We start from the raw sequence: 86,545 nt of genomic DNA, 5'->3' as shown, positions 1-86,545 counted from the left end.
ATATTAAACAATACATGATGGCTGCAGCACAAATAAAAAACCCTCCTAGAAAAATAGGAAGGCTGTTCAGCTATAAGATAAACATTCAATTCATTATTTAGTCAGATTATCTGGGTTCCACAATTAACTTGATTGCTGTCCGTTCTTCTTCTTCAATCATAATATCGGTAAACGCCGGTATACAGATTAGATCGACTCCGCTTGGAGCGACAAATCCCCTCGCAATTGCAACTGCTTTTACAGCCTGATTCAATGCGCCGGCACCGATTGCCTGTATCTCCGCCGATCCCCGTTCCCGTAAAACGTTCGCTAATGCACCTGCTACTGAATTTGGGTTAGATTTAGCTGACACTTTTAATACTTCCACTGCTAGTTCCTCCTTCATTTACTATTGTAGTTCTAATGCTACTATATTCTTGGAGATGTTAGCTTATTACCTTATTATGCACTAATAATTCTAAACATTCAAATATTATCTGCTCATTGAACCGGCAAATGCATCAGCAAACTCCCTTAGTGCAATAATCGTATTTTCATCTCAGCTGATAAACGGGTGGTCATCATTGATTAATATACGTTCGATATTGGAAGCGCTTCCCGTATTTTCATCAACCGTAACAAGTAAACCGTTTAATTGAGTTCTTCCCTTTTTATCAATTTCAAAACGTACCGGCAAACTGGTGAAAAACTTTTTCAGGACAGCTTCCCGGTCCACGCCTAATATGGCATCATAAGGGCCTGTCATGCCAGCATCCGTAATATAGGCGGTACCATTAGGCAAGATCCGTTCATCCGCTGTCTGTGTATGCGTATGCGTTCCTGTGACAGCACTGACTTTTCCGTCCAGATGCCAGCCCATTGCCTGCTTTTCACTTGTTGCTTCAGCATGAAAATCAACAAAAATAATATCAGTTCGTTTTTTTGCCTGTTCAATCAGTTCGTCTACTTTACGGAACGGGTCATCAATCGCAGGTAAAAAAGTGCGTCCCTGAACGTTAATAACAGCAATCTCAGTACCGTTTATATTAACAAAAGTCATCCCTTTACCCGGTGTTCCTTCCGGATAATTGGCGGGTCGGATCATATTATTCGCATCATCAATAAATTCAAATATCTCCTTTTTATCCCATGTATGATTCCCCATTGTAATGACATGAGCTCCCCATTCGAGAAACTGCTTGTAAATTTTTTGGGTAATACCTTTGCCTGCTGCTGCATTCTCTCCATTAATAATCGTCAAATTCGGACGGTATTTATCCTTTAATTTAGGAAGATATGTCTGCACCATATCTCGGCCTGGAGAGCCAACAACATCACCGATAAAAAGTATTTTCATAAGTGCTCATCCTATCTATTTGATTTAATCAAGTGTTACATAGTGTCCAATCATTGTAAAGCAAATTAAAAGCGGCCATTATGGCCGCTTTTATCCAGTTTCAGCACCCGTCGTCTATGAATGTACGTCGCTCAATCGGGGCTTTTTGAAATTATTTAGCATATTCTACTGATCTTGTTTCTCTGATAACAGTTACTTTGATATGTCCTGGATAATCAAGCTGGTTTTCGATTTGTTTGCGAATATCACGTGCAATTCGAACAGAGTCAATATCATTAATTTCATCAGGCTTAACCATTATCCTGATCTCTCTTCCGGCTTGAATCGCAAATGATTTCTCTACACCTGCGAAGGACTCTGAAATCTCTTCCAGTTTTTCGAGACGTTTAATATAGTTTTCCAATGTTTCACTTCTGGCTCCGGGTCTGGCAGCTGATAGTGCATCGGCCGCGGCAACCAGAACAGCAATGATGGAAGTCGCCTCTTCATCGCCATGGTGAGAAGCAATCGAATTAACTACAACCTCATGCTCTTTGTACTTGATCCCAAGTTCCTTACCAATTTCAACATGGCTTCCCTCGACTTCATGATCAATTGCTTTACCAATATCATGAAGCAAGCCGGCTCTTTTTGCCAGTGTTTCATCTTCGCCTAATTCAGCAGCAAGCAACCCTGAGAGATATGCAACTTCCGTGGAATGCTTCAATACATTCTGACCATAGCTTGTACGATATTTCAGGCGGCCAAGGATTTTGACGAGATCGGGGTGCAATCCATGTATGCCAACTTCAAATGTTGTCTCCTCGCCAACTTCACGAATGTAGTCATCAACATCACGTCTGGCTTTATCAACCATTTCTTCGATTCTGGCCGGATGAATTCTGCCATCCTGAACGAGCTTTTCCAGTGCCATACGGGCAATTTCCCGACGTATTGGATCAAACCCTGACAGAACGACCGCTTCTGGTGTGTCATCAATGATTAAATCGATTCCTGTCAATGTTTCAAGGGTTCGGATATTGCGCCCTTCACGGCCGATAATCCGACCTTTCATTTCATCATTCGGAAGGTTTACGACAGAGACAGTTGTTTCAGAAACGTGATCTGCAGCACAGCGCTGCAAGGCCAGTGAAAGAATGCTTTTGGCCTTTTTATCCGCTTCCTCTTTGGCACGATTCTCGGCTTCTTTGATCATTAAAGCTGATTCGTGGTTAACCTCCTGCTCAACTCGTTCCAAAATAACCTGTTTTGCCTGGTCAGTTGTATAACCGGAAATCCGCTCAAGCTCCGTTTGCTGCTCATTAAGCATCGCTTCCACTTTGCTTTCCATTTCTTCAATTTGTTGTTGTTTTTCTGTTAGTGATTCTTCCTTTCCCTCCAGCATTGTTTCACGCTTATCAAGCGCTTCGTCTTTTCTATCCAGATTCTCTTCTTTTTGCATAAGACGATTTTCCTGTTTTTGTACTTCCAATCGTCGCTCACGTAAGTCTTCTTCCGTCTGCTGACGAAGATTATGATTTTCATCTTTCGCTTCAAGAAGTGCCTCTTTTTTGGCAGCATCCGCATTACGATGTGCCTCATCTACTATTTGTTTGGCTAAATTTTCCGCACTGGAAATTTTAGCTTCTGCAATAGATTTACGAATCAGATAACCAACAACAATACCGACGATTAGGATTACGGCAAGCAAAATGGAGATGATTAAGGGATTATCCATGATTTCACCTCCTATTGCTATAAAGTTGTACAATTGATTCATTATTGTCGGCATGTACAATGTTCAATAATAAATAATTTATTGTATAATATAATAGAAAATTATACATGTTAATTTTACTGTTACCATCAACTAATGTCAAGAAATCGTAATAGTTATTACCCAAAATATAACGATAAGTTGCGCAGCCGATTTCTCAGTGTATCGCAACTGAAACGGTCAGGTTCTTTACGGACACCTGATTCGTCATTGTCACACCTTGATTTTTTGAAAAAGTGCTGTAGTTTCCTTGCTGCCCGTTAAGACAGGATAAATAAATCCTCTACCAGCCTGTGCCAGCAAAGGATTTATTCGGAATTTCTTAAATTTAAACATCCAGTCTTTCCTGATTGCCTGTTTCAGATCCCTCTTCGGATTCCTCTTCAGGTTCCTCATCCATATTGTAATGGTCCCGGATTGCATGGTGAATTTCCAGTTTAATGTTTTGATTTTCTTTCAGGAATTGTTTGGCATTCTCTCTGCCTTGTCCGAGCCGTTCCCCATTATAGGAATACCACGCACCGCTCTTTTGGATAATGTCAAGATCTGAAGCTATATCCAGTATTTCGCCTTCTTTGGAAATCCCTTCGCCATACATAATATCAACCTCTGCCTGTTTAAACGGCGGGGCGACCTTATTTTTGACAACTTTTAATCTCGCTTTATTCCCGACCATGTCATTTCCCTGCTTCAGTGTCTCTGCCCGGCGCACTTCCAGTCTCACAGATGAATAGAACTTAAGTGCACGGCCGCCCGGGGTTGTTTCGGGATTACCGAACATAACGCCTACTTTTTCTCTGATCTGATTGATAAATACAGCAGTTGTTTTGGATTTATTGATAGCGCCGGAAAGCTTCCTCAATGCCTGAGACATCAAACGTGCCTGCAAACCGACGTGTGCATCGCCCATTTCACCTTCAATTTCAGCTTTCGGAACCAGCGCAGCCACTGAGTCAACCACAATAATATCAACCGCACCGCTGCGCACCAGTGCTTCCGCTATTTCCAGCGCCTGTTCCCCGGTATCCGGCTGTGATAACAGCAATTCCTCAATATCAACACCCAGAGCCCGTGCATATGTTGGGTCAAGCGCATGCTCAGCATCAATAAACGCAGCTTGTCCGCCCTGCTGCTGAGCCTCCGCAATCGCATGAAGTGCAACTGTCGTTTTACCTGAAGATTCCGGACCATAAATCTCAACGACTCGTCCCCGCGGATAACCACCAATCCCTAAAGCGACATCCAAAGCGAGCGATCCGCTTGGAATCGTTGCTACCTTTTGGCCTTCCTGCTCACCGAGTTTCATGATTGAGCCTTTGCCGAACTGTTTTTCAATTTGTTTTAACGCCATATCTAAAGCTTGTTTTTTATCTCCCAACGAGCTTACCTCCTTATGAATGAGCTAGTTATATCATACTCTTTTTTAAGAGATTTGCCAAGAATAAAACGAATGAATGTTCCCGTTTTTAAAGCAGTTAAAATTCCTAAAAAAGAATTTTAATAGATAACAAGATACAAAAACTGATATTTCATCAAAATACTTGAGGCCATAGATTTATTTTATGAAATTGAATAAAAGTTCATAGCCTTTTACTGTGGTCCGCCTGCGAATTGCCTGACGGCTGCCTGAAAAATTAAATTTCCTGGTCAGCTTTTTCCCTGATTTATCATACAGGGCAATATATACCGTACCTGCCTCATGCCCCTCGATGCTGTCAGGACCTGCAACCCCGGTAAAACTGATACCTATATCAGCATTCAGCAGGTTGGACGCATTTTCAGCCATGGCCGCAGCACATTCTTCACTGACGGTACCATACTGCCAGATGAAATCTTCAGGGATACCGAGCACATTCTTTTTTACGTTTGTATCATAGCAGACAATCCCGCCGCGGCATGTTTCAGAGGCTCCGGGTACAGCGATCAGTTTGTCCGTGAACATCCCGCCTGTTAAACTTTCAGCGGCTCCAACAGATTTATTTGCCTCCTTCAGCATTGCCAGAACTTTTTCTTCCAGTGTTTGGTCGTCAACACCGTAAAAGTGATCACCAACTCTGCCCAGGATACCCTGTTTAGTATGCTCAAACAGTTCAGCAGCCTCATTATCAGTCGCTGCTTTTGCTGTCAGCCGGATAGCTACACCCGTATTCTGGGCCAAAGGAGCGATCGTAGGGTTTGTTTGTTTCTGAATTAAATCCTGCAGCTCATGTTCAAGGCGCGATTCCCCAATTCCGGTAAAACGCAGCATCGTTGATTTAATCACTGTTTCCTGACCCGACAGCTGTTGCAAATGCGGCAAAACACTATCAGTCATCATCTGTTTCATCTCTCTTGGCACGCCCGGCAGAAAGAACCACGTTGACCCCTCATAAGAAAGCGACATGCCTGATGCCATTCCCGTATTGTTTTCAATTACATCAGATCCGGCAAAAACACGCGCCTGTTTTCTGTTATTCGGTGTCATAGCTGTTTTTTGTTTTTGAAAGCAGGCTTCAATTTTCTTCATGGCTGGTTCATGTTCCACTATTTCCATGCCCGTTATTTGCTGAAAAGCCTCGCGGGTTAAATCATCTTCAGTCGGGCCCAGCCCGCCGGTAACAATAACGACATCAGCCCGGTTTCCGGAAATTCGGAACTGTTCTTCAACCCGCCTCAGATTGTCACCGACAACGGCATGGTGATGAACGTTTATACCAATTGAAGCCAGTTTTTCAGATATCCATTGGGCATTCGTGTTTGCAATCTGACCCAATAATAATTCAGTACCGACTGCAACAATTTCAGCGTTTAAATTTTTTCTCATTTGGAATCCCTCATTACATGCCAATTTTTCACAAAATAATCATAACCTGATGCCACGGTGAAAAATAATGATATATACAGCATAATCGTTCCGAATGGGATAGCTGCGTAGGAAAATGGAAAATCATGCAGCAATAATACAGCGATGGCAATCATTTGGGTCGCTGTCTTCAATTTTCCCATGCTTCCTGCTGCAAGCACAATTCCTTCACCTGCTGCCACAAGACGCAAGCCTGTTACAGCCAGCTCCCTGCTGATAATAACGATTGCAACCCATCCAGGGGCCATTCCGAGTTCCACAAGTAAAATCAGTGCCGCTGCAACGAGCAGTTTGTCAGCGAGCGGATCCAGAAATTTCCCGAGATTTGTTACTAAATTATATTTTCTGGCATAGTGTCCATCGACCCAATCGGTTGCTGCCGCAATGATAAATAGTAACGCAGCAGCAAAATGCGAAATTGGCAATACTGTATCACCAATGTTCCATTCACCCCAGTTGAATGGAACACTCAGCAAAATAATAAAAATAGGGATTAAAAGAATTCGTGAAAGTGTCATCCTGTTTGGTACGTTCAAACTGTATCCCTCCTGCATGTAAAACCCTTCCCTGTTAATTAAGGAAGGGTTTTTCAAATAACCTCCATTTGATCATAACTATTCCCCGGCTTTATTAATATTAACCCAGATTTTTTGATAAACCTCTTCTTCAGGGTTAACCGGGTATTCCAGAGCAGTCCCGTCAATCGTTATATCCAAAGCCGGTGCACTGCCGACACTGAACCATACACGTTCAGCATTGCTCAAATCAACCTCCACCGGTGAATTGTCGGTATTCACCATACCAGAAAATAATGATTCGCCGGCATCATTTTCCACATCAAGCCAGGATTTTCCGGATGCTTCAATTTTAGCGGTTACCTCATCACTTGCATTATTCAGAGTGACGGTTGATTCCGGAGGGCTGCCTGTTCCTTCTTCCTCTACCGCAAACTCGGGTTTTGGATCTTCGGATTCTTCTGATGTATTTTCAGTGTTTTCGTCACTTGAGTTCTCCGATTCGGAGTCATCCGCTGCTTCCGATTCACCGCCGGAGCTCTCATTTTCCGTCTGGTTGCTGTCCAGATTTTCCTCGTCTTCACTATATGTTACCGCATTATCATCTTGTGGCTGAACAGGTTCCGTGCTTTCTTCAGAGACGGTCCCCTGATAAAAAAGCCATATAACGAAAAAGATGCCTATCACCAACAGCACGACAATTACAGTCGGTATAAAGGAAAAAATATTGGTGTTTTTCGTTGCATTGTTATCCTTGCGTGAGCGATGAATATGTGCATACTGCGCCGCGCTTTCTTCCTCAGTCTGCGGCATTTCCCCTTTATACTCCTCCAGCAGTTCATTGGGATCAAGTCCGACTGCTGCAGCATATTCTTTAATAAAGGCACGCGCATAAAACGTTCCGGGTAATATTTTGAAATTCCCCTGTTCAATCGCCTCAAGATATCTTTTTTGTATCTTTGTTGTCTCCTGCAGACTTTCCAGGGACACGTTTTGCTCCTCTCTCGCTTCTTTCAATCTTTCTCCGATCTCCATGCATAACACCATCCATTTTAAAAATCGAACATTGAAAAGCCGTCTTCTTGGCCAAAACTGTTGTTTACCGGCTCGTATGTAATCTCTTCATTTTCATCGCTGCGAAGTTCGATTATATAATCGAAATCACTCAATTTATATTCGGTAGCCTGGACAAACATATCAGGGTGTTCAACAACTTTGATGGCGGGAAGCTGCATAATTTCCCTGATGAGCTGCCAATGTTGTTCATTAGCCCGGCGTGTTGAAACAATTCCATCAATAATATATAAATTATCATGATTATACTCATCTTTAATAAGCTCATTTCGGATGGTCTGTTTAAGCAATGTACTTGAAACAAACAACCATCGCTTATTGGCACAGACACTTGCTGCTACAACCGATTCTGTCTTTCCGACGCGTGGCATCCCGCGGATCCCGATTAATTTGTGACCTTCTTTTTTATATAGCTCTGCCATAAAGTCCACGAGTATACCCAAATCATCCCTGACAAACCGGAATGTTTTCCTGTCGTCCGCATCACTTTGGATGTAACGTCCGTGTCTGACGGCAAGTTTATCACGGAGTTTCGGTTTGCGTACTTTTTTTATCTCAATTGTATCCATTGTTTGCATAATTGACTTTAGCCTTGTTATCTGTTCTTCCTTCCTGGAAAGCAGCAGCATTCCCCGTCTTGAGGCGGCCACACCATTAATGGATATAATATTAATGGAAAGCATGCCTAAAAGCGAGGAAATGTCTCCAAGTAAACCAGGGCGGTTATACTGTATTTCATATTCAAGATACCACTCTGTTTTTTCCATAGCAAACCCCTCTGTGCGCATACTGATTAAAATTGCTATATTACTATAATAAAGTATTTTATGTATGAAGAAAAGGAGATTATGGTTATATTCAGGAAAAAATAAAGAAGCTGCTTACCTTGGCAGCTTCTTTATCGTTCATTTATGCATTTCCCTGATTTTGTACAAGTTTAACCATTGCACTGGCAATTGCATGTCGTTCATCATCAGATGCAGCAGTCCAGATTTCCTGTAATACAGCCTCTTCATTGTTTTTTGCGTCTGTGTTGGCCGCCAGATAGTCTCCAACCTCGTAAGCCATGTTTGAGATGGTTTGCTGCCCCATACCTTGGGACTCAGCCTGCTGAAGTCTGTCAGCTAAAAATGCTTTCCATGTGTCAAAATTATCAAGAACGGACATTTAAATCTGCCTCCTTCATATTTTTTACATGGATAGTATTTGATTTATGGATTCGTTTATGCATGGCTTTTTAAGATTGCCAGCCACCGCTGACATGGATAATCTCTCCATGGATATAATCAGACTGTTCATTCATCAGGAAACTGACAGTGTTGGCAACATCTTCAGAAGTCCCTGCGCGGTTTGCCGGAATGTCATCAACAATCCTTTCCTTTTCGTCTGCCAGCAGATGCTGATTCATTTTTGTATCAATAAAGCCTGGGCTTACGGCATTCACGGCAATGCCAGAGGGTGCGGTTTCTTTGGCCAATGCTTTCACAAAACTGTTTTGCGCGCCTTTAACAGATGAATAAACCACTTCATTTCCGGCACCCGCCTCTCCCCATACCGACGTGATAAAAATAATTCTTCCATGCTGCTTGTGAATCATTGAAGGAAGTATATGTTTTGTTATCGCCCACGGAGCTTTCACATGCAATGTCAGCATGGCATCCATCACCTGTTCGTCAGTTTCCTGGAATAACCCGTATTGTGCTCTTCCGCCTGCAAAAACAATGGCATCCACCGGAAAAGCAAACTGGCTTAACAGATAATTGATACCCGATTGTTCACTTAAATCAGCTTGTATTTCCATCAGGATGGCTTCATTGTTCAAACGCCTCCGATTGAATTCCATCGCCCGTTTATTCTGATTATAATGCAAAATCAGCTGCCAGCCATTACCGGCAAGCTGCCCGGCAACGGCTGTCCCAATATCACCGCTTGCGCCGATAATTAATACATTTTTCCCCATTGAAATCCCCTATTCGTTCACTATTTTACATACTGCTATACGCTCATCTTCAATCCAGTTCCGGGAAAAGTTGTTAACGTCTTCAACAGTAAGTGACTGGATGGCGGGAATAATGCCGAACAGATCAGCACCCACTGTTTCATAATGAATGTATTGATTGGCAATGAACTCCAAAGAATTCATGGCTCTCAGCAATTGGCCGATTTTCTTTTTCTTCATACGTTCAACTTCTTCAGAACTGAATAGCGCCTCACGGGTGGATTTGAGCAAATCTCTGACTGTATCGGCAAAATGATCTGGCTCACTTGTGTTGCCACCAATAAATGTATAGCCAAAATTTTTCTCAAGCGTCGTTTCAAAATAAAAGCTCGCATCAATCAGCTGCTTCTCATAAAGCTGCTGGTAAAATGGTCCGCCTTTTGAAAAATAAAAATCGACCACCATATCCTGCAGCAGGTCTTTCTTCATAAATTCATCACCGCTCAGTTCAGATGATGACTCCTTAATGCCGACTGTACACTTCGGGACGGACACAGGCATTGTCATTTTGTTCTCTTTCCTGGCTGCCGACGCGGACTCTTCCGGGTAACCACGATTAATATTTTCCAGTTCGGCAAAATCTTTGGATGTCTGGTTTCGCCGGATCAGATCCATTATCCGCTGTTCATTAAAATTACCGGCTATGAACAACGTCATGTTTTCCGGGTGATAAAATGTATTGTAGCACGTATATAAATCATCCTTTGTGATTGCATAAATGGAATCCACCGTGCCTGCGATATCAATTTTTACCGGGTGATGATGGAATAGTGCCCTTAGTGTCCCCATAAATGATTGCCAATCTGGCTGGTCATTGTACATTTCAATTTCCTGTGCGATAATCCCTTTTTCTTTCTCAACCGATTCCTCAGAAAAGTATGGATTCTGAACGAAATCCAGCAATGTTTCGATATTTTTTTCGATTTGGTCAGTAGCACTGAATAAATATGCTGTTTTCGTGAAAGAGGTGTAAGCATTTGCTGATGCACCCTGTTTGCCGAAATCGGCAAATACATCCCGGTCCTCTTTTTCAAACATCTTGTGCTCCAGAAAATGTGCGACACCCTCCGGAACGTTAATCTGCTTCGTCTCATTGATTGGTACAAATGTCTGATCAATCGACCCGAAATTGGTGGAAAATATACTGTACGTTTTGGCCATTTCAGATTTAGGCAGCAGAAAAACAGTCAGGCCATTTTCCAATTTTTCCTTATAGACAGTCTCCCCGATTTGATCATATACCAGTTTATTCATTTATATCACCCCCTGGGCTTGTCAATAAGTAAATCGTATCCAGATCTAACTTGTTAGCGACCTGAATAACATCGTCCTTGCTGACATTTTTGATGCCATCAATCAGCGCATCCGGGGAAAGGTTCATTTCACCGGCAACCTGCTGATAAAGCAGTTCAACCATCCCTTTCGAATTGTCCATCGTTTCAAGCAGCTGGTTAACGATCAATTCTTTTGTATTGGCCATTTCCTCTTCGGTAAAGACCCCTTTTTTCATGGCGTCCATTTGCTGTTCAATGATATCTCTCGCCTGTTCATAATCCTGAGGCGCGATACCGCTGAAAACGAACAATAAACCTTTATGACTTTCGAATCTTGATGCAGCGTAATAAGCCAGGCTGTTCTTTTCTCTTACGTTAATAAATAATTTGGAGCTCGGAAAACCTCCAAACAAACCGTTAAAAACATGCAAAGCAAAGTAGTCGTCATCTCCAAACGTAATGTGAGTGCGATAGCCAAAGTGCAGCTTTGCCTGCTGAATTTGCTGGTTTTCTATGATCACATTCGCCTGATCGGGATACTTTTCCGCCTCCTGCATAGGTTTCTTTGAACCGGACCGCCTATGGTGCTGAAATGCCGGCAGCAGCTTAGCTTTTAGGGCTTCATTGTCAATATCTCCTGATACATAAATATCAAACTGGTCCTCCTGTAACATCGCCTTGTAATAAGTGTATAAGTTTTCGGCAGTTATTCGTTCCAAAGCATCTTCATACCCATGGATGTGCAGTTTATACCGTTCGTCACGGCACATCTCATCAATCAGACGCATATTGGCAAAACGCATTTTATCATCTGTAACTGTATTTATTTTTCGTCTGAGTGTATCCTTTTCCCGGGATACAACCTCCCCGGGAAAAGCATTATTTTCATGATTCGGCTCAAAAATAATTTCCTTAAATAACTTCACTGCTTCATCCACGATATCAGACTCGTGCGAAATAAATTTCTGATTGGCTGTTTCGAGACGAATTGTCATAATGTGATGATTGCCTTTTTTGGAACCATTGATTGATAAAACAGCCCCGTATAAACTATCGAGTTTCATCTGAAGCGCACTTCGATCCGGATAGGACTGTGTCCCCTGCTGCAGAATATATGGCAGCAATGCGCGCTGTGTTATCGTTTCCCGTTCTAAGGGGGCTTTAAGTTTAGCCGTGATGGCTATCGTTTTAAATTTTTTAGTTGGAACAAAATGGAAATTCATACCATTTTCATTCACTGCCTCTTCATAGGTCCCATTCATTCAGGATCCTCCTTATGTATATGTTGAATGTGCATGCTTACTTAGTGTGGCTTACATACGTTATATTATAGCAAAAACACGAGCTGCTTTATTTCAAAACAACTCAGGCGATGAAACAAAAATGTTATCTCGTTCCTTTAATATAAGGTTCACCATTGGCTCTTGGCGCTTCAGCGCGTCCAATAAACCCAGCCAATGCCAAAATCGTCAATACATATGGTGCAATCAGCAGGAAGACTTGCGGCACATCTTCAAGCAGCGGAACACCGCCGCTGATAACACTCAGACTCTGAGCAAAGCCAAAAAACAAAGCCGCTCCCATTGCCCCTAATGGATGCCATTTTCCAAAGATTACAGCTGCCAATGACATAAACCCTTGACCGACAATGGTCGCATGGGAGAAGTTCAAAACGATTGTTAAGGCAAATACAGACCCGCCCAGGCCTCCAAGTGCACCTGATAGAATGACTGCAATATAACGCATCTTAGGAACATTTATTCCGTTCGTATCAGCAGCCATTGGATGCTCACCGACAGACCGCAGCCGCAGTCCAAACGGTGTTTTATAAAGCACATACCATGCTGCAAATGCCAGTGCAATCGCCACGTAGGATGTTAAATAAATCCCCTGGAAAAATATCTCCCCAATAATCGGAATATCGGCCAGAAGCGGAATATCACGTGTGAAAAACTGCTGTGAAACGATATCTGTTTGCCCTTTGCCATACCATTGTTTGGTGAGAAAGACACCTAATCCTAATGCGAGGAAATTAATGGCAACACCGCTGACAACCTGGTCTGCACGGAATGAGACGGCTGCCACTGCGTGAATCAGTGAGAAAATAACTGATATCACCGCAGCAACGACAATCGATACCCACGGTGTCCACGATCCAAGTACTTCGGCAAACGCCAGGTTAAATACAATTCCGACAAATGCGCCCATGACCATCAGACCTTCCAGGCCAATGTTGATAACGCCGGATCTTTCACTGAACACGCCGCCAAGGGCTGTAAAGATCAAAGGTGCCGAAAAGAATAAGGCCTGTGGAATAATCGATTGCAATAGATCAACAACTCCCATTTAGTTCTCCTCCTTTTTAAAGCGAAGCAGCACCCAGCGAATAATATAACTTGATGCAACACAAAAAATAATGAGTGCAATGATAACATCAACCAATTCAGTCGGCACGCCTGCTTCGGTAGGCATATTTAACGCACCCACTTTGAGCGCTCCGAACAGAAAAGCAGCGAGCACGACACCAACAGCAGTGTTTGCTCCCAACAACGCCACTGCTATCCCGTCAAAACCGAGGTTATTAAACCCTGATTGCACAGACATATAACCAAATGTGCCCAATCCTTCCATCGCACCTGCCAGACCAGCAAACGCTCCAGAAATTATCATGGACAGTATAATATTCCATTTGACGTTCATGCCAGCATATTTCGAGGCATGCTCGTTGAACCCAACCGACTTCAGTTCATAACCAACTGAGGTCCGCTCAATGATAAACCACATGATAACAGCAGCGAATAAAGCGATAAAAATGCCATAGTGCATACGTGAGAAATAAGTCATATTCTGAAACCACTCAGAAGCCAGTGAAGCTGTGGCAGCGACATCTGGTGTTTTATCCTCATTATCGGAAAGAACGTTACGAACAATTGCATTGGCTAAATACAGAGCTGTGTAATTCAGCATAATCGTCACGATAACCTCATGAACTCCCCGGGTTGCTTTCAAAAGACCAGGGATAAATCCCCAAAAAGCACCGGCGAATGCAGCAACGATAATAGCCAAAGGCAGATGAATAATCATAGGTGCTTCAATCGTTGTACCGATCCATACCGCTGCAAGCCAGCCAACAATAACCTGGCCCTCAGCACCGATGTTTAGCAGGCCGGACCTGAACGCAAACGCAACAGCCAAACCGGTGAATATGTATGGTGTTACCTGACGTATGGTTTCACCGAAATAATATAAATCCCCAAAAGCACCGTTCCATAATGCCGCATATCCTGTTATCGGATTATAGCCAAAGCCAAGCATCATAAGGGCGCCAGCCAAAAGACCGATTAAAACAGAAATAACCGGTACAAGAATATTAAATAGTCTATTGGCATTCATTATTTCTCACCTGCCTTTTCCGTGCTGCTCCCTGCCATCAGTAAGCCCAATTCATTTTCATCCGTTTCTTCAGGTTTAACTTCGGCTACATTTTTCCCATCAAACATAACGGCGATCCGGTCACTGACATCCAATATTTCATCGAGCTCAAAAGAAACGAGCAGAACAGCTTTCCCTTTGTCACGCTCTTCTATTAATCTATGATGAATGAATTCAATTGCACCGACGTCCAACCCCCTTGTCGGCTGAGCAGCTATCAGCAAATCGGGGGAACGGTCGACTTCCCGGCCGATAATCGCTTTTTGCTGATTTCCACCAGACAAAGCCCGTGCTTTTGTATGAACGCTGGGAGTTCGGACGTCATATTCATCAATCAGCTTTGCAGCCTTTTGGAATATTTCCTTATAATTGAGCGTCTTATATTTGGAAAACGGTTTCTGATAATATGTTTGCAGCACCATATTCTCCCCAATTGAATAATCGAGAACAAGACCATATTTATGCCGGTCCTGCGGGATATGTCCGATGCCACTTTCAGTAACTTTACGCGGTGATAGATTCGTCATATCATCATTATTTAACCGGATGGAACCGGATTCAGTTTTCTGAAGCCCGGTGATGGCTTCTATTAATTCTGATTGTCCATTGCCATCAACACCGGCAATTCCAACAATTTCTCCTGCCCGCACCTCCAGATTCATGCCTTTAACCATGTCGACTTTTCGCTTATCTTTTACCATCAGGTTCTGAATACTTAGTACCGTTTCCTTTGGCACGGCAGGTTTCTTGTCAATCTTAAAACTGACATTTCTGCCGACCATAAGCGAGGCCAGTTCAGTTACGGAGGTGTCATTCACATCCAGTGTATCAATCCCGGCACCTTTGCGGATTACTGTACACCGGTCACTGATTTCCATTATTTCTTTCAATTTGTGCGTAATTAAAATGATTGATTTCCCTTCAGCAATTAATGAATGCATAATTTCCATTAATTCGGTGATTTCCTGCGGGGTTAATACAGCGGTCGGTTCGTCAAAGATTAAAACTTCCGCACCACGGTACAATGTTTTGAGTATTTCAACCCGCTGCTGCATGCCGACTGATATATCCCTTATCCTGGCAGTGGCATCCACCTGCAAACCATACCGATCAGACAATTTCTGAACTTCCCGCTCAGCTTCTTTTAAGTTTATTTTTCCGAACGTCGTTGGTTCACTTCCCAGGATAATATTTTGTGTCACCGTAAATGGCTCCACTAACATAAAGTGCTGGTGCACCATCCCGATACCAAGATCATTCGCGACATTCGGGTCAGTTATCTTGACGGGCTTACCATTTACGCGAATTTCCCCTTTTTCGGGCTGATACAACCCGAATAAGATATTCATCAGGGTTGATTTCCCTGCACCGTTTTCGCCTAACAAAGCATGAATTTCACCTTTTTTTAACTGAAGCGTCACATTATCATTAGCTACAACGCCGGGAAATTCCTTCCGAATGTTTATCATTTCAACAACATAATCCATGTTTGAACACTCCTTTAAGTCTTGACAGCTATTACTCTGAGAGGCCTCGGTCAGATGCCGCTTTTGCCGGATTATTGCCCGTTAAGACGGGTAAAATGAAACTTCACTCAGTGGAGTGCTTTCCTCCACTGAATGTTAGTTGAACAGAATCGGGTCTTTAAAAATTGCCAAATGAAAAGGGGCAGGGAACTGATCTCTTCACTTGAAAATTTTTAAAACTTCAACAGCTCAATTCAGAAGAAAAAGACTGGCTATCACCAGCCTTCTTCTATAAATTTTACAATGAGTTCAAATACTCATCGAGTTCATCATGTGTTTGTGGCACTTCGACTTCACCGTCTATGATCTTTTGCTTCCACTCTTCCACAGCTTTGGCGATTTCATCCGTATATGCCTCTTCATTCGTGTCTGCAAGTCCAACACCTTCATCTTCAACGCCAAATTCAAGCACTTCCCCACCAGGGAATTCACCTTCCATTCCCATATTACTAACCTGCTGAACAGAGTTTCCAACCCGCTTGACCATAGAAGTCAGCGTGACGTTTTGATCGCCGATTTGTCCTTCTTCATATTGGTCACGGTCTACGCCTATCACCCAAATTTCGCGTTCTGGGTCGTTATTCTTGATGTCTTTTGCCTGTGCAAACACTCCGTTACCGGTGGCACCTGAGGCATGATAGATAACATCGATATCGTTCTTATACATATTCGAAGCAATCAATTTGCCATCGTCAGGCGCATCAAAGGCACCTGCATACTGGACTTCCACTTCAATATCGGGGTTGACCGTTTTGGCACCTGCAACGAATCCCGATTCGAATTTATTAATAAGATCCGAATCCGTACCGCCGACGAAGCCTACTTTATTTGTGTTGGTTTTATTAGCAGCGGCAGCACCTGCCAGGAATGACCCTTCATGGTCAGCGAAGGTAATACTCGCAATATTGTCCCCTTCAACAACGGCGTCAACAATTGCAAAGTTTGTATCCTTGTACTGGCCAGCAACATCCTTGATGGCATCTGCCAATTTATAGCCTATACCGAATACCAAATTATAATCCTCACGTACCAGACGATTTAAGTTTGGCGCATAGTCTGAGTCACTGTTGGACTGGGCATAATCAAAGCCTTGGCCTTTCTCCATACCATGTTCTTCGCCCCATGCCTGTAACCCTTCCCAAGCGGACTGGTTAAACGACTTGTCATCAACACCCCCGACGTCCGTTACCATCGCAGCTGAAAAATCTGATGACCCCCCGCTTGATTCACTGTTGTCATCATTTGAACCGCTTTCAGATCCGGCATTTCCTTCTTCGGAACCGCTGCCGCCACAAGCTGCCAACAGCATTCCAATACTGAACAGTAAAGCAAATAACAAAATGAATTTCCGATTCTCCACGCTAATACCCCCTAGATTAAAAATAAAGATTGATAAAAAGCCACGCCGACACCAGCCAATATTATTGCACCATCACCTCCTCAAATAGGTGAAACTGCAATCAGTGGGGTGGGTTTCCCCACTGATTGTTAGTTGAACAGAATCGGGGTTTTCCCATCCTAAACGCCCTTGTTTATATATGAAATCCTTTACATACGCTTCCTTAAAACATGGAAACTGAATACATCTGAACGAAAGAAATTCGCCGAATACAGTACTGGTTCATCTTCATTCGTGTAGTGCATTTGCTTAAGCAGTAACAAGGACTGGTCAGGATCACATTTTAAAATTTCATAGATTCGATCATGATAACCGACAGGCTCAATATATGTTACAGCATAAGCGATTTCTTTACCGGAGGATTCTTCAATTAACTTAAATATAGAGTCGGTCTGATGCACCCGGTCCAACGGGATCAAACCTTCAGGGAGCTTATCAATACAAAACACAACAGGCAGATTGTCTGCGGTTCTAACGCGTTCAATTTTCGCCAGTGTACTGATTTTTTTCGGTTCAAACTTGACCTGTTCATCCTCTGTCGGCTCTAATATTTCAGTAGAAAGAAATTGTGAACCCGGTGTTTTACCGGATTGTTCAATCATATATGTCACACTATTGAGCTGTTCTATTCCCGAAGAAAAGATAGGCTTTGGATTGACGAATGTGCCTACACCATGGCGCCGTGTTACGATGTTTTCTTCTTCCAGTATCCTTAAAGCTTCACGTAGTGTCGCTCGGGAGACCCCCAGTTCCTTTGAAAGCTGAAATTCCGATGGCAGCTTTTGCTTCGTTTTGTATTTACCGTTTTCAATATCGCGTTTAATTTGGTCAATTACCTGCAAGTATAAGTGGCGCGAATCCATTTTCAACGACATGACGTCTCCATCCTTTAATTTTCACGTTTTATCAAGTATGTACCGTCATATCAGAGATCTGACATCTGACGTATGACTAATCCGTAGTTCGACATAAATATAACACGTTCTACAAGATAAATAAATAGATATAGGTAAATTTTCTTAAAATTGTTTACAGAGCGTTAACAATATAAGGATCTAAAGCTACCGCATCTTTGATCTTTAAAAAACGGACATCCTGTTAAAAGGCATGTCCGTTCTTGGTGCGCTCATGAGGTTTTTTCTTCATTGGCCTGTGATACAAGGACCGCTCTTGGTTTGCTTCCTTCATACGGACCAACAATACCGCGATCCTCCATCGCATCGATTAAACGCGCCGCTCTTGTATAGCCGATTCGGAAACGCCGCTGCAGCATGGATACGCTGGCGCTTTGCATTTCCGTTATCATTTGCACGGCATCATCAAATAGTTCATCATCGACCTCCGACGTCACTTCACTTGTTTCTTCAGGAATCATTTCTTCCTGATATGAAGCCTTTTGCTGATCAATGCAATGATCAACAACCCGTTCTACCTCTTCGTCAGATAAAAATGCTCCCTGCACTCTAGTAGGCTTTGAGGATCCTACCGGCATAAATAGCATATCACCGCGGCCCAATAATTTTTCAGCACCGCCGGAGTCCAAAATTGTCCGCGAATCGGTGGCAGAAGACACGCTGAACGCGATTCTGGAAGGGATATTTGCTTTAATGACACCCGTAATAACGTCTACCGATGGACGCTGTGTTGCAAGAATGAGATGAATCCCGGCAGCACGTGCCATTTGGGCAAGTCTCGTAATGGCATCCTCAACATCATTAGAAGCAACCATCATCAAATCGGCCAGTTCGTCCACGAGCACGACAATATATGGCAAATTTGGCTGCTTTTCCTCCTCAGATAATGTCTGATTATATTTGTGGATGTACTCATTGTAACCTTCGATGTTACGGGTTCCTGTTTCAGAAAACAAATCATATCGTCGTTCCATTTCAGCTACCACTTTTTTCAGCGCCCTTGAAGCTTTTTTCGGGTCTGTCACAACCGGCGTTAATAAGTGCGGGATACCGTTATACACATTCAATTCAACTTTTTTCGGATCAATCATCATCATTTTAACTTCATGGGGCTTAGCACGCATCAAAATCGTTGTAATAATACCATTTACACAAACACTCTTACCACTGCCGGTAGCTCCGGCAATGAGCATATGCGGCATTTTACTCAATTCCGATACAATGGCATCCCCTGAAATATCACGGCCAAGCGCAAATAATAGTTTGGAAGATTGCTTTGTGACTGAATTATCCAATACCTCTTTCAGTGATACCTGAGCAATTTCATGATTAGGGACTTCAATACCGACAGCCGATTTCCCGGGTATAGGGGCCTCGATGCGGATGTCTTTTGCTGCCAGGGCAAGTGCGAGATCATCATGCAAATTTACAATTTTGCTGACTTTTACACCCGCTTCAGGATATATTTCATATTTTGTAACAGCGGGGCCAACATGCACCTTGGTCACTCTGGCCTTAACCCCGAAACTGTTAAACGTCCGTTCCAGTTTTCTGACTGTCGCCTGAATTTGTGATTTTTCCTGCTGCTGGGAACTTTGAGTCGGTTCAGCAAGCAAGTTGGCTGATGGCAGTTCATATTCATGATTTTCCGCTTCAGTCATTGGCAGCGGATTATCATTGTCCGTTTTACTTTCTGTTTCAACTGTTTGAATTGTATCACGAGTCTCTGATTCATTTTCGGAATGAGTGTCTAGTTCTTGCGTGTCAAAGGAGTAAGCCACATCCGTAAAATCCTGAATAACAGGCTCGTCCGTCACCGGGCTATCATCTTGTTCAGGGACTGTGTCATAAGCCTCTTTATCCTCTGACCTGAGACGGTTTCCCCGGGCTGTTAATACACGCTTTTTAATCGACTTCACCATTTCAATTATGCGTTTACTCCACTTGGAAAAGAATTCACCCAGTGAAAACTCTGTCATAAAGATAATTCCTATTAGAATTGAAAAAACAGCCACAATTTTGGCTCCGACGGCAGAAAATAAAAAGTAACAAAATGTAAATAATATAGCTCCAATCATTCCGCCGCCAGTCTGAAGTGCTTCACCATTGCCTCTTACAAATGCAAAGAATTGCTCCCATGTTGCACTTAGAATTGATGTTTCTTCCGAGGAAACAAGCAATCTTTCATAAGTCTGAATATGTGTGAGCAATAAAACACCGGCAAAAATGATATAAAAACCTATTAATTTCTTATTTGAAAAGTAGGGATATCGCCGTTTAACCATGAGAATAAGCCCTGTTACAAGTAAAAATACTGAAGCGATGAAATACCAGATTCCCAGAAAAAAACGGAAAATATGCTCAAGACCTCCAGGGATTGCTCCGTCACTAATGGCACTGGCACCACTGCCAAAAATAGCGAGAAAAATAAATAACAATCCCAGCAGTTCATACTTCACCTGTTTATTAAGTTGATTTTTCTTTTTGCGTCTTTTCTTCTTTGCCATATTTATCACCTCACTTGTTTTAGACAGTCTTTCAAACCATAGCTTGCAACTTTGGGAAAACTTTTCGCCAAGTTTCCAAAGCGGGTATATCCTAACCACCATAATTTCTAGTTAGTTCAGGTTTTTTATCCCAGCTTTTTACAAAACCCCTGCCAGTCAACAGGCAAGGGTTCTTGACAATTAGTTCCATTATAGCACAGTTTTTAATGTTTAGCGCTGGTTAACGCAAAATCGTACCCGGCTGATAATCAGAGTTCATAAAATCATTGGGATCAGTGGAAAGCAATTGGAGCACTTGGTATTGTCCATCATCTCTTTCCTCTACATATAGCTGTTTCCCGTTATGCGAAACACATTGCCTTTTTTGAAACTCTTTATCCGAGGACGGAAAAATATCTGTTGTTGATAAAGGTGTATACAGCATCACTGGATCACCTGCTGTTCTTCCGGTCCCTGATTATTATCGCCAATCATTTCACTTAGTTTAACCATCGCCTGACTGACACCACCAACACCGTCGATCAACCCATATTCGACTGCGTCTGTTCCAATCACATTCGTCCCAATATCCCTTGTCAGATTCCCTTTTGCAAACATAAGTTCTTTAAATTTCTCTTCTTCAATGTTTGAATGATGGATCACAAAGTCAATTACACGGTCCTGCATCTTATCCATATATTCAAATGTCTGCGGTACACCAATGACTAAACCGTTTAGCCTAATGGGATGAATTGTCATGGTTGCTGTCGGAGCTATAAAAGAGTGATCGGCAGAAACGGCGATTGGAACACCAATCGAATGTCCTCCGCCCAACACAATCGAAACGGTTGGTTTGGAAATGGACGAAATCATTTCAGATAAAGCCAAACCAGCCTCCACATCACCGCCGACGGTGTTCAATAATATAATCAGCCCTTCTATTTTAGGATTTTGTTCAACGGCAATAAGCTGCGGCAACAAGTGTTCATATTTAGTCGTTTTATTTTGTGCCGGCAACTGAACATGCCCTTCAACCTGTCCAATGATTGACAGCACATGAATATTGGAATCAGGAGCTTGTGGAACGTTTGACTGTCCTAATTGCTGGATTTTTTGAACCAGTGAAGAATTATTGGCCTCGTCCCCCTGATTCTGGTCGTCTTTCTTTGATGGTTCCTTTTCCATTTATGGACACTCCTTCCAGAGACTTTACTATTTGAAATAATAACTATCAATTAGTATGGACTTTACAGGAAGAAATCATGCAAATTATTTTAGAAACTTGGCATATCACCAGGCAAGAAAGTAGTTATACGAAAATAAAAATATCGGCGGAAATGCCGATATTTTTAACGTTGTATTAAATTCCTTAAAGTCTCACGCTCTGCATCAGACATGGCCATCAACGGGAGACGAACACCGCCAACATTAACGCCTGTGATATTCAGTGCTGTCTTCACTGGCACCGGTGAAGGCTGTGCAAACATCCCGTTCATGACCGGAAGTAATTTGCGGTGTATGGATGCTGCGCGCACCACATCGCCCGACTGGTACGCATTGACCATTCCCTTCATATCATTACCGGCAATATGAGCCACTACAGAGACGACACCATCTCCACCGAGTGCCAAAAGCGGTAATGTAATGCTGTCTTCGCCGCTGTAAACACTAAAATCATCATCTGCATGTTCAATAACATTGGAAACAAGATCAAGATCACCGCTTGCGTCTTTTACAGAAACAATATTATCGATTTGGCTTAACCGGATAATGGTTTCTGCACTAATCTTTACAACGGTGCGGCCTGGAACATTATATAGCATCACCGGCAATCTCGTTTCACCGGCTATTGCCGCAAAATGATGGTAAAGTCCTTCTTGGTTCGGTTTGTTATAGTAGGGCGCCACAAGCATTACCCCGTCTACACCAGACTTTTCAGCTGCTTTGGTTAACGTAATGGATGCCTGTGTACTGTTGCTTCCTGAGCCAGCTATAACCGGAACCCGTCTATTAACGACTTTGACTGTATGTCTAAAAAGCGCAATTTTCTCATCAGTCGTTAGTGTCGGTGATTCACCTGTCGTACCGCCGACAACCAATCCTTCACTTCCATTCTCCAATAAATGTTCAATCAGTTTTGTTGTTTTGGCAAAGTCAACTTGGTTATTCGCATCAAACGGCGTTACCATCGCTGTCAATAAATTACCAAAGCCCACGAAAACACCTTCTTCATCAAATTTTAGAAATCACATGCAAATGCTTTTATGAGGGACTTTTTCACAACCTGTTATACAAGGTTTTTATCCGCAACGTTCAATGCAAAAACATCATGTAATGCATTTACTGCCGGTTTTAAATCATCCTCATGAATAAGCACCCAGATGGTTGTATGGCTGTCAGCTGATTGTAATATTTGAACCCCGGCATCTGTCAGCGATTGAACAATTTTTGATGCGACGCCCGGAACCCCGGTCATACCTGCTCCAACTGCAGAAACCTTGGCACAATTCTTGGTAATTTCCGGGTAAAAGCCCAGTGTTTCTAAAATGTGGACGGCTTTTTTAGTGTGTGTATCCGGTACCGTATAAATAACCCCATTTGGTGAAATATTGATAAAGTCAACGGAAATGCCTGCTTCAGCCATGGCTTTAAAAACATCCGATTGCAGCCGGTGTGTTTCTTCTTTTGTCTGAACGCTTATTTGTGTTATGGAGGACATATGGGCAATTCCGGTAATCAAACGATCCGGAATATCCGTGCCCATTTCCTGAATTCTGGACGCTGTAATAAGCGTGCCTTCATCCTCGACGTACGTCGATCGCACACGCATAGGGATTTTTGCCTGCATGGCTATCTCCACGGCCCTTGGATGAATAACCTTGGCACCCTGATAGGCAAGGTTGCAAATCTCTGTGTAGGTCACAATATCCAGCGGTCTTGCGGATGATACCACACTCGGATCGGCAGTCATAATACCGTTAACATCGGTGAAAATTTCGATCCGCTCTGCGTTAACAGCAGCCCCCATGGCAGCGGCAGTTGTATCACTACCGCCTCTTCCGATGGTTGTAATCTCACCGTCAGAGGACTGACCTTGAAAACCGGCCACAACGACAACATCATGCTCTTTAAATTCGTTAAGAACCCGATCCGGCTTCACCTCTTTAATTTTTGCCTGATTAAAATCATCGTTTGTAACAAATCCCGCCTGTGCACCTGTCAAAGCTGTCGCACTAATATGATTTTTTTGCAGCTCATTTGACAATACGACCGAGGCAATGGTTTCCCCGCAGGACATCAGAATATCCAATTCACGGTTGGAATTATAATTTTTAGGAAAATCAACCAGATCCAGCAATGAGTCTGTTGCATATGGAGCAGGTTTCCGTCCTAATGCAGATACGACAACAACTATTTTGTAATCGTTCATGAGCGCATTTTTAATGTGTTGTATAACATGAGTGCGATTATCTTCTGTCTGAACAGAAGTACCACCGAATTTTTGGACTAATATCTGCATTGTTCCACCTCTATCTCAAAGCCATTTATTAGCAATTAAACGTTCTGCAATTTGGATTGTATTCCATGCAGCACCTTTAATCAGATTATCAGACACAACCCATAAATGGAAGCCCTTATTACTGTCCAGGTCTTTGCGGACACGGCCGACAAACACATCTTCTTTGTTGGCTGCACTCAGCGGTGTCGGGTACGTTTGTGTAGCCGGATCGTCCTGAAGTGTGACACCGTCGGCTCCCCTTAGTGCGTTCCATATATCTTCAACACTTAAACCTTCTTTTTCAACATCGATATAGACACTCTCTGCATGTGATGTGAAGAACGGCAATCTGACACACGTTGCTGCAACAGGTAAATCCTGAGCGTGAAGAATTTTTTTCGATTCATTGATCATTTTCATTTCTTCAAATGTATAGCCGTTCTCCTGAAACACATCGATCTGCGGGAGTGCATTAAAGGCGATCGGATAATGCTTTTCATCGCCTTTGACAGGAAGCAGCTCGGCTGTCATGTCCTCATTGTTCACATATTGTTTAACCTGATTATCCAATTCCTCGTTCGCTTTGTTTCCTGCTCCGGATACCGCCTGATAGGTTGATACAATAACCCGACTCAGGCCAAACGCTTCCTGAATTGGTTTCAGGGCGGCTACCATTTGAATCGTGGAACAGTTTGGATTTGCAATAATACCGTTATGTGACTGAATATCCGACTCATTTACTTCAGGCACGACCAACGGTACATCTTCAGCCATTCTATAAGCACTTGTATTATCAACAACAACTGCACCGCGCTTTACAGCTTCAGGTGCCAGCTTTTTTGAAACCGAACCTCCAGCTGAGAACAAGGCAATATCTATATTACTGAAACTTTCCGGTAACGCTTCTTCCACCGTCAGCTCCTGATTGTTAAATGTCACTTTTTTGCCCGCTGATCGTTTGGAAGATAATAGTTTCAGTTCTTTAATTGGTAAGTCCTTATTTTCGAGTATTTCAATGATCTTTTCTCCGACTGCTCCAGTAGCTCCAACGACTGCAACGTTAACTGGATTATTTTCTGCCATTCCGTAAGACACCTCTCTAATAAGTTTATTTCCACCTTATTCTACCATACTATCATTAATATGAGGAATAATCACGGGTTGAAGTTGCTGATAGTTTAATGCCGATTCAATGGTATCAGACAACAGGTCCATATTAGAGACGAGTGAATTGGGCTTCTTATATGGATTATCCTGGCCATATGGAATAAAATAAAAGAATTTACTCGCCATCAGCCGCATCAGGTTGACGCCATTTAACCCAAGGGCGTCGTTCGTGGATATACCTAGGACAATTGGGTTCTGATTTCGCATTGTAGCCTTTACGGCCATTAAGACCGGCGTGTCGGTCAGCGCATTAGCCAGCTTGCTCATAGAATTCCCTGTTAATGGCGCCACGACCATGCAATCAAGCTGGAGTTCTGGTCCAAGCGGTTCTGCTTCCGGGATGGTTTTAATGGCACGTTTTCCCGTAATAGATTCAATTTTTGCGACATGATCATCCGCTTTTCCGAATTTGGTGTCCGTATTCTGTACTGTATACGATACAACCGGTATTACCTCTGCCCCGGCATCCATCAGCTTTTCCAGCTGGGGAAATACTTGGTCATAGGTGCAGTGTGATCCGGTCACACCAAACCCAATCCGCTTTCCTTTCAATCCCATCATATCTTCTCCTCTCGTTTAAGCAAAAATTGTTTAATAACATCAGCCAAAATTTTTCCGGCGGTTTTCGGAGCGACGATTCCAGGCAGACTTTTTGCCAAAATCGACTTAATGCCCCGCTGTCTTGCATAATCAAAATCGGTGCCACCAGGCTTTGAGGCGAGATCAAATATAATGCCGTGCGGCGGAAGATGTTGAATTGAATTTTTCGTAACCACTCGGGCAGGAACTGTATTAATTAATAAATCACAGTCATGTGTAAATTTATGCAATTCGTCAAACGGGATAGCTGTATGTCCCAACTCTGTAATTCTCGCAAGATCCATAATACTTTTAGCACAGACTGAAACCTTCGCCCCAAGTGCGGCAAATTTATTAGCGACTGTGTTTCCGACCCGGCCAAACCCGACAACAATCACCCTTGATGAATGAATGGTATAATCGGTATGTTCAATCGCCATCATGATCACACCCTCGGCTGTCGGAATTGAATTATAAATGGCAACATCATCCCGGTTAAGTAATGGAACAAGTTCTACATTCGATGCTTTACTCACAGCATCCAAATAGTCGTTAGAAATGCCGGTGAATACGGCCGTACTATCACCCAAACCTTCAAACCACTCATTTGTCAGCTGAACTGTCTGATCGGAAAACACGGTTTCTACATACCCCTGGGGGTCGGTTCCTGTGATTGGCAATACAATCGCGTCCATCTTCCCTTGGTCCAAATCAGCGAAGTCGGTTTGGTTTAACCCGGTAAAACCTTGCTCGAGTTTGTCAAAGCCCACCAGTGAAATCGTCGTATTGGGCAATGCCTGCAGCTGACGTATCAGCTCCAGATAGCGAGCATCTCCGCCTATTACAGCAATTTGTTGCGTCATGACTAAAAATCCCTCCGTACTGCTTCTTCAAAATAGGTGTTCAAAATAGTTTATGTGCATATCAGCAGTTAGTGATTACTGGAATCGGAAAAATTCAGGTTCAGCTTGTTTTATTAAAAAACTTGACTTATCGCCAAGCTTTTATGGCGAAAGCCTTAGTTGCCCTTATGCAGTAAGAAACTATTTATACTTCCTTAACTGCCAATAAAAAAAGCCGGCGTCATGAATCATGACACCAGCTTTCATTACAGCTGTCCTATTCGGCATATAAAGGTCAGTAAGCCGTCAGTATTGGCGGGCAGCTTACTGATTATTCGTGATCATCCGGCTCAATCATAATCATATCCTCACCAATTTTTCGGATTGACCGCCATCTGATCTTCGTTTCGGCACCTTCTTTTTTTAGACCGAACCATTTATAATTCGGTATGATGAAGGATTCGATCTGCCCTGTCTTTTCATCAATTTCCAGATCCGTCTGACCCAGTACTCCAAGCCGTGCCCCATGATTTACATCCACAATCTCCTTGGCACTGATATCCTTATACCGCATCAAATCGCCCCCCAGCATCAATATATGGTCATCGGTTGGAAACTATGCCGTCTCAGGTGCAATAAGTGCACTTGATGGTGCGTGGCGGAAAGTGGAATCGATGACTTGCTGCATTTTATCATGATCAACCGCATCTATTTGTGTGATCATGTCATCCAGCGAACGATGTTTATTCAGTAGCAATTCATTCCTTCCATTGCGGCTCATCCGGCTGCTGGTGCTTTCCAAACTAAGCATCAGATTGCCTTTCAACTGTTCCTTACTGTTTGTCAATTCCTTATCAGTCAAGCCATTTTGAATCAGATCATTCACCGTTCTGTTGATAGTATCCTTTAACTGCGGCAGTTGCTCCTTGCCGGTGCCAGCATAAATCGTTAATAAGCCATTATCCAAAAATGACGCATGATACGAAAAGACAGCGTATGCAAGACCCTGCTTTTCCCGGATCTCCTGAAAGAGACGCGAACTCATGCTGCCGCCAAGTACATTGTTTAAAATAATCAAACTGTACATATTTTCATCATCTACCGGCAGACCATTATACCCCAGACACAAATGCGCCTGTTCAGTATCCTTATGACGTTCAATCTGATTGCCCAAAAATGCTGGCTGCTCCATATCCGTATGTTTGGCATTCGATTCAAATCCGCCAAAATAGTCATCTACCGTCTTAATAAATGAATTATCCACATTGCCTGCAACTGATACAACAACATTCTCAGGTGTATACCGTTCGTTAATATATTCTCTTAATGAAGCGGGTGTTAACGACTCCAATTGTTTTTCGGTTCCCAGAATCGGATAACCCAGAGGGTGATCGCCGAACGAAGCACGTGCCAATATATCATGGACTATATCATCCGGGGTATCTTCATACATTTTAATTTCTTCTAAAACAACTTTTTTCTCGCGTTCCATTTCCACTTCATCAAATGAAGAATTGAAGAACATATCCGCCAGTATCTCAAGCGCTTTCTCCTTATGGGTATCCATCACTTTTGCATAAAAACACGTATACTCTTTTGAAGTAAATGCATTGACCTGCCCGCCGATCGCGTCAAATGCTTCAGCAATATCCTGAGCGGTCCTCTTACTGGTCCCTTTAAAAAACATATGCTCCAAAAAATGAGAAATACCGTTTATTTCTTTTGTTTCATTACGTGATCCAGTCTTCACCCATATACCGATTGTGACCGACCGGACTGACGGTATATTTTCCAGAACTATCCGCAGTCCGTTTCCGCTTGTATGTTTTTCAACCAATACTTTTCCTCCTACTTAAATCCGCCTTTATCGTTCCGAACTTAATAAATTGTTGAGCGTACCAATTTTATAACCTTTTTCTTCTATGATTCCGATCATTGAATCCAGCCCTTCCACAATTGAAGGTGTAGGGTGCATCAAAAGCGTTGCACCGGGGTGGATATTGTTGTTCACTCGATTTATCATAACAGATTCAGATGGATTCTTCCAATCAATCGTGTCAACGCTCCAAAGAATCGTTTCCATATCCTGTTCAGCCGCTGCCTTTACTACCTGATCGTTAAAATCACCGCTCGGCGGAGCAAACCATTGAGGTGTTTCCCCCGTAATCGCTTCAAGTATTTCATTGGTCCGGCTGATTTGCTCCATCATATCCTGTTTGGAAAGCCGTGACATAGCGGGATGATTATAGGCATGATTCCCGATGACATGTCCCTGCTCCTGAATCATTTTCACAGTGTCCGTATTTTCCATCGCCCATTTTCCCTCAATAAAAAAAGTGGCTTTAACATGATGTTCTTTTAAGATATTCAGGATTGCCGGGATATATTCAGTCCCCCATGACACGTTGATTAAAAATCCAACCATATCCTTACCGGGATTACCTCGATAAATCGGAGCGGCAGGCAAATCATCCAGCGTTATTTCGGGGGTATTCTGCTCATAGACAAGCAAGGTCTCATCAAATTTCTCATTCTTTTTCATTTGCTCATAGGATTTCTCAATATCCACTTTTTTGCCATTAAGTCCGGGTATCTTTTTCCACACTTTATCAATCACAGCATTTTGGGGTTCTTTCTCATACGCATCGCTTTTTTTCTGTATTTCGTCATAAAGCGGATCGTCAGTCATGCCAGCTTTATCAACTACTGTGGAAAATGTCTCGGTTTCATTTGGTTCAAACGGATCATACGTAAAATCAAATGAAATGGCAACAATCAGAATAAACACACAAACATGTACAAATGTACGATACCGATACATTCATAACCCCCCTCACTAATCACTATGATAAGGATGGACAGGTTATGAAAAGAGAAACACGAATGAAGTGTTCCTTCTTTTTTCAGGCATTAAAAAAAGAAACTGGTTTTCCAGCTTCTTATTTCAGTACCTATGATTGTTGCTTCTCACGTTTTTCCCGTTCTTCTTTTAATATCGCTTTTCGTGAAAGATTGATGCGTCCCTGGTTATCAATTTCTTTGACTTTCACCATGATTTGATCACCGATGGATACTGCATCTTCAACTTTTTTTGTTCGTTCTTCCTGTAATTCGGATATATGGACCAAACCATCTTTCCCTTTAAACAATTCAACGAACGCCCCGAATTTTTCAATCCGTTTAACGGTTCCCAGGTAGACTTGACCTGCTTCAACTTCCCGTACAAGATCTTCAATAATCTGTTTTGCCTCATTGTTCATATCCGCATCAGGAGAGGAAATAAAGACACTGCCATCTTGTTCGATATCAATTTTGACGCCTGTCTCATCAATGATCTGATTAATTTGCTTTCCGCTTGGCCCGATAACGTCACGAATTTTATCCGGATTGATGTTCATTGTTAAAATTTTAGGCGCGTACTGGGACAATTTGGATCTTGGTTCTTCAATCGTTGCAAGCATTGATTCGAGAATCTGCATCCGGCCTTTTCTGGCCTGCGATAAAGCTTCTTCCAAAATGTCTTTGGACAAGCCTTCAATTTTAATGTCCATTTGCAGTGCGGTCACGCCCTGTTCGGTACCGGCTACTTTAAAGTCCATATCACCAAGTGCATCTTCCATGCCCTGGATATCGGTTAAGATCGTGTAGTCATCACCCGATTTCACAAGTCCCATTGCGATACCGGCAACCGGTGCTTTAATCGGCACACCTGCATCCATCATAGCCAATGTACTGCCGCAAATACTTGCCTGTGAGGTAGAACCATTTGACTCCAATACCTCGGATACAAGCCTGATAGTATATGGAAATTCCTTTTCAGATGGAACAACTTTTTCAAGGGCACGTTCGCCCAATGCCCCGTGACCGATTTCTCTGCGCCCCGGTCCTCTAATCGGACCTGTTTCACCGACACTGTATTGCGGGAAGTTGTAATGGTGCATAAACCGCTTGGATTCTTCCAAATCAAGCCCGTCCAATATTTGAACGTCCCCTAATGCTCCCAGTGTGCAGACGCTTAAAGCCTGGGTTTGGCCACGTGTAAACAGACCGGATCCGTGTGTCCTCGGCAAAACACCGACTTTAGATGATAATTGGCGGATTTCATCGATTTTGCGCCCGTCAGGACGGATCTTTTCTTTTGTGATCAGTCTGCGGACTTCTTCCTTGACCATATCGTCCAAAATGGATTTAACCTGACCAATAACCTCTTCTTCTTCCTCCTCGAACGATGCAAGAACATTATCTTTTGTTTGGCTGATAGCTTCTTCCCGTTCTTTTTTGCCCTCGGTCTGGATGGCTTCAAGCAATTTGCCTCTGGCCTGATCCTCAAGCTTGGCAAGCAGTTCATCATCAGCGGTCCCCGCATTGAATTCCTGCTTCTGGACGCCGACTGCTTCAATGATTGTCTCCTGGAATTCAATAAGTCGGATGATTTCCTGATGACCGAACATAATTGCCTCAAGCATAGTATCTTCCGGGACTTCGTCAGCGCCTGCTTCAACCATGTTGATTGCACTTTTTGTTCCGGCAACAGTTAAATCTATATCACTTTTTTCCTCCTGCTCAACAGTCGGATTGATAACAAATTCACCATTTACACGCCCAACATGTACACCTGCAATCGGTTCGGAAAATGGTATATCCGAGATGGAAAGTGCAATTGATGAACCAACCATTGCTGCAATTTCTGTGGAACAGTCCTGATCGACACTCATTACTGTACTGATAACTTGTACCTCATTACGGTATCCATCAGGGAACAACGGACGGATCGGTCGATCAATGAGACGGGAGGTTAATGTGGCTTTTTCGCTTGGCCGGCCTTCCCGCTTAATAAAGCCGCCGGGAATTTTTCCTACCGCATACAGCCGCTCCTCATAGTTTACGGTCAGCGGAAAAAACGGGAGGTCTTTTGGTTCTTTGGAGGCAGTTGCTACTGACAATACAGATGTATCACCATAGCGCATCATACATGCCCCGTTTGCCTGTTTTGCAAGTTCTCCGGTTTCGACTGTAAATGTTCTGCCAGCTATTTCCGTGGAGAACTTTTTCTTCTCTTGTGTCATTCGTAATAAAACTCCCTTCCAAAAACACTTACTGCTTTCATTTTATAGTTAATGAGCGTAAATGTAAATTTTATGTATACACGAAGAAAAAAGCAGGATTTCTCCTGCTTTTTTCTTATCGGCGTAGACCGAGTTTTTTAATTAGTTCACGGTAACGTGTAACATCTTTGTTTCGCAGGTAGTTCAACAAGTTACGGCGCCTTCCTACCATTTTCAAAAGACCTCGCCGTGAATGGTGATCTTTTTTGTGAACGCGTAAATGCTCGTTTAACTTAGTGATGTCCTCAGTCAATACAGCAATCTGTACTTCCGGGGAACCAGTATCATTCTCATGTACTTTATATTCACTGATAATTTCATTCTTACGTTCTTTTGTGATAGCCATTCGGCTCACCTCCATTAATTATTGATATCCCCAATCCCCCAGCAATCGCCGGAGTTACGATTTGCCAAGCGATGGTTGATGTATTCAAGGTTACATCTTTTTCAGTAAAAATGCAAGGGGGAGCAAGCAATTTTACGACTCCGAATAGAAATAACGCCTGATACATTTCTCGTCTTCTTCAATCTGTCTGATTAGCTCTTCAGCGCTGTCAAATTTGATCTCTTCCCGAGTATAACGGTGCCATTCCAGAACGAGTTCCTCACCATATAATTCATTATTATAGTCAAATATATTAACCTCAATAATAGGCTCATCACGGTCCGCAGTGAACGTCGGGTTATAGCCCAGGCTCGCCATTCCTTCATATACCTCATTCTTAAAACGGATTTTAACAGCATAGACTCCGATTTTTGGCAATAATGCTTCAGAATCCACTTCTAAGTTAGCTGTTGGATATCCGATTTTCCTGCCGCGCTTATCGCCTTCTTTGACGACACCCCGGACAACCAGTGGCCTACCCAATAAATCGTTGGCTTTTTCAACCTGGCCTGTTTTCAACAGCTCCCTTACCCTGGTCGAGCTTATTTTTTGATTTCCGGATTGAACCTGATCGATTATTGTATAGTCAAATAATCCCCTCGAATGCTCTTGTATTGTTTGCTTGTTTCCCTTGCCTTTGTGCCCATAGGAAAAGTCAAATCCGGCAACAAGAAATTTAATATTTAAATTGATAATAAAATGGTCAATGAATGTTTGCGGCTCAAGTGAAGACAACTCTTTATTAAAATTGATGATATAAAGCCTGTCCACGCCCAATTGCTGTAATATCTTCTGCTTTTCCTTTAAAGGCGTAATGTATTGGACATGTTCGACATCCTTTTTCAATACAACGGATGGGTGCGGGTAAAATGTGATGACAGCACTTTCCATGCCTTTAGACTTTGCTTCATTTACCGCAGCCTCAATCACCTCTTGATGGCCTCCGTGGATACCATCAAAAAATCCGATGGCAGCAGCTGTTTCAGGTAATTCGTCCAATATTAATGTATGAGGATAGGTTAATCTGATTGTCCGCAAATTACGTCACCTGCACTTCTATTATTCATGATTAAACACCCGCACCGGCTTCATGATTGTGCTGTTGTCCGGGTGTGTCTGATAGACTGCTAAAACTTGTTTATCAAGCTTGACCAAAAAGGGATCAGTTTCAGGAGCCTGTTCGGGCTTGGGTAGTTTTTGCCCGTGCAGAATCCGTTTTCGAGTAGTCTGGTCAACATTAATATATTGCATATGTGTCAGACAGCTTTCGATTGACAGCAATAATTCCTTGTGTCTTTCTGCCTTAACCAATTGCTCAATATCACTGAATGTGAAAGTATCTTCTTTACTAATAGCACCTGTTCCTGTTCTGTACAGTTCAGACATATGTGCAGGGAAGCCAAGACGATTGCCGATATCGACACAAAGCGTTCGGATATACGTACCTTTTGAGCACTCCACTTGTACCCAAAAACGGTCGCTATTGTCATCCTTAAGCTGCTCAAGCTTGTAGATGAAAACGCTGCGTTCAGGACGTTCAACGTATTCATTCTCTCTAGCATATTCGTACAATTTTTTTCCATTAACTTTCACAGCCGAGTACATAGGGGGGATTTGCGTTATATATCCCCTGAATAATTGTAACACGTTTTCGATTGCCTGTTGAGATGGAGGATGGAGAATCTCTCTGGTTTCGATCACATGCCCCTGCCTGTCTTCAGTTTCGGTTGATACCCCAAGTTTTATTGCAGCTATGTAGTTTTTTTTGGTATCAGTCAGAAAAGGCACAATTTTAGTGGCCTGACCGATACAAATAGGCAAAACTCCCTCTACTTCAGGATCGAGTGTCCCTGTATGACCAACTTTCTTGAGGCGAAATAGCTTTCGTATTTTCAGGACACAGTCATGTGATGTCATTCCTTTTGGTTTCCATAGGGGTAAAATACCATTCATACTATCAGCTCCAGCATTTTTCTGAAAACAAAGCATTTATACTTTTCCTAACTGTCAAGGAAAAATCTGACCCTTTAACAAGTCAGATTAAGCGGCGCTTCATAGGGCTTCATTTATTTAAGTCACGCAATAATTCTTCAATGCGATTGCCGTGTTCTAAGGCCTCATCAAATTCAAACGATATTTCCGGCGTTTTTCGCAGCCTTATACGCTTGCCAATTTCCGAGCGGATAAAACCCTTGGCTTTCGCAAGCCCGACAAGCGTATCATGTTTTTCTTCTTCACTGCCAAGAACTGAAATAAATATTTTGGCCTGCTGCAGGTCCCCGGTCACTTCGACATCTGTGACTGTGACAAATCCGACACGCGGATCTTTTATTTTTTGCCCGATCAGTTCGCCCAATTCCTTTTTCATTTGTTCTGCTACCCGATTTGCACGAATATCACTCATTTTGCTTCACCTCATTATGTCAACGGTCTTTCCCCAGGCTATAAAAACTCTACATCCGTGGTTGTTCGTTCAAACTCTGTAAAGGTGTCAATGATTTTTAACGCCGTTTGAATCACCTGCTCGGCATGGTTTCTTTCATTGGATATTGTCACGACACCGATCTTTGTGCGCTGCCACAAATCATGGTAATCCAATTCTGTGACAGCGACATTTAAATCGTTCCGCAATTTAGCCATAACACGTTTGATAATGGAACGTTTTTGTTTTAAAGAACGGCCTTCATACAGCATGCATTCCACTTCAGCACTGATAATCATGTTCTTTCAATTTCTTCCATAACGAATGCTTCAAGTATATCCCCTTCTTTAATATCATTAAAGTTCTTGATCGTTATCCCGCATTCGTAGTTTTGTGCGACTTCTTTGACATCATCCTTATAACGCTTCAATGTGTCAACTTCGCCTTCAAATTGGACAACACCGTCGCGAATCAAACGCACACCGGAGTCACGGGTGATTTTGCCGTCGGTTACATAACTCCCGGCAATTGTCCCGATTTTAGATACTTTGAACGTTTCGCGGACCTCTGCCTGACCGATAACTTTCTCCTGATATTCAGGGTCAAGCATACCTTTCATGGCTGACTCGATTTCTTCAATCACTTTATAAATGACCCGGTGCAGCCGTACATCGACTTTTTCGGATTCAGCGGCTTTTTTCGCATTAACATCCGGCCGTACATTAAACCCGATCACAATGGCATTTGATGCTGATGCTAAAATAATATCTGATTCCTTGATCGCACCAACGCCTGTGTGAATAATCTTGATATTGACACCTTCAACATCAATTTTTTCAAGTGATGATGCCAGCGCTTCGGCAGATCCTTGCACATCAGCTTTAATGACAATATTGATTTCTTTCATTTCACCCTGTTTAATTTGTTCAAATAAATCATCAAGGCTGACTTTCGTTGACTCTGACCGGTTTTCCCGAATGTGTTTTTCCTGGCGGGCTTCACCGACTTGACGTGCCTTTTTCTCATCTTTAAATACAAGGAACTGATCGCCGGCTTGCGGTACACCGTTTAACCCGGTTATTTCGACGGGTGTCGATGGATCTGCTTCTTTAACACGTCTTCCTTCATCATTAACCATTGCACGGACACGCCCAAATGTATTGCCGACAACGACTGAGTCACTAACGTGTAATGTCCCGTTCTGAATAAGCAGAGTTGCAACAGGCCCTTTGCCCTTATCAAGCTGAGCTTCGATAACCGTGCCAAATGCGTCAGCACTCGGATTGGCTTTTAGTTCTTCCATTTCTGATACGAGAACAAGCATCTCCAACAGGGCGTCAATACCTTCCTGTTTGACTGCCGACAAGTTAACAAAGATTGTCTCGCCTCCCCAGTCTTCAGGGATCAGTTCATATTCCGTCAATTCCTGCATAACACGGTCAGGATTGGCGCCTTCTTTATCCATTTTATTAACAGCGACAATAATCGGTACTTCAGCTGCTTTTGCGTGATTAATGGCTTCCACGGTCTGCGGCATAACACCATCATCTGCAGCTACCACCAATACAGCAATGTCCGTCACTTGAGCACCGCGGGAGCGCATACTTGTAAATGCAGCGTGGCCAGGAGTATCGAGAAACGTTATTTTTCTGCCGTCATTCTCAACCTGATAAGCGCCAATGTGCTGCGTGATACCGCCTGCTTCACCTTCAGTCACTTTTGTGTGCCGGATGGCATCAAGCAATGTTGTCTTACCATGATCAACGTGGCCCATAATAGTGACAACAGCGGGACGTTCCACCTGATCAGCCGGATCATCTTTCTCAAGGTACTTATCAAAATCGGTATCTTCCAGAATAATCTCTTTTTCAACTTCAACGCCAAACTCATCACATAGCAGCTCAACAGTATCATCATCAAGATCCTGGTTTTTGTTAGCCATAACGCCCAGGAACATCAGTTTTTTAATAATCTCTGAATTGTCTTTGTTTAATTTCTCTGCTAAATCACTTACCGTCAATGTTTCGCTATAGGTGATTTTGGCCGGCAATTCTTTAACCGGTTTCTGTTGTTGCGGTTTAGATGTAGATCTGTTTTGATTCCGTTTATTGCCATTGTTATGATGCTTTTTATTCCTGTTTTGCTGTTGTCCTTTTTTGCGTTGGTTCTGATTATACCGCTTCCCGTTTTGCTTATCTTTCTTTCCCTGGTTAGAATTCCTTTTTGATTGGTTTGGATTAGTTTGCTTTTGCTGATTATCATTGGGCTTTTCATTTTTATCGGGCTGTTTCGGTGCAAACTTTTCGTCCAGTTTCACAATTGTTTCAATTGAAACCGTCGACATGTGATTTTTTACATCAATGTTTAAATCTTTTAAATGCTGAATGACTTCTTTACTTGTTGTATTATTTTGTTTCGCATATTGATATATACGCATTTTGCTCATATGTTCACCCCCAAGATTGATTACCCCAGTAGCGAGTTGATTTTGTCAGCGAATCCTGCGTCCAAAATAGCTACAGCTACTCGTTGGGGTTTGCCGATAGCATTCGATAGAGTCTCTCTATCATCAACTATTTCAAATGGCACTTCATACGTTTTACATTTGTTAATAAGCTTTTTTCGTGTTCGGGGTCCAACATCATTTGCCAGCAGGACAAGTTTCGCTTTTCTTTGCTGAATATCCTTTACAATCGTTTCTTCCCCCAGTGAACACTTCCTGGCACGATAAGCCAGACCTATCAGGTTTAAATAGCTATCCTTCATCTACATTACCTTCAACAAATCGTTTTAATTCCTCATAGACCGATGGTTCAATTTCCGCATTCAACTGCCGGCTTAAAATACCGCTTTTTTCAGCCTTTTCAATAACCGCAAGATCATTTGACACATATGCACCGCGTCCGTTTTTTTTGCCGGTGGGATCAACAAAAACCTCACCTTCTTTATTACGGACGACGCGGATCAATTCTTTCTTTGGTTTCATTTCATTTGTTACAACACATTTCCGCTGCGGTATTTTCCGCTTCTTCTTAGCCATCGGACTCCCTCCCTATTCTAGCAAAACGCCCGGTATGCTCGTGTACTTAAGCAGATACCGACGTCTTATATAAGGTCTGACATAATTAATAGCCTTTGATGTTACAGCAAATCTTCGTCATCGTCGGGATAGGAATCGTCCTCCGGTTCCTCTTCCTCTTCCTCATCGTCGGTTAAAAGCCCTTCTTCACGAGCTTGCGACTCACTTTTTATATCAATTTTCCAACCTGTTAACTTAGCAGCCAAACGGGCATTTTGTCCGCGCTTCCCGATAGCCAGTGACAGCTGATAGTCCGGGACAATGACAATAGTTGCCTTATCTTCTTCATTTACCAGTACATCAACCACTTTTGACGGGCTTAGCGCATTGGAAACATAGACAACCGGGTCCTCTGACCATTCGACTACATCAATTTTTTCACCTTTCAATTCATTAACGATCACTTGAATACGTTGTCCTTTTTGTCCGACACATGAACCGACAGCATCAATTTCAGGATCATCCGCATGGACGGATATTTTGGAACGATCCCCAGCCTCACGCGCTACTGATTTGATTTCAACTGTACCATCATAAATTTCCGGTACTTCCATTTCAAACAGGCGTTTTAACAAGCCCGGGTGTGAGCGTGATATATAGATCTGCGGTCCTTTACTTGTATTTTCAACTTTATTGACAAACACTTTCAGCCGGTCATGTACATAGTAATCCTCGGTCGGCATCTGTTCCGATTCAGCAAGTTTTGCTTCAATTTTACCAAGGTTGACGTAAACGAAACGGGGGTCTTTTCTGGAAATAATGCCCGTCATGATATCTTCTTCACGGTCAACGTATTCACTGAAAATGACACCGCGTTCCGCTTCTCTGACACGCTGCGTCACAACTTGCTTTGCTGCCTGAGCGGCAATACGTCCGAAGTCTTTTGGTGTCACTTCAACTTCAATGACATCCTCTATATCATAGTTGGGATCGATTTCTCTCGCTTCTTCAACTGATATTTCTTCCAGATTGTTGTCAACATTTTCCACAACCGTTTTCCGGGAAAATACGCGCATTGTTGCTGATTCCTCGTCAATATCCACGCGTACGTTCGTTGCAGATTTAAAATTCTTTTTATAGGCAGAGATCAAGGCTGCTTCCAAAGCCTCCATTAGAACATCCTTGTCAATGCCTTTTTCCTTCTCCAAATAATCCATTGCATCAAACAACTGATTGCTCACTTTTTCGTTTCCCCCTTTACAATGCTACAGCTAATCTTGCTTTAGCTATCTTTTCGTACGGTATTTCTGCTTGTTTTTCACGAGTCTTCACTTTATAAGCGATAGTTGCTGTCTCACCGGTGAATTCCGTTAATGTCCCTTCATACTCTTTGTCGCCATTAATTGGCTCATACAGCTTCACATAAACATTATTGCCCACATTTTTTTCAAAATCCGCTTTAGTCTTCAAAGGACGTTCGACACCTGGCGATGATACTTCTAAGAAATAAGCCCCTTTGATCGGGTCTCTCTGGTCGAGCTTATCTCCCAGCTGTTCTGACACGGTGCCGCATTCATCAATATCGACACCGCCTTCCTTGTCGATATAAACACGCAGAAACCAATTCTTGCCTTCTTTTACATATTCGACGTCTACTAATTCCAATCCTTTTTCTCGTAAAATCGGTTCAACGAGTTCTTCTGTTGTTTTCACAATTTCACTCAACACGTACCCTCCTTTATTCAATTGTCATTTACTGCTAGTATGAACCATCATACATTATTTCATTTGTGTATGACCCTTCATTAATATAAAACCCCTGCCGAATGAGGTGGCAAGGGAAGACATGTAAAGAGATTCAAGTATGAAGAAGGAGCGGGGATCCCCACTCCTTCAATCGTTCGTACCATTGCTTACCAATAGAACTATATCATATTGGACTTTATGTTGCAAGAAGTTGGCTATTGGCGTATATAAGCCAGTCTAAAACAGCGATAACTGATTTTTTTCAGCCATCCCCTCTAAGCAGCCATGACTATCAAGATATTCCAGCACTGTTTTGGAAATTTTACTGCGCTGGCGAAGATCCTCTTTTGACAAGAACTCACCATCTTCACGTGCTTTAACAACATTTAGCGCTGCATTCGTACCGAGACCATCGACTGCGTCAAATGGCGGAATCAAAGAATTACCGTCCACAATAAATTCCGAAGCTTTAGATTGATATAAATCAACCTTCTGGAATGAATAGCCTCGTTCACACATTTCCAGGGCCACTTCCAGGACAGTCAGAAGACTTTTCTCTTTTGGTGAGGCATCAATACCTTTGGCCATGATTGCTTCAATCCGCTGCCTGATGGCATTGGATCCTTTAACCATTGTGTCCAATTCAAAATCACCAGCCCGCACTGAAAAGTAAGCTGCATAGAAATAAATAGGATAATGCACTTTAAAATAGGCGATGCGTACGGCCATAAGGACATAAGCGGCAGCATGGGCTTTTGGAAACATATATTTAATCTTTTTGCATGATTCAATGTACCAATCTGGAACACCATGCTTTTTCATTTCCTCGATCCATTCGTCCTTCAACCCCCTGCCCTTACGCACATATTCCATAATGGTAAAGGCAAGAGACGGTTCGAGACCTTTGTACAGCAGATAAACCATAATGTCATCACGGCAGCCGATAACATCGGGCAATTCACAAATACCATCATTAATCAGCTCTTCTGCATTACCAAGCCAAACATCAGTGCCATGCGACAGACCTGATATAATAACAAGTTCGGCAAATGTGTTCGGTTTCGTATCCTCGAGCATCTGACGGACAAACCGTGTACCGAACTCCGGGACTCCCAATGTGCCTGTTTTACAATTGATCTGTTCAGGCGTAACACCCAATGATTCCGGACCGGAGAATATCTTCATAACTTCTTCATCATCTGTCGGAATTGTTTTTGGATCAATTCCGCTCAAATCTTGCAGCATCCGGATCACAGTTGGATCATCGTGTCCGAGTATATCCAGTTTCAGCAAATTATCATCAATCGAATGGAAGTCAAAATGGGTCGTCTGCCACTCACTGTTCCGGTCATCAGCCGGGTATTGAATCGGTGTAAAGTCGAAAATCTCCTTATCCTCAGGAACAACTATTATTCCTCCCGGGTGCTGACCGGTTGTCCGCTTCACACCCGTACAGCCTTGCACAAGCCGGTCGATTTCAGCATTTTTATAAACCAGCTGCTTATCAGATGCATAGCCTTTCACATAACCATAGGCCGTCTTTTCAGCAATGGTGCCGATCGTTCCGGCACGAAAGACTTTCTCTTCACCGAATAAAACCTTTGTGTAATTATGTGCTCTCGGCTGGTATTCTCCCGAGAAATTCAAATCGATATCCGGTACTTTATCACCCTTAAAACCGAGAAACGTCTCAAATGGAATATCATGGCCGTCTTTTGTTAACGGCCTGCCGCATTCAGGACATGTCTTATCTTCTAAATCAAAACCGCTGCCGATCGATCCGTCTGTTATAAATTCATGATAATGACATTCGGCACAGACATAATGCGGCGGCAATGGATTGACTTCGGTAATTTCCGACATGGTGGCCACTAGGGACGAACCGACCGACCCGCGCGACCCCACCAGATATCCATCATCAAGCGATTTTTTAACCAGTTTATGCGAAATCAGGTAAATAACCGAGAAACCATGTCCGATAATGCTGGTAAGCTCTTTTTCAAGTCTGTCCGTTACGATTTCCGGAACCGGATCACCGTAAATTGCTTTGGCACGATCGTAGCAAAGATCACGTATTTCCTGTTCAGCGCCTTCGATTGTCGGCGTATACAGACCATCCTGGACCGGTGAGACCTCTTCAATTTCACCCGCCAATGCCTTTGTATTATCGACCACGATTTCCTTTGCTTTCGCTTTACCTAGAAAATCAAAACAATCAATCATTTCACTGGTTGTCCGGAATGATGTATCGGGCAGTGTTTGCCTATTTAATGGATTACCGGCTTGGGATGCGATTAGAACTTGCCGGTAGATTTTATCATGTTTTTCAAGATGATGAACATTTCCTGTTGCCAGGACAGGTTTGTTCATACGTTCGCCCATTTCAGTCAATTTTGAAATAATATCCAGAATTTGTGACTCATTCTGAACGAGCTCCTTCTCAATCAGGTGAGCATAGTTTGAAGGCGGCTGCACTTCGATATAATCATAGAAACCGGCTGCTTTCTCAGCTTCATCCGCCGACTTCTGCATCATCGTTTCAAAAACTTCCCCCTGATCACAGGCAGATCCGACAAGTATACCATTCCGGTGTTTCTGAAGCAGTGATCTTGGAATCCGCGGTACCCGGTAAAAATAATTGACATGGGCGTAGGAGACCAGCTTGTATAAATTTTTTAAACCTTCCTGTGTACGGGCGATTAATGTGCAATGTGACGGCCGTGAGCGTTTATAGGCATCTCCTTCACCCATATGATTGTTTAATTGATTATGAATGGAAATTTCTTTTTCAAGCAACCCTTGTACAAGCTTCCACAATAAATAACCTGTGGCTTCTGCATCATAGATTGCGCGATGGTGCTGAGTCAATTCGATATCCAAATGCTTGCACATCGTATTCAGCCGATGATTCTTCAACTCCGGATACAAGAAGCGTGAGAGCTCAAGAGTATCGATAACGGGATTAGCTGTTTTGTCATAATCTATCCTCTGAAACCCCTGATTTAAAAAGCCGATATCAAAACTCGCGTTATGGGCTACCAGGATGCTATCCTCCATCCACTCATGGAAGTCCTTTAGAACCTTATCAATTTCAGGTGCATCTTTGACCATATCATCCGTAATTCCGGTCAGATCTATCGTCGTTTGGGACAGTGGATGGTGCGGGTTTGCGAATGACTCAAACCGGTCAACCACCTCACCCTGATGGATTTTTACAGCAGCAAGTTCAATAATTGTGTCATAAACAGCAGAAAGCCCTGTTGTCTCAACGTCAAACACAACGTATGTACCTTCTGCCAAACCGGTATCACTTTCATTGTAGGCAATCGGAACACCGTCATCAACTAAATTAGCCTCAACGCCGTATAACACTTTAAGACCGTGTTTTTTCCCGGCAGCATGGGCTTCAGGAAAGCCCTGAACACCGCCATGATCAGTGATCGCAATCGCTTTATGCCCCCATCTTGCTGCATGCTCAACAAGTGCTGATGGTGAAACAACAGCATCCAGCTGGCTCATTGTAGTATGCGCATGAAATTCAATGCGTTTTTCGTCATCATTTGCTTCGTCTTTGCGTGTCTCTACCTTAACCTCGTGTATATCATTGGCCATCATGGCTAATTCATTCGTATACATATCCGTCTGAATACTGCCTCTGGCCTTAATCCACATACCTTCCTGCAGTTGTTCAAAGACGTGAGCATCGTCATCACCTTTGGAAAACATTTTAATCTGTAGTGAATCAGTATAGTCAGTCGCTTTAACAATCAATAAGCTTCTCCCGGAACGCAGCTGACGAATTTCCGATGAGAAAACATAGCCTTGTACCGTAACACGCCGCTCCTCATCCTGAATCTCTTCCATTTGTATCGGCTCGTCCTGAATTTTATAACCAAGCATGACTGGCTTATTTTGTTCAGCCTGCTGACGGTTCTGATCACGCTTTTCTTTTTGCTGCATGGTTTTCAAAACTAATTCCTGGTCTTCAAGTGCTTTTTGCTCTCTGAACTTTTTCATTTCGCCGGCTTCATTTTTAACCTCTATTGCCATTGATAACACTGGTGCACCAATTCTTCGGCAAAAATCCTGAAACGGCTTTTCAAGACGCTTTTTAAGTGCATTGCCCTCAGCTTCATTCCTTGTGGTTAACATAATTTTATGATCGTTAATCACAGGAACTTGTTCAAGTACAAGATCTTTATAGGCCGGTGATAAATTAGATACTGACTGCAGGAAATGCTGCCAATAAGCGATTATGGTTTCTTCGGGACAATCCTTGTTCTCTGTGTATAGTGTCATTTCAATTTGTGCAAATTGCTGAAACGTTTCCTGCAATTTGGCAGACAGCATCGCATATATCTCCGTTGGCAGCACCTGGTTTAGACGAATATGGAAATGCCACGTTTTTGTCTGTTTATGTACTTCCAGTTTGAGCAATTCACTATCATTAAAATGAGAATCTAGATGCTCGCCGGAAATCCCCATCTGCTCCAGTAGCAAATTCATTTTCTCTTGATTTGAAATCCCCATCATGGTTCCTCCTGATATTGTTGAATCCTGGCATAATGATGGAAAACCCTGCCGGAGAGGATAGACAAGGGTTTCACTTTAACTGATTGTTGATTTTAACTCCAATAGAATAGCAACTCAATGATTAGCTTTTAAAAGAAACGCATCTATGAATACGAAGACTGCCTATAGGAATAATCGCTGGATGTCATTCCATGTGACAACAATCATCAGCAGCATCAGCAATGCAAAACCGACAAAATGAACAATTCCCTCTTTTTGCGGGTCAATCGGCTTGCCTCGTACGGCTTCAATTCCTACAAACAGTAGTCGTCCACCATCAAGTGCCGGGAGCGGTACTAAGTTAACAATTCCTAAGTTAACGCTTAGAATCGCGGTCCACATCATGAACGTCATGAAACCGGATTGGACAACCTGATCCGTTGCATCATAGATTCCTACAGGACCGGACAGGACATCAATCGGTAATTGTCCGGTTATAAGCATAGTCAAGTTAGTAAGAATCAACGTTGTCGTTTCGTACGCCCGTTCAAACCCGTACGGAAATGATCTGATGAATGATTTTTCAGATGCCTGCCGGACCCCTACCTGTCCGATTGTGATACCTTGTCCCTCGATTTCGGCAGGTGTTATGGTCAACATCTCAGTACCACCGTCACGCTGTACGTTCATAGTAAGTTCTTCACCCGGGTTATTTTCAACGATATTGGTAAATTCTTCCCAGGTTGAAATGGCGTTTCCATTAATTTGCACAACTTCATCGCCAACCTGGAGGCCAGCTTCTTCTGCCGGGCTGTCAGACTGGACACTAGCTATTTTTGCTTCGTCAACCGGGACCCCCTGAACCAATCCAACGATAATGAATATAACAATCGCCAGCACAAAGTTCATCATTGGACCAGCGAATAATTGCATCCCCCGTTTACCAACACTTTTAGAAGCAAATTGCCGATCATATGGTGCGATTTGTGTTTCTTCCTCATCCATCACAAAAAATGCTTTGCGATCTACCCGAAAGTTTAACTTCTCATCTTCTTCATCAGGTTCGTACCCTTGGATAAGCAATTCATGATCCAAATCGGCATGTTCTATTTCAATAATACGCGCATTGGGATGTTTTGATTTATGGTTCACAATAATTTTATTTACTTTACCGTCATCATTGAATTCCAGGCCAATATGCTGGCCGGGTTTCAGTTCGATGATTTCCGGATCTTCACCGGCTACCCGCACATAACCGCCGATTGGGAGCAGGCGGATTGTATAAACCGTTTCATTTTTCATAAAGGAAAAAACTTTTGGCCCAAAGCCGATGGCGAATTCACGTGCCAGCATACCTGCTCTTTTTGCAAAAATTAAATGACCGAATTCATGAATAAACACAAGTAGTCCAAACATGAATATAAAAGCTACAACTGTGGTCAAACGAAGCACCGTCCTTTATCTGATAAAGGTTATATAAGATACAAACTATTGTCTTCCGGGCTCTTCCATCCTATTCTCTAACCTCATTATTACGTAAAAAAGTTGATGAAATGCAAAAGCGGCAACGCGAATAAAAGACTGTCCAGCCGATCAAGGATCCCGCCATGGCCCGGCAGTAAGTTCCCTGAGTCCTTAACGCCATAATGGCGTTTGAATGCCGACTCCACCAAATCGCCAGCCTGACCAGCAACTGAGACCAGAATCGATACAGCTATTACAATTATCATATCATATCGAAATGGAAAGGCGATATGAAAAATCATACCAATGACAACTGCCAGTACAATGCCGCCGAGTGCCCCCTCGATTGTTTTATTCGGACTGATTTTCGGCCATAATTTATGTTTGCCAAAAGCACGTCCACAAAAATAAGCCCCTGTGTCGGTTGCCCAAATCACAACTAACACATAAAATATATGTGCCAGACCAGCACCAGCTTCCCCGTCCCGCGTGTCAATCAGGTAAAAGAAACCCATTCCGACATAAGCAACCGCCAGCAAAACAAAACCAGCATCATCAAATGTAAACTTATTCTTAGCCATCACGGTATATGACAACAGGAATAAAACAAAAATCATAAATGCTTCTATTTTTTCCATTCCAAGTAACAAGTGCGACGACTCAGGAAGCAGCAATAGCCATAATGCCAGAAGCGCAAATATGGCCGGAGTATAATAATGACCTATTTGACGCATACGGATTAACTCGAACAATGCTATCGATGCCAACAAGTAAACAAATAATTGAAAAATGATTCCGCCAAACACGACTGCAGGAATAAATATGAGAAATGCCAAAAATGCTGTTATGGTTCGTTCCTTCATAGCTCGTTCAACACCTTATACGCCTCCATAACGGCGTTTCCTCTGCTGGTAATCATGCAATGCCTCTTTAAATTTCTCATCTGTAAAATCAGGCCATAACACATCCGTAAACCAGAATTCCGTATAAGCAAGCTGCCAGAGCAGAAAATTGCTTAACCGCTGTTCGCCGCTCGTCCGAATTAATAAATCAGGATCCGATAATCCGGTTGTATAGAGGTACTCCGAAAATATATGTTCATCAAGTTTATCTAGTGAAAGATCAGAACTGTCAATGTCTGTTATAATTTGCCTGATAGCTTGTATAATTTCAAATCTACTACCATAGTTTAAAGCAAAATTTAATAATAATCCATCATTATCTTTTGTCTGTTCTTTAGCATAGCGGACTGCTTTCTTTGTGTGATCGGGGAGTACATCAAAATCCCCGATGGTATCTATTTTGACATTGTTTTCAATCAGCTCAGGCAAGTAAATATGTAAAAATTCTTTGGGCAGACCTAAAAGGTAATCGACTTCTGATTTTGGACGGCGCCAATTTTCTGTTGAAAAGGCGTATAACGTCAGGACCTCAACATGACAGTTTACAGCCGTCTTAACGATTCTTTTAACAACCTCCATGCCTTCTTTATGACCAGCAATCCGGGGGAGTCCGCGTTTTTTTGCCCATCGTCCATTGCCGTCCATTATAATGGCTACATGTTCTGGTATATTATCAAGTTCCGTTTCTTCTTTCACCTTTGTTTTTTTATTTTTAAAAAAGGGAAGTTTCATTGGCATAATTTGTCCTCCGATATCGTTGATGAAGCCTGTATATCATAAAGTGAACCTTCAATCAGCAAGAGGTTCTTTACCCCCACGATTGTTAGTTGAACAGAATCGGGCATTTACTGACAACTGCCCCCCCTTTATCCCCTTTGGTTTCACCTCATCGTCTTGAAGTAGGGGGCTTACTGCCAGTTATATGCGGGATAAAAATAATCCACGATATTATTATCCTATTATGTTGAATTACCATTATATCACTTTAATCCGTAAATTTTATCATGAATTCCTTAAAATATAAGAAAAACCCGGCGTAACAGTGCCAAGCCTGTGTTTTTCCTGTACTTTAAGGAACTCCCGGATTCAAGTTCTTCACATCCGGACGATTTTATGCCGGTGGAAACAAAAGCCCTCTTAGACAAGAGGGCCACAGCAGCTTATTTGACTAAACCTTCATCCTTAGACTTCCAATATTTCCTTTTCTTTGTTTTTAACGTACTCATCAATTTTATTAATTTGTTTATCTGTTTCTTTTTGAACATTTTCTTGTTGTTTTTTTAGATCATCTTCTGTCAGATCGCCATTCTTCTCTAGTTTCTTCAGTTGATCATTGGCTTCACGCCGGACATTTCTCACCTGCACACGTGCTTCTTCTGCGTACTTTCCGACCACTTTCACCAAATCTTTCCGGCGTTCTTCCGTCAGTGCGGGAATGTTAATCCGAATCACATTGCCGTCACTGGACGGAGATAAGCCTAAATCAGCTTTTTGGATTGCTTTTTCAATATTACTCACTGACGATTTGTCAAATGGTGTAATAACCAGAAGCCTTGCTTCCGGTGCAGAAATCGTTGCCAGCTGGTTCAGCGGTGTTGCGGCCCCATAATAATCGACAATAACACTGTCCAGGATTGCCGGGTTTGCCCGTCCTGCGCGTATTGTTGCCAGATTTTTAGAAAAAGCCTGCACAGCCTGCTCCATTTTACTACGTGTATCCTTGATTATTTGATCGGACATGATCAGTCCCCCTTTATTGTTGTACCAATTGGTTCGCCTTGAACGACACGTTTAATATTTCCTTCTTCAGTGATGGAGAAAACGATTAATTGAATATCATTATCCATACACAATGATGACGCGGTTGAGTCCATAACCGCAAGGCCTTCACTCAGCATCTCCATATACGAAATCTTTGTATATTTTTCCGCGGCTTTATTAACTTTCGGATCGTCGGAATACACACCATCAACGTTATTTTTAGCCATTAGAATGACTTCAGCCTCAATTTCAGCAGCCCGTAATGCCGCTGTTGTATCAGTTGAAAAATAAGGGTTTCCTGTTCCGGCAGCAAAAATGACAACACGCTTCTTTTCAAGATGGCGTATTGCTTTTCTCCTTATATAAGGTTCCGCCACCTGGCGCATTTCAATCGATGTTTGAACACGTGTCGGAATACCGTTATTCTCTAGACTATCCTGAAGTGCAAGGGAGTTCATAATGGTAGCTAGCATGCCCATGTAGTCAGCTGTGGCACGATCCATCCCCATTTCACTTCCGACTTTGCCGCGCCAGATATTACCGCCGCCAACGACTACAGCTACTTCCACACCCAATTCAGCAACCTCTTTAATCTGAGATGCAACCGATTGGATCACCTGTGGTTCAATGCCATAGCTCTGGTCACCGCTTAATGCTTCACCACTTAATTTTAACACAATTCTACGGTATCGAGCTGTTGTCATGATTACCTCCATCGGGATTATAGTGTTATTAAGTATCAATAAAGGTCTTGTCGCTGTAATTCTCATGTATTAGCGAAATAGGGAACCACCATACCGTGTTCCCCCATTCCGTTTCTGATTCACTATTTTTTCATTTGGTTCTTGACTTCTTCAGCAAAGTTTTCTTCGCGTTTTTCCATACCTTCACCTACTGCATAGCGGGTGAACGTTTTGACTGATGCACCTTTATCAGATACATATTTTTTCACTTTCTGATCCGGATCCTTTACAAAGTTTTGTTCCAGGAGGCAAATCTCTTCAAAGAACTTGCTAAGACGGCCCTCGACCATTTTCTCAACGATATGCTCAGGCTTGCCTTCATTCAATGCCTGAGTCTTCAGTACTTCGCGTTCGCTGTTGACTTCTTGCTCCGGAACATCATCTCTTGAAACATAGCGCGGGCTTACCGCGGCAGTATGCATGGCAATGTCTTTAGCAAGCTCTTCGTCCGTAGTGCCTTCAAGCAGTGTCAGAACACCGATTGCACCACCCATATGAAGATATGCGCCAAATGCATCATTATCTGTTTTTTCCATTAAAGAGAAACGACGAAGTGAAATTTTCTCACCGATTTTACCGACAGTCGCATTAATATATTTTTCGACTATCTCGCCATCACCATGAAGTTCCTGACTGAGGGCTTCTTCAACTGTTTCTGGTTTTTGTTTGGCAATGTGTTTGCCAAGTTCCGACAGCAATTCCTTGAACTGTTCATTTTTAGTGACAAAGTCAGTTTCACAGTTGACTTCCAAAAGCACTGCTGTATTCTCGTTAAGCTCAATGTGCGCTAAACCTTCAGCAGCAATACGATCTGCTTTTTTCGCGGCTTTCGCCATTCCTTTTTCACGCAGGAATTCAATTGCCTTATCCATATCACCGTCAGTTTCCTGAAGGGCTTTTTTACAATCCATCATTCCAGCACCGGTTTTCTCACGAAGGTCTTTAACTAATTTTGCCGTAATCGCCATAATAACTCCTCCTTGATATTCAATTATTTATTTCCTTGAAAAAAAGGTGATAAAAGGCTCTATCCCCTTATCACCTGTCCTTTTTACATTGCTATTCTTTATTTGTTTCAGTTTCTGCGGTAACTGCTTCCTCTTCTTCAGACTGTGCTTCTTCGGTTTGCACTTCTTCTGTTTCTTCGCCTTGTTTTACTTCTAGAATAGCATCTGCCATTTTGGAAGTCATCAGCTTCACAGCACGAATTGCATCATCATTTGCCGGAATCACAAAATCAATTTCATCTGGATCGCAATTTGTATCAACCATTGCGATAATCGGGATATTCAATTTATGTGCTTCGGCAATTGCAATACGCTCTTTGCGTGGATCGATCACAAACATAGCGTCCGGAAGCTTGTTCATTTCTTTGATTCCGCCTAAAAACTTAACAAGACGGTCTTTTTCTTTCATCAGGCCGACAACTTCTTTTTTAGGAAGCACATCGAAAGTGCCATCCTCTTCCATTCGTTCAATATCCTTCAAGCGGTTGATACGCTTTCGGATCGTCTGAAAGTTCGTCAACGTTCCGCCCAGCCAGCGCTGGTTCACATAAAACATACCGGAACGGGTTGCTTCATCGCGAACAGAATCCTGCGCCTGTTTCTTTGTACCTACGAAAAGAACTGAGCCGCCATTTGCAGCAATGTCTTTTACATAATTATACGCTTCGTCAACTTTCTTGACCGTTTTTTGCAGGTCAATGATATAAATCCCGTTACGTTCTGTAAAGATGTATTTTTTCATCTTTGGATTCCAACGGCGTGTCTGATGTCCAAAATGTACACCAGCTTCCAGCAATTGCTTCATAGAAATTACTGACATTAAAAATTCCTCCTAATGGTTTTTTCCTCCGCTTCAGATCATCTTTGCATAAAGACCATTCCTAAAAATGGCACCCAGCATGCAAATAACTGAGCGTGTGTATTTATGTCCACGTCCAATTGTGAACACAGTATTACACCAAAAGTAAATATATCATAACAATCATGACCAATCAAGGATTATTATGCGGTTTCTTGTCATTTTTTAAAATCAGCTCTGGCACGTCCAGGTGCAGTTCAGTCGGCGTATGAGCTGCGCCTGGTCATACATTTAGGCTCTCTTAATTTAAAAATCTTAGTTACACTCATGGGGGCAAGACATTATTGATATGTCTCAGCTCTCTAAAAAACGGTTATCGTGTGATAACCGTTTAAAGAACTCTTATCTGGAACGAAGCTTTTCCAATTCAACAAGGAACTTATCATTTAGTACTTTGATATACGTTCCTTTCATACCAAGTGAACGGGATTCAATAACGCCGGCACTCTCAAGTTTTCTTAGGGCGTTAACGATAACCGATCTGGTGATCCCGACTCTGTCGGCTATCTTACTGGCAACAAGCAAGCCTTCGGACCCGTTAAGTTCTTCAAAGATATGATCGATTGCTTCCAGTTCACTGTATGATAGTGAGCTGATTGCCATTTGTACAACAGCCTTACTCCTGGCTTCGACTTCAATTTCTTCTGTTTTTTCATGCAGGATTTCCATTCCGACAACAGTCGCACCGTATTCACCGAGAAGCAAATCGTCTTCACCGAAACTATCTGAGAGCCTGCTTAACACAAGAGTTCCCAGCCGTTCACCGCCGCCAATTATTGGGACAATAGTAGTCAAGCCACTCTTGAATAACTCACGATTTTCTACCGGGAACGCTGTGAACGGGCTGTCAATATCCAAGTTTGCAGTTGTTTCATAGATATTGAACAAGCCATGTGTATACTCTTCAGGGAATTGTCTTTCTTCGAGCATCGATTTCATTCGCTCATTTTCAATTTCCTGATTAATCGCGTAACCCAACAGCTTACCTCGTCTGCTGACTATGAAGATATTTCCTTTGATGACATCTCTGAGTGTGGCAGACATATCGTTGAAGTTCACCGATTTGCCCGTTGTTTTCTGCAGCATTGCATTAATTTTTCTTGCGCGTTCCAAAAGTTCCATTTTAGTTCCTCCATTTCATACACTTAAAGAATAAATTGACTTAGATCTTTATTTTTTATGATGTTGCTTAGTTTTTCGTCCACATAGCCATCCGTAATCTCAACCGTATCCATGTTAATGTCAGGGGCTTCAAACGATAAGTCTTCAAGAAGCTTTTCAAGTATCGTATGGAGTCTTCTTGCACCAATGTTATCCGTTTCCTGATTAACCTGAAAGGCAATTTCTGCCAATCTATTTACAGCTTGGTCTGTAAACACAACGTTTATACCTTCTGTTTTTAATAATGCTGAATATTGTTTCAATAAGGCATTGGATGGCTCCTTTAAAATCCGTTTAAAATCTTCAACAACCAGCTTCTCCAGCTCAACACGGATTGGGAATCGCCCCTGGAGTTCCGGTATCAAATCGGATGGTTTTGCTGTATGGAATGCACCCGCTGCAATAAACAGCATATGGTTCGTCTTGACGGGTCCATGCTTTGTAACAACCGTGGATCCTTCAACAATCGGCAATATATCACGCTGTACGCCTTCACGTGATACATTTGCTGAACTGCCGCCTTGTTCTCCGGTGACTTTATCAATCTCGTCAATAAATAATATCCCGGACTGCTCAGCACGGTTGATTGCCTCCTGCGCTGCTTCTTCCATATCAACAAGCTTTTGGGCTTCCTGGGTTGTCAGTACTTTTCTCGCTTCAGATACAGGAAGTTTTCGTGTCTTCTTCTTTTTCGGCATGAACTGGCCAAGCGCATCCTGCATATTCATACCCATTTGTTCCATTCCTGAACCCTGGAGCATGTCAAACATCGACGGCGGCAATTCCTCAATCTCAACCGTTACAATCCGATCTTCTAATTCCCCCAACGCTAGCTGGTGTTCTACCCGCTTCCGCTTATTTCTGATTTCATCGTCTTTTGGTGCCGATTCAGAATCGTCATCAGTATCTTCCTGCGCCGAAAACAACATTTCAAACGGGTTTTTCATATTGTTTTGTTTTTTTTCCTGTGGCACAAGCAGTTCGACAAGTCTTTTATTTGCTTCACCTTCCGCACGATCTTTTACTTCACTCATTTTTTCTTCCTTGACCATACGCAAAGACATTTCCACCAAATCACGTACCATTGATTCAACATCACGGCCAACGTAGCCAACCTCAGTAAATTTGGTCGCTTCAACTTTTACAAAAGGCGCACTAACCATACTTGCCAGCCGTCGCGCAATCTCAGTTTTCCCGACCCCGGTAGGGCCGATCATCAAAATATTTTTCGGTACGATCTCATCTTTGATTTTTTCGTCAAGCTTCATCCGGCGGTATCGGTTTCTCAACGCCACGGCAACTGATTTTTTGGCCTCCGACTGACCTACTATATAGTGATCCAGCTGCTCCACGATTTGTTTGGGAGTATAATCAATCCCCATTAACAAAGGCCTCCTTATTAATCAAGTACCTCCAGAGTGATATAGTCATTTGTATAGATACATATTTCGCCGGCAATCTCAAGAGCTCTTTGGGCAATTTCCTTAGCTGAAAGCCCGCTCCCGTGTCTGACTAATGCCCTGCCGGCACTCAATGCATAGTTCCCGCCTGAACCAATTGCAAGAATTCCATCATCAGGCTCAATAACCTCACCGGTTCCCGACACAAGAAACATTTTTTCCTTGTTCATAACGATGAGCATAGCTTCCAGCCTGCGAAGGACTTTGTCACTGCGCCATTCTTTTGCCAATTCCACTGCAGCTCTGGCGAGGTTACCATCAAATGCTTCCAGTTTCCCTTCAAATTTTTCAAATAAAGTAAATGCATCAGCTACAGACCCTGCAAATCCCGCAAGAACCTGCCCCTTATACAAGGTACGGACCTTTTGTGCTTTATGTTTCATGACAACGGCATTACCCAATGTAACTTGCCCGTCACCACTCATTGCGCACTGACCATTATGCTTTACAGCGAAGATTGTTGTCGCATGCATCTCAGCTGCCACATTTATCACCTCTTCCTGAGAAGATTATCCTTTTGCTCTCGGATGACTATTCATGTATACCTGACGCAGACGATCCTTGGTTACATGGGTATATATCTGGGTCGATGATAAATTCTCATGCCCAAGCAACTCCTGAACCGTTCGAAGGTCAGCACCCTCATTTAACATATGGGTTGCAAATGTATGACGTAATTTATGTGGGTGTACATGAACGGTCATAGCGGCCTTTTTGACCATTTTATCCAAAATTGTACTGATTCCCCTGGCAGTCAGCGGACCGCCTCTTGCATTCAGAAAGACAGCATCCGAAGCAGAACCGGACTTTTTCAGCAATGTTTCTCTCCCATCATTTATGTATGTTTCCAAGGCAATTTCGGCAAAACGGCCGAAAGGCATATACCGTTCTTTATTCCCTTTGCCTTTAATGAACATAGTACCGATGGTGAAATCAATATCCGAAAGCTTCATTCTCCGGCATTCGCTGACACGTATGCCAGTCGCATAAAGCGTTTCAATCAATGCTTGGTTGCGCTGCCCCAGTGGATCAGTTAAATCATTTACTTCAAACAGTTTTTCCAGTTCTTCCATGTATAAAAATCCCGGTATAGACTTTTCGATTTTTGGAAGACTTACGTAGATGAACGGGTTATCTTCCACATGATTATGACGCTCGAGGTAGCGATAAAAGCTTTTAAGGCTGGATACCTTTCGGGACACAGATCTTCGCCCCAACTTATTGTCATAAAGCCTTGTAAGGTATATGCGAATCAGCTGATGATCAACATCCTCAAGGCGGCTGACCGCTTCTTCATCCAAAAAAGCAAAAAAACGATGCAAATCTTCCATATAATATTTAATGGTAAATGGTGAAGCATTCTTTTCAATTTGTAAATACTCTTTAAATGCTTTACTAAGCTCTGTAAAGATATTCAAACTTACACCCCGCTTCACAGCGAATAAAGCATACCACATAAATTGTCTGAATGCAATAAACTTGACAAAATTATGATAAAATTCAGAAACAGGCGTATTCCTGCAGAAAACCTAAGTTATGCGTAATTAAACTGGCTGTACCTGATTGATCCAGGATACTGTCAAGTAAATTACCTTACCAATGCGCAATTATATCTGTTTGATTGAAAATAGTCAATCGTTAACAATAGAATTATCAAAAAACTTTCATTCCTATGAACAAAATGTGATAGACCTCTTCACTTCGTACACTAAATTACCCCAATTTTTCTAAGAAAACTTGGCTTATCGCCAAGCTTTTATGGCGAAAGCCTTAGTTGCCCTTATGCAGTAAGAAAGTATTTAGACTTTCTTAACTGCCAAAAAAACTGCCTGGCAGCCAGGCAGTTAATTTTCTTCAGTTTCTTTATAATCGCAATTTGTACATTGCACACGCGTTTCCTTCTTTGTTTTCTTTTCCACAAGTAATGCGTCACATTTCGGGCATGGTCTTGAAATCGGCTTATCCCAAGAAACGAAATCACATTCCGGATAACGGTCACAACCGTAAAATTTTCGGTTCTTTTTTGATTTTCGTTCTACTACGTCACCCTGTTTACATTTAGGGCATGTCACACCGATTTTCTTTAAAATCGGTTTTGTGTTACGGCATTCAGGAAAATTGGAGCAAGCCAGGAATTTGCCGTACCTCCCCATTTTATACACCATTTCATGCCCGCAGTTTTCACATGTGATCCCTGCCGGTTCATCACGGATTTCGATCTTTTCCATTTCCTGTTCGGCTTTTTCCAGGCGCTGTCTAAAACCACCGTAAAAGTCATCCAGTACCTTGATCCACTCTGTTTTTCCCTCCTCAATGGAATCCAGATCCTCTTCCATCTTGGCGGTGAAATCAATATCAATGATTTGTGGGAAAAATTCTTTCAATATATCATTTATGATTTCACCAAGTTCAGTCGGAACAAACCGTTTATTGTCCAGCTGCACATAGCCTCGTCGCTGAACCGTGTCCAAAGTCGGCGCGTACGTTGAAGGCCGTCCAATACCTTGTTCTTCCATCGTGCGCACCAGTCGTGCTTCGGTATATCTTGGCGGCGGCTGGGTGAAGTGCTGGTTCGGTGTGATCTCCTTGGCATTCACTACCATGCCCTCAGACAAGTCAGGTAAATATTTATTTTCATGTTTTTTCTTGTCATCGGTGCCTTCTACATATACCTTCATAAACCCTTTAAATTTTACTTTGGAGCCTGTGGCACGAAATTCAATCCCATTATTCAGCAGATGCACAGTCATCGTATCCATGACTGCCGGCGACATCTGGCTTGCAAGAAATCTTTCCCAGATTAGCTTATAAAGACGGTATTGATCACGCGACAGCAAATTTTTCAGGGATTTCGGATCACGCATGATTGATGTTGGGCGAACCGCTTCGTGGGCATCCTGTGCCCCTTCTTTTTTGCCAGCTTTCTTAGAATAACCTTTATAGCTTTGGCCATAATTATCCTCAATATAGCCTTTTGCTTCCTGTTTGGCTGTTTCTGAAATTCTGGTTGAATCGGTTCGCATATACGTGATTAAACCGGTAATACCGCCGGCTTTTTTACCCAAATCGATTCCTTCGTAAAGCTGCTGGGCTACCATCATCGTCTTTTTGGCGCGGAAGTTAAGTTTACGGGCAGCTTCCTGCTGCAATGATGACGTTGTAAATGGTTTCGCCGGATTGCGTTTACGTTCGCGTTTGTTCACTTTATCAACCGAGAATTTCTTCCCTTCCAGTTTTTCAGTAACCGCTTTTACATCGTCTTCAGATTTTAAGTCCTGTTTTTTGCCGTCGATTCCATAGAAAGCCCCTTCAAACGTCTCACTGTCTTTTTGAAACTGGGCATCAATCGACCAGTACTCTTCGGGCTTGAAATTCTCAATTTCTTTTTCACGGTCAATGATCAATCTTACGGCTACTGATTGAACTCTGCCGGCACTCAGACCTTTTTTAACTTTTTTCCATAACAGCGGACTGATTTTGTATCCGACAAGGCGGTCAAGAATACGTCTGGCTTGCTGTGCATCAACCAGATCACCATCTATGGAACGTGGATGTTTGAAGGATTCTTTGATGGCATCTTTTGTGATTTCATTAAAAACAACCCGGCATTTTGAATTTTCATCAACGTTTAAAGCGTAGGCCAAATGCCAGGCAATGGCTTCCCCTTCCCTGTCGGGGTCTGCTGCAAGGTAAACTTTCTTGGCTTTTTTCGCAGCCGATCTTAATTCTTTCAGAACATCACCTTTGCCACGGACCGTAATGTATTTCGGCTTGAATGAGTCATCCGGATCAACGCCCGTTTGACTTTTTGGCAAATCACGGACATGACCCATTGAAGCTTTTACTTTATATTTTTTACCCAAATATCGTTCGATCGTTTTCGCTTTTGCTGGCGATTCCACGATCACGAGGTAGTCAGACATATCGTTTCCTCCCAGATTTGCATCCATAAGTTGAATTGAAAAATCTTCACTAATATTAAATAGTTACACAGTGTTTGTCAAACATGTTATGAATTTCTATTGGTGCATATGAACCCAATTTGGTTCGATCCTCACCCAATCTTCCAAAATATCATCCGGGCTCCGGACGAGTTTTGCACCATCCTGAATCATTGTATGACACCCTTCCGCATGCGGTGTTAACGGTGAGCCCGGAAGTGCATAAACTTCTCTCCCTTGGTCCAGAGCCTGGTCAACCGTAATTAATGTACCACTTTTTTTCGTCGCCTCAATAACAAACGTACCAAAACTTAAACCGCTGATAATCCGATTGCGTTCTGGAAAATGAAAGCGTTCGGGCGGGGTGTCCGGGGGATATTCGGTTAGCAATAACCCTTTAGCAGCAATCTGTTTGAAAAGCCCTATGTTATGTTTTGGGTAAATATGATTAAAACCGCTGCCCATCACTGCTATCGTTTTGCCCTCATATTGAACGGCCAGCTGATGGGCGTAGCTGTCAATGCCTGCAGCCATGCCACTTGCGATCGTCCAGTTATCCTGAATTAAGGGCAGCACGTATTTTTGCATTTTGGCCTTTGCTTCGCCTGAGGGCCGACGTGTGCCAATCACACTCAGTATCGGATTTTGATTCATTAATTGCGTGTTGCCAATGGCATATAATACCAGCGGCGCATCTTTAATAGTTTTTAACACAAAAGGATAGATATCGTCAACTGCTGTTATTATCCTGACTGATTTCAGTTCATGCTTAATTTGGGAAATTAATGCTGTGCTCCGGAGGTCTGAGTAAAATAAAGAGGCTTTTTTCATGGGGAGAGAAAAAAACTGGCTAATTTCAGAAGCGGACAGCTTGTAGACCGTTTTCAGTGTGGGGTCATACCGGACAAACTTCCTTATTGTTCGGCGGGAGACCCCGCGGCACCGACAAATATGGATTAAGCGTTTACGAATTTTTTCCAATCAATCACGCCCTTATATAATATATCGGAACCCAAAGATGCGTTATCTTTGGGTTCCTGCTTATTGTAATCAGTGTGTTTTGCATTTTTCCTGCAAACCATTTTCTTTCAAGACGTTAATCATTGTGTCGCCAATTTCGGCCGGTGTATCTGCTGTTTGAACGCCGCATTCGTTCATAATGCGAATTTTCTCTTCAGCTGTCCCTTTACCGCCTGAAATGATGGCCCCGGCATGCCCCATCCGTTTTCCAGGAGGTGCAGTTGCGCCACCGATAAAGCCTACAACTGGTTTTGACATATTGGCTTTTATCCACTCGGCTGCTTCTTCCTCAGCCGTACCTCCGATTTCACCGATCATAACAACAGCTTCTGTTTCCGGATCTTCATTGAAAGCAGTCAGAGCATCAATAAAGTCTGTGCCATTCACAGGGTCCCCGCCGATTCCGACTGCGGTCGTCTGGCCATATCCAGCTTCGGATAGCTGATGCACTGCTTCATACGTTAATGTACCTGAACGGGAAACAACGCCGATATGTCCTTTTTTATGAATATATCCCGGCATAATACCAATCTTGCTTTCATCAGCTGTGATGACACCCGGACAGTTTGGACCTACAAGACGCGTCTTCTTGCCTTCCATGGCACGTTTTACTTTCACCATATCCATGACCGGGATATGTTCAGTGATGCAAATTACCAAGTCCAATTCAGCGTCTACCGCTTCCAGAATAGCGTCTGCTGCTGCTGGTGCCGGTACATAAACGACAGATGCGTTGGCGCCGGTTTCGTCAACAGCATCCTGTACTGTATTGAATACAGGTACACCTTCCACTTCTGTACCGCCTTTTTTCGGGGTGACACCGCCAACGATTTTGGTACCATAGTCAAGCATTTGTTTTGTATGGAATTTGGCTGTGCCACCGGTGATTCCCTGGACAATCACTTTTGTATCTTTATTAACATATACACTCATTTTCGTCCGTCCTTTCTTTGATTATCTGTTCGTCTTCAAAAATATGGCTGTTTTATGCATTATATATTTATTACTTTCTGCACCGCAGCCCGTATACACTACGCTTTCCGGGGGCGGTTGGTAAGCCTCCTCGTGCTACCACACTCTGGGGTCTCACCGATACCTTCAATCCCCCAGGAGTCTCCATGTATACGGTCTGCTTTTGTGGGGATATATGTCAAAAACTTCAATCTTCCAAATAACAGCCAAAATTACTTAACAGCGGAAACGATTTTTTCAGCACCATCAGCCATTGATTCAGCTGAGGTAATGTTCAGACCTGATTCATCAAGAATTTTCTTGCCTAAATCAACATTTGTGCCTTCAAGGCGCACAACAAGCGGCATTTCCAGACCGACTTGTTTTGTCGCTTCCACAACACCTTCAGCAATAACATCACATTTCATGATACCGCCAAAAATGTTTACAAAAATACCTTTAACATGTGAATCGGACAAAATGATTTTAAATGCTTCTGTTACTTTTTCTGTCGTCGCACCACCGCCGACATCTAGGAAGTTCGCAGGTTCGCCGCCATAGTGCTTGATAATATCCATTGTTGACATGGCAAGCCCAGCGCCATTAACCATACAGCCGATATTGCCGTCGAGCGCAACATAGCTTAAATCATATTTGGAGGCTTCGATTTCTTTTTCATCTTCTTCCTCCAAATCGCGTAATTCCATAACATCTTTTTGGCGGAACATGGCGTTATCATCGAAATTCAGCTTGGAGTCAAGTGCCATTACCTGTCCATCGCCTGTTGTAACAAGCGGATTGATTTCAGCAATGGAACAGTCTTTTTCAACAAATACGTTATACAGGCCAATCATGAATTTAGCTGCCTTGCCGATCAATTCATCCGGAATGTTAATATTAAAAGCTAATCTGCGAGCTTGATAACCTGACAGTCCGACTACCGGGTCGATGACTTCTTTAAAAATCTTTTCCGGTGTTTCAGCGGCAACTTCTTCAATTTCTGTACCGCCTTCTTCTGAAGCCATCATAACCACACGGGAAGTGGCGCGATCAAGAACGAGCCCGACATAATATTCGTTTTGAATGTCGCAGCCTTCTTCAATCAGCAAACGTTTTACTTCCTTGCCTTCAGGACCCGTCTGATGTGTTACCAGATTTTTGCCGAGCAGTTCGTTTGCATATGTACGAACATCATCGAGGTTTTTAGCGATTTTAACACCACCGGCTTTACCCCTTCCGCCAGCATGAATTTGTGCTTTTACAACGAATACATCACTATCCAGCTTTTGGGCAACTTTAACAGCTTCGTCAACCGTATATGCAACATGTCCACTCGGAACATTTACGCCAGATTCGCGCAAGATATCTTTGCCTTGATACTCATGAATGTTCATCTTTCATCCTCCCATCAAATTTCACTGCATTCCCATTGTATAAAAAAACTATGAATTTCACAAGAATTAGCGGTTTATGGCAGATTTTGACGTGTCTGCCGCTAAAATTACCTGACAATACTCCTGACAGGCGCAAATGACTTTCGATGATATGGCGTAACCCCGTGTTCTGCAAGCATCGCTGTATGCTGTTTTGTTCCATAGCCCATATTGGAGGCAAAACCGTATCCCGGATATTTCTTGTCCAAATCTTTCATTAAGCCATCACGGGTAACTTTCGCTAATACGCTGGCAGCAGCAACCGATACACTTTTCTGATCGCCTTTGGTAATTGACTCCGAAGAACAAGTAAGCTGATCAAGTGACACGGCATCAATCAGCACGTGATCCGGCAGGGGATTAAGCTGATTAATTGCCTCATACATTGCCAGTTTCGTAGCTTCATAGATATTGATCTGATCAATTTTATAATTATCAATAATGGCAATCCCATAGCTCACGGCCGCATTTTTAATAATTGTGAAATATTCTTCACGGGTCGTTTCATTCAACTGTTTGGAATCATTAAGACCCAGCAGTTTAAAATCCCGGGGCAATATAACAGCAGCCGCAACGACAGGGCCTGCAAGCGGGCCGCGGCCGGCTTCATCCATCCCGGCTATATACTGACACCCATCAGCGTAATTTTTTTGTTCATATTGCGACATACGAAGAAAATTTTCCTTCAGTGCTTTATCGTTTAATTTTTTTCGTTCATAGCGCTCAATCAGTTTCTGTACCCCTTTTCGCTCGTCTAATTTTAGCTTATTTATGTACGTTTCATCCAGCTTATCGGCTTCAAATAATTGCTTTAATACTGCGATTGATTGCTGTTCCAAATGGTTCACCTTCACTCTGTATAGTTAATCAGTACATTCAAATTTTTACATAGTAATAGAAGAATTGACAGTCAATTCGTGTTGAAATTAGATGATTTTGTCTCAGACTCTTAGTAAGCCACGGAACCCTCTGACGCCATAGTAAGAGGACGCACCGTTGTGATAAACGAAGACATGGCCGTAGCGATAATCGCAAAAAAGGGCACCGCCGAGTTCTCTAATATCAGATGGTGTTTGCACCCAACTCGACGTTTTCACATCGAAATTTTCAAGTTTTTGTAATGCCCGATATTGTTCTTCTGTTAAAAGTTCGATTCCCATGGCAGCTGCCATATCAATAGCGTTATTCTCCGGTTTATATTTTTTTCTTGACTCTAGGCCCGCGCGGTCGTAACAGACACTTCTGCGGCCCTTAGGACTTTCCGCTGAACAATCACAAAAAGTGTATTCGTCTTTCTCTTTATCATAACCAACAACATCTGGTTCCCCGCCAGTTCTTTCCATTTCATTGAGCGACCACAGTTTGTCAGCATTGGCTTCCAGCTTTCCCAAGATTTCAGCCCATTCAAGATCTTTATGGCGATTCATGTTTGTTTCAAAACGGGCTTTCAATGCTCTGAGCAATTCTTCACGTTGTTCTGATAACAACTCCTCTATATTACGCTTTGTCATGCTATCCCCCCCTTAACTCATAGTGGTTTAAGTATATATGAATATTGTTGCATAATAAATCGATTTTGGAAACTAATCGGAAAAAATCATATTATTAAAAATCACCCTCGGACAATCAGGTATTGTCCGGGGGTGATTCAAGTGTTATATTTCCCAGTTTTCCTGTTCGCAGATCATGTATGACCAGGTCAGCCACCTTGTCAAAATTGACATTTCCGCCGCTTTCGAGGGCTCCCCTCTGCTTCCCGATTGAAACAAAAATGTCCCACATGTCCTCCATGTCGCGATTAATCCCATATCTTTCTTCCAGCCGATCCGGATAAAATTTCTGCATATATTGAATAACAAATGCAACCACATCATCCAGCGGCAATAACTGATCTTTTATCGTGCCAACAGCTGCCAGCCGGTAACCAACTCGTTCATCTTCAAATTTTGGCCATAGAATTCCCGGTGTATCAAGCAGTTCAAAGTCACCTTTCACCTTTATCCATTGCTGTTTCTTTGTTACACCCGGCTTGTCACCGATTTGGGCAATCTTTTTATTGGCAAGACGGTTGATTAATGTTGACTTGCCAACATTCGGGATGCCGATGATCATAGCACGGGCAGGCCGCGGGTTAACGCCTTTTCTCTTAAGCTTATCCATTTTTGTCTGTCCAAGGTCTTTTGCTGTCTGAACAACACATTTGATATCGGATTTGCTATTGACATCAATAGCGATGGCTGGGATTCCACGACCTTTATAGTAACTCAGCCACTTCTCTGTCATCCTGTTGTCTGCAAGGTCCTTTTTCATCATGACAATCATTTTGAGCTTTTGCTGCAAGACATTCTGCAGCATTGGATTTTGTGATGACAACGGCGTGCGTGCATCCACGAGTTCTATAACGAAATCCGTTAATTTCAGCTTTTCTTCCACTTCACGTTTTGCTTTTGCCATATGTCCTGGAAACCATTGTATGGCCATATTGAATCACCCTAATCGTGCAGAATCTGAATCCGGTCAAGCGGCCAGTAGATCAAACTGGTTTTCCCAACAATCTGATCCATCGAAACCAATCCGAGTATGCGACTGTCTGTCGAATTATTCCGATTGTCACCCAGCACAAGCACATGGTTTTCAGGGATCTCTTCGTATCCGCCCGGAAGGTCCTCCAGCTGAAAATCACCTGTTAACGGCTGATAAGACGGCATTTTTTCTTTACGTTCCTGCAAAAAAGGCTCGGCTACTTTTTCACCATCAACGTATAATTGATCATCCTCTACCGAGACATGCTCACCTGGCAGACCAACTATCCGTTTAATAAAATCTTTTCGGTCTGAGGCGTGAAACACAACAATATCGAAACGATTCGGTTCCTGTATCTGGTAGATAAATTTATTGACAATCATTTGGTCTCCATCCCGCAATGTTGGCATCATCGATGGTCCATCGACAACAATCGGAGCAAAAAAGAATGTCCTGATGATGAAAAACAAACCAAATGCTATTAACAAAGCCTTTATCCAGTCAAACCATTCACTTTTTAACTTCTCCATTTCTCCAACACCGCCTGGTACAATATATGTATAGCCTATGAATTCCTTATAATATTATTATATCATGCCATACTGAAAAATATAGAAAGTAAAAAAGAGCTTGCATGGAATGTGACAAGCCCCTTTTCAATAACAATTATAGTTGACGGATTAGCGACGTTCTTTAATACGTGCTGCTTTTCCGCGCAGATTACGAAGATAGTAAAGTTTCGCACGGCGAACAATACCACGGCGGGAAACTTCGATTTTCGCAATACGTGGTGAATGCAGCGGCAATGTACGCTCAACACCAACACCGTAGGAAATCTTTCTTACAGTAAATGTTTCACTGATTCCGCCGCCTTGCCGTTTAATGACAACACCTTCAAACACCTGAATACGTTCACGGCTTCCTTCGACAACTTTAACGTGAACTTTTACAGTGTCGCCTGGGCGGAAATCAGGATGATCCGTACGAAGCTGATCTTTTGTCACTTCTTCAATGATATGTTGCATCCTGTTTCACTCCTTCCAAACCAATGCTCTTATCACACTAAGGGACAGCGGAACATCGTTTATACGTGCTAGTTAAGCACAATCATAAATATACCATACTAAAACAGTGAATTCAACATTATTTTTTACCTAATATCTGTTTAGCCTCATCTGATAGATCCTGTTCGTCTATCAGGTCCTGCCGGCGCTCACAGGTTCGCTTAAGCGACTCTATCCTGCGCCATTCCGCAATTTTAGCATGATCACCTGATAACAGTATGTCCGGAACTTTCATACCGCGAAAGTCAGCAGGTCGGGTGTAGTGTGGATGTTCCAGCAGCCCGGTGGAAAATGAGTCCTTGGGAGCAGATGCTTTATTCCCAAGCACATCCGGCAAAAGTCGCACAATACTGTCAATCACAACCGCGGCGGCAAGCTCGCCACCGGTCAGCACATAATCCCCTATTGAAATTTCATCGGTCACAAGATGTTCCCTGATTCGTTCGTCATAACCTTCATAATGACCGCAAATGAACACAAGATGGTCTTCTTGTGACAGTTCCTCTGCTTTTTGCTGATTGTAAGGTTCCCCTTGCGGACTCATTAAAATAACCCGTGGTTTTGTTTGTTTTACGCTTATGACGGCATCCACCGCGTCAAACACCGGCTGCGGTGTCAGGACCATGCCTGCGCCGCCGCCATACGGGTAATCGTCCACTTTCATATGCTTGTTCGTTGAATAATCACGGAAATTTACCAGGTTGTAACTGAATTTTTCATTTTGCTGAGCCTTTTTTAAAATTGAGGCATCAAAAACACCTGAAATCATCTCCGGAAATAGCGTCAAAACATCAATATGCATCAGTCAAGCAGTCCTTCCATCGGCTCAATCACTACTTTTTTGTCAGAAACATCTACTTCTTTCACAACGTCAGCAATATAAGGGACAAGCACGTCTTTCCCTTCCTCCCGTTCAGTAACCCATACATCATTTGCGCCTGGTGCGAGAATTTCTTTGATTGTCCCGAGTTTTTCACCGCTTGTCAGGTAAACGGCACATCCAATAATTTCGTGATAGTAAAACTCATTTTCAGCCAGATCAGCCAGCTGGTCTCTTGGAATTTTTAAGAGTCGTCCTTTAAACTGCTCAACATCATTGATATTGTCATAGCTTTTAAAATGGAGAAGGCCAAATCCCTTATGATCCCGATGACCATCAATTTCCAGATTCAAAGTCTGACCATTTTCCTTCTCCAGTATCAGCTGATTTCCAATATCGAATCGTTCTTCGAAATCCGTTATTCGCTGTACTTTAACGTCACCTTTTATGCCGTGTGTATTTACGATTTTCCCGACATTCAACATATCCGTCATGTTATCACCTGCTACTCATCAATTCGCACGACCACATCATCTTCTATAACGATTGCCGACTCTTCCATAATTTTATTCCAATGCGAACCTTCTTTGACCTCAACAAGAGCTTCAACTTCTTTTTCCGTAATTTCACTGCCGGTTTCAAGGATGTCCAATTGCTCGATTTTAAAATCAACCAATTTAATTTTTTCTTTCCGGTTTTTAATTTCCTGCTGAAATCGCTGAGACAGCTCCTGTTTTGACATGCTACGTTTATTCTCCAATTTCCGCTGTTCAAACCTTAACTGTTGACACTCTTGTTCAAGCCGCATTTTATGATCATTAAAACTGCTTCGCAACTTTTCTTTGCTCTTCTCTGTGACAATTTGCTTAATAAGGACCTTTTTGATTATTTGCATACTGGTACCCCGCTCTCTAAACGTTCTCGGTATAGAGATGAAACCTGGTTATGTGTAAAAAGGGAAAGGTATGACCTCTCCCTTTACATAATATCCAAATAAATACGTTTTTTCGTTTCCGTTTTTGAAGCGTAAACAACAGTACGGATCGCCTTGGCAATACGTCCGTTTTTTCCAATCACCTTGCCGACATCGTTTTCGTTGACGGTCAGATGGTAGACAATTTTTGAATCTTCCTCGGTTTCCGTCACAACGATGTCGCCAGGGTTATCCACAAGTGGTGCTACAATTGTTTCAATCAGGGCTTTCATGATTATCACACTACTTTACAATTAGTTTTTCTGTTCGTGGAATTTTTTCATGATGCCTTGTTTTGAGAAAAGGTTACGGACTGTATCACTTGGCTTGGCCCCGTTCGTCATCCAATCCACTGCTCTATCCTCATCTATTTTAACTTCAATCGGGTTAGCAACAGGGTTATACGTTCCAATCTGCTCAATAAAACGTCCGTCTCTTGGTGAACGGGAATCAGCTACGACAATACGGTAAAATGGATTACGTTTAGCTCCCATGCGTTTCATACGAATTTTTACTGCCATGATGTCACCTCCAATGTCTTTGTTTCACAATTTTAGATTCTAACAGATAGGCCACAGTCTGTAAAGTGTTTTTCCATTACAGAACATATAATTTTTTGAACAACCACTAAAAGTTTACATAAACGGCATGTTCATGCCTTTGCCTTTTTTGCCTTTTTGCATGTTGGTCATTTGTTTCATCATTTTTTTCATTTCGTTAAATTGTTTCAGGAGTCTGTTCACTTGCGAAACGGATGTGCCGGAACCTTTGGCAATCCGTTTTTTACGGCTTGCATTCATTAAGCTCGGATCCTGCCGCTCATCTTTCGTCATCGACTGGATGATTGCTTCCACATAGACCAGCTGCTTTTCATCAATTTGTGCATTTTTCAGGCCTTTCATTTTGTTAGCACCCGGAATCATATTCATCAAATCTTCCAGCGGGCCCATTTTCTTAACCTGGCCCATTTGTTCCAGAAAGTCATCAAACGTGAATGACATCGTACGCATCTTTTCTTCGAGTTCTTTCGCCTGTTGTTCATTGACGTTTGTTTCCGCTTTATCAATCAGGCTCAGAACATCACCCATTCCCAGGATACGTGATGCCATGCTTTCCGGGCGAAATGGCTCAAGCTGATCAAGCTTTTCACCCATACCTGCGAATTTGATTGGCGTGCCGGTAACTGCTCTGATGGAAAGTGCAGCACCACCGCGCGTATCCCCGTCAAGCTTTGTCAGAACAACACCCGACAGCTCCAGCTGTTCATTGAAACTTTCCGCCACATTGACTGCATCCTGACCTGTCATGGCATCAACGACAAGGAAAATTTCATCCGGATTGACAGCAGCTTTAATCTGCTCCAACTCCCCCATCAGATCTTCATCAACGTGAAGCCGGCCGGCGGTATCGATTATAACGTAATCATTGTGCTCTTCCTTCGCCTGTTCGACTGCTTCCTTTGCAATATCAACAGGGTTCGCATCCGTGCCCTTGGAAAACACGGGCATGCCGAGCTGATGCCCGACTGTTTCGAGCTGATCAATCGCTGCCGGCCGGTAAATGTCGGCGGCCACCAAAAGCGGTTTGCGATTGTGTTTTTTCCGCAAATGACTGGCCAGTTTTCCGCTTGTCGTTGTTTTACCGGCGCCCTGCAGACCTGCCATCATAATAACAGTCGGCGGGCGGTCGCTGACAGCTATCTTACTTTGTTCACCGCCCATAAGCTCTGATAATTCTTCTTTAACAACTTTAATAACCTGCTGGCCGGGAGTTAAGCTTTCCATCACTTCCTGGCCAACAGCACGTTCTTTGATGCGTTTTATCAAATCTTTGACAACTTTGAAGTTAACGTCGGCTTCGAGCAAGGCAAGGCGGACTTCCCGAGTCATTTCCTTAACATCCTGCTCAGAAACCTTTCCTTTGCCGGTGATTTTTTTCATCGTACTCTGCAATCGGTCGGCCAATCCTTCAAATGCCATAGAAGGTTTCCCCCTACTCTAATTCTTGTAGTTGATGGATAAATGCCTGTATCTGACTATTTTCCGCTGCATTATCCATCTTGTCCAAAATTTCGGCTCGCTTTTGGAATTTATCATATAACCCTAATTTATTTTCATACGATTCAAGCATCGATTCGGTTCTTCTGATATTATCATAAACCGCCTGCCGTGAAACCTGCAGCAAATCGGAAATTTCACCAAGTGAGTAGTCCTCACGATAGTACATATCCATGTAATTCTGTTGTTTAGGGGTCAGCAGTGGCTGATAGAAGTCGAATAAATAATTAACACGTGTTGTTTTTTCAAGCAATTCATTCACCCCTCAGATATGTCTTCCTTCTATTGTTAAGTGAAATCCCTTTACAAAAGTTTACCATCATTCAGACTCATCTTCAAGCAGATCCGCGAATAATCCATAGACAAATGCATGGGCATCAAACGCCTGCAAATCCTCAATTTGTTCACCCAGACCGGCAAATTTGACCGGGATCTGCAGTTCATTGCGAATCGCGAGTACAATGCCGCCTTTTGCCGTTCCGTCCAATTTGGTCAGGATAATACCTGATACATCGGTAGCATCGGAAAAAGTCTTTGCCTGGCTCAGCGCATTCTGGCCGGTTGTCGCATCCAGCACAAGTAATACGTCATGCGGCGCATCAGGCACTTCTCTTTCAATAACACGTTTGACTTTGGCAAGCTCGTTCATTAAATTGACCTTATTTTGCAGGCGGCCCGCAGTATCACAGATTAATACATCAGCATTACGCGATTTCGCTGCCTTGATGCCGTCAAAAATGACTGCGGCCGGATCACTGCCTTCACCCTGCTTGATAACGTCCACACCAGCACGCTCGCCCCACACATCCAGCTGCTCAATCGCACCGGCACGGAAAGTATCACCAGCAGCCAGCATTACGTGCTTGCCTTCTTGTTTTAATTGATAAGCCAATTTACCAATCGACGTTGTCTTACCGACACCATTCACACCGACAACAAGTATGACAGAGAGACCGTCTTCCTGTATATTTAATTTCTCGACTTCCTCATCATCATCTCCGTAATAAATTTCTACCAGCTTCTCCGAAATCACGTCCTTGATTTCTTTTGTGTCTCTAATGTTTTGCCGCTTCACTTCCATTTTTAGCTCATCAACAAGATCCATCACGGTATTGACCCCAACATCCGCTCCGATCAGAACTTCTTCAAGCTCTTCAAAAAATTCCTCGTCCACTTTGCGGTAGCGTGCAATCAGGTCGTTCAGTTTTCCGGAAAACGATTGACGGGTTTTTTCCATACCTTGTTTATATTTTTTAGAAACGTCTTGTGTTTCTTCTTCGTTCTGTTTAAATTTATTTTTTAATTTATCCATGAATCCCATTAAACGAATTCCTCCTTATGCATTGATAAGCGCTTCAGTCTCTTCCAGCCGGACCGAGACAAGCCGTGATACGCCGGATTCCTGCATTGTAACGCCATACAGGACATCTGATTCTTCCATCGTTCCCTTGCGATGAGTAATGACAATGAATTGCGTGTCTTCACTGAACGTCTTCAAATACTTGGCGAATCGAATAACATTTGCCTCATCAAGGGCAGCCTCGACCTCGTCCAACACACAGAACGGCACAGGACGGACACGCAGTATGGCAAATAACAGGGCAATAGCTGTCAAAGCCCGTTCCCCGCCTGAAAGGAGCCCGAGATGCTGCAATTTTTTGCCGGGCGGCTGTGCAATGATCTCCACACCGGTATCGAGCAGGTTATTCGGGTCGGTCAATTGCAGCTCTGCCTTTCCTCCGCCAAATAATTGCTTAAAGACAACAGAAAATTCATCTTTAATCTGACCGAATGTCTCACTGAAGCGTTTTTCCATTTCTTCGTCCATTTCCGCAATAACTGAATGGAGCGTCTGTTTCGCTTCGATCAGATCGTTTTGCTGCCTGGATAAAAAGTCATACCGATCGGAAATACGATCATACTCATCGATTGCACCTAAATTGACCGTGCCCAGCTGATCGATGGACTGCTTAATTTGCGTCACCATTGTCTGAGTTTCGTCAGTATTATCCGTCTTATCATACGCCTGTTTGGCTTTTTCAAATGTCATTGTATATTCCGTCTGTAGTTTGGACAAGCGGTTTTCCAGTTCGACATCCAGACGATTAGCCTTGACTTCTTTTGCTTGAATAGCCTCTTTAAATGCCTGGTGTTGTTTGTTTTCTTCTTTCAACTCGCGGTCCTGATCCTGCATAAGCTGTGTGCGTTCTGAACGATTTGCTCGCATTTTTTGGATTTTGTCAGTAATGGCTTCTTTATCCTTTTTGGCTGCAGAAATATTGGCTTCCATCTCTTCTTCAGTTTCCTCTGAATTCTGCATATCAAGGAGCTCGTTCAGATCATTGACAATGATCTCATACTGCTCCTCATAATCACTTAACTGTGTTTGCAGGCTGTTTGTTTTTTCACGCTGATTCTTTAGGCGTTCTTCCTGTTCAGCCAAAGCGACTTGTCTCTTCTGATAATCTTCTCTTAACTGTTCCTGATTTTCCTGAAACGACGCTTCCTGCCTGGACAGCTTATCAATTTCCTGCTGGGTTGATTCAAGATGATCGGAAATAATGTTAAGTTCTTTTTCCAGCTGCCCGTCACGTGTGTTCAGGTCGCTTGTGTCCTGGTCAAATTGCTGTTTATCCTGATCATATAACTGCAGATTATCATTCAAGGTCGCAAGTTTCATTTCAGCTTCTTTATAGGAGGTGCGGATTTCCTGCAATTTTTCCTGTTCGCTATTGGCTGCCTCCTCTTCTGAAGCAATCTGGCGATCAATCTGGCTAATTTGCTGCTTTTGTTTGTTAACTTGCTGATCAAAGTGATTTACTTTTTGCTGATAGTCCGTAAGTTTTTCGGTCACTTCCTGCAAATCTTTTTCTCTTGTAAATAATGACTGCTTCGATTTTTTCTGAGCGCCACCTGACATGGAGCCGCCCGGATTGACCACATCACCTTCGACTGTCACGACCCGATGCTTACGATTGACCAGTCCTGCAATAACACTAGCGTCTTTCAATGTTTTGGCTACCAGAACATGCCCCATTAAATGGTTGACCGCTTTCTGAAATTCAGGCTCTGTCGAAACGAGGTCACAGGCCACACCGACAAACCCGGGATGATCTTCCGCTTTTGATAGCATACTTTTTGGAACAAATCGTGCCTGAATCGAGTTTAGGGGCAAAAAAGTGGCCCGTCCGCTGTTTGTTTTTTTCAACCAGCTGATCGCTTGGCGTGCTACCTGGTCATCATTCACGACAACATGCTGAGCTTGGCCACCCAGTACTGTTTCAATCGCGGTAATATATTGTTTCGGAACATCTATCAGCTCGATTACCGCCCCGTGAACACCACGAAGTTCCTGACTCTCCCGAGCTTTAAGCACAGCCTTAACACCGTAGAAAAACCCCTGAAAATCTTCCTTCATATCAGCAAGCATTTCTTTTTTGGATTTAAGTTTTTCAATATATTGATAGCCCTGATACAGTTTGGTTTGCGCTTCCTGAAATGCATCGCGTTTCTTCGTGAGGTCCTCTTTCATCTGCTGGACATTCTGCGACTTTGAATGATATAGCCTTTCCTGTTCGGCATAATCCGATTCCAGCTTTTCTGTCTTTGAGCTGAGTTCCTTCCGCTCATCCAACAGATCCTCAAACTTTTCCGACTGTTTCTCTTTTTTGCTAGTAATTTGCTGAACCTGCTGCTGGATGGACTGTCTTTCGTTCCGTTTAGCTGCTTGTTCATTCAAATACTCAATATAATCCGACTTCAGTTCCTCAATTTGATCGGCAATGTTTTCCCGCTCTGTTGTCAGTTTCGTTTCCAGCTGTGTTACCTGATCTTTCGTGTCATTGCGGCTCTTTTGCAGTAAAGAGAGTCTCTCATTTTCCTGACCAAGTTCGTATTCGAGCAATTCAATGCGTTCAGCCGTTTCCTTTTGCTGGGCTTCCAGTTTCTCTTTGTTCTCGGAAAAATGTTTTGTCCGCTCATTAAATAACTGTTTTTTACCTTCGAATTTTTCAAGCTGTTCGGTTGTTGAAAGCAAATTGCCCTGCAGCTGATCAATCTCATCATCAAGCTTCTGAAGTTGCTGCCGTTCTTCTTCCAGCTCAGCTTCTTTTGATTGGATGGCTGTTTTCCGATTCAATTCATCCGTTTTTTCTTTTTCCAGTTCATCAAGCAATGTCTGCCACTGAACATGCAACTGCTCAATTTCCGTAATAAGCAGTGAAATCTCGTGCTGTTTCAATTCTTCTTTTTTATCCAGATAAGTCCGCGCCGTTTCAGCCTGCGCTTCAAGTGGCTCAATTTGCTGTTCAATCTCATGGATAATATCTTCCACACGATTCAAATTTTCTTGCGTTTCAGCTAATTTATACTCGGATTTTTTTTTACGCTGCTTATACTTTAATACGCCGGCAGCTTCTTCAAAGATCGTCCGCCGTTCATCTGCTTTGGAACTGAGTATTTCCTCAACTTTTCCCTGACTGATAATCGAGAATGCTTCACGTCCAAGTCCCGAGTCCATAAATAAATCAACGATATCTTTCAAGCGGCAGGACTGTTTATTGATATAAAACTCGCTTTCACCTGAGCGATAAACGCGTCTGGTGACACTCACTTCCTCATAATCGAGCGAAAGTTCCTTGTCACTGTTCTCCAGTACGATTGTCACTTCGGCAACATTGAGAGCCCGCCTTGTGTCACTGCCCTGAAAAATGATATCCTCCATCTTCGAGCCGCGCAAAGAACGTGCTGACTGTTCACCCAGTACCCATCTGATCGCGTCAGTAATATTGCTTTTTCCGCTGCCGTTTGGGCCCACTACTGACGTCACACCCGGAACAAAATCCACACTGATCCGTTCGGCAAATGACTTAAAGCCCACGCTTTCCAATCGTTTCAAATACATAAACATTCTCCTACTATTTCTCAGGGGTTCCGCAAAAATATGTATCCAGCCTGGTTGGCATTTTAACGCATTTATTTTATCATAAAGAGAAGCACAAAAGAAGTTTTAATCAATACATAAGCTTTGTGGGACTATCTTTAAGGAGGTGTTCACATGAATCTGGAAAATGCGACACAGGAAAACCTGAAATTTATGCTGGATGAACTGGCTGAACAATTGAGTGTCGTCAATCGTGAGGTGATGCAACCGGAGGACTACGACTTGGATAAATTTGACGACATTAAATTTATGTATGATATGGTCAAACAGAGAGGTCAACTTAGCCCATCCGAGACACAGGCATTTATTGATGAGCTGAGGTCAGTAAGGAAATCATAACGGGATAATATCATTATCGCCAAGCATTAATGGCGAAAGCCTTAGTTGCACTTATGCAGTAAGAAAGAATTTATACTTTCTTAACTGCTGAGAAAGCTGCACCACCAATATAATTTGGGGTGCAGCTTTTTAAAGACTTCTAATCATCGATCGTATCCAGAGCATGCTTGGCAGCACGTTGTTCAGCTTCTTTTTTGGTATGGCCTGCTCCCTCGCCTGACACATGATTATTTATAATCACCTGAGCGATAAACTCCTTATCGTGGGAAGGACCTTTTTCATCGGCAATGACATAGTCAATGCTGTGATTTCGGGTCTGCTGAACTTGTTCCTGGAGTTTGCTTTTATAATCCATCGCATGCGAAAAAGCACCTGTTGTTATTTTCGGATAGACATGCTGTTTCAAAAATTGAATAACGACATCATAGCCTTGGTCCAGATACAATGCTCCCAGGAATGCTTCAAACACATCTGCCAGTATTGCAGGTCGTTCACGGCCGCCTGATTGTTCCTCACCCTTGCCCAGAAACAAGTAATCACCAAAATCCAGCTCACGGGAAAACTCAACCAGCGACGGCTCACATACAATTGATGCGCGCAATTTAGTCAGGTCTCCCTCAGCCAGACGCTCCTTTTGCTTATATAAATATTGGGATACACCAAGTTCAAGGACTGCATCACCCAAAAATTCCAAACGCTCATTATCCGAAAAATTCTTATCCCGATGCTCATTCACATAAGATGAATGTGTAAAAGCTTGCTTCAACAGGCTTTGATCATTAAATGTTATATCCAGTTGTTGTTCCAAATGTGAAAGATTCATGCCGATTGTCACCACTCCGCATTAAGATTAATACATCTAAAATAGACTAAAAAGCCCCGCGTGGTGCGGGACTTCCTGCAAAACTATATGGACTCAGGATTGATTGCTGTTTATGTAATTGACAGCATCCCCAACCGTATTGATTTTTTCAGCTTCTTCATCAGCGATTTCCATGTCAAACTCGTCTTCAAGTTCCATAACAAGTTCAACCACATCAAGTGAGTCAGCTTCAAGGTCGTCTTTGAAAGAAGCCTCCATTGTCACTTGTGATTCTTCCACTTCCAATTTATCAACAATAATATCTTTTACCTTATCGAATACATCTGCCATGAGTCGTCACCCCCTTTCGAGAAATTTATGTAAAACAAAAACCTAATACCGGTTTCTGTTTTACATGACCATACCGCCATCGATGTGAATTGTCTGGCCGGTAATGTATTTTGCATCATCTGACGCCAGGAAACGCACAACCCGTGCCACATCATCCGGTTCTCCCAATTTTTCGAGCGGTATCACGGACAGCATCCCTTCTTTTTGCTCCTCAGTCAAGGCATCGGTCATATCAGTCGAAATGAAGCCGGGCGCAACCGCGTTAACAAGGATATTTCGTGATGCAAATTCCTTGGCAGTTGATTTTGTCAAGCCAATAACGCCTGCTTTGGCAGCTGTATAGTTTGCCTGACCGGCATTGCCGCTCACCCCGACGATCGAGGATACATTAATGATCCGGCCGCCTTTTTGTTTCATCATTTGTCTTGAAACAGCTTTTGTACATTGGAAGACGCCTTTAAGATTGGTATCAATCACCTGATCAAATTCATCTTCCTTCATCCGCATTAATAAGTTATCCCTGTTGATACCCGCATTATTCACTAAAATATCCAGGCTGTCAAATTCACTGACGACTTGTTTCACCATGGCTTTTGCTTCTTTTTCATCTGCAACATTTGCCTGAATCTTAAACGATTGTACACCCATTTGTTTAATTTCTTCAACAACAGCTTGTGCCTTGTCCTCACTGCCGGAGTAGTTAACGGCAACATTTGCACCCTGCCTTGCCAGCTCGAGAGCAATCGCTCGGCCAATGCCACGTGAGGCCCCCGTTACCAATGCACTTTTTCCGTCCAGCATCAAGATTCCTCCCTATACCATGTTAGAAACTCATTTAACGAGTCCGGATCCTGCACGGCAAACGTTTTAGCTTTGCGGTCAATTTTCCGGACAAGTCCGCTTAATACCTTGCCTGTTCCAAGCTCAATAAAGGCATCAACACCTTCATGCATCATATTCCGGATTGATTCTTCAAACCGTACAGGTGAATACAGCTGTCTGATCAGCAGGTCTTTAACACTGTTCTTGTCTTTGACAGGTTCAGCCGTTACATTGGCGTAAACTGGGATATCCGCATCACTGAAAGTCATACAGTTCAGTTCTTCCGCAAATTGTTCATTGGCCGGTTTCATCAGCCTCGAATGGAATGGTCCGCTCACGTTTAGAGGCAGGACCCGCTTGGCGCCTTTCTCCTTCAAGAGCCCCTCGGCTGCATCAATCCCCTCTTTCGACCCGGAGATGACAATCTGGCCCGGACAGTTCAAATTCGCAATGTCAGCTACCTGATCTTCATTTAACGCCTCAAGCGCCTGTTCGATATCACTTTGAGACATGCCCAGAACTGCTGCCATCGACCCCTGACCTTTCGGGAAGGCTTCTTCCATCAGCCTTCCCCTTGTGGCAACAAGCGGCAGTGCTTCCTCAAACGGGAGCGCACCTGCAGCCACAAGAGCACTGTATTCCCCAAGACTATGTCCTGCCGCCATCACCGGCTGCATATTTTCCTTTTGCAAAAGTCTTTGTACAGCAATGCCGGACAATAATAACGCCGGCTGTGCGTTTTCAGTTTCAGTTAGTGCGTCTTGAGGACCGTCAAACATTAGCTGTGTCAGCTCTTTTCCCAACAACTGATCAGCCTGGGCGAACAATTCCCTTACCTCGGCATATTCATCATAAAACGCTTTCGCCATACCGACCGTCTGTGAACCCTGGCCGGGAAATAAAAATGCTGCACGTTTCATATTAATCCCCCTTGTTCAAATCAACCGATTCGACTGTTGTTTTAATCGTCTCGGTAACATTATTATCAACCATATGTGCTGCCTGCTGAATGGCATTGAATACTGCACGGCTGTTTGATGATCCATGTGCTTTAATAACCGGTGAAGTCAGACCAAATAAGCCTGCGCCGCCATACTCTGAATAATCCAATTGACTTTGCAAACTTTTTAAATCATTTTTAATCATACCAGCTGCGATTTTTGTTTTGACTGATGCCATGAATGTCTCTTTCAGCATCGAAAACATGGTCATTGCCGTGCCCTCGATCGTTTTCAATGCAATGTTCCCGCTGAATCCATCGGTCACAACAACATCCGCAGTACCCGACAGGATATCACGTGCTTCAACGTTTCCGATAAAATTAACAGGAGCATCTTTTAACTGATAGTATGCCTTTTTCGTCAGTTCATTGCCCTTACCCTCTTCTGTTCCAATGTTCATGAGACCGACAGTCGGGTTTGAAATAGACCTTACCTTTTCTGTATAAATTGAACCCATAATGGCATATTGCACAAGGTTATGGGCTTTTGCATCGACATTTGCGCCGACGTCCAGCAGCAAAAAGCCTTTTCCGTCAGTCGTTGGAAGTGTCGGACTTAATGCCGGACGGTCAATTCCGCGGATTCTCCCGACAACAAACAACCCTGCACTCATCAAAGCCCCGGTATTTCCTGCCGAAATACAAGCATCTGCACGTTTTTCCTTCACTTCTTTGGCCATCAGGACCAATGATGAATTTTTTTTGCTTCTGACAGCCCTGACCGGTTCATCTTCGGCCGTAATAATCTCGTCAGTATGAATCATTTCAATTCGATTTGAATCAGAAAGATACTGTTTTATTTTTTTCTCATCACCAATCAGCGATATGTTTAGATTTTCAATGTTGGACACGGCCTCTTCAGCACCTTTAACAATCGCTTCAGGTGCGTGGTCGCCGCCCATCGCATCAATTGCTATCTTCATTTCCAATGTCCCCTTTTGGATCGTTTGAACGATACATATGAAATAATCCGGTAAACACATTCTCATTGTCGACAAAGCTGTCAACACGTACAATTGTCATACCTTTGACGTCCACATCTTCAACGAAGGCTTTGGCAACGACGCGCTCACCTGCTTTTACCTGTCTGGTGAACTTGATCTCTGATTTTGCAGTCAGTGCAAGCTCATCATTAATAACCGCAACAGCCAGGGAATTTGCCTGTGCAAACAGATGATGCCCGCGTGCAATTTTATTTCGCGAAAAAACATGTTCTTTTTTAATTTCCAATATTGAAATGGCACGTCGGTCAAGATCAAGGTCGATAATTTCACCAATCACTTCATCCAGAGGAAGCGCCTTTACCGTTTCATTCCACTGATATGCGGCGACAGACTTTATCCGTTCACGGAGTTCGGGTATGGAAAGTTCCATTCGGTCAAGCCTTATTGTCTGTATACTGACATTGAATTTGTCTGCCAGTTTTTCATCGGTTATAAAGGGCGTGGCTTCAATGGTTTCTTTTAATAACCGCTGGCGTTCTGTTTTACTGATTTTCATTTGCAGCTCCGTTCAATAGAAAAACATCGTATCCGCCGGCATCAAAAGGCAGCGTCAACGTTTTCTGTGTAATTAATACATTTTACATGTTAATCCTATGACTTGGTCCTAATAGTAATATATAACACCACGTCTAGTTATGCAAGTTATCATAAACCGGAATTATAGTTTTCTTTAATCCAATTTTTCTTGAAGAACAGTACCATCTTCCAAATAGATCTGCAGCTGACGGAAAGCAGAATTATTTTCGAGCAATCCGTTCTCAATAATCTCTTCAGCATCCTGACGTGCAGTTTCCAATGCCTTGTAATCATGAATCATATCGGCGACTCTAAACTCAGGGAGCCCGCTTTGTTTCTTTCCAAAAAAGTCACCGGGGCCGCGGAGTTTCAGATCCTGCTCGGATAACTCAAAGCCGTTATTGGTCTCGGTCATAATCCGCATCCGCTCTTTTCCTGTTTCTCCTTTTGGATCAGCAATCAGGATGCAATAACTTTGCTTCTCACCGCGTCCGACACGACCCCTGAGCTGATGCAACTGGGAAAGGCCAAAACGTTCTGCATCATAAATGACCATAATCGTTGCATTGGTGACGTTTACCCCAACTTCGACAACAGTCGTTGAAACAAGGATATCCACATCGCCATTTGCAAACTGTTTCATGACAGCATCTTTTTCATCAGTTGCAAGCCGGCCATGCATCAATCCAATTTGCAATGAACCCGAGTAAAATCCTTCAAGCTGATGATATAAGTCGACTGCGTTCTGTATATCAAGCTTATCGGATTCCTCAATTAATGGACAGACAACATACGCCTGTTCGCCTTGTTCCGCCCGTTTGGCAATGAATTGCAGTATACGCTCGAATGTATTTTCCTTAGCCCAGTACGTCTCGATTGCTTTCCGGCCTGATGGCATCTCATCAATTACCGAAACATCCATATCTCCGAATGCTGTGATAGCCAATGTTCGCGGAATCGGTGTTGCAGTCATAAATAGCACATCCGGATTAAGCCCTTTTTCCCGTAGTGCCCGCCGTTGTTCCACGCCGAACCGGTGTTGCTCGTCGACAATCACAAAGCCCAGGTCATTGAAAAACACATCGTCCTGGATCAATGCATGCGTTCCAACTACAATGTCTGCCTCATGATTTTCAATGGCAGAAAGGGTTTCCTTTCGTTTCTTCCCTTTGACAGACCCGGTCAATAACACAATTGAAGCTCTTTGCCCAAATGTTTCAGTCAGTGACTGAAAATGCTGTTCAGCCAATATTTCAGTCGGCACCATTAAAGCCCCCTGTTTGCCGGCGGTAATTGAAGCATAAAGGCATGCTTCGGCTACAGCTGTCTTACCTGACCCGACGTCCCCCTGCAGAAGCCGGCTCATTCTGTAAGGCGATTTCATATCTGCCAAAATCTGGTTCATCGCCTTTCCTTGGGCTTTTGTCAGGGAGAAGGGAAAACTGTCGATAAATTTCCCGAGGGCTGCCGATTCATAATGCTGCGCGTTTCCAGTCGTTGATTCACGTTTTATTTTTCGCAGCATTTGCATTTTCAGCTGAAACAGTAAGAATTCCTCGTATGTAAATCGCCGTCTGGCATGCTTCAGATCAACTCTGCTTCCGGGAAAATGCATGGTAGAGACAGCATTGACCCGATTTGGCAGTTTATATGATTCCAGGTATTGTTCAGGCAACAGCTCCGGTACATCATCTTGATATGTCTTAATGGCATTCCTGACCGCTTTTTTCACTTTGTAGTTTGTCACATCACCTTTTAATGAGTACATCGGCTGGATTGCTGACTGTTGGTTTGCCAGGCCCTTTTTATAATTGCTGACTGTTATTTGCAGCCGGTGGGCGTCCCATTTGCCTGTCAGCGTCAAGGTGTCACCGGGATTCAGCTGTTTTTTGGCAAAGGCCCGGTTGAACATGACGGCTTTTACCGCAACACCTTCCACTTCGATACTAAATGACAGTCGGGATTTTTTTTTGCCATAAAAATTGAGGGAAGGCTCATGGATGATCCTTCCCTCAATGGTGACCTTATCCTCATGAATCAATTCGCTAAGCGGTTTAATTTCAAATACATCATAACGATAGGGAAAATAGTAAAGCAGATCTTCCACGGTATGAATGCCCATTTCCCCCAAATCGGCTGCAAGTTTTTCTCCGATACCTTTAATGACTGTTACTGGATCACTCAGCATGTTTGATCACTTCTTTCTAAACTGACATTCCGAATATTTTCTCCTTTAAAAGCCGTCCGGTTGGTGTGTCCGCCAACCCGCCCTCACCTGTTTCACGCAGGCTCGAAGGCATCTGTTTGCCAATGCGGTACATCGCACCAATCACCTCATCACAGGGAATCGTACTTGTTACACCAGCTAGCGCCATGTCCGCTGATACAATGGCAAGTGATGAACCGCCGGCATTTCGCTTAACACATGGCACTTCCACTAAACCGGCAACCGGATCACAAACGAGTCCGAGCATATTCTTTAGTGTCATGGCAAATGCTTCGGCTGATTGCTGCGGTGTGCCGCCTGCCATTTCCACAATAGCCGCCGATGCCATGGCCCCTGCTGATCCGACTTCAGCCTGACACCCGCCGGCAGCTCCTGAAATAAACGAATTATTGGCTACAACAAAACCGAATGCTCCGGATGTAAACAAATAGCGCACCATTTGCTCGCGTGTCGGGTTCAGCTGATTCCTGACCGCAAATAATGTTCCCGGAACACAGCCGGCACTGCCTGCTGTAGGTGTTGCACAAATTGTACCCATAGCAGCGTTGACTTCATTAGTGCCCATTGCTTTACTAACAGCATCCATAACGATATTGCCGGATAACGGCGTATTTTCTTTCATGTATTCCTGGACTTTAACTGCATCGCCGCCGGTCAGCCCGGTAACCGACTCAACACCTTTAAGACTGTCTTCTACAGCTTTTTCCATCACATTAAGGTTCTTCTCCATTTCGGCAAACACGTCTTCCCGTGTTTTCTCCTTGACTTCCATTTCTTGCTGTATCATAACTTCTGAGATTAATATATTTTCCTTTTCAGCGGTTTCCACTAATTCAGCAACTGTACGAAACATGCATTTTCTCCTCTCCTGAAGCGAAAATTCGCAAACATTTAAGACAATCCGGACACTATTTTAAAATTGCGCGAAATCATCCATTCTAACTTCTTAGCTGACAATTTTAGCAATCTGTTCAATATGATCGGCATTTTCCATTTCCTTTAATATACTGTCATCAACGTTCTGATCCACTTCAATAACCATCAGTGCTTCTTTTCCAACATCCTTGCGGTTCACTTCCATATGCCCGATATTGATCTGATGTTTAGCCAAAATTTCCGTAACTGAAGCAATCGCTCCGAAGCGGTCATTGTGCATTATCAGGATGGCAGGATGATTGCCGGATAGGCGTAATTCAAACCCATTCAATTCCGTGATTTCAATTTTTCCTCCACCGATTGAAATACCCATAAGCTCTATCTGCTCTGCATCATCCCCGATAATCAACCTTGCTGTGTTGGGATGGTCGACGCCTGCGCTATCTTCAATAAACTCAATATCAAGCCCCTGTTCTTCGGCAATTTTAAGCGCCTGGTTCATCCGGGGATCATCTGTCTCATACCCTAGTAAACCTCCGGCTAAAGCAAAATCCGTTCCGTGGCCCTTGTACGTTTTAGCAAAAGATTCATATAAATGAATCCTGGCCCAAGTTGGTTTTTTACCCAATAGATTTCGGGCTGCTTTCCCAATACGTGCAGCTCCAGCTGTGTGTGAACTTGATGGTCCGATCATGACCGGTCCGATAATGTCAAACACTGAATTAAATTTCACGATAGAACACCGCCTGTTCACAGTATAGTTTTAACTTCTTTGCTAATTATAACAAAAACCTCTATAATAATCACTTACACAATATCTTTATTTAGATGCATATTTATGTATTTGTTTATATTTATTAATCGTTGCCATATCAGTGTTTTATAGGGTTGTTTTAATTAAATTATGTTTTTGTGTATCTATTTATAACATATAATATTCAATATTTATGGTAGCAGGACGGTGGTGTAAAAAAGAGGTGGGACATAACTAGCCAAAAATGACTTAAAAAAGGTTCCAATCATCAATTTTTGATGGTTGGAACCTTTTTGATTTGAATGATTATCATCATCTAAGGTAGGATTTGTCTTCTCGGCGGTGTACTTTCTCAAGTTCACCCCCATGAATGCAAATCCTAATTCATTTCCCACGTTGTCTTGTCTCCTTACAGACATACGTGTGAAACGCAAATTAGCCTTCAGAAATCCGAAGACTGGTTCCACATCGATTTTACGTTGCCCGTAAATTTCGCCAGTTTCTTCTTCCGAAAGCTTCCGCCTCGTATAAGCTTTTTGATTTTCCCACTTCTCATTATAATAAATTTTCCGGTTATTGCCTTCTTTTGCTTTGGTACATTGAGATCGTAACGGACAACCGGAACAGTCCTCGCACTCATAAACTTTAAATGTTCGTGTATAACCATATCGGTCTGTTCGATTGGATATATAACGGAATGTCAGTTTTTGACCATCCACGGCAATTTTAATTGGAATAACTCTTCATTTTTTACTTGGTTAAATTAAAGCTTTGCTCAATTAAGTTATAAATTTCTCCTTCTGGATCGGTACGATTTAAAACAAGTGAAATCCAATGCTCCTTGTCCATATGATATCCAGGTAAAATATCTCGTCCGTTTCTTAAACCCCCGATTAGTTCAGGAGGACATTTTAAATTCAAAATATCTATTTCCTCGTTTCCTTCTAATCCTAATTTTTCTGGAAGGATATTCATCACAAGACCAAACCATTTTCCGTTAGATGCATGTCTCAGAGCAGCATAGTTTGGAAATTTCCTAAACGGATAATCAGGTAATGTACCGTAGGTTTCCTGAACGTGTTTGAAGATATCTTCTCTTGTTAACATACTAAGTAATTCCTCCAAATGCTTTGGTTGATGTGCTCGCCTAATTTCTTCACTCATTTCACCCGACATTTATAGCTTTCAATACACTTTGTTTATTCAACAATATGGCCATTATATTCAGTTCGGGCGCTAGTACTTATTCCTGCTTAGCGCCCGATTGAGGCAGATCGTTGTTTTCCAAAAACTTGCTCAGATACTAAAATAAGCCTCTATTTTGTCCCTCATATGATTGACCAACGATATGACTTCGGCTTCCATTCCGTCCCAATCATCATCATATTCGCCAAGATAAGCTTTTCTAGCGATATTGAGCACTTCCGCTTGCTGCTTCGGTAACTTAGGGATTGCCCATTGTGCAGCCACATCTTTTGGAGAAATTGTACCTTCAGCCATTGTTTGCCACATGCGAGCGAGAGTTAATAGCACATTACGTTCGTCACCCTTAATATTATCAATTAACTTTGGCAAAGACTCCTCTATTGCCTTTTGAATATCTGTTATCGGAATGGGCTCAAGTATCGTTAACAGATCAGGCCCAAACAGTGAAACGCTATGCTCTCGTGCTTGTGCTAAAACAATAGCTAAGTCAGGATCAAACATTGGTTCCGGAATTTGACCATTCTCAAACTCAGACCTAAGCCATTCACCATAGACCAATTCATTCCTTGGGGGATATTGCCAAGGTACGCTATCTTCTTCATTAATAACGATTAATTCAAGGTACTGCATCCCCTTTTCATTTCCTATTTTTCCCGATATCGGCATTAAGCGTTCTGTTAGTTTTCTTCGAGTAGCTTCAGATAATCGCTGATTCACGACTACGAGGACATCGACATCACTATTGATACGTAACCCGCCGCTTACTGCCGAACCATAAAGATACACACCAACTAACTTGCTTCCGAGTACATTCCTCGCAATTCCTAATGCGTCAAATGCTTCCTTTGGTATTTCTTCATTAGTCATATTGCTCATCAATGACAAACTCCTCTGCTCGCTCCATGATTTCCTGGACGACTGAATCTTTGGCATCCGAATAGTGCTGTACATGTCCTCATTCACGCTGAGACAGACGACGTTTAACAGATGCATATTGATCTTGATCAGACGCATTAGCTCGAAGCCAATCCCGAAATCCCAACATTCTTTGAACCTCAAATACACCTTTGCTAAATACGTGTGAATTAATATCTGTATCGGGACCTTTGAACATACGGTGCTCAAGCCACTCGGGTTCCCGAATGCGTAGCGTGTAGCCTGCTTCCTCCAAGTCCGAGACATAGGTCGTCTCGTCAGCAGCGTCCGTTACAACCAATAGAATATCTATGATTGGCTTGGTACACAGTCCCGGCACTGACGTTGAGCCAAATGTTCCACTTGCAAGGCCGTGTTGCCAAGTACAGAGGGCCTCTCGTTCAAATAGCTCCGGCCACCGTGAATCATATTCATGGGGGGTGATGGGCGCATTGCGAGGCTTACGTTCTCCAACCGTAGCCTTCTGAAGATCTTCATCACTTTTAGGTGTTGAATTTGAACCATCCTGCCTCGATGGCAATTCATCCACCTCCCTCGTTATTATTGGCATTTGAACAGACCACAGCAGTTTGTAAAGTTACAACAGTCAGCTTCTTATTTCTCTTGACCATAAGTATTCTAGAATATGCCCTTTTCTGCAGAATCGGACGCCGATACTTATTCCAGATAGGCGCCTTATCGTATTACGGTATACTCAACCCACTTAATTAGGGGTTACTGAATAACTCAATGTTTTGTCCAAATGTGAATAAGTGACTTTCTCAATTCTGATAGTGGATAGACCATAGACGTGAAAAAAATAAGAAAAGAAGCTCTCGAAGGGCTTTCGAGAGGTTTAGATTAAGCACCTGAAGCGAAATAACCGATTCACTTGTCTGCTGAAGACGTGCTTGAATAAGACCGAGTCCATAAGTGCGTTTTCCTTCACCGAACTTGCCTTCAATGGCATTTCGTTCAGACGCATCGTGGTACGCGATCTGTTTCTGCTCCTTGTCTTCTTTTTTAGGCGGGCGTCCAAGCTTCGGGCCACTTAACCGGATGCCACGTTCCTTACAGTACCGGCGGTTTTCACGCGTCAAATAAATCTTATCGGCCAGCACAGCTTCGGGGTAAACCCCGTTCCGACTCACGTATCGCTCAACTGAAGCGGGCAAGTCGCCAGCTTCATGATAGGCGTCCCACTTCAGGTTATCGAGAAATGCCCATCCGTCGACAAGACTGAGTGAAAGTTTTGCTCCAAATTCCACGTTCGTATGGGGCTTACCGCGGACAATCGGACGAACATGGGGCTGGGATATGCTTACAATACGGTCGTCAATGCGATACGTTTTCGTCTGAAACATCAGCTTTTGCTGGCGATAGATCTCCTGAATCACGAAAAGGTCACGATATTGTTTGGTATTGAGAAGTCCCAGCCCGCCTTGTCCGGCAAGGGTTTGAAGGTGAGTAAGATCCCTTTCCACGTAGTTTAGCTGCTTCTTGATCCCTTTTCGTAGTTTGCGTTTGGACGGCTTCTTCTGTTTGGCAAGAGCCAAGTAGTCTTTACGTGCCTTCTTTCGGTACGTTCTCGGCTTATCATGTTGGCCGCAAAAGGGGGCGTGAAGCGTATCGATTATCGATTCCAATTTCTCACGTCCATCATTCAACAGCTTCAAATCGGTCGGATAGGTGATATCAGCCGGTGCACATGTGGCGTCCATCAGGAGCTTACCCTGATAGTGACGGGGGGCACTGGAATCTTTGTCCTGTACGTGGTTTGACCGATCGGGAGAATCGTCGCTTTTTCCGCCAGAATGGTCATCATCGTCATCTTGGTTGTCGTCTGATTGGTGTTCTTCCACAACCCATTCATTCACCTGATCGATGATTTCTCGGGTGATTCGCTTGCGGAAATGGGTCATCGACGAGGCATGAAAAGGTGCTTCAAATTGAAATTCCGGCAGTCCAATGAAGTACTGAAGGTACGGATTTTCGATAATCTGTTCAACCGTTTCGACGTCACTCGTCCCCAAGCGTTCTTTAATGATTAACGCACCCAAAGCGAGCCGGACCGAGTTGGCATGCGCTCCTTGAGTCAAATCCTTCAGTTGCTTTTTGTAGCGTTCTTCAATTTCCCACCACGGAATGAGGTTGGCTAGGATCACCCAACGATTCTCAGGATTTAACTCTCCACCAAATGGAAGAAAGAAGTCACCAGGTAACAACATTTGACGTTCAGAATGATTATACATGATTTTCGTCCTCCAGCTGCAAGGGTTTTTGGTCTTTTCACGACATTTCCTTTGCATCTAGTTTCGACAAAAAAAGCTAAAATCCTTGCGATAATTGAACTTTTTGGTTATTCAGTAGCACCTAATTATGCAAACAATTATAGATCTTATGAACTGTTTTTTTGAGGTTTAAAAGCTAATTCATAATCCTTACAATAAAGAAAACGAAAAACCTTTTGCAACTAATGATAAAGGAAATACTACTATACTAACTAACATGACTATACCACCAAGAAAATCGGGTAAAAAGCTTGATAGAACATAAATAATAAAGGTAGGCAAGGAATATCATGATAATTATTCCCAACCATCCAATTTGACCTCTTTTCCCTACTCGAAAACTGTCGCATCTAGGACCGATACCAAATCATTAATTATTTTATATTGGCTTTTCGTTTTGCATAAGTATTGCAGATCCTTCGACTGTAGAAGCTGGTATTGAAGAACAAAAGGTAACCATCACTTTTGATACTGCTACGTTTCCGCATGTTCCAACATGTACTTTTACTTAATCTTATCACAAAACCTAATT

At 42.9% G+C, this 86,545-nt stretch carries 83 protein-coding genes and 1 pseudogene; 1 reads left to right on the top strand and 83 read right to left on the bottom strand.

Annotated features, from left to right (window positions below):
• Positions 1-106 precede the first annotated feature (106 nt).
• The 69 genes from ON01_RS08985 to smc all read right to left on the bottom strand — a co-directional run bounded on the left by ON01_RS08985 (position 107) and on the right by smc (position 72,871).
• A complete protein-coding gene (locus tag ON01_RS08985; protein WP_010530699.1) occupies positions 107-367 on the bottom strand; it encodes a stage V sporulation protein S in 261 nt (86 codons plus the stop codon).
• Positions 368-538: 171 nt separating this feature from the next.
• Entirely contained in the window at positions 539-1,336 is a 798-nt protein-coding gene (locus ON01_RS08980; protein WP_010530698.1) for a TIGR00282 family metallophosphoesterase, read from the bottom strand.
• A gap of 151 nt (positions 1,337-1,487) precedes the next feature.
• Complete coding sequence (rny, locus tag ON01_RS08975; protein ID WP_010530697.1) at positions 1,488-3,053, bottom strand: ribonuclease Y; 1,566 nt, start codon at positions 3,051-3,053, stop codon at positions 1,488-1,490.
• 367 nt (positions 3,054-3,420) lie between these two features.
• Positions 3,421-4,470 carry a recombinase RecA gene (gene recA / locus ON01_RS08970; RefSeq protein ID WP_010530696.1) on the bottom strand — a complete coding sequence of 350 codons (1,050 nt, stop codon included), beginning with the start codon at positions 4,468-4,470 and terminating at the stop codon, positions 3,421-3,423.
• Between the two features lie 177 nt (positions 4,471-4,647).
• Positions 4,648-5,895: a competence/damage-inducible protein A gene (locus ON01_RS08965; protein ID WP_010530695.1), complete on the bottom strand. Its 1,248-nt coding sequence runs from the start codon at positions 5,893-5,895 to the stop codon at positions 4,648-4,650.
• Positions 5,892-6,470 carry a CDP-diacylglycerol--glycerol-3-phosphate 3-phosphatidyltransferase gene (gene pgsA / locus ON01_RS08960; RefSeq protein ID WP_010530694.1) on the bottom strand — a complete coding sequence of 193 codons (579 nt, stop codon included), beginning with the start codon at positions 6,468-6,470 and terminating at the stop codon, positions 5,892-5,894. Before pgsA ends, ON01_RS08965 begins: the two co-directional genes overlap by 4 nt.
• A gap of 78 nt (positions 6,471-6,548) precedes the next feature.
• Positions 6,549-7,484: a helix-turn-helix domain-containing protein gene (locus ON01_RS08955; protein WP_010530693.1), complete on the bottom strand. Its 936-nt coding sequence runs from the start codon at positions 7,482-7,484 to the stop codon at positions 6,549-6,551.
• A 17-nt stretch (positions 7,485-7,501) separates the two neighbouring features.
• On the bottom strand, positions 7,502-8,290 hold the full coding sequence (locus ON01_RS08950) for a YmfK family protein (protein ID WP_010530692.1): 789 nt from the start codon (positions 8,288-8,290) through the stop codon (positions 7,502-7,504).
• A 142-nt stretch (positions 8,291-8,432) separates the two neighbouring features.
• Entirely contained in the window at positions 8,433-8,690 is a 258-nt protein-coding gene (locus ON01_RS08945) for a DUF3243 domain-containing protein (protein WP_010530691.1), read from the bottom strand.
• Between the two features lie 70 nt (positions 8,691-8,760).
• On the bottom strand, positions 8,761-9,483 hold the full coding sequence (ymfI, locus tag ON01_RS08940) for an elongation factor P 5-aminopentanone reductase (protein WP_010530690.1): 723 nt from the start codon (positions 9,481-9,483) through the stop codon (positions 8,761-8,763).
• 9 nt (positions 9,484-9,492) lie between these two features.
• Positions 9,493-10,776, bottom strand: coding sequence for an EF-P 5-aminopentanol modification-associated protein YfmH (gene yfmH, locus ON01_RS08935; RefSeq protein WP_010530689.1), 1,284 nt, complete (start codon positions 10,774-10,776; stop codon positions 9,493-9,495).
• Positions 10,769-12,058 carry an EF-P 5-aminopentanol modification-associated protein YfmF gene (gene yfmF / locus ON01_RS08930; RefSeq protein ID WP_010530688.1) on the bottom strand — a complete coding sequence of 430 codons (1,290 nt, stop codon included), beginning with the start codon at positions 12,056-12,058 and terminating at the stop codon, positions 10,769-10,771. Before yfmF ends, yfmH begins: the two co-directional genes overlap by 8 nt.
• Before the next feature lie 124 nt (positions 12,059-12,182).
• A complete protein-coding gene (locus ON01_RS08925; RefSeq protein ID WP_010530687.1) occupies positions 12,183-13,142 on the bottom strand; it encodes an ABC transporter permease in 960 nt (319 codons plus the stop codon).
• A complete protein-coding gene (locus tag ON01_RS08920; protein ID WP_010530686.1) occupies positions 13,143-14,189 on the bottom strand; it encodes an ABC transporter permease in 1,047 nt (348 codons plus the stop codon).
• Positions 14,189-15,715: an ABC transporter ATP-binding protein gene (locus ON01_RS08915; RefSeq protein ID WP_010530685.1), complete on the bottom strand. Its 1,527-nt coding sequence runs from the start codon at positions 15,713-15,715 to the stop codon at positions 14,189-14,191. Before ON01_RS08915 ends, ON01_RS08920 begins: the two co-directional genes overlap by 1 nt.
• Positions 15,716-15,992: 277 nt before the next feature.
• A complete protein-coding gene (locus ON01_RS08910) occupies positions 15,993-17,114 on the bottom strand; it encodes a BMP family lipoprotein (protein WP_010530684.1) in 1,122 nt (373 codons plus the stop codon).
• 188 nt (positions 17,115-17,302) lie between these two features.
• Positions 17,303-18,028: a GntR family transcriptional regulator gene (locus ON01_RS08905; RefSeq protein ID WP_010530683.1), complete on the bottom strand. Its 726-nt coding sequence runs from the start codon at positions 18,026-18,028 to the stop codon at positions 17,303-17,305.
• Between the two features lie 251 nt (positions 18,029-18,279).
• A complete protein-coding gene (locus ON01_RS08900; RefSeq protein ID WP_010530682.1) occupies positions 18,280-20,574 on the bottom strand; it encodes an FtsK/SpoIIIE family DNA translocase in 2,295 nt (764 codons plus the stop codon).
• 220 nt (positions 20,575-20,794) lie between these two features.
• The gene (locus tag ON01_RS08895; RefSeq protein WP_010530681.1) at positions 20,795-20,998 is read right to left on the bottom strand and encodes a YlzJ-like family protein; all 204 of its coding nucleotides are present in this window, start codon (positions 20,996-20,998) and stop codon (positions 20,795-20,797) included.
• Positions 20,998-21,738 (bottom strand): ClpP family protease, encoded by a 741-nt coding sequence (locus tag ON01_RS08890; RefSeq protein ID WP_010530680.1) that lies wholly within the window; start codon positions 21,736-21,738, stop codon positions 20,998-21,000. Before ON01_RS08890 ends, ON01_RS08895 begins: the two co-directional genes overlap by 1 nt.
• Positions 21,739-21,902: 164 nt before the next feature.
• On the bottom strand, positions 21,903-22,769 hold the full coding sequence (gene dapA, locus ON01_RS08885) for a 4-hydroxy-tetrahydrodipicolinate synthase (RefSeq protein WP_010530679.1): 867 nt from the start codon (positions 22,767-22,769) through the stop codon (positions 21,903-21,905).
• Between the two features lie 71 nt (positions 22,770-22,840).
• A complete protein-coding gene (gene dapG, locus ON01_RS08880; protein WP_010530678.1) occupies positions 22,841-24,073 on the bottom strand; it encodes an aspartate kinase in 1,233 nt (410 codons plus the stop codon).
• 15 nt (positions 24,074-24,088) lie between these two features.
• Positions 24,089-25,135, bottom strand: coding sequence for an aspartate-semialdehyde dehydrogenase (gene asd, locus ON01_RS08875; protein WP_010530677.1), 1,047 nt, complete (start codon positions 25,133-25,135; stop codon positions 24,089-24,091).
• 36 nt (positions 25,136-25,171) lie between these two features.
• On the bottom strand, positions 25,172-25,777 hold the full coding sequence (gene dpaB, locus ON01_RS08870; RefSeq protein WP_010530676.1) for a dipicolinate synthase subunit B: 606 nt from the start codon (positions 25,775-25,777) through the stop codon (positions 25,172-25,174).
• Positions 25,777-26,661, bottom strand: a complete 885-nt coding sequence (gene dpaA / locus ON01_RS08865; protein ID WP_010530675.1) for a dipicolinic acid synthetase subunit A — start codon at positions 26,659-26,661, stop codon at positions 25,777-25,779. The genes dpaB and dpaA overlap by 1 nt, the downstream gene beginning before the upstream one ends.
• A 310-nt stretch (positions 26,662-26,971) precedes the next feature.
• Positions 26,972-27,214, bottom strand: coding sequence for a YlmC/YmxH family sporulation protein (locus ON01_RS08860; protein WP_010530674.1), 243 nt, complete (start codon positions 27,212-27,214; stop codon positions 26,972-26,974).
• Positions 27,215-27,256: 42 nt separating this feature from the next.
• The gene (locus tag ON01_RS08855; RefSeq protein ID WP_010530673.1) at positions 27,257-28,477 is read right to left on the bottom strand and encodes a M16 family metallopeptidase; all 1,221 of its coding nucleotides are present in this window, start codon (positions 28,475-28,477) and stop codon (positions 27,257-27,259) included.
• A 27-nt stretch (positions 28,478-28,504) separates the two neighbouring features.
• Positions 28,505-29,461, bottom strand: coding sequence for a polysaccharide deacetylase family protein (locus ON01_RS08850; RefSeq protein WP_010530672.1), 957 nt, complete (start codon positions 29,459-29,461; stop codon positions 28,505-28,507).
• Positions 29,462-29,591: 130 nt separating this feature from the next.
• Positions 29,592-31,706, bottom strand: coding sequence for a polyribonucleotide nucleotidyltransferase (locus ON01_RS08845; RefSeq protein ID WP_010530671.1), 2,115 nt, complete (start codon positions 31,704-31,706; stop codon positions 29,592-29,594).
• 115 nt (positions 31,707-31,821) lie between these two features.
• A complete protein-coding gene (rpsO, locus tag ON01_RS08840) occupies positions 31,822-32,091 on the bottom strand; it encodes a 30S ribosomal protein S15 (protein WP_010530670.1) in 270 nt (89 codons plus the stop codon).
• Between the two features lie 132 nt (positions 32,092-32,223).
• Positions 32,224-33,168 carry a riboflavin biosynthesis protein RibF gene (ribF, locus tag ON01_RS08835; protein ID WP_010530669.1) on the bottom strand — a complete coding sequence of 315 codons (945 nt, stop codon included), beginning with the start codon at positions 33,166-33,168 and terminating at the stop codon, positions 32,224-32,226.
• 21 nt (positions 33,169-33,189) lie between these two features.
• Positions 33,190-34,083 (bottom strand): tRNA pseudouridine(55) synthase TruB, encoded by an 894-nt coding sequence (gene truB, locus ON01_RS08830; protein WP_029329066.1) that lies wholly within the window; start codon positions 34,081-34,083, stop codon positions 33,190-33,192.
• 109 nt (positions 34,084-34,192) lie between these two features.
• Positions 34,193-34,534 (bottom strand): 30S ribosome-binding factor RbfA, encoded by a 342-nt coding sequence (gene rbfA / locus ON01_RS08825; RefSeq protein WP_010530667.1) that lies wholly within the window; start codon positions 34,532-34,534, stop codon positions 34,193-34,195.
• A gap of 38 nt (positions 34,535-34,572) precedes the next feature.
• On the bottom strand, positions 34,573-34,851 hold the full coding sequence (locus tag ON01_RS08820; RefSeq protein WP_010530666.1) for a DUF503 domain-containing protein: 279 nt from the start codon (positions 34,849-34,851) through the stop codon (positions 34,573-34,575).
• Complete coding sequence (infB, locus tag ON01_RS08815) at positions 34,848-36,998, bottom strand: translation initiation factor IF-2 (protein WP_010530665.1); 2,151 nt, start codon at positions 36,996-36,998, stop codon at positions 34,848-34,850. The genes ON01_RS08820 and infB overlap by 4 nt, the downstream gene beginning before the upstream one ends.
• A 20-nt stretch (positions 36,999-37,018) precedes the next feature.
• A complete protein-coding gene (locus ON01_RS08810) occupies positions 37,019-37,318 on the bottom strand; it encodes a L7Ae/L30e/S12e/Gadd45 family ribosomal protein (protein WP_010530664.1) in 300 nt (99 codons plus the stop codon).
• A complete protein-coding gene (rnpM, locus tag ON01_RS08805) occupies positions 37,308-37,592 on the bottom strand; it encodes an RNase P modulator RnpM (RefSeq protein ID WP_010530663.1) in 285 nt (94 codons plus the stop codon). The genes ON01_RS08810 and rnpM overlap by 11 nt, the downstream gene beginning before the upstream one ends.
• 101 nt (positions 37,593-37,693) lie before the next feature.
• On the bottom strand, positions 37,694-38,812 hold the full coding sequence (gene nusA, locus ON01_RS08800; protein ID WP_010530662.1) for a transcription termination factor NusA: 1,119 nt from the start codon (positions 38,810-38,812) through the stop codon (positions 37,694-37,696).
• A 16-nt stretch (positions 38,813-38,828) separates the two neighbouring features.
• Complete coding sequence (gene rimP, locus ON01_RS08795) at positions 38,829-39,296, bottom strand: ribosome maturation factor RimP (RefSeq protein ID WP_010530661.1); 468 nt, start codon at positions 39,294-39,296, stop codon at positions 38,829-38,831.
• A gap of 258 nt (positions 39,297-39,554) precedes the next feature.
• Positions 39,555-43,847 (bottom strand): PolC-type DNA polymerase III, encoded by a 4,293-nt coding sequence (locus tag ON01_RS08790; protein ID WP_010530660.1) that lies wholly within the window; start codon positions 43,845-43,847, stop codon positions 39,555-39,557.
• A gap of 165 nt (positions 43,848-44,012) precedes the next feature.
• Positions 44,013-45,272: an RIP metalloprotease RseP gene (rseP, locus tag ON01_RS08785; protein ID WP_010530659.1), complete on the bottom strand. Its 1,260-nt coding sequence runs from the start codon at positions 45,270-45,272 to the stop codon at positions 44,013-44,015.
• 89 nt (positions 45,273-45,361) lie between these two features.
• The gene (locus ON01_RS08780) at positions 45,362-46,156 is read right to left on the bottom strand and encodes a phosphatidate cytidylyltransferase (protein ID WP_010530658.1); all 795 of its coding nucleotides are present in this window, start codon (positions 46,154-46,156) and stop codon (positions 45,362-45,364) included.
• A gap of 15 nt (positions 46,157-46,171) precedes the next feature.
• Complete coding sequence (locus tag ON01_RS08775) at positions 46,172-46,933, bottom strand: undecaprenyl pyrophosphate synthase (protein WP_010530657.1); 762 nt, start codon at positions 46,931-46,933, stop codon at positions 46,172-46,174.
• A 444-nt stretch (positions 46,934-47,377) separates the two neighbouring features.
• Positions 47,378-47,935 (bottom strand): ribosome recycling factor, encoded by a 558-nt coding sequence (gene frr / locus ON01_RS08770; protein ID WP_010530656.1) that lies wholly within the window; start codon positions 47,933-47,935, stop codon positions 47,378-47,380.
• 2 nt (positions 47,936-47,937) lie between these two features.
• Entirely contained in the window at positions 47,938-48,660 is a 723-nt protein-coding gene (gene pyrH, locus ON01_RS08765) for a UMP kinase (RefSeq protein WP_010530655.1), read from the bottom strand.
• Between the two features lie 122 nt (positions 48,661-48,782).
• Entirely contained in the window at positions 48,783-49,667 is an 885-nt protein-coding gene (gene tsf / locus ON01_RS08760) for a translation elongation factor Ts (protein ID WP_010530654.1), read from the bottom strand.
• A gap of 91 nt (positions 49,668-49,758) precedes the next feature.
• Complete coding sequence (gene rpsB / locus ON01_RS08755) at positions 49,759-50,526, bottom strand: 30S ribosomal protein S2 (protein WP_010530653.1); 768 nt, start codon at positions 50,524-50,526, stop codon at positions 49,759-49,761.
• A gap of 381 nt (positions 50,527-50,907) precedes the next feature.
• On the bottom strand, positions 50,908-51,687 hold the full coding sequence (gene codY, locus ON01_RS08750; RefSeq protein WP_010530652.1) for a GTP-sensing pleiotropic transcriptional regulator CodY: 780 nt from the start codon (positions 51,685-51,687) through the stop codon (positions 50,908-50,910).
• 23 nt (positions 51,688-51,710) lie between these two features.
• The gene (gene hslU, locus ON01_RS08745; RefSeq protein WP_010530651.1) at positions 51,711-53,108 is read right to left on the bottom strand and encodes an ATP-dependent protease ATPase subunit HslU; all 1,398 of its coding nucleotides are present in this window, start codon (positions 53,106-53,108) and stop codon (positions 51,711-51,713) included.
• A 17-nt stretch (positions 53,109-53,125) separates the two neighbouring features.
• Entirely contained in the window at positions 53,126-53,671 is a 546-nt protein-coding gene (gene hslV / locus ON01_RS08740) for an ATP-dependent protease subunit HslV (protein WP_010530650.1), read from the bottom strand.
• Between the two features lie 24 nt (positions 53,672-53,695).
• Complete coding sequence (gene xerC / locus ON01_RS08735) at positions 53,696-54,604, bottom strand: tyrosine recombinase XerC (protein WP_010530649.1); 909 nt, start codon at positions 54,602-54,604, stop codon at positions 53,696-53,698.
• Positions 54,605-55,030: 426 nt separating this feature from the next.
• Positions 55,031-57,109 (bottom strand): type I DNA topoisomerase, encoded by a 2,079-nt coding sequence (gene topA / locus ON01_RS08730; protein ID WP_010530648.1) that lies wholly within the window; start codon positions 57,107-57,109, stop codon positions 55,031-55,033.
• A gap of 96 nt (positions 57,110-57,205) precedes the next feature.
• Positions 57,206-58,108, bottom strand: coding sequence for a DNA-processing protein DprA (dprA, locus tag ON01_RS08725; RefSeq protein ID WP_010530647.1), 903 nt, complete (start codon positions 58,106-58,108; stop codon positions 57,206-57,208).
• A 69-nt stretch (positions 58,109-58,177) separates the two neighbouring features.
• A complete protein-coding gene (gene sucD, locus ON01_RS08720) occupies positions 58,178-59,080 on the bottom strand; it encodes a succinate--CoA ligase subunit alpha (protein ID WP_010530646.1) in 903 nt (300 codons plus the stop codon).
• A gap of 251 nt (positions 59,081-59,331) precedes the next feature.
• A complete protein-coding gene (gene sucC, locus ON01_RS08715) occupies positions 59,332-60,492 on the bottom strand; it encodes an ADP-forming succinate--CoA ligase subunit beta (RefSeq protein ID WP_010530645.1) in 1,161 nt (386 codons plus the stop codon).
• Positions 60,493-60,599: 107 nt separating this feature from the next.
• A complete protein-coding gene (locus ON01_RS08710; RefSeq protein WP_010530644.1) occupies positions 60,600-61,370 on the bottom strand; it encodes a ribonuclease HII in 771 nt (256 codons plus the stop codon).
• A gap of 102 nt (positions 61,371-61,472) precedes the next feature.
• The gene (locus ON01_RS08705) at positions 61,473-62,042 is read right to left on the bottom strand and encodes a DUF4256 domain-containing protein (RefSeq protein ID WP_010530643.1); all 570 of its coding nucleotides are present in this window, start codon (positions 62,040-62,042) and stop codon (positions 61,473-61,475) included.
• Between the two features lie 115 nt (positions 62,043-62,157).
• Complete coding sequence (gene ylqF, locus ON01_RS08700; RefSeq protein ID WP_010530642.1) at positions 62,158-63,012, bottom strand: ribosome biogenesis GTPase YlqF; 855 nt, start codon at positions 63,010-63,012, stop codon at positions 62,158-62,160.
• A gap of 11 nt (positions 63,013-63,023) precedes the next feature.
• Positions 63,024-63,584, bottom strand: coding sequence for a signal peptidase I (gene lepB, locus ON01_RS08695; protein WP_010530641.1), 561 nt, complete (start codon positions 63,582-63,584; stop codon positions 63,024-63,026).
• Between the two features lie 150 nt (positions 63,585-63,734).
• The gene (rplS, locus tag ON01_RS08690; RefSeq protein ID WP_010530640.1) at positions 63,735-64,079 is read right to left on the bottom strand and encodes a 50S ribosomal protein L19; all 345 of its coding nucleotides are present in this window, start codon (positions 64,077-64,079) and stop codon (positions 63,735-63,737) included.
• Positions 64,080-64,197: 118 nt separating this feature from the next.
• On the bottom strand, positions 64,198-64,920 hold the full coding sequence (trmD, locus tag ON01_RS08685) for a tRNA (guanosine(37)-N1)-methyltransferase TrmD (RefSeq protein WP_010530639.1): 723 nt from the start codon (positions 64,918-64,920) through the stop codon (positions 64,198-64,200).
• Positions 64,920-65,432 carry a ribosome maturation factor RimM gene (rimM, locus tag ON01_RS08680; RefSeq protein WP_010530638.1) on the bottom strand — a complete coding sequence of 171 codons (513 nt, stop codon included), beginning with the start codon at positions 65,430-65,432 and terminating at the stop codon, positions 64,920-64,922. Before rimM ends, trmD begins: the two co-directional genes overlap by 1 nt.
• 11 nt (positions 65,433-65,443) lie before the next feature.
• Positions 65,444-65,833 carry a YlqD family protein gene (locus ON01_RS08675; RefSeq protein ID WP_010530637.1) on the bottom strand — a complete coding sequence of 130 codons (390 nt, stop codon included), beginning with the start codon at positions 65,831-65,833 and terminating at the stop codon, positions 65,444-65,446.
• 83 nt (positions 65,834-65,916) lie between these two features.
• Positions 65,917-66,144, bottom strand: a complete 228-nt coding sequence (locus ON01_RS08670; protein ID WP_010530636.1) for a KH domain-containing protein — start codon at positions 66,142-66,144, stop codon at positions 65,917-65,919.
• 21 nt (positions 66,145-66,165) lie between these two features.
• Positions 66,166-66,432 carry a 30S ribosomal protein S16 gene (gene rpsP / locus ON01_RS08665; protein WP_010530635.1) on the bottom strand — a complete coding sequence of 89 codons (267 nt, stop codon included), beginning with the start codon at positions 66,430-66,432 and terminating at the stop codon, positions 66,166-66,168.
• Positions 66,433-66,546: 114 nt separating this feature from the next.
• On the bottom strand, positions 66,547-67,890 hold the full coding sequence (gene ffh / locus ON01_RS08660) for a signal recognition particle protein (protein ID WP_010530634.1): 1,344 nt from the start codon (positions 67,888-67,890) through the stop codon (positions 66,547-66,549).
• Between the two features lie 13 nt (positions 67,891-67,903).
• Complete coding sequence (locus tag ON01_RS08655; RefSeq protein ID WP_010530633.1) at positions 67,904-68,221, bottom strand: putative DNA-binding protein; 318 nt, start codon at positions 68,219-68,221, stop codon at positions 67,904-67,906.
• Between the two features lie 66 nt (positions 68,222-68,287).
• The gene (gene ftsY / locus ON01_RS08650; RefSeq protein ID WP_010530632.1) at positions 68,288-69,289 is read right to left on the bottom strand and encodes a signal recognition particle-docking protein FtsY; all 1,002 of its coding nucleotides are present in this window, start codon (positions 69,287-69,289) and stop codon (positions 68,288-68,290) included.
• 15 nt (positions 69,290-69,304) lie between these two features.
• Positions 69,305-72,871 (bottom strand): chromosome segregation protein SMC, encoded by a 3,567-nt coding sequence (gene smc / locus ON01_RS08645; RefSeq protein WP_010530631.1) that lies wholly within the window; start codon positions 72,869-72,871, stop codon positions 69,305-69,307.
• A 153-nt stretch (positions 72,872-73,024) separates the two neighbouring features.
• Here smc and ON01_RS08640 point away from each other — a divergent pair, with 153 nt between their 5' ends.
• On the top strand, positions 73,025-73,249 hold the full coding sequence (locus ON01_RS08640; RefSeq protein ID WP_010530630.1) for a DUF1128 domain-containing protein: 225 nt from the start codon (positions 73,025-73,027) through the stop codon (positions 73,247-73,249).
• A 139-nt stretch (positions 73,250-73,388) separates the two neighbouring features.
• Here ON01_RS08640 and rnc read toward each other — a convergent pair whose 3' ends face one another.
• The 14 genes and pseudogenes from rnc to ON01_RS08570 form a co-directional block, all read right to left on the bottom strand.
• Entirely contained in the window at positions 73,389-74,072 is a 684-nt protein-coding gene (gene rnc / locus ON01_RS08635) for a ribonuclease III (RefSeq protein WP_010530629.1), read from the bottom strand.
• Positions 74,073-74,165: 93 nt separating this feature from the next.
• Entirely contained in the window at positions 74,166-74,402 is a 237-nt protein-coding gene (gene acpP / locus ON01_RS08630; protein ID WP_010530628.1) for an acyl carrier protein, read from the bottom strand.
• 60 nt (positions 74,403-74,462) lie between these two features.
• Positions 74,463-75,203 carry a 3-oxoacyl-[acyl-carrier-protein] reductase gene (fabG, locus tag ON01_RS08625; protein WP_010530627.1) on the bottom strand — a complete coding sequence of 247 codons (741 nt, stop codon included), beginning with the start codon at positions 75,201-75,203 and terminating at the stop codon, positions 74,463-74,465.
• A complete protein-coding gene (fabD, locus tag ON01_RS08620) occupies positions 75,203-76,144 on the bottom strand; it encodes an ACP S-malonyltransferase (protein ID WP_010530626.1) in 942 nt (313 codons plus the stop codon). Before fabD ends, fabG begins: the two co-directional genes overlap by 1 nt.
• 1 nt (position 76,145) lies before the next feature.
• The gene (gene plsX / locus ON01_RS08615) at positions 76,146-77,147 is read right to left on the bottom strand and encodes a phosphate acyltransferase PlsX (RefSeq protein ID WP_010530625.1); all 1,002 of its coding nucleotides are present in this window, start codon (positions 77,145-77,147) and stop codon (positions 76,146-76,148) included.
• A complete protein-coding gene (gene fapR, locus ON01_RS08610; RefSeq protein ID WP_010530624.1) occupies positions 77,131-77,724 on the bottom strand; it encodes a transcription factor FapR in 594 nt (197 codons plus the stop codon). The genes plsX and fapR overlap by 17 nt, the downstream gene beginning before the upstream one ends.
• A 174-nt stretch (positions 77,725-77,898) precedes the next feature.
• Entirely contained in the window at positions 77,899-79,932 is a 2,034-nt protein-coding gene (gene recG, locus ON01_RS08605) for an ATP-dependent DNA helicase RecG (protein ID WP_010530623.1), read from the bottom strand.
• 16 nt (positions 79,933-79,948) lie between these two features.
• Positions 79,949-80,824, bottom strand: a complete 876-nt coding sequence (sdaAA, locus tag ON01_RS08600; RefSeq protein ID WP_010530622.1) for an L-serine ammonia-lyase, iron-sulfur-dependent, subunit alpha — start codon at positions 80,822-80,824, stop codon at positions 79,949-79,951.
• Between the two features lie 93 nt (positions 80,825-80,917).
• Entirely contained in the window at positions 80,918-81,580 is a 663-nt protein-coding gene (gene sdaAB / locus ON01_RS08595) for an L-serine ammonia-lyase, iron-sulfur-dependent subunit beta (protein WP_010530621.1), read from the bottom strand.
• Between the two features lie 212 nt (positions 81,581-81,792).
• Positions 81,793-82,317, bottom strand: a pseudogene (locus tag ON01_RS08590) (transposase); the annotation flags it as partial.
• 34 nt (positions 82,318-82,351) lie between these two features.
• Positions 82,352-82,708, bottom strand: coding sequence for an MmcQ/YjbR family DNA-binding protein (locus ON01_RS08585; protein ID WP_010530619.1), 357 nt, complete (start codon positions 82,706-82,708; stop codon positions 82,352-82,354).
• A 189-nt stretch (positions 82,709-82,897) separates the two neighbouring features.
• Complete coding sequence (ant(9), locus tag ON01_RS08580) at positions 82,898-83,683, bottom strand: aminoglycoside nucleotidyltransferase ANT(9) (RefSeq protein WP_010530618.1); 786 nt, start codon at positions 83,681-83,683, stop codon at positions 82,898-82,900.
• Positions 83,684-83,762: 79 nt separating this feature from the next.
• Positions 83,763-84,263: a GrpB family protein gene (locus tag ON01_RS08575; protein ID WP_010530617.1), complete on the bottom strand. Its 501-nt coding sequence runs from the start codon at positions 84,261-84,263 to the stop codon at positions 83,763-83,765.
• A 241-nt stretch (positions 84,264-84,504) separates the two neighbouring features.
• Positions 84,505-85,974, bottom strand: coding sequence for an IS5 family transposase (locus ON01_RS08570; RefSeq protein ID WP_010530616.1), 1,470 nt, complete (start codon positions 85,972-85,974; stop codon positions 84,505-84,507).
• Positions 85,975-86,545 lie beyond the last annotated feature (571 nt).

Origin of the sequence: Lentibacillus jeotgali (genome assembly GCF_000224785.1) — a bacterium.
In the GTDB taxonomy this organism is placed as follows: domain Bacteria; phylum Bacillota; class Bacilli; order Bacillales; family Amphibacillaceae; genus Lentibacillus; species Lentibacillus jeotgali.
The sequence above is the reverse complement of the archived record's forward strand: the minus strand, read 5'-3'. Positions and strand labels throughout refer to the sequence as shown.

What these genes read in the sequence shown, in the direction of transcription:
- ON01_RS08980 (WP_010530698.1), bottom strand. Translation starts at nt 1,336, where the DNA reads ATGAAAATACTTTTTATCGGTGATGTTGTTGGCTCTCCAGGCCGAGAT.
- rny (WP_010530697.1), bottom strand. Translation starts at nt 3,053, where the DNA reads ATGGATAATCCCTTAATCATCTCCATTTTGCTTGCCGTAATCCTAATC.
- ON01_RS08965 (WP_010530695.1), bottom strand. Translation starts at nt 5,895, where the DNA reads ATGAGAAAAAATTTAAACGCTGAAATTGTTGCAGTCGGTACTGAATTA.
- ON01_RS08955 (WP_010530693.1), bottom strand. Translation starts at nt 7,484, where the DNA reads ATGGAGATCGGAGAAAGATTGAAAGAAGCGAGAGAGGAGCAAAACGTG.
- ON01_RS08950 (WP_010530692.1), bottom strand. Translation starts at nt 8,290, where the DNA reads ATGGAAAAAACAGAGTGGTATCTTGAATATGAAATACAGTATAACCGC.
- ON01_RS08945 (WP_010530691.1), bottom strand. Translation starts at nt 8,690, where the DNA reads ATGTCCGTTCTTGATAATTTTGACACATGGAAAGCATTTTTAGCTGAC.
- ymfI (WP_010530690.1), bottom strand. Translation starts at nt 9,483, where the DNA reads ATGGGGAAAAATGTATTAATTATCGGCGCAAGCGGTGATATTGGGACA.
- yfmH (WP_010530689.1), bottom strand. Translation starts at nt 10,776, where the DNA reads ATGAATAAACTGGTATATGATCAAATCGGGGAGACTGTCTATAAGGAA.
- yfmF (WP_010530688.1), bottom strand. Translation starts at nt 12,058, where the DNA reads ATGAATGGGACCTATGAAGAGGCAGTGAATGAAAATGGTATGAATTTC.
- ON01_RS08925 (WP_010530687.1), bottom strand. Translation starts at nt 13,142, where the DNA reads ATGGGAGTTGTTGATCTATTGCAATCGATTATTCCACAGGCCTTATTC.
- ON01_RS08920 (WP_010530686.1), bottom strand. Translation starts at nt 14,189, where the DNA reads ATGAATGCCAATAGACTATTTAATATTCTTGTACCGGTTATTTCTGTT.
- ON01_RS08915 (WP_010530685.1), bottom strand. Translation starts at nt 15,715, where the DNA reads ATGGATTATGTTGTTGAAATGATAAACATTCGGAAGGAATTTCCCGGC.
- ON01_RS08905 (WP_010530683.1), bottom strand. Translation starts at nt 18,028, where the DNA reads ATGTCGTTGAAAATGGATTCGCGCCACTTATACTTGCAGGTAATTGAC.
- ON01_RS08900 (WP_010530682.1), bottom strand. Translation starts at nt 20,574, where the DNA reads ATGGCAAAGAAGAAAAGACGCAAAAAGAAAAATCAACTTAATAAACAG.
- ON01_RS08895 (WP_010530681.1), bottom strand. Translation starts at nt 20,998, where the DNA reads ATGCTGTATACACCTTTATCAACAACAGATATTTTTCCGTCCTCGGAT.
- ON01_RS08890 (WP_010530680.1), bottom strand. Translation starts at nt 21,738, where the DNA reads ATGGAAAAGGAACCATCAAAGAAAGACGACCAGAATCAGGGGGACGAG.
- dapG (WP_010530678.1), bottom strand. Translation starts at nt 24,073, where the DNA reads ATGCAGATATTAGTCCAAAAATTCGGTGGTACTTCTGTTCAGACAGAA.
- asd (WP_010530677.1), bottom strand. Translation starts at nt 25,135, where the DNA reads ATGGCAGAAAATAATCCAGTTAACGTTGCAGTCGTTGGAGCTACTGGA.
- dpaB (WP_010530676.1), bottom strand. Translation starts at nt 25,777, where the DNA reads ATGGGATTGAAAGGAAAGCGGATTGGGTTTGGTGTGACCGGATCACAC.
- dpaA (WP_010530675.1), bottom strand. Translation starts at nt 26,661, where the DNA reads ATGACGCAACAAATTGCTGTAATAGGCGGAGATGCTCGCTATCTGGAG.
- ON01_RS08860 (WP_010530674.1), bottom strand. Translation starts at nt 27,214, where the DNA reads ATGCGGTATAAGGATATCAGTGCCAAGGAGATTGTGGATGTAAATCAT.
- ON01_RS08850 (WP_010530672.1), bottom strand. Translation starts at nt 29,461, where the DNA reads ATGTATCGGTATCGTACATTTGTACATGTTTGTGTGTTTATTCTGATT.
- ON01_RS08845 (WP_010530671.1), bottom strand. Translation starts at nt 31,706, where the DNA reads ATGACACAAGAGAAGAAAAAGTTCTCCACGGAAATAGCTGGCAGAACA.
- rpsO (WP_010530670.1), bottom strand. Translation starts at nt 32,091, where the DNA reads ATGGCTATCACAAAAGAACGTAAGAATGAAATTATCAGTGAATATAAA.
- truB (WP_029329066.1), bottom strand. Translation starts at nt 34,083, where the DNA reads ATGAATGGTATTTTACCCCTATGGAAACCAAAAGGAATGACATCACAT.
- rbfA (WP_010530667.1), bottom strand. Translation starts at nt 34,534, where the DNA reads ATGAGTGATATTCGTGCAAATCGGGTAGCAGAACAAATGAAAAAGGAA.
- ON01_RS08820 (WP_010530666.1), bottom strand. Translation starts at nt 34,851, where the DNA reads ATGATTATCAGTGCTGAAGTGGAATGCATGCTGTATGAAGGCCGTTCT.
- infB (WP_010530665.1), bottom strand. Translation starts at nt 36,998, where the DNA reads ATGAGCAAAATGCGTATATATCAATATGCGAAACAAAATAATACAACA.
- ON01_RS08810 (WP_010530664.1), bottom strand. Translation starts at nt 37,318, where the DNA reads ATGAAGGATAGCTATTTAAACCTGATAGGTCTGGCTTATCGTGCCAGG.
- rnpM (WP_010530663.1), bottom strand. Translation starts at nt 37,592, where the DNA reads ATGGCTAAGAAGAAGCGGAAAATACCGCAGCGGAAATGTGTTGTAACA.
- ON01_RS08790 (WP_010530660.1), bottom strand. Translation starts at nt 43,847, where the DNA reads ATGGGGATTTCAAATCAAGAGAAAATGAATTTGCTACTGGAGCAGATG.
- ON01_RS08780 (WP_010530658.1), bottom strand. Translation starts at nt 46,156, where the DNA reads ATGAAGGAACGAACCATAACAGCATTTTTGGCATTTCTCATATTTATT.
- ON01_RS08775 (WP_010530657.1), bottom strand. Translation starts at nt 46,933, where the DNA reads ATGCCAATGAAACTTCCCTTTTTTAAAAATAAAAAAACAAAGGTGAAA.
- frr (WP_010530656.1), bottom strand. Translation starts at nt 47,935, where the DNA reads ATGTCCGATCAAATAATCAAGGATACACGTAGTAAAATGGAGCAGGCT.
- pyrH (WP_010530655.1), bottom strand. Translation starts at nt 48,660, where the DNA reads ATGACAACAGCTCGATACCGTAGAATTGTGTTAAAATTAAGTGGTGAA.
- tsf (WP_010530654.1), bottom strand. Translation starts at nt 49,667, where the DNA reads ATGGCGATTACGGCAAAATTAGTTAAAGACCTTCGTGAGAAAACCGGT.
- rpsB (WP_010530653.1), bottom strand. Translation starts at nt 50,526, where the DNA reads ATGTCAGTAATTTCTATGAAGCAATTGCTGGAAGCTGGTGTACATTTT.
- codY (WP_010530652.1), bottom strand. Translation starts at nt 51,687, where the DNA reads ATGGAACTTTTGGAACGCGCAAGAAAAATTAATGCAATGCTGCAGAAA.
- hslU (WP_010530651.1), bottom strand. Translation starts at nt 53,108, where the DNA reads ATGGGGATTGATTATACTCCCAAACAAATCGTGGAGCAGCTGGATCAC.
- topA (WP_010530648.1), bottom strand. Translation starts at nt 57,109, where the DNA reads ATGTCTGACTACCTCGTGATCGTGGAATCGCCAGCAAAAGCGAAAACG.
- sucD (WP_010530646.1), bottom strand. Translation starts at nt 59,080, where the DNA reads ATGAGTGTATATGTTAATAAAGATACAAAAGTGATTGTCCAGGGAATC.
- sucC (WP_010530645.1), bottom strand. Translation starts at nt 60,492, where the DNA reads ATGAACATTCATGAGTATCAAGGCAAAGATATCTTGCGCGAATCTGGC.
- ON01_RS08705 (WP_010530643.1), bottom strand. Translation starts at nt 62,042, where the DNA reads ATGACAAAGCGTAATATAGAGGAGTTGTTATCAGAACAACGTGAAGAA.
- ylqF (WP_010530642.1), bottom strand. Translation starts at nt 63,012, where the DNA reads ATGGCCATACAATGGTTTCCAGGACATATGGCAAAAGCAAAACGTGAA.
- lepB (WP_010530641.1), bottom strand. Translation starts at nt 63,584, where the DNA reads ATGGAGAAGTTAAAAAGTGAATGGTTTGACTGGATAAAGGCTTTGTTA.
- rplS (WP_010530640.1), bottom strand. Translation starts at nt 64,079, where the DNA reads ATGCAACATATCATTGAAGAAGTGACAAAAGATCAGCTTCGTACGGAT.
- trmD (WP_010530639.1), bottom strand. Translation starts at nt 64,920, where the DNA reads ATGCATATTGATGTTTTGACGCTATTTCCGGAGATGATTTCAGGTGTT.
- rimM (WP_010530638.1), bottom strand. Translation starts at nt 65,432, where the DNA reads ATGACGGATATGTTGAATGTCGGGAAAATCGTAAATACACACGGCATA.
- ON01_RS08675 (WP_010530637.1), bottom strand. Translation starts at nt 65,833, where the DNA reads ATGCAAATAATCAAAAAGGTCCTTATTAAGCAAATTGTCACAGAGAAG.
- ON01_RS08670 (WP_010530636.1), bottom strand. Translation starts at nt 66,144, where the DNA reads ATGAAAGCCCTGATTGAAACAATTGTAGCACCACTTGTGGATAACCCT.
- rpsP (WP_010530635.1), bottom strand. Translation starts at nt 66,432, where the DNA reads ATGGCAGTAAAAATTCGTATGAAACGCATGGGAGCTAAACGTAATCCA.
- ffh (WP_010530634.1), bottom strand. Translation starts at nt 67,890, where the DNA reads ATGGCATTTGAAGGATTGGCCGACCGATTGCAGAGTACGATGAAAAAA.
- ftsY (WP_010530632.1), bottom strand. Translation starts at nt 69,289, where the DNA reads ATGGGATTCATGGATAAATTAAAAAATAAATTTAAACAGAACGAAGAA.
- smc (WP_010530631.1), bottom strand. Translation starts at nt 72,871, where the DNA reads ATGTATTTGAAACGATTGGAAAGCGTGGGCTTTAAGTCATTTGCCGAA.
- ON01_RS08640 (WP_010530630.1), top strand. Translation starts at nt 73,025, where the DNA reads ATGAATCTGGAAAATGCGACACAGGAAAACCTGAAATTTATGCTGGAT.
- rnc (WP_010530629.1), bottom strand. Translation starts at nt 74,072, where the DNA reads ATGAATCTTTCACATTTGGAACAACAACTGGATATAACATTTAATGAT.
- acpP (WP_010530628.1), bottom strand. Translation starts at nt 74,402, where the DNA reads ATGGCAGATGTATTCGATAAGGTAAAAGATATTATTGTTGATAAATTG.
- fabG (WP_010530627.1), bottom strand. Translation starts at nt 75,203, where the DNA reads ATGCTGGACGGAAAAAGTGCATTGGTAACGGGGGCCTCACGTGGCATT.
- fabD (WP_010530626.1), bottom strand. Translation starts at nt 76,144, where the DNA reads ATGAAACGTGCAGCATTTTTATTTCCCGGCCAGGGTTCACAGACGGTC.
- plsX (WP_010530625.1), bottom strand. Translation starts at nt 77,147, where the DNA reads ATGAAGATAGCAATTGATGCGATGGGCGGCGACCACGCACCTGAAGCG.
- fapR (WP_010530624.1), bottom strand. Translation starts at nt 77,724, where the DNA reads ATGAAAATCAGTAAAACAGAACGCCAGCGGTTATTAAAAGAAACCATT.
- recG (WP_010530623.1), bottom strand. Translation starts at nt 79,932, where the DNA reads ATGCTGAGTGATCCAGTAACAGTCATTAAAGGTATCGGAGAAAAACTT.
- sdaAA (WP_010530622.1), bottom strand. Translation starts at nt 80,824, where the DNA reads ATGTTTCGTACAGTTGCTGAATTAGTGGAAACCGCTGAAAAGGAAAAT.
- ON01_RS08585 (WP_010530619.1), bottom strand. Translation starts at nt 82,708, where the DNA reads ATGTTAACAAGAGAAGATATCTTCAAACACGTTCAGGAAACCTACGGT.
- ON01_RS08570 (WP_010530616.1), bottom strand. Translation starts at nt 85,974, where the DNA reads ATGTATAATCATTCTGAACGTCAAATGTTGTTACCTGGTGACTTCTTT.